Consider the following 88810-nt stretch of genomic DNA (forward strand, 5'->3'; position numbering starts at 1 on the left):
GAATTGACTGTGCCAAAATAACGTAAGCTATTTTGTATTGGTCACTCAGTTCATTGATGCCATATTTGCTTTCACTTTCAAAAAAGTGAAGACAAAATGTTTGACTAATCATTTCACGAGTGCCCACACAGATTGCATGGTCAAATTGTTAAAGAACTTGGTTATCACACTGTTCTCTAGGAGATTTATCGTGACAACGGGAGCGAATTATAGGGAGAATTTAAAAGTGCGCAATAGTTTTTTTGCCATTTTTCAAAAAAAACACCCCAACAGCACAAACTTCACCCAAAATCTGAATTACTGGGCATTTTGAGCACAACACACATAATCAAAAGGCCAAACTTAATTCTGTTAGGCAACATTCTCACTTGTCGCTTGGTGCTTCTTTCGCTTTCTGTACTTCGGATGAGTGGCAGGTATCGCCGACAACAAGGTCTTAGTATAGTCGGCCTGAGGAGATTCATAGATTGCATTGACCGCCCCCAGTTCCACTATACGTCCCAAGTACATGACAGCAACCCGATCTGAAATATGCCTTACTACAGATAAATCGTGAGAAATGAAGATAATCGCCAAGTCCATCTCTTTTTGTAAGCGCAGTAATAAATTCAGGATCTGAGCCTGCACTGAAACATCCAGCGCAGAAACTGACTCATCACAAATCAACAATTTCGGTTTTAATGCAATAGCCCGGGCAATACCAATACGCTGGCGCTGTCCACCCGAAAATTCATGGGGATAACGACCCAAAGCCGATTTTGATAAGCCAACTTTTCCCAATAGACTCTTAACCCACACCTTACGCTCAGCAGGTGTCCCGATATTATGAATAATAAAAGGCTCTTCTAAAATCATGCCTACGGTATGGCGCTGATTAAGTGACTCAAGCGGATCCTGAAAGACAATCTGCATATCTTTTCGCAATGGACGCATTTGCCTAGCTGATAAACCGGTAATGTCTCTGCCTTCGAAAAAAATTTTTCCTTCCGTTGGCTCATACAATTTCAGGATAGTACGTCCCAGAGAGCTTTTCCCGCAGCCTGATTCACCTACCAACCCCAATGTTTCTCCCTGAGCAACCGAAAACGACACCCCATCAACAGCTTTTACAATATACCCTTTTTTAAATATTCCTCTGCCAGAAACAAAATGCTGCTTCAAATTTTCTATTCTTAGGACTTCTTCCATTCATCCATCCCATTCCGGCCAACCATCATTTCACTTATCCCTTAAATTCAGGGAATAGTTCGGTATCAATAGGTTTTATCTCAATCTGCTGTTTAGGATCATGGTGCAAACCTGGTATTAATCCCAACAAACGCTCGGTATATGGATGTTGCGGATTATCAAAAAGTTCGAATACACCTGCACTTTCCACAACCTTGCCACCGTACATAACAACAACATCATCACAGATCTCGGCCACAACTCCTAAATCGTGGGTAATGAAGAGCATCGCCATACCCGTTTCTTCTTGCAGTTCAACCATCAGGTCTAAAATCGAGGCTTGAACAGTCACATCCAACGCAGTCGTCGGTTCATCACAAATTAAGATGTCTGGTTTACATGCCAGGGCCATCGCAATCATGATGCGCTGGCGCATGCCTCCGGACAAATTATGTGGATATTCCTTCAGCCTCTTTTCCGGCATTGGTATTCTTACCTTTGTCAGCATTTCCAGAGCATAAACCTGCCGTTGTTTTTTATTAAACTCAGGGCGGTGAAGCTCCAGCACTTCATACAACTGCTGGCCTATCGTATAAACTGGATTTAGCGCCGTCATCGGATCTTGAAAAATAATGGAGATATGATTTCCTCGCATGGCATACATTTTGTCAGGAGGAAGATGCACAAGATCCCTACCTTTACATAGAATTTGCCCCTTCGTCACCCGACCGTATGGCTTAGGTAACAATCCCATTATTGACATAGCTGTAACACTTTTACCGCAACCAGACTCCCCCACTAAACCAAGAGTTCGCCCTTTATTTAGGGTAAAGTTCACACCATGGAGGATCTTGGCTACACCATCCTCAGTGATAAATTCAGTTTCCAGATCCTTCACCTGTAAAATCACCTCATCCGCTGACATTCAATCCCTCTCCATTGCTTTATAGCTCAAAGCTTGTATGTCTCATCCACAACAGTAACAGGTTTAAAAACCTTGCCTTTTTTCATTGCCGACTTGGTTTCTTTCTTCAGTTTCGGGTCAATCCAATACGTTCCGAGGTCTAAAGCTGTTCCCGATGAAAAAAGAAACTCCGTTAGCCTCGTCATGGCCGGGGTTGGATATTTCATCCATCGCCAATGCGCTTCACGAGCGAAAGTCATCATATAACCGGGGATCACAATGGCTTCATCCGCAACTTGCTGTTGAATCTGACGTGAAATGGCTTTTTTCTTCTCCAAATCAAATTCGGAACGGTATGCAGTGATTAAGTTATCAAGTTCATCGGAACTGAAATTAGTGAAATTGTTCGTTTGAGGTTTATTGGCATTATCCGAATGGAAATACTGCCAATAACTTGGGATTTCGCCCGAGCTCATATTATGAAAAGATAGTTCATGCTTCTTCTCCAGCACATATTTAAATGCCGATGAACCATCAATCAGATTAAGAGTCAGCTCCAGCCCAGCCTGTTTAGCTTGCTCTTTAAGATAAGCAATGCGAGGGCTATGATAGGGGCGCGAATACGTCACCGCAAATGAAAGCCTATCCCCTTTACTATTTATACGGATACCGTCATCACCAATCTTTTCGAATCCGCCCATAGCAAAGTATTTAGCTGCCAGTTCGGGGGAAAACTTAGGTGCAGTAATATCGCTATTGGTGTAGTCACCCTGCCCTATACCCACACCATTAGGCTTACGCAAAAAATCCCCCCGAAGGACTTTTTTGATCATCCCATCAAAGTCAATGACATGGGATAATCCCTTGCGAATATCCCGATTATCTAAATAGGGTTTCGAGGTATTAATCCACATCCCACCAGCCCCAATAGGTACCTGATTGTACCCCCAAAATTTCTGGATATATCCTTTCTTATAGGCTTCGCTATTGGACTTTTCATGCCATAGCTCGGGCGTATCAAGCCAGAAGCTATCCATATTTCCTTTCTCGAAATGCTGCCGGGCGATGTCCTTATCCCGGATCACCTTGATACGAATTTTCTCAACATTGTATCGATGCTGATAATAACGGTTGGTATATCCCCACCAGCTTTTCCCGACATGCTTGAAAGTGATCGACTTACCTTTCTTTACGCCATCAACATAATATGGCCCTGCCGATGGCTCTGCCTTGAAATTGTAATAACGGACGAAGTTATCATCGACGCCATCTCGATTCTTATCTGTTTTCGGCTTGTAAAAATGAGCAGGCCGCGGCTGTAGGTTGGCATAAATCATGAGCTCCTCACGATTTCGCCTCGTCGTCGACACAACAGCAAACGTATGATCATCAAATTTAATAATATCCTCGACCTGCTCGGTATAGTGCTTGTTATACCAGGGCGCGACAATATCTTTAGAGCGCATTAAGGTAAGAACGAAAGTGTAATCATCAGTCGTGATTGGCTTACCATCTGACCACCGGGCCGATGGATTAATCCGGAAATATACGGTTTTTTCATCATCACCATACGCCCAGTGAGTCGCGATATCCGGTACCCACTTATTAGTGATAGGGTGTCGAGTTACCGAGGCGGGACGGCTGTCTAGCAGCCAAGAACGGAAGCGACCGTTGGAATCAGGCCCGACAATCCGAAACGTTTGAGGGAAACTAGAGATATAGGTTCTAAATGTACCGCCAAAAATTGCGTCTTGAGAAGCAAACAGCGGCTCATTGGAATTGGATATCCACTGAAGTCCATCAGGTAAGGAGTTTGCGTGTAACGGTTTGCTCAACATCAATACTGCTACAGCCATGCAGCACTTCAACATCCTTATCATATTTACTTCCTTGTCTTACAATAAAAATTTCCTCTATTGATAAATTTAGCCTAAATCTGGCATCTCTCATTCCAAATGAAATACCTCGTTTATCCAGAAGCAACAGAACCTAAACATAGCGGGTGAATTTTTTTGGATCGAAAGCTGCTCGTATCGCCTCCCCGATAAAAGTCACCATAACCAGCACAGCCACAATCGCACTGACCACCGAAACCACAATCCAGGGAGAATCCAGATTTGACTTCCCCTGTTGCAGCAGCTCTCCCCAGCTCGGTGTTGGCGGCATCAAGCCCAAGCCTAAATAATCCAAAGCTGTCAACGCCGTAATATTAGCCGCGATAGTAAAAGGTGCCAGTGTCACAACCATCACCATGGTATTGGGTAAAATATGGGTAAATACAATCCTGGAGGTCGAAGCGCCAATAGCCTTGGCGGCCATCACGTATTCCCTGGCAGATTCTTTATAGGTCATGGTTCTCATATACCAGGTCATCCCCATCCAGCCAAACAGCACATTGATGGCAACAAACAGGCTAAATGTCGGCTGAGTGATTGAGACCAAAATCATGATGACATAGAGAAACGGCACCATAGACCAGACTTCAATAAACCGTTGCACCAGCAAGTCAAACTTTCCGCCAAAGAAACCCATCGCACACCCTACTGCTATACCAACAGCATAAGAAACTGCCATTGTCAGCAGGGCAAACCCCATAGCCGTTCGAAATCCGTAAACCAGGCGAGCAAGAATATCCCGCCCTATGGTATCGGTACCTAAGTAATGTTTATCCTCAAAGCTCGGCGCATTTGGCGGATAATCACCGCTAAAATCCTGCTCCAGCGGGTTCCAGGGTACTAGCGGCATAATGACAAAATTCCCCCCGCCTTCTAGCTCAAACTGGCGCTTCAGTTCGCGATACCGGGTTTCTTGCTGATAACCAAGCCCATATTCACTCCCGGCAATCACTCTGCTCAAAACCGGGAACGTAAACTGACCGTTGTACCTCACCATCAACGCCTTGCTATTGATAAGGGCTTCCGCAAACAATGACAGCACCAGCAGACAAGTTAAAATCACAAACGACCAGTAGCCTCGCCGAATCGACTTAAACCGCCTGATTTTTTTGATCGTTAAAGGATTGAGCTTCAACATATTCAGGCTCCAAATTTCACACGCGGATCAACCAGCGCAACACAAACATCAGACAGTATGTTGCCAAACATCAGCAAGACAGCATTAATAGCGACAATCCCCATCACAACCGGATAGTCTCGCTCCATAATCGACTCATAACCAAGCAGCCCGACACCATCGATATTGAAAATTACCTCAATCAGAAAAGAGCCGGTCATAAAAAACAAAAGGGAATTACCAAAATGGCTCGCGACAGGGATCAGGCTATTACGCAAGGCATGTTTGCGCACCGCGGTTTTGAATGGCAGGCCCTTGGCAATAGCTGTGCGAATATAATCTGCTGACAGGGTCTCCATGAGATTGTTTTTCATTGTCATGGTCAGGATGGCAAAATCGCCGATGAGGTAACACACCAGAGGCAGTGCCGCATGCCACATCAGATCTTTGAACTGCTCATAAACCGTTTCATAATCATCAAACTCATCTCCGACGAAGCCCCCCATCGGAAACCATTCCAGATGGTAGCTAAACAAGGTGATCAGCAAGACCCCGACCACATACCCCGGCAGGGCATAACCAATAAAAATCAGAACCGAGGTGGATGAATCAAATGCACTACCGTGCTTTAGCGCCTTGTAATACCCCAGAGGGATAGAGATGAAATAACTGATAAAAAAAGTCATACCGCCATAAAACAAAGATACCGGTAACCTGTCCATAATCATTTCCCAGACAGGTTCGTAATAACGGGTCGACTCCCCAAGGTCCAGCACCAAAATCTTACCCAGCCACTCGAAATATGCTTCCAATACCGGTTTATCCAATCCATAAAAAGCATTTAGCTCAGCAATTTGCTCTTCAGATAACGCATTGCTTTCACCTGGTGATGACAGTGAGGATGGTGCATTGCTTTGCGCCTGCATCTCAGCCAACATTCGCTCTACCGGCCCTCCGGGAACAAAACGAGTAATAGCAAAGATCAAAATGGTTATCCCAAAAAATGTCGGTACAACCAACACCACACGCCGCAATAAATAGGACAACATAGACGACTTACTCCCTGTCAAAATCGTCAATCACGATCTCTTTATCTCTTTGAAAGATAGCAGCAAGTACAGGGTTTCATGGGGGAATAAAAAATGACAGACACAAAAAAGGCCGCATCAGCGACCTTTTCAGATAATGTTTTGGCAATTAGCGTGCGGCCAGCCAGGCTGGTACATCAGCCACACTGTCCAGCACAACACTCGCCAGCGCTTCACCTTCTTCGGTGACAGGCTTGCCGGTGCGAACAAGGATCTTAGTACCGACATCAGCAGCCTCGGCAGCCTTCACATCATCGGTCTTATCACCGATCATCACCGAGTTGGCCATATCAATTTTCAGAAAATCGCGGGCAGAAATAAACATACCAGGCTTTGGCTTACGGCAATTACAGTCTTGCAGGTAATCACCCTTGCCTTCAGTCGGATGGTGAGGGCAATAATAAATACCATCAAACTCAACACCGTTATCGACAAAGTTCCAGTCCATCCACTCAGTCAGGGTCAGAAACTCATCTTCCGTATACATACCTCGGGCAATACCTGCCTGGTTAGTTACGAGAACAAGCAAATACCCCATATCCTTGAGCTTTTTGCATGCTTCAAAAACGCCTTCGACGTATTCAAAGTCATCAACGGTATGAACGTAACCATGATCGACATTAATCACGCCATCACGGTCGATAAAAACTGCTGGTTTGGCCAAAAGTTAGCCCTCTGTCTATATATATTAAGACAAATTATGGCATGGCTACGGTCGGGATTCATCTGTTTATCTCTATGTCAGGACCATATGGTCGACAAGACGGAGAAAAACCACAAAGACATTTAGACGTCTAGACGTAAAAATACCTATTGACTTAGCCATCTAGACATCCTAGCATCAACACACCAGATGCGACTAATAACACTTTTCACACATAACAATGACAATGTAAACACAACAATCCGCATTACGATATACCTGTAATGACAGGCATTTACCTTTTTAAACTTTTCCTTTTAACAGGTATACGGTTCAGGAAGTACGATGATAGAAATAAATAGAGTAAATAAAGTGTTCTATCAGGGTGACAGGGAGATCAACGCGCTGCGCGACATCAACCTGACCATTGACCAAGGCACCATTTTCGGCGTTATCGGCTCTTCAGGGGCTGGAAAAAGTACCCTAATCCGCTGCGTCAACCTACTTGAGAAACCAACCAACGGCCATGTGATCGTAGACGGTACCGATCTGACTCAGCTTTCTAACCAAGAGCTAACGCTGGCCCGCCGTAAAATCGGTATGATATTTCAGCATTTCAACCTATTGTCTTCCAGAACAGTATTTAACAATATTGCTCTGCCGCTAGAATTAGCAGGCAAGAGCAAGTCGGAAATAAAAACCAAGGTCAACGAGCTGCTTCAGCTTGTCGGCCTGGCAGATAAAAGCGAGTCATACCCGTCGAATCTCAGTGGCGGCCAGAAACAGCGTGTAGCCATTGCCCGAGCACTGGCCTCAGATCCTAAAGTCTTACTGTGTGATGAAGCCACCAGCGCCTTGGACCCGGCGACAACTCAATCCATTCTTGAGTTACTGAAAGAGATCAACCGCAAGCTGAACCTGACCATTTTGCTGATCACCCATGAAATGGACGTGGTGAAAAGTATCTGCTCGGAAGTTGCCATCATCGGCGACGGCGAGCTGGTAGAGAAAGGTCCGGTAGGTGAAATATTTGCCCACCCGAAAACGGATCTGGCACGCAGTTTCATTCGCTCAACTCTGGATTTATCTATACCGGAAGATTATCAAGCCCGTTTGGTTGAATCCCGTATCAGCAACAGCTATCCCCTGGTACGACTTGAATTCACCGGCAACTCAGTTGATGCGCCACTGATCAGCCAGGTTGCCCGCGAGTTCAACATTGACATCAGTATTCTCAGTTCGGATATGGACTATGCCGGCGGTGTCAAATTCGGCCTCATGCTGGCTGAATTCTTTGGTAGCGATCAAGCCACCGTTCAAGCGATTACCTTCCTTCGGGATCACAAAGTTAATGTAGAGGTGCTGGGTTATGTTGCTTGAGTCTATTGCTAACTGGTGGCTGGCCAACGAGCGCCTTACCTACCTACTGATCGGCGCACTGGGCGAAACCCTGGTGATGGTATTTGCTTCCGGCCTTATCGGGTTTGCCATCGGTATTCCTGCCGGTGTGGCCTTGCACCTTACTAAGGAAAACGGCTTGCTTGAACATCGGCTGGTGAACCAAGTACTCGGAACAATCACCAATATCGGCCGTTCCATACCGTTTATTATCTTGCTGGTTGCCATCATCCCATTTACCCGATTTGTTGTTGGCAGCTCAATTGGCACAGCAGCAGCTATCGTTCCATTAACAGTTGGCGCTATCCCATTTATTGCCCGCCTGATCGAAGGAGCACTACTGGAAGTACCGAGTGGTCTGGTTGAAGCTGCACAGGCAATGGGAGCAACCCCACGCCAGATCATCAGCAAAGTACTACTACCTGAAGCACTACCGGGCATCATCAATGCAGTTACTATCACTCTGGTAACGCTGGTGAGCTACTCGGCTATGGCCGGCACTGTTGGCGGTGGCGGTCTGGGTGATGTCGGCATTCGCTACGGCTACCAGCGCTTTGACGGTACCGTGATGCTAATCACAGTGGTCATGCTGGTCGTATTGGTTCAGCTAATCCAATCTGCAGGCGATCACTTGGTAAAACGAACCGACCACCGATAGTTACAGCGTTTAAATTGGCATAAATAATAACCATCAATCACACTTAACAATTTAGTTTTACGGAAAATCCCCAGTTTTAAGGAGAAGTAACATGGCGTTTAATCTTAAGAATCTTTTCGCGGTGGCCGGGCTTGCATCGGCGCTCGTTCTAACAGGTTGTGGTGAAAAAGAAGCCACCGTTGACAACAGCAAGATTAAAATTGGGGTAATGGCGGGCGCTGAAGCCCAGGTAGCCGAGGTGGCTGCCAAGGAAGCCAAGGATAAATATGGCTTGAATGTAGAGCTGATCACCTTTACCGACTACGTCTCGCCGAATGCGGCGCTGGAAGAAGGCTCTATCGATATCAATGCCTTCCAGCACAAGCCTTACCTTGATCAGCAGGTAACCGACCGCGGTTATAAGTTTGCGGTAGCAGGTAATACCTTTGTTTACCCAATCGCGGCTTACTCAAGCAAAATCAAATCAATTGATGAACTGCAAGAAGGTGACCAAATCGCCGTGCCTAACGACCCGACTAACCTTGGCCGTTCACTACTTCTACTTGAGCAAAAAGGTTTACTTAAACTAAAAGAAGGCGCAGGCCTGACAGCAACGGTACTGGATATTGTCGAAAGCCCGAAAAACCTGAAAATCGTCGAGCTGGAAGCGGCACAACTGCCTCGTTCTCTTGACGATGTCCAGCTGGCGATCATCAACACCACCTATGCCAGCAGCATCAACCTGACGCCAGAGCGCGACGGCATTTTCGTGGAAGACAAAGAATCACCATACGTAAACCTGATTGTTGCCCGACAGGACAATGTTGACGCTGAAAACGTCCAAACATTCATTAAGGCATACCAATCTGAAGCGGTATATGAAGCTGCGAAAGAAATCTTCCAGGGTGGCGTAGTCAAAGGCTGGTAATCACCAATCTTTTGCGCCCCGCAAAAACAAACAAGCCCCTCAATTGAGGGGCTTGTTTGTTTCATCTGTCCTAATGAAGCATTATTTTTTCTTCTTCACCCGGCCCTGAACCGCTTTAAGACGCGGATTCGACTTGCAGATCACATACACACGACCACGACGTTTTACTACCTGACAATCGCGATGGCGGGTCTTAGCACTTTTTAGAGAACTTAATACTTTCATCTTATTTTCCTTTCTTCTTACCAAGCTGACCAAAACGACGACTGAAGTTAGCCATCCGCCCTTCAGTACTGATCACTCGCTGCTTACCGGTATAGAAAGGGTGTGATTCCGATGAGACATCCAGGGTGTAATAAGGGTATTCCTTACCACCCTCCCAGGTAATGGTTTTATCGGTTTTCAACGTCGAGCCCACCAAGAAGTACTTATCTACACTGGTGTCGTGGAACACAACGGTTCGATACTCGGGATGGATACCTGGTTTCATTTTTTGATCCTCTACTAACTTTTCTTATCCTCAAAGAATAAGGCTCTCGCTTGAGATATGTTATAACATAGCATTTGATAATAATTCTCATCAAGCTTTCATTTGCATTTTTATGGTATTTTTGCGTTAAACGAACAAAGACCCTATCCAGATGACCTATCAAATTGAACCGATTGGTATTATCCGCTCCCCCTATAAAGAAAAATTTGCCGTACCACGCCAGCCGGGGTTAGTACCCAGTGCCCGCTCGGAAATAGTGCTGCGAGGTGAGGCCAATGCCCTTGAAGCCGTACGCGGACTGGAGCAATTCAGTCACCTGTGGCTACTATTCCTGTTTGACCAAAACCTGGAAGCTGGCTGGCGCCCGACAGTCCGTCCACCTCGCTTGGGTGGCAATGAGCGGATCGGCGTGTTTGCCAGCCGGGCAACGTTTCGTCCCAACGGTATCGGTATGTCTGCCGTTGAATTCAAAGGCATTCGCCAGGAAGGAAGCGATGTGGTAATCGAACTTGGTGGCGTTGATCTCGTCGATGGCACCCCGATTGTTGATATCAAGCCCTATATTCCTTACTCGGACAGCCTGCCTGAAGCGACTGGTGGTTTTGCTAGTGAGGAACCCCAGACCTTACAGGTGATCTTCACTGACAAGGCTGAATCACAGCTAACCGGTCGCCAACTGGCAAGGCAACGGGCCGTCATCGAGGAAGTCCTGGCTCAGGATCCCCGCCCGGCCTACAAAAAAAACAAAACAGACACCAAGGAATATGCCGTTCATTTATTCGACTACAATGTAAAATTCACCGTCGATGACGAAAAAGTAACCGTCACCGCCCTAGAAAAGCCAATGGTGAAATAGACAGATTAAACGTACGCCTGACTGTTCCCTTTGGCGAACAGCAAAATGGCTGGTAGTATATGCGGTTACCGCCACTTTGAGCGGCTGGGGATGTCCCCATCACTTATCAAATTCTTATCAACCAACGGATACCATCAATGCGTACCAGTAAATATCTTCTTTCAACGCTGAAGGAGACTCCAAACGACGCAGAAGTTATCAGCCACCAGCTGATGCTACGTGCAGGTATGATCCGTAAGCTGGCTTCAGGTCTTTATACCTGGCTACCTACAGGTCTGCGTGTTCTGCGTAAGGTCGAAAACATTGTTCGTGAAGAAATGAACAATGCCGGTGCAGTCGAAACGTTAATGCCCGTGGTTCAGCCCTCTGAACTATGGGAAGAAACCGGTCGCTGGGACAAATTTGGTCCCGAGCTGCTACGTATCGCTGACCGTCACGACCGACCGTTTGTACTAGGTCCGACTCACGAAGAAGTGATCACGGACATGGTTCGCAACGAAGTGAAATCTTACAAGCAGCTTCCGCTGAACCTATACCAAATCCAGACTAAATTCCGTGACGAAGTTCGCCCGCGCTTTGGTGTGATGCGTTCACGTGAGTTCATCATGAAAGATGCTTACTCTTTCCACCTGGATAAAGAAAGCCTGGTAGAAACATACGAAACGATGCACCAGGCATACTGCAACGTATTCAGCCGCATGGGTCTGGATTTCCGCCCAGTATTGGCAGACACAGGTTCAATCGGTGGTTCTGGCTCTCACGAGTTCCACGTGCTTGCAGAAAGCGGTGAAGACTTAATTGCCTTCTCTACTGAGTCTGACTACGCAGCGAACATCGAAAAAGCAGAAGCCCTGGCTCCTGCAGCCGAACGAGCGGAACCAACGGCTGAAATGACGCTGGTTGATACTCCAAACGCAAAAACTATCGCTGAACTTGTTGAACAGCACGGTATCGCAATCGAGAAAACCGTGAAGACTCTGTTCGTGAAAGCATCTGACGAAGTGGAAGCAGAGCTGATTGCCCTGATCATCCGTGGCGACCACGAGCTGAACGAAATCAAAGCTGAGAAACTGTCTTGTGTTGCATCTCCGCTAGAGTTCGCAACCGAAGACGAAATCCGTGCCGTCGTTGACGCAGGCCCTGGCTCTCTAGGCCCGGTTAACCTACCTGTACCATTCATCGTTGACCGCTCTGTGGCAGTAATGAGTGATTTCGGTGCTGGTGCCAACATCGACGACAAACACTACTTCGGTATCAACTGGGGCCGTGACGTCGAACTTGGTCAGGTTGAAGATCTACGTAACGTTGTTGAAGGCGACCCGAGCCCATGTGGTCAAGGTACCCTGCTACTGAAACGCGGTATCGAAGTGGGTCACATCTTCCAGCTGGGTAACAACTACTCTAAATCAATGAACGCAGCAGTTCTTGGTCCAGACGGTAAAAACACCATCATGGAAATGGGTTGTTACGGTATTGGCTGTACCCGTGTAGTTGCTGCTGCAATCGAGCAGAACAACGACGAAAACGGCATCATCTGGCCAGCAGCCATTGCTCCGTTCCAGGTATCTATCGTACCGATGAACATGGCGAAGTCTGAAGAAGTAAAAGAAGCTGCCGAGAAGCTGTACGCTGATCTGACAGCAGCTGGCATCGAAGTACTATTCGACGACCGTAAAGAACGTCCGGGTGTAATGTTTGCGGATCACGAACTAATCGGTATCCCGCACACTATCGTTATCGGCAACCGCAGCCTTGAAAATGGCGAGATGGAATACAAAGACCGTCGTGCCGGCACCAAAGAAGGTGTGGCTGTCGCTGATATCATTGAGTTCATTAAGCAGAAACTAGCTTAATCGATTCGATTCTAGAAAAAAGCCTCCCTCGTGGAGGCTTTTTTATTTCCTCATCCCAATCCCCCCCATAATACTGCTCCGATCATTATCACTAGACCGTTATCCTGTGACCGGTATTGTCGATTCAGTCTTTTTTCCTTGTATAGTTAAGGTACTGAAAAGACGTAGAGCAGCAATTGAATGGCAAAGGATAAGCCGAAAATCAGTTTGTTATTATCCGGGGGCGGCGCACGGGCTGCCTACCAGGTAGGCGTACTGAAAGCCATTTCAGAATGGTATCCGCGCGTCCATCACAGTCCATTCACCATCTACTGCGGCACGTCTGCCGGGGCCATCAACGTAACAGCTATTGCCTGTTATGCGTCTTGCTTTCGCCTGGGAGTTAAAAAATTAGAATGGATTTGGTCCCGCCTGCATAGCCGCCGAGTATTCAGTGCCAGCGCACTTGGTATGACAGGTTACCTGGCTGCCCAATGGTTCGCCCGCCTGCAGGCAGATCATCATGAACGGCCACCTTTCGGCCTGTTGAATAACCGCCCACTGCGTCAATTGCTTAATCAGGTCAATAACTACAAACGGTTAGAAAAACAGATCCTGGCCGGCAACCTGCACGGCATTTCCGTTACCGTCTCCAGTTACAAAAGCGGCCAGTCCGTCAGCTTCTTTCAGGGTCAAGATGAGCTCAGCGAATGGGACCGTGCGAAATCCAAAGGACGCCGCTCCCTGATCACAACCGAACACCTGCTTGCTTCCTCGGCCATTCCACTGGTGTTTCCTGCCGCACGGCTCGGGCAAGCCTATTACGGAGATGGCTCCATCCACCAGCTGGCACCACTTCGCCCTTCCCTCAAAATGGGAGCAGATAAAATACTCATCATCGATCTCATCAATCAAAAACTCGATGAAAGGGACTACACTAAGGCTCCCGGACTCGCAACTCTCGGTGGTCATCTAATGGATACTATTTTCAGTGATACCCTGACCGCAGATTTGGAACACCTATCCCGGACCAATGCCTTAATTGAAGCACTACCAACAGAGCAGCAACAAAAATTAGGCATGAAAGTCGTCGACCATGTTCATCTTTTCCCCAGCCAGTCTTTCGAGCCGCTAGCGCAGAAATATTATTGCCATATGCCACCAATGACAAGGACACTCATGCGGTTAATAGGTATCAGTCCAAAAGATGATGCTGCCATCACCAGCTATATCCTCTTTGAACCAGCATATATTAATGCGCTAATCGAATTGGGCTACCAGGACACGCTCGAAAAAGAAGCGATGCTACGCAACTTTCTAAAATAAAATCAGTATATTATTTACAAAAAAATAGCCTTAAATGTTGAAATGGCTAATTAATTGCCTATAGTTAATGCCCTTGTAAAATTTTGACACCGATATGGATCAAACTCTCTGGAATAATCTTTTTGCAGAAAACAGCAAACCGAGGGCCAAACCCCTTGGGGCTGACCAGCGCTTGCTAATCCTGCAGAAATTTCAGGGAAAGCTCGATCTCGGACTATTATTTGAAATATTTGCCCAGGAAGTCGAGAAGCAAATCGATATCAGCCGATTAATATGGGATCTAGAAGAAACCTCCACCCTGATCCGCCGAGGCAAGGCCACTGAGTACCGACAGGCTTTTATTCTTCGCCTCGGTGAAAACGAACTAGGTAAAATCCAGTATTCAACGCCCTACCCTCTGGATAAAGACGAAATAAACCTGCTCCATACGTACCATCGCCTGTTCGCCGGTCCATTGATGAATGCCATTGAGTACCGCCGGGTGAAAAATATGGCGCTACGCGATTATCTTTCAGGGCTTGGCAACCGCAATAGCTTTGAGCAAGACCTGCAACAAGCCATTGCTCTCAGTGAACGCCGTAATGTCGGACTGGCCTTGTTGATGTTTGATCTGGACAACTTCAAACAGGTCAATGACCGCTATGGCCACCTTGACGGCGACAAGGTAATCGGCCGCTTTTCGGCAATCCTCAAACAATCAATCCGAACCTCAGATCGCTGCTACCGCATAGGCGGGGATGAATTTGTGATCATTCTGCAACCGGCAACTGATGAATCAACCCTGCACGTTGCCAAGCGCGTTCAAAAGTTCATGAACGATGACCAGACACTACGCACGCTAAAAATTGGCTCTTCCTGTGGTGTATCCCAGTATCAGAAAGGTGATACCCCTACGGCCCTTGTTGATCGTGCTGACCGCATGCTCTACCGCCACAAGCGTAAAAAATAATCACTCTCACCCCTATCTACCGTCATAAGCATATCCATCTTTCTTAGCTCTGGTATAGTGGCTAGACATGCTCGTCCACTCATTATGGGTTTCAATACTCTAACCATAAGAAGTGATACCAAACCGAACAAAAATCTTAACCTTTTCATTCTCGCAGACAGGCCAGATTCTTATTCAGTTTGATATTAAAGAATTAGAAGGAAAACGCATGAAAGTCTATGAATGCTGTGAACTGATCCGAATGACTTATGCCCAGATTGGCGGTGGTGAGCAAGGTTATATTCCCAATGCTATCCACTGTGCAGTTAAAACTCTGAATGATATTGCGGCTAATGACGCACTCCCGCAGAACGTCCGTGAGAATGCCGCTTTTGCAGCAGCCAATCTGTTAATGAGTGATCACGAGGATTGATAATGGATTTAAAAAACTTCGAAACCATGGATCCGGTAATGCTGATGAGCATTGTTAATATGAAGATCCGTGATGAGTTCGGCGATTTGGACAACCTGGCCAAATACTTCGATATCAACAAAAACAAACTGGTTGGTCGGCTGGCTGAAGCCGGTTTTGACTACCTGCCGAATGCCAAGCAGTTCCGCTAAAGTTCACTCTTATTGCGCAGCTACCTTTTCCCCCTGATAGCCGCGACAAACAAAAAACGGAAGCTCAAGCTTCCGTTTTTTTATACTCATGCTACATGATTCAGCGTTTATTTCACCACCAATCTAACCTTTAAAGACAGGCAGTAGATTCGCCATAGCCAGTAAATGGAAGGCAGCAGTCAGTACTCCAAACGCGATCACCACATAAATCGTCACATTTCCCCCTGGAACCACAAAGCCTTCTTGTTCCGGCACTCTTTGACGTAATGTTTTTGCCAACGTCGCTGGGATAATACAGGTCCAAATCGTGGCAGCAGCACCGGCTAATCCAATCGCGGCGACAAAACCAAACGGTGCCACTAACGAGAACACCAATGGTGGAATAAACGTCACACCCCAAGTTTTTAGTCGTCCTTGCTTGGTATCGGCAAAGCCAAAGAAGTCAGCCAAGTAATCAAACACTCCCAATCCAACACCGATGAAAGATGAAACAATCGCGGCAATAGAAAAGATATGCAGAGCTTGTTTAATGCTATTTGAATCGATGGCAGCTGTCAGTGCAAACATCAAGGCATCCACGCCACCACCAGCAGTCACAACAGGGCCAAACGCCTCACGCGGTAAATTGCCAAAAATACAGATCACCCACCCCAGATAAAACGTGAGGGCAATTAGAGTGCCGCCAAGAATCACTTTTTTGGCACGGTGCTCATCTTGATAGTAATCACGCATCGTGCTCACCGAATGGTGGTAACCAAATGACGTCAACGCGACCGGCAATAGGGCTAGCGCATAGGCCGAATAAGGGGTTTCACCTTGGCCTTGTGCAAACAAGACCGGCACACGGATATGCGAAGCCAGCCCTGAAATGCCCAGCACAAAACTGATGATCATAAAGAGGATCAGCACAATGGAAATACGATCCACTGCACGGGTAGAGTGCAAGACAAAGGCCGAGCAGAATGCAACAAACAGGACGGAAGCCAATTCACGCGTGACACCTAGCATTTCACTGAAAATCATGCCAGATGTTGAAATATACGCATAGAGTAGAATCCCACCCACAAAATATAAAGATAAATTATTGATAATATTAATTTTATTGCTTAATACATCTTTGGTAACAGTATTAAACGACGCTTTAAATTCATAATGCTTAAGTGCTTCTAACAGTAACCAGCCGGACAGCGTCATCATGATCATAGTGAAAGAAATGGCGATCACACTCCATAACGTCCACGCACCCGCACCTGCACTTGGTAACCCAAGCATGCCTGCCCCAACACAAACACTGGCGATAATACACGCGCCCCCAAGTGTGGATGGTTTACTCATAATAACTCCTAGACAATATCAATGTATCAGCGTGCTAGTACAATAATACCTACCGCTTTTTAAAGCAACAACAGAATCACTGACTGGGCAAAATGCAATCAACCAGACGATGATTTTGCGCTACAACTACCACCAGAACGAATTTCTGAGCGCACAAAAAAGCCGCTGACTGTTAACACAGCCAGCGGCTTTCAAACATTCACGCCTTGCCCAGTAACGCTTTTCCGAACAAAAGCTTGCAGTTATTTCATCTGGGAGAAATACGCGGCGACATTAGCCATATCGGTATCACTGAGCATGGCTGCCTGAGGCTGCATCACCATTGCCATCGGCCCATTGCGCTCTTTATTTTTATAAGCCTTCAGGGAATTCACCAGGTACTGTTCGTTTTGGCCTTTCAGATTCGGGTAACCAGGGATCACCGCAATACCATTCGCACCATGACAACCGGCACACACAGCTGCTTTGGCTTTACCTGCCGCGGCATCACCGGCGGCCATTGAAGGGGCTGACATCACTGCAGCTAACACTGCTATTACAAGAACTTTCTTCATTGTGTCCTCTTATAATTCTGATTTATTCCAAGTATTTGATTGTCACTTTGAATACTAGGCTCTAAAACAACAATCAGGAACTTAAGAATTGTGCACTGTTTAGCCTAACATTGCACATCAGATACATCATTGTGCCACTCCAAGTCACAATCCTGACCACGGAAAGCCTCGACAACAAACAGCCCGGCAACCGCAGCCAGCTCCTCACCGTAATACACCAGAGGAGTACGACGCCGATTCCAGCTTGGCACCCCGTATTCCTGGAAAAGCTTCTTCAGTTTACGTTTCCCACTCCGGCCTACCGGCTTCACCTCTAGCCCTTCAGGATCAAACCGAACGGAAACCTCTTCATCCGGTTTCGGCAACCGTAACTGACCATAACTCGTTGGCAGTAACTTCAATTCACCGAGATCCTGCGGCAATTGACAAGGCTGGCCAAGCAGGCACTCCTGCTGCCACTCCCTAATATCCGGCCATTGCTGTACCAAATATAAACGCTGCTGATAACGCCTGACCTGTACCTGCTGCCAACATAGCTGTGGATTCGCATCCGGCTTAGCCTTCACTATGGTATGCCAAATCTGCTCCAGCTGAGCTTGGGACGGCATTAGTACATCAAAGCGCTTCAGCCAATGACGAATCAATTGTTTACCAATCCGCTCTGAGCCCAGCTGCGAAATAATTAGACTCTGATCGTGATACATTGCCTGCATCAGCTTTTCACGCAATAACTCCTGCAACAGGGCATCCTGCTCACCACATAAAGATGCACTTCGGGTCACGGCTTTTCGGATTCCCGGCCAGCGCGCGATCATCTGCGGTGCAACCTGGTGGCGCAGAAAATTCCGGTCGTAACGGGTATCCTGATTACTTTCATCTTCTACCCAGTCGAGTTGACACGACCGACCGTATTCTTCTATTTGCTGCCGGGTAACGCCCAACAGCGGCCTTAGGTGGTAACCACTGGCAAACGGCGTACACTCAGCCATCGCAGCTAAACCCGCCGGGCCACTGCCGCGCTTAAGCGCCAGCAGCACAGTTTCCAGCTGATCATCGGCATGCTGCGCCGTCAATAGAATATCTCCCGGCTGAAAATGCTTCTTCAGAGCCCGATATCGCTCATCACGGGCCAATTGTTCGACACTGATTCTGCTACCCAACTCAAGGTTTACCCGCTCAACCAGACATTCAATCCCTTCTTGTAGAGACCACTCAACGCAACGCTCACTCCATAGATCCGCATTAGCACTGAGACCATGATGAACATGAATCGCCAGACAACGGTGCTGCGGATGCTGACGCAAAAAAAGCCCCATCAAATGCAACAGTACCCGTGAGTCCAATCCACCACTCAAGGCCAGGACAAAACGACGGGGAGTATCACTATAACTTTGAAAAATGGAACAAAAGCGGGAGTAAAGCATCAAGGAAAACTCTTAACGAAAACAGACGAACTGACAAGTAGTATACCACTGTGCACTTATAAACACTGTGAGCAAATAAAAAAGCGGGCCAACCTAAGTTGACCCGCTCTAGCAAATTCAATTAACAGAACTTAACAGTAACCGTAGCTCAGCAATCGCTGGTAACGACGCTCCAACAACGCTTCAGTATCCAGTGCTTCAAGCTCATTCAGGGTAGCCAGAAGCTGTGCCTTCAGATTTCCTGACATAGCGACAACATCGCGGTGAGCACCACCCAACGGTTCTTCAATGATGTTATCAATCAGCTCAAGTTCCTTCAGACGCTCAGCTGTCATACCCATCGCTTCAGCAGCCTGAGGTGCCTTGTCTGAATCACGCCATAGAATAGATGCACAACCTTCCGGAGAAATCACTGAGTAAGTCGAGTACTGCAGCATGTTAACACAGTCGCCCACACCAATCGCCAGTGCACCACCAGAACCACCTTCACCCACAACATTACAAATCACAGGTACAGTCAGGCCAGCCATTTCCTTCAGGTTAGTGGCAATCGCTTCAGACTGTCCGCGCTCTTCCGCACCAACACCCGGGTAAGCACCTGCAGTATCAATAAAAGTGATAATTGGCATCTTGAAACGCTCTGCCATTTTCATCAGGCGAAGAGCCTTGCGGTAACCTTCCGGTTTTGGCATCCCGAAGTTACGTAATACTTTTTCTTTGGTCTCTCGGCCTTTCTGGTGACCAATCACCATTACCGGACGACCTTCCAGGCGTGCAATACCGCCAACCAATGCCTTATCATCAGCAAACGCACGGTCACCCGCCAGCTCATCGAACTCGGTAAACATGTGTTCGACATAGTCAAAGGTATACGGACGCTGTGGATGACGGGCTAGTTGAGCAACCTGCCATGCACCAAGATCACCAAAAATTTTCTTGGTAAGCTCCAGGCTCTTCTTTTCTAGCTGTTCAATTTCTTTTTCAAGATCAACCGACTGTGATTCTTCACGGCGAGACACATCACGCAGTGCTTCGATTTTTGCTTCCAGCTCAGCAATCGGCTGTTCAAACTCAAGGAAGTTCAGGCTCATACCACTTCAATCCTTTTGCCCACAATTATTGTTCTGTCTAATAACTATGGGCTAATTTAATTAAACTCAAGCTCAACTTGCTTTTCACCCAGCAATATTTTGAGATCAGAAATTAACTGATCTGCCGGGGTAACACGCCACTCTGTCCCGAGGGTCAACTTGGCGCGCGCATTCGAGCGCTGATAATACATATTGACAGGCACAGTACCTGCGCGATGCGGCTCCAGCACTTGGCTGAAGCGTTCAAAAAACTGTTCATCAATTTGCCTCTCTGTTACAGAGATGGCAAGTCCCCGCAGATGCTTTTCTCGTGCATCTGAGATATCAAGCACTTCCCGGGCCGACATTTTAAGGCCACCGTTGAAATCATCAAAGCTGACCTGTCCGGAAACGACTAAAATTTTATCTTTTTCAATTAGATCCAGATAGCGTTCCAAGGCATCGGAAAATAGCATCACTTCCATTCGACCAGAACGGTCATCCAAGGTCAGGATCCCGATCCGACTTCCCCGCTTGGTGGTCATCACTCGGGCGGCAATCACCAGGCCTGCAACCGACACAACCTTATCACGTCCCGTCGGATGTGCATCTTTCAGACGCCAGGTCGTATAATGCTTCAGCTCCGGCACATAGGCATTAATCGGGTGACCTGTCAGGTAGAGACCCAGCGTCTCGCGCTCACCTTCCAGCCAAACCTTGTCAGGCCATTCCGGAATATTGGCATATGCATGCTCCACCTCTTCCGGTGCCGCAGTCAGTACCCCGAACATATCCGTCTGGCCAAAGGCTTCAGCCTGATGGTGCTGGCTTGCCGCCTTAATGGCATCATCAAGCGTTGCCATCATTGCAGCACGGTTCGGCCCTAGTCGATCCATCGCTCCGGACTTGATCAATTTTTCCAGTACCCGCTTATTTACCTTCTTGGTATCAATTCTGGCACAAAAATCAAACAGGTCCTTGAAGTGTCCGCCTTTTTCTCGGGCTTCAATAATGTTTTCAATCGGGCCTTCACCGACACCTTTAACCGCACCGATACCATAGACAACTGCCCCATTATCATCAACGTTGAAGCGGTACAGGCCTTTGTTGACGTCCGGCGGCAGCAACTTCAGCTTCATCCGGTGACACTCGTCCACCAGGCCGACAATCTTATCCGTATTATCCATATCAGCGGTCATTACCGCCGCCATAAATTCAGCCGGATAGTGTGCCTTTAGCCAAAGTGTCTGGTAAGAAACCAAGGCATAGGCCGCTGAGTGGGATTTGTTGAAGCCGTAACCGGCGAATTTCTCCACCAAGTCGAAGATCTTCATCGCCAGCTCGCCATCAACGCCATTCTTGATGGCGCCTTCCTCGAAGATCGCACGCTGCTTGGCCATCTCTTCCGGTTTTTTCTTACCCATCGCACGACGAAGCATATCTGCTCCACCCAGGGTATAACCAGCAAGAACCTGAGCAATCTGCATAACCTGTTCCTGATACAGGATGATGCCGTAGGTTGGCTCAAGGATCTCTTTTAGTGATTCATGCTGCCATTTTTCATCCGGGTAAGAAACAGCCTCGCGACCATGCTTACGGTCGATAAAGTTATCAACCATCCCCGACTGCAACGGCCCCGGACGGAACAAGGCCACCAGTGCGATCATATCTTCGAAGCAGTCCGGCTGCAGGCGCTTGATCAGATCTTTCATCCCGCGGGATTCCAACTGGAACACCGCGGTGGATTCTGAGCGCTGTAACATAGCGAATGATTTAGCATCAGCCATCGGAATCGCAGCGATATTAACCGGGTCTTCACCTTGCGCTTCCAACCGTGGGTTAATCATCCCCAATGCCCAGTCGATAATGGTCAGAGTTCGCAGCCCCAAGAAGTCAAACTTAACCAGGCCAGCTGTTTCTACGTCATTCTTATCAAACTGGGTAACCGGGTTACCGCCTTCGGCATCACAATATAATGGCGCGAAATCTGTAATCGTCGTTGGTGAGATAACCACACCACCGGCGTGCTTACCGGCATTTCGTGTCACACCTTCTAATATGCGACACATATCGATAAGATCTTTAACTTCCTCATCGGCCTCATAAACTTGGCCTAACTGAGGCTCGGCATCAAAAGCTTTAGCCAGAGTCATGCCAGGCTCGGCCGGTACCAACTTGGAAATTCGGTCAACGAAGCCATACGGGTGTCCCAACACCCGGCCTACATCTCGGATAACCGCCTTCGCTGCCATGGTACCGAAAGTGATGATCTGAGATACCGCATCACGACCATACATTTCAGCCACGTGATCGATAACCAAATCACGCTTATCCATACAAAAGTCGATATCGAAATCGGGCATGGATACACGTTCAGGGTTCAGGAATCGTTCGAACAGCAAGTCAAATTCCAGCGGATCCAGATCGGTGATATCTAAGGCATATGCCACCAACGAACCGGCACCGGAACCACGCCCAGGCCCTACTGGCACCCCGTTGTCTTTTGACCACTGGATGAATTCCATTACGATCAGGAAGTAGCCAGGGAATCCCATCTGGTTGATAACTTTTAGCTCAATGTCCAGACGTTCATCATATTCAGGACGGCGCTTGAGGCGCTCTTCCTCATCCGGGAACAAAAAGGCCAAACGGCGTTCCAGACCTTCCTTAGACTCCTTAACCAAGAAATCCTCGATGGTCATTTCACCTGTAGGGAAATTCGGAAGAAAGTACTCACCCAAGCGAACAGTGACATTACATCGCTTAGCAATCTCGACACTGTTTTCAAGCGCTTCAGGAATATCCGAGAACAGCTCGCACATTTCCTCTTCGCTGCGCAAATACTGCTGCTCGCTATACAATTTCGGTCGGTTAGGATCAGCCATGGTATAACCATCGTGGATGGCTACCCGGATTTCATGGGCATCGAATTGATCAGGAGACAATAAGCGAACATCATTGGTCGCAACCACCGGTAAACCAGCCTGCTCTGCCAGTTCGACGGCAAAGTGCAAATAAGCCTCTTCATCGGCTCTGCCAGTTCGCACTAACTCCAGATAATAACTATCAGGGAAGTGAGTCTGATAAAACTCAACAAAGCGGTTAACCATATTCTGGTTTCCCTTCAGCAATGCCTTGCCGACATCACCAGTCTTACCACCAGACAGCAAGATCAAACCTTTATTATGTTTGATCAACCACTCCCGGTCGATCACCGGCATATGCTGAACATGTCCGCGCTGGTAAGCCTCAGAAATCAGCATTGTCAGATTCTGATAACCCTCGTTATCAGCCGCCAGCACCGTCAGATCAAACAGCTCATCGCCCATTTCTTCTGACTGAACCTTGAAATCTGCACCGATGATCGGCTTCATGCCGGCACCATGAGCAGCGAAATAGAATTTCACCAAGCCACACAGGTTAGTGAAATCGGTCAATGCCATTGCAGGCATCCCCATTCCAGCTACCTTTTTTACCAACGGCGGAACTTTGGACAGGCCGTCCACCATAGAGAAGTCACTGTGGACACGAAGATGAATAAAACGAGGTTCAGCCATGACTAACCTGATCTGATGTGTTCTTGATACGAAGGAAAGATTATAGCCTAAAGAGGAATAATCATCACTGTAAGTGACTTAATCACCAAGCTTCTGATGATTAAGTCAACAATTTACGGGCGCTCGGGAAGTAAGGCGCTAGTCCAAACCGAGGATACGTTTCACTGGCTTGAAGCTGTTGCGATGCTGATCGATAGCACCGTGCTGTTCTAGTGCCTCAAAATGCGCTTTGGTCGGATAACCTTTGTGCTTGGCAAAACCGTATTGCGGATACTGGACATCCAGGTCTTCCATTTCACGGTCACGGGTCACTTTGGCCAGGATTGAAGCCGCACTGATTTCAGCGACACGTAAATCCCCCTTAACCACTGCCTGTGCAGCCATTGGCAACTCCGGTATCTTGTTACCATCCACCAGCACATAATCCGGCTGTACCGACAGGCCGGCAACGGCACGCTGCATAGCGACCATGGTAGCCTGCAGGATGTTCAGCTGGTCGATTTCTTCCGGCTCACAACGGCCCAGTGACCACGCCAGTGCTTTCTCTTTGATTTCATCAAACAGAGCATTACGTTTTTTTTCACTCAGCTTTTTTGAATCAGTTAGCCCATCAATCGGGTTATTCGGATCGAGGATCACCGCAGCCGTGACGACAGCGCCAACCAATGGGCCACGACCGACTTCATCAACTCCGGCAATCAGGTTTGCCTGAGGGTACTCAAAAGGTTCAAGAATTGTTGCCATTATCTCTATCTATCAATTTCAGGACAGCTGCTGCCGCCTGTTTGTCTGCATCGCATTTGATCAGCTGGTGCAGGCGGGAAAACTCCGTCATCAGCTCACTATTATCCGAGCTCAGGAATCGGTCGACTTCCGCACACAGTTTCTCCGGTACGCAATCGTCCTGAAGCAATTCCGGAACTAACTCCCGGTCAGCTAATATATTGGCCAGAGACACATATTTGGTTTTGAGCATCCGCTTTGCCAACCAGGCAGTCAGCGGCTTCACCTTATAACCGACGACCATCGGCCGTTTAACCAGCATGCACTCCAACGCCACGGTTCCGGAAGCCAGCAAAACAGCATCTGAAGCTATCATGGCATTGCGGGCCGTATCGTCGACCAGAACAAAATCCAGTTCAGGAGCAGTCTCTCGCCAAGCCAGCTCAAACTGCTGTCGACGCTTCTGGTTGACCAAGGCAACCACAAACCCCAAATCTGGGTGTTTTTGCTTTAGCTGCTTACAAGTTTCAATGAAAGGCGCGGCCAACATCTCCATCTCGCTACCGCGGCTACCCGGCAGCACCGCTAGCCAACGTTTGTCGTTATCGAGATTAAGCAATTGCCGGGCAGCCTGCTTATCTGTCTGCATCGGGATGGCATCAGCCATAGTATGACCGACAAACTCACAAGGAACATTGAACTTGTCGTAAAATGCTTTTTCAAATGGCAGGAAGGCCAACACCAGGTTAGTGGCCGCTTCGATTTTGAAAATACGTTTCTGGCGCCAGGCCCAAACGGACGGGCTGACATAGTGAACGGTTTTGACCCCTTGCTTCTTTAAATCCAGCTCAAGACGCAAATTAAAGTCTGGCGCATCAATACCAACAAACACATCAGGTGGGTTATCAGTGAAGTATTTCACCAATTCAGCTTTCACCTTGAACAGGCGCGGCAAGCGGCCAAGGACCTCAACAATCCCCATCACAGCCAGCTCTTCCATATCAAAAAGCGTCTCGCAACCTTCAGCCTGCATTCGCGGACCGGCAATGCCGACAAACTCCGCATCCGGGTACTGCTGCGTGATTGCCTGCATAAAACCGGCACCTAAAATATCGCCGGAGATTTCCCCGGCGACAATTCCTATTCGAAGTGGCTTCGTCATAATTAGCGAATAATTCCGCGAGTCGATTTTTCGAAAAACTCAACGAACAGCTCCAGAGACTTGTGCTCCTTCGCCATTTCTTCGATTTCAGGCTTCACTTCAGCCAGCGTCTTGCCCGAACGGTACAAAGATTTGTACACAGCACGGATCGCTTTGATCTCAGCCTTTTCAAAACCACGACGCTTCAAGCCTTCAACATTAATACCGAATGGTGCACAGTGGTTACCTTGAGCCATCACGTACGGAGGAACATCCTGAACAACGATAGAACCGCCGCCCAACATACAGTGATCGCCAATCGTACAGAACTGATGGATAGCTGACATGCCGCCTACGATTGCCTGGTTACCCACTTTTACATGGCCAGCCAGCGTCGCATTGTTGGCGAAGATACAACGATCACCAACAATACAATCATGCGCTACGTGCGCATTGATCATAAACAGGTTGTCATTACCAACTTTAGTAATACCGTTATCCTGAACCGTACCGCGGTGCATGGTCACACTCTCGCGGATGGTGTTACGGTCACCAATTTCCAAACGGGTCGGCTCATTGGCATATTTCAGGTCCTGACATTCTTCACCGATAGAAGCAAATTGGAAAATTCGGTTCTCACGGCCAATTTTTGTCGGGCCTTTAACTACCACGTGCGACATGATCTCGGTGTCTTCACCGATTTCCACATCGGCACCGATGTATGTAAATGGGCCAACTTTTACGTTCGCACCAATGATTGCACCCTCTTCAACAATCGCTGACGGGTGGATTTGTGCCGTTTCGTGAATCATTAAAACTCTCGTCTTGCGCATTTTAGCTCTGCAGAGCACACTACATCGCCGTCGACTTTTGCTACACCATTAAACATAGCAATACCACGACGCTCTTTTAGAAATTCCACTTCAATGATCATCTGATCACCCGGGCCAACTGGCTTGCGGAATTTCGCGTTATCGATACTAGCGAAATAATACAGCTCATTTTCAGCTGGTGCACCGAACGTCTTAAACGCCAGCAGACCTGTCGCCTGCGCCATCGCTTCCAGAATCATAACACCTGGAAAAACAGGCATTTTAGGAAAGTGGCCGGTGAACTGAGGTTCGTTCACTGAAACATTTTTGATAGCTGTCAGTGTCTTGCCTTCTTCATAATCTGTTACGCGGTCAATCATCAGAAACGGATAACGATGAGGAAGAAGTTCTTGAATTTCTGTGATATTCAGCGTTTTATTTTCGCTAGTCAAAACTGAATTCCTGTCTAAGTTTAATTTAAAATACGGTACAACTATAACGCAAAGCGGCCTACACAGTGTGCAGGCCTACTGACTGATAAAAGTGCTCGAGCGCTATTCGCCCTTATCCGCCAATTTCTTTTCAACTGACTTAAGACGTTTATTCATCTCGTCAATCTTCATGACTCGAGCAGCTGTTTTGCGCCATTCTCTGTTTGGCTGTAGCGGGATGCCCGAAGAGAACATACCTTTCTCTTCAATACTACGCATCACCATACCCATACCAGTAATGGTTACACCATCTGCAATCTCAATGTGGCCATTAATAACTGACGCACCACCAATAATACAGTACTTACCAATTTTAGTGCTGCCCGCAACAATGGTACCACCCGCCATCGCAGTACCATATCCGATCTGCACATTGTGGGCGATTTGCATTTGGTTATCGAGAATCACATTATCTTCGATAACAGTATCATCAAGCGCACCACGGTCAATCGTAGTACAAGCGCCGATTTCAACGCGGTTACCAATACGAACACTGCCCAACTGTGGGATCTTTACCCACTCGCCTTTATCATTCGCATAGCCGAAACCATCAGAACCAATAACCGTACTGGATTGAACCAGGCACTGTTCACCCAGCACCACACTGTGATAAATGCTGACATTTGCCCACAATTTAGTCCCTGCACCAATTTCGGCATTTTTACCAATAAAACAGCCGGCACCAATCTGCACATTGTCACCAATGCGCACGCCCGCTTCGATCACGGCATTATGACCAATCGCAACGTTATTTCCCAACACGGCAGTTGGATCAACATACGCTGATGCTGCAATTTCCATTGCGGCTGCTGGTGTTGTATCCAGCAACTGAGCCACTAATGCATAGCAAATATATGGATCTTTAACTATTAATGCATTGCCTTGGAAATGCTCGACATCCCCTTCTCGTAGCATTACAGCCGAAGCCTTGCACTCAGCAAGCAGCTTACGGTATTTGCTATCAGAAAGAAACGTGATCTGTCCTTCACCAGCCTTGCTCATGTTGGCAAGAGAGTGAATTTCAACAGAACCTTCACCTCGAAGCTCTGCTCCCAGTTTGTCTGCTAGTTCAGAAAGAGTAATTCCAGCCATTGTTTACCTTAATCGTTTATATTTATTCAGCTGTTTACACCGGATTATAAAGCAAAACGAAAATGCGGATTCCAACAAATGTAATCACGCACTTTCGACAAAGCTTCAGCCAACTCAGCTACACTGAAAATTGCAGTTTATTTTACTGCAGAAATCACCTTAGTAGACAAGTCATCTTTAGGGCTAGCGTATAGGACAGCATTAGCATCAACAATGATGTCATAACCTTCACGCTTCGCCACATCCTGAATCGCCTTACGGATTTTTTGAACCAGCTTCTGCTCTTCTTCAGCACCGCGACGACGCTGGTCTTCCTGAAGCGCTTTCGCTTTCAATTTGTAGTCAGACTCAAGCGATGCCATCTCACGTTGCAGCTTGGTGCGCTCACTCGAACTCATCAGTTCACCGTCACGCTTAACCTTGTCTACTTTGGTTTTCATTTTACTTTCGATTCCACGTAGCTCGTCGATGCGGTCTTTGAACTCGCCACGCAGTTTCTCGGCAACATTATACCGTTTTGCCAGCTGAGCCATAGCCTGACCAGTTGCAACATAGCCAACTTTCTGAGCCGCTTCAGCTGCCTGGGCACATACAGAAGAAAGAATCACCAGGCTAAGACTTGCCGCTTTAATCCACTGTTTCAAAGGGAATCTCCTCAAATAATTAGAATGTTCGTCCAATAGTGAAGGTAAAGAACTCTTCATCATCACCATCGTATTTCTTGATCGGACGAGCAATCGAGAATACGAGCGGCCCCATTGGCGACATCCACTGCAGAGCGGCACCATATGACGCACGGATCAATGACGGGTCGGAATAATCATTCAAAAACTTTCCGTCCTCGTCTTTTAAATCATATTCTGTATCCCACACCGTACCGGCATCAACAAAGACACTGGTCCGGATCTGGTTACGGACTTCATCAGAAACAAACGGTGTTGGAACAATAAGCTCCATACTAGCTAATGCTACGGCGTTACCACCGGCAGCATCATCGGTTCCGGTCGCACAGTTATTGTTACCACCACCACCAATGCCACCAGACGGACAACCTTGAACATAAACCGCTTTAGGACCAACGGTATTAGAACGGAAACCACGCAGGGTAGAGAAACCACCGGCATAGAAGTTCTCATAGAACGGCAACAGATGATCACTGCCGTTATCCGTCGTGCCATAACCATTTCCGTAACCCAACTTACCACGTAGCAATAGGCTGAAATCATGGCCTTCATTCAACGGGAAGTACTGGCGCACATCATATTGCATCTTGAAGTACTGGGCATCAGATCCCGGTATCGTCATACTGAATGAAGCACGTTGGTGGTTACCGGCAGTTGGGAAATAACCACGGTTAAGGTTATTTCGCGTCCAGGATACCGACCAGTCGAAATCATCAAGCTCAATCACATTATCACCACGATCAAAATCGTGGACCGCTTTGAACTTCTCGATCTGGTAATACTCTTGGGTATTCGAGATCTTGTTGTGATCGTAGCCCAAGCCGAACTCGAAAAAGTTCAGTTCATCAAACGGGAAACCCCACGTCAGGCTGGCACCGTAGCTCTGGTTGGTATAGTCAGAGATATTAGCATCAGATGCCTCAAACTCATTAAAGTACACCTTTCCACCCAGGCTGACCCCATCAAGGGTGAAATACGGATCACGATAATCCAAGCTGATGTTCTTCTGGTAATCGTTCATCATCGCATTAATGCCAAAACGGTTACCTGTTCCCAAGAAGTTATCCTGCTGGATCCCCGCCTGGAAGCTAATGCCTGATTCCGTACCATAACCAACACCAAAGTTGATACTACCGGCATTCGCCTCTTTAACGTTGTACTTGATATCAACCTGATCATCCGTACCCGGTACACGAACAGTCTGGACATCGACGGTTTCAAAGAAACCGGTACGGTTCAAACGCTCTTTACCACGCTCTACCGATTTGGAGTTAAGCCAGCTACCTTCCATCTGACGCATTTCACGGCGCAATACTTCATCTTTAGTCGAGGTATTGCCCGAAAAAGCAATATTTCGTACATAGATACGTTTGCCCGGATCGACATTCACAATCAATGATACTTGCTTGTTTTGGTCATCAAAATCAGGAATGGTTGTCACCTGCGGGTAGGCATACCCCAGCTCACCCAGCTTACGCTTAACGGCCTCTTCCAGAGATGTCACTTTTGCCCCGTTATAAATTTCACCGGTATCAATGGTCAGCAATGCATTCAGCTCATCAGTCTTACCGACTAAATCACCGCGAAAACGCACATCCTGCACTGTATACTGCTCACCTTCATGGATCTTCAGGGTAATATAAACCCCTTTCTTATCCGGTGAAATCGAGACCTGGGTTGCATCCAGCTTGTACCTCAAGTAACCGTTATTGAGGTAATGAGAACGCAAGGTTTCCAAATCCCCGGCAAGCACCTGTTTCTGGTACTTTTCATCCGCCAGGAAGTTCCACCACGGTACTTCAGCCTGAAGATTAAACTTATCCTGCAGGTCCTCATCAACAAACACTTCGTTACCGACAAAGTTAATTTGCTGGATCTTGGCCGACACGCCTTCAGTAAAAACAAATTTCAGGTCAGCACGGTTACGCGGCAGAGGTGTAACCACGGCCTTAACTGACGCATTGTATTTACCGACACTGTAATAGAAATCTTCCAGGCCCTTTTCAATTTTACTCAGGGTCGTCCGATCCAATGCCTCGCCAACACTGATACGCGAAGCATCAAGGTTCTCTTTTAACTGTTCTTCCTTGATTGCTTTGTTGCCAGAAAAAGTAATATTAGCGATAGTCGGGCGCTCAAGAACCTCAATCAACAACGCATTTCCATCACGGAAAACTTTTATATATTCAAAATTCCCAGAAGCAAAGAGTGCCTGAATCATCTCCGATACATCACGCTCATCAACGCTATCCCCAACACGGACAGGCATCTTCAACAATGCCGCACCCAGGGTAACGCGCTGTAGGCCATCGAAACGAATATCATCAACTACAAATTGATCCGCGCTCTGCGCAACACTACTACCAAGTAAAAGTGATGCGACCAACAGTTTTTTCATCGCCATTACTGTTCTGATTATTCCTTGCTAAAAACGCACTTATTATTAAAGGCGGGTAAAATCATTGAATAGCGCTACGGCCATTAATACAACCAAAATGGCTGATCCCACTCTGTAGCCTATATCCTGAACTCGTTCAGACACAGGGCGACGTGTTACCGCCTCGATGGCGAAAAACAATAAATGTCCACCATCCAATACCGGCAGCGGTAACAAATTAACTATTCCCAAGTTCACACTGATCAAGGCCAAGAATCCCAGGAAGTACACCACACCATAATCGGCGGTCATTCCGGCACCTTTGGCAATTGAAATCGGGCCACTCAGGTTTTTTATCGCAACATCGCCCGTTACCAGCTTAGTAACCATGTCCATCGTCAGAGTTACCAATTGCCAGGTTTTTTCCGCAGCTTTACCGACAGCTTCAAACGGACCATATTGCAATAGAATTCGATACGATTCAGGCCAAGGCTCAACCTTTGGCGCAAAACCGGCATAACCAATTACTTCACCATCACCCATTGACTTGGTATTCGGAGTCAACGTTAGCGCAATACGCACTCCATCTCGCAATACTTCCATCGTCATAGGCTGTGACGGGTGAGAACGAACGGCATCCACAACCTGTAGCCACTCGGTTACTGAAGAACCGTCAATCGAGACAATTTCATCATTTAACTGCAAACCGGCAGCAATTGCGGCGCCATCATCTACAAGTTGTGAAATCACGAGCGTAATTGGCGGCGAGAAAGGCTTGATCCCCAACGTTGTGAGTACCTGCTCATTCTCAGGGTCAAAAGACCATGTCGTCAGATCCAAAGTACGCTTAACTTCATACTCAGTGCCTGGCTCGATCACAGTCACCGCCATTTCGTCATCGCCGATATGGGAAATCATTGCCATATTTACAGATTCCCAATCTGCGGTTTTGATTCCCGAAATGGATTTAAGTTCCATTCCATTGCTAATTCCTGCTTGGGCAGCAATAGAATGCGGAGCTACCTCACCAATTACCGGGCGAACAGCCGGCACCCCGATAAGGTAAACGACCCAATAAGCAAAAATTGCGAAAAGAAAATTGGCCAGCGGACCAGCAGCAACAATCGCACTACGCTGCCACAGAGCCTTGTTATTAAATGCCTGATGTTTTTTTCCGACAGGCACATCATCAATCCGCTCATCGAGCATCTTGACATAACCACCAAGCGGGATCATCGCAAGACTATATTCGGTACCATCTTTACCGACCTTACGCCAAAGCGGCTTACCAAAGCCGATTGAAAAGCGCTCAACAAAAACACCGCAACGACGTGCAACCCAGAAGTGACCATATTCATGAACAGCAATCAACACACCCAGTGCAAGTAAAAACGCACCGAGATTCCACAAAATCCCCATCATACGGATACCTTCCGAATCACTTCCCGAGCCAAAATACGCGCCATTTTATCTAGCTCAATAACACTTTCCAAGTCAGTAGGTTCGGCCATTTGCGCCACCTCTATAACCTGACGGTTAACAGTTGCAATCTCAGTAAAACGGATCCGGTTAGCCAAAAATGCTGCCACCGCTTCTTCGTTGGCAGCATTAAGAGCAGTTGTCGCAGCTTGCCCGGTATAGCAGGCATCCATCGCCAACTTCAAACAAGGGTAGCGGTTGAAATCAGGCGACAAGAAGGTGAATTCACCCACCTTGCTAAAATCCAATGGTGCCACACCGGCATCCACTCTTTCAGGATAGGACAACGCGCAGGCAATTGGCGTTCGCATATCCGGTAACCCCATCTGCGCCAGCACCGAACCGTCTTTGTATTGCACCATAGAGTGAATAACGGACTGTGGGTGGATGATTACATCCATCTGCTCCCGAGAAGCGTTAAACAGCCAGCGCGCCTCGATATACTCCAGGCCTTTGTTCATCATGGTCGCCGAATCAACCGAAATTTTCGGCCCCATAGACCAGTTAGGGTGTGCTATTGCCATCTCAGGCGTTACAGCATCCAGCTCAGCCACATCAGTATAACGAAACGGGCCGCCAGAACCGGTCAGCAAAATCTTACTGATTCCGTATTTATCTAGATCGCAGTAGCCCATTGCGCGCTGAATTGCCGCCGGCAGGCTTTGAAAAATCGCGTTATGCTCACTGTCTACAGGCAAAAGCTCAGCACCGAACTCCCGACAGGCATCAATAAACATCTGCCCGGACATCACCAGAGCTTCTTTATTGGCCAACAGAATACGCTTTCCAGCCTTCACTGCCGCCATGGTTGGCAACAAGCCTGCCGCGCCGACAATCGCAGCCATTACAGTATCGACTTCATCCAGTGCTGCAACCTGGCACATTCCAGCCTCACCGGCCAGTACTTCAGTTGGAATGTTATGCTGTTTCAGTAATACGACCAGTTCCATGGCCGCCGATTCCGATGCCATTGCGACATATTTCGGCTGCCATTGCTGACACAGCTCAAACATCTTTTGGCTATTCGAGCCAGCCGCCAGCGCTACCACCTCAAACAAATGCGGGTTTTGCGCCGCGACAGCCAGCGTACTACTGCCAATAGAGCCCGTAGCACCAAGAATCGTTAACTTACGCATAAAATCACTTTAATTCAGCTATGAAAAACAGCCATCAACGGCTGCTTGGTCAAACAGATACCAACTCAGCACCTTTGCTATGCCGGCAAACAGCAGCAAGAGCAACCTGCGGAAGAACCAAATTAACTGGCCCCCCTCACAAACAGGCTGCTTTTTGCGCAGTCAAACTCGACTACATCATACTAGCCAAAGGTAGAGCAAAGCAAAAACAGGAAGGGCTGCCGTCAAACTATCGATACGATCTAGAATACCGCCATGACCAGGAAGGATGTTACCACTGTCCTTGATACCCGATGCTCGTTTGAACATGCTTTCAACCAAGTCGCCAAGAACTGAAGCAATCACCGACAATACGGCAATAACCAGAAGGCTACCCAGGCTGACAAAAGGAATATCCATCAATGCCGCGCCGCCCCAAGTCACCACCACAGCCAGTACTGCACCACCAACCAGACCTTCGATGGTCTTGTTCGGGCTCACTGCCGGTGCCATTTTATGTTTACCAAAGCGCTTACCTGAGAAATAAGCCCCCGTGTCGGCCGACCATACTAAGAAGCAAACCAGCAGCACCAGCTTGGCTCCATGGTAAGGTGATTCCGCATAATTGACAGCACGGAGCATCAGTACACTCCAGAAGAAAGGGAGCAGGGTCAGCAAGCCGAAAATATATTTTAAAGGAGCTGACTTTGACCACAGGGAAGAGCTAGAAGGGTAAGTTACTGCTAATGCAGACGCCATAATCCACCAAATCCCACCAGCTAACAACATATACTGGTGTGATTGTGCAAGGGCTGACAACGTCGCTGCATCAGTTGGCATGATTGCAATTGATGCGCCCAGCGCAATAGCGGGTACTAACATAGCGCCCCAGCGCGACTTTGCATCAACAAATTGTGTCCACTCCCAAAAACCGACCATGGTGATTACAGCCAAGGCGACAACAAAAGCAGGAAACGGTAGAAAAAAGATCCCTGCAATTACTAACGGAGCGAGGATGAGTGCGGTAATAATACGTTGCTTAAGCAAGCTGCGTCCTCTCGTTTTTTATTTTAGTAACAGCCCAGCATATCTGTCATGCTTTCTGGCTACCCCTATCCGGCTTTACAATAAAAAGGCATCTTGATGATTCCAGAATGCCTCCACATTGCTACCGCAACACCGCGATAAACCGAATAATATAATCATTATTTTTGTAATAAAGCCTGTATCTGCTCACCGGTGCAGCCAAAGCGGCGCTCGCGGCTCACATACCATGCCACAGCATCAGCTAAGCTTTTCTCATCAAAATCAGGCCAGTGCTGTTCTGTAAAATACAGCTCGGCATACGCGACCTGCCATAGCATAAAATTACTGATTCGACATTCACCACTGGTACGGATTAACAAATCTACATCAGGTAACCCTGCCGTAGACAAGCCGGCTGTCATCATATCTTCAGTGATTTCATCTGCCGTCATGCCTTGTTCCAGCAACTGCTGTGCCAGACGCTTGGTTGCCTGCAGAATGTCCCACTGACCACCATAGTTGGCTGCTACATTCAATACCATACCGGTATTGTCAGCTGTCAACGCCTCTGCATCAGCGATTTTTTTCTGCAGCCGCTGACTAAAACGTGTCGCATCACCAATGATCCGTAACCGAATATTATTCTTGTGCAGACGTTTTACTTCACGACCTAACACAGTCATGAAGAGTTCCATCAACAGTGACACCTCGTCTTCCGGACGACGCCAGTTTTCACTACTGAAAGCGAAGAGTGTCACCACCTGGATACCGAGGCGATTTGCAGTCGAGACTGTTTTACGTACGGCTTCTACGCCAGCCTTGTGGCCAAACACTCGAGGCTTACCCTGTGCCTTTGCCCAGCGACCATTGCCATCCATAATGATAGCAACATGCTTTGGCAAGCTTTCAGCACAAAGAGCAGTTTCGATTGTATGCTCTGCCATACATCTCCCTCAAAATAAAAAGCGCCGTGCTGCACGCACAGCGCCTCAAACCTCATCAAGCTAATACTGGCGTATTAAACTTCCATTAGCTCTTTTTCTTTGGCTTCAAGAATCACATCAATCTGCTTGACTGCTGCGTCTGTCAGCTTCTGGATGTCGTCCTGTGCGCGACGATCATCATCTTCAGAAATCTCTTTATCTTTAAGCAGTCCTTTAACATCAGCATTCGCGTCACGACGGATGTTACGAACAGCGACACGGCCCTGCTCTGCTTCAGCACGTACGATCTTAACCAGATCACGACGACGCTCTTCTGTTAGCGGTGGCAATGGAACACGAATAACAGTGCCCGCAGACATTGGGTTCAGGCCAAGATCCGACATCATGATTGCTTTTTCAATCTTTGGCGTCAGCTCTTTGTCAAAAACAGTGATAGCCAGAGTACGCGCATCTTCTGCAACTACGTTAGCAAGTTGCTTAAGCGGCGTATTAGCACCGTAGTATTCAACGTAGATAGTATCTAGCAGGCTTGGGTGAGCACGACCAGTACGTACTTTAGCCAGCTGGTTTTTCAGCGCTTCAACGCTTTTTCCCATGCGCTCCTGCGCATCTTGTTTAATTGCATCAATCACGATTTATACCCTTATGATTCGATAATAGCGGGAGCTACGCTAGCGCTCCCGGCCAGAATGAGTCGTCAGAAACTTAGTCTTTCGAGATCAAGGTGCCTTCTTGCTCACCCATCACTACACGGCGAAGTGAACCTGGCTTGTTCATGTTGAAAACACGAATCGGCATGCCGTGGTCGCGAGCCAGAGTAAATGCTGCTAAGTCCATCACTTTCAGTTCTTTTTCAAGAACATCATTGTAGCTTAGCTTATCACAAAGAACAGCTTCTGGGTTTTTAACTGGATCATCTGTGAATACGCCATCAACTTTTGTTGCTTTTAGTACCACATCCGCTTCAATTTCAATACCGCGCAGACATGCAGCTGAATCAGTGGTGAAAAATGGGTTACCGGTACCGGCAGAGAAAATTACCACACGGCCCTGGCGTAGCTGGCTGATTGCATCTGCCCAGTTGTAGTTATCACATACACCGTTCAGCGGGATTGCAGACATCACTCGAGCGTTCACATAGGCACGGTGCAGCGCATCGCGCATCGCAAGGCCATTCATCACAGTTGCTAGCATGCCCATGTGATCGCCCACAACTCGGTTCATACCAGCTTCTGCAAGGCCGGCACCACGGAATAAGTTACCACCACCGATAACAAGGCCAACTTGTACGCCTAGTTCAATAAGTTCTTTGATTTCCTGAGCCATACGGTCAAGAACTTGTGCGTCAATACCAAAACCTTCATCGCCCTGCAGTGCTTCACCGCTGAGTTTCAGCAAAATTCGTTGATAAGTCGGTTTAGGATTTGTGGTCATTAGGTTTACCTTCCAGGCTTACAAATAGAGATATGGAGTTGTAAAAAGACCGCAGCCTTGGCTACGGTCTTTGGAGTTCGTTTCAAGAAGGATTAACCCTTCTGAACAGCTGCAACTTCTTCAGCAAAGCTCATTTCTTGAGCTTTCTCGATACCTTCACCCACTTCTAGGCGGATAAAGTTAGAAATAGAAGCGCCTTTCTCTTTCAGCATCTGACCAACAGTCTGAGATGGGTCCATGATGAACGCCTGACCAGTCAGAGAAACTTCGCCAGTGAATTTCTTCATACGGCCAACAACCATCTTCTCTGCGATCTCTTGTGGCTTGCCAGATTCAACAGCGATAGCAACTTGGATTGCTTTTTCTTTTTCAACAACGTCAGCAGGTACATCTTCAGGAGTAACAAACTCAGGACGAGATGCAGCAACGTGCATTGCAACATGCTTCATTGTCTCTTCATCAGCGTCACCAGCAACAACAACACCGATACGGTCGCCGTGGCGGTAAGAACCAACTTTAGCGCCTTCGATGAACTCTACGCGACGGATGCCGATGTTCTCACCGATTTTAGCAACTAGTGCGATACGCTGTTCTTCAAACTTAGCTTGAAGAGCTGCGATATCTAGACGCTCTGCTAGTGCAGCGTCAAGTACTTCGTTAGCAAATGCTAGGAAGTTAGAATCTTTTGCTACGAAGTCAGTCTGGCAGTTAACTTCTAGAAGTGCTGCAACACCGTTTTCGTCTTTGATTAAGATCGTGCCTTCAGCAGCAACGTTACCTGCTTTTTTAGCAGCCTTAGCAGCACCGCTCTTACGCATGTTTTCAATTGCTAGCTCGATGTCAGCGTTAGCTTCAACAAGCGCTTTTTTACATTCCATCATGCCTGCGCCAGTACGTTCACGCAGTTCTTTAACTAGGGCAGCTGTAACTGTTGCCATTGTTATATCCTCAGTTTTGAATACTCGGTATAAAAATCAGGGGCCCAATTCGGCCCCTGGTAACCATTCTTAGTTTACGCAAGGTAACTTAAGATGCTCAAAGGAGCCCGGCTATTACTCAGCTTCTACGAAACCGTCTTGCTCTGCTTGTGCAACGATGTCTTGGTTACGACCTTCAGTTACAGTTTGAGCAACAGCACCAGTGTATAGCTGGATAGAACGGATTGCGTCATCGTTACCTGGGATAACGAAGTCAACGCCGTCTGGGTTAGAGTTAGTATCTACTACTGCAAATACTGGGATACCCAGGTTGTTAGCTTCTTTGATTGCAATGTGTTCGTGATCAGCATCAATTACGAACATAGCGTCTGGTAGGCCGCCCATGTTCTTGATACCGCCTAGAGACTTCTCAAGCTTCTCCATTTCACGAGTACGCATTAGCGCTTCTTTCTTGGTTAGCTTGTCGAAAGTACCGTCTGTAGACTGAGTTTCAAGATCTTTTAGACGCTTGATTGACTGACGAACAGTTTTCCAGTTAGTCAGCATACCACCCAACCAACGGTTGTTTACGTAGTACTGGTCACAGTTAACTGCAGCTTCTTTGATTGATTCGCTGGCTGCACGCTTAGTACCAACGAAAAGTACTTTACCCTTACGAGCAGAAATCTTGTTGATTTCAGCTAGAGCGTCGTTGAACATTGGTACAGTTTTCTCAAGGTTGATGATGTGCACCTTGTTACGAGCACCAAAGATGAATGGCTTCATCTTAGGGTTCCAGTAACGAGTTTGGTGACCGAAGTGAACACCAGCCTTAAGCATGTCGCGCATTGATACAGTTGCCATTGAATATTCCTCTATGGGGTTAGGCGTCCACATATCCCATCCTACCGACCCATATACCTGCCTTACGGCAAATAAGCAGCCTCGCGAAAAGCTGACGGGCACCCCGGAGAATGTGTCGATATGTGTGAGTGATAAATAAAAGTAAAGGTAATGTTACCAATTTAGTCGAAACACAAATCAGCAAATTACGGCGCGCTTTATACCATATTTCACTCACCAAAATCTAGCCTAATTATAGTTAAGCCAGCCAAACCTGGTTTCCATCCAACGTCCTCACTGTTACCATATACGCAACAGAAAACAGTCAACGTAGAGAAGATTGAATGAGCATCAAGATCAAAACGGCTGATGAAATTGAAAAAATGCGTATCGCAGGCCAGTTGGCTGCAGATGTGCTAGAAATGATCGAACCACACGTAAAAGCTGGTACTACCACTGAAGAGCTGGATCGTATCTGTCATGAATACATCACGAAAGAACAAGGTGCCATTCCTGCGCCACTAGACTACCACGGTTTCCCGAAGTCAATCTGTACCTCAATTAACCACGTAGTTTGTCACGGTATCCCGGCAGAAAACGACGAGCCGGTTAACGGTAAATACAACAAGCCGGCAGTTCTTAAAGACGGCGACATCATCAATATCGACGTAACCGTTATCAAAGACGGCTACCATGGCGATACTTCGAAGATGTTCGAAATCGGTGAAGTTTCACTGGAAGACAAGCGCCTGTGCCGTGTTGCTCAGGAAAGCCTGTACCTGGCAATGAAAAAAGTTAAGCCGGGTGCAAAACTTGGTGAAATCGGTACCGCTATCCAGAAGTTCATTAAAAACGGCAACAGCCGTTTCTCAATCGTAAAAGATTTCTGCGGCCATGGTATCGGCAACGAATTCCACGAAGAACCACAAGTTGTTCACTACAAAAACAACGACCGTACCGTATTAAAAGCCGGTATGTGCTTCACCATCGAGCCAATGATCAATGCTGGTAAATTCGGCTGTGACGTTGATGATAACGACGGCTGGACGGTTTACACCGTCGACGGCAAAAAGTCGGCACAGTGGGAACATACCCTGCTAGTTACCGACACAGGCTGTGAAGTGCTGACTCTGCGCAAAGAAGAAAGCATTCCGCGCCTAATGCACAACTAATCCAAGAGCCGGCCTTGTGCCGGCTTTTTTGAATCTTCCTAATTTCATCGCATTACGGTTATAGTAATAACCAACGATATCCATAACATGGCATGGACTGCGATGACAGACATCTCTCCCGCTTCCCCTGTAAACCTAGAAGCCCTGCGCTGTGAACTTGAACAATTCTCCACGTTGCAAAAGCAGCAATTTAGTCAACATGCTCCTATCACTGAACTGGTCCAGGCCCGCTCAGCATTTATTGACTCCCTACTGCAACGGCTTTGGCAGCACTTTGACCTCAATACACGCAGCGAACTATCTCTGATTGCTGTCGGCGGCTATGGACGAGGTGAGCTCCACCCGCTATCTGATGTCGATATCCTCCTGCTGAGCCAGAATGAACTGGATGAAGCCACCGGAAAGACAATCAGCGAATTCCTTACCTTATTGTGGGATCTGAAACTGGAGGTCGGCCATAGTGTCCGCACCCTTGATGACTGCATCAAGATTGGTCTGGAAGATCTGACCGTTGCCACCAACCTACAGGAATCCCGGCTACTGTGTGGCAGCAGCGAAACTTATCAGTGTCTGGAAGAGGCCATTAATTCAGGTGAATTTTGGCCCAGCGAGCAGTTCTACCGCGCCAAAGTGGAAGAGCAAAAAGCTCGTCATGCCCGCTACCATGATACAACTTACAATCTGGAGCCGGATATCAAATCCAGCCCGGGCGGACTGCGGGATATTCACACTTTAAGCTGGGTGGCCCGCCGCCACTTCGGTGCCACCAACCTGCTGGAAATGAGCCGGTTCGGTTTCCTTACTGATGCCGAATACCGCGAGCTGGCTGAATGTCAGGACTCGCTATGGCGGATCCGCTTTGCCCTGCACAGTGAACTGCGCCGTTACGATAATCGCCTGACCTTCGAACACCAGGCTTCTGTCGCCCAACAGCTCGGCTATACCGGTGAAGGCAACCGTCCGGTCGAAATGATGATGAAAGAGTTCTACCGCACCCTGCGCCGAATAGCTGAGCTCAACAAAATGCTATTACAGCTTTTTGATCAGGCGATCCTCAATAATGGCCTGGAAAACGAAGCCAAGCCGCTCGACGATGACTTCCAGATCCGCGGCCACCTGATCGAGGCAACCAAACCGGCCTTATTCCAGGCTAGGCCGGAAACTATCCTTGATATGTTCCTCCATGTAGCACGCAATGCCGAAATCGAGGGGATCGCCGCCCCGACATTACGCCAGCTCCGAACTGCCCGGCGCCGCCTGAACCGCTTCTTGATTGAAATCCCTGCCGCCCGCGAAAAATTTATGAAGCTGGTCCGCGAACCGAATGCCCTGCATAAAGCATTTCGCCTGATGCACCGTCACGGTATCCTATCGACCTACCTACCACAGTGGAACCAAATTGTCGGTCAGATGCAGTTTGACCTATTCCATGTCTATACCGTGGACGAGCACAGTATCCGGCTACTGAAAAACCTTAACAAATTTGGTGATCCTGAAAACCGCCAGCGCCACCCAATCTGCTGCGAGGTCTATCCACGCATTGCCAAGAAAGAGCTCCTGATCCTGGCCGCGATCTTCCATGACATCGCCAAAGGACGCGGGGGAGACCATTCAGAACTCGGTGGCACCGAGGCCTACAATTTCTGCATCCAGCATGGGCTGTCCCGACCGGAAGCCAATTTGGTCAAGTGGCTGGTCAACCAACACCTGCTGATGTCAGTCACCGCCCAACGCCGGGATATTTACGACCCAGAAGTTGTTACCGAATTTGCCAAAGAAGTTCGTGACGAAGAACGACTGGATCACCTGATCTGCCTGACCGTAGCCGATATTTGTGCGACCAACCAGGAGCTGTGGAACAGCTGGAAACGAACCCTGCTGGCCGAGCTGTACTACTCGACTCAAAAGGCTCTACGCCGCGGGCTTGAAAATCCGCCGGATATCCGCGAACGGATCCGTCACAACCAACAGATGGCCTCGGCAATCCTTCGCAGTAACGGCTTTACTCCTCGGGAAATCGAAGTCTTGTGGCAGCGCTTTAAGGCTGACTATTTCCTGCGCCACACCCACAAGCAAATCGCATGGCATGCTGAAGCGATCCTGAATCATGAGGATCCGGACAAACCGCTGATCCTGCTCAGCAAGAAGCCGACCCGCGGAGGCACCGAGGTTTTTGTCTACAGCAAAGACAAAACCAAATTGTTTGCGATTGTGGTATCGGAACTGAATAAGAAAAACCTCAGTGTTCATGATGCTCAAATCATGAACAGCAAAGATGGCTATGCTCTGGATACTTTCATGGTACTTGACCCAAGCGGAAAGGCGTTGGCCGAAAGCCGCCAAAATAGTGTCCGCCGTGCGCTGATAAATGCACTGACCCACATGAAATCTGAACGCAAGAAAAAACGCCCACCGCGTAAACTGCTTCATTTTAATGTCAAAACCCAGGTCGATTTCCTGCCGACCAAAACCGGTAAGAAAACAATGATGGAGCTGGTCGCACTGGATATGCCGGGGCTGCTGGCACAGGTCGGGTCGGTATTTGCCCGCCAAAACATCAGTTTGCAAGCAGCGAAAATCACCACCATCGGTGAGCGAGCAGAGGATTTTTTTATTCTGGTCAATGAGGAAGGGGCTCAGCTTACTGAGGAACAACAACAAGCACTTAAAACAGCGCTGATCGAACGGCTGGACGCAGCAAAATAACCCCGCCAAATGCCTTGAATCACACTTCACAGTACTTCCCCCCGAAATCGGCACAAGGCCACATTGGGGGAACATCGATCTTACCCACAGATTAGGTGCTACAACCGGACGTTGCCTAGCGGAATTGCTAAATTGTATAAAAACAGCAGACACCAAATGAGGCCCCTATGTACCCACACCTCACCGGCATCGGTATTGAGCACCCCGAAACTATAGACCGCTATAGCCTACGCCAGGAAGCCACTAACGATATCCTGAAAATTTACTTTAATAAGCAAAAAGGCGAACTCTTTGCCAAGAGTGTTAAATTCAAGTTCCCGCGCCATCGCAAGTCTGTTGTCGTCAATAGTGGTAACCGCGAATACAAAGAAATCACTGAAATCAACCGCAACCTCACTTTTATCATTGATGAACTAGATCAATTAACGCAGAGGAAACATACCGACATTGATGTGAAGAAGAAGATCCTCAATGACCTGCGCCATCTGGAACAAGTAGTTACCCATAAGATTGCCGAAATCGAAGCCGATTTGGAAAAATTGAAATAATACAAATTGGAAAAATTAAAGCTGCACTCCTGAAAGCCATCATCGGCAAAACATTAACAGGAGTGCGCTCAAACATCCTAAACTTTGTGTTTTGGCTCCAACTGACCAAGGAAATCATCTAACCAGGGAATAGCAACTTCAAGCGCATCAAAATTAACACTGGCATCAACCTGCAAAATGGGAACCAGCGCCCTAGCCTGAAGTTGTTGCAGCAGTTCATCAACCTGACGACCGCCACCGCAGAAACGCTCCTCACCGTAACTCAAATCCCCCATCGCAATCACGCCATAACGAAGTTCCGACATTTGGGGGAACTGCTCATTAAGGACCAGATAGAGTGACAGGAGATTGTCCGGGAGCTCACCCTCCCCGGTCGTTGACGTCACCACCAGCACCACATCCTCACTGTACTGGATAAAATCATCAAACTGCGGCTCAGGGTAGAGCTGAGCTTCATGCCCGGTCGCCACCAGCTTCTCAACTGCAGCTTCAGCGACTTCCTCAGCACCACCATATACAGTACCGACAAAAACACCTATCTTTGCCATAGCCTCCTGCCTCGCTTTTATCGATAAACGCTTCTTCATACTGTGGCTGCTTACCCGGCAGGATGCAAATAAAACAAGCCCCTAGCGCGATCTCTGCCGTCTATAGGCTATATCCAATACTAGCTTTTCGGAGACATCAGAGATACAGACCAATCAAAGGCTGTCATCACCCGGTTCCATGCTTCATCAGTACTAGCACGGATATCTAATTCTCCACCTGTAACCGGATGTGCCAATTGCAGACGTGATGCATGCAACATCAGGCGGCAGCAATCATAATTGTCCCGGAACATACGGTTATGACGACCGTCACCATGGTTCACATCACCAATAATATGGTGGCTTAGATGGTGCATATGGCGGCGCAATTGGTGCTTACGTCCTGTCTCAGGCTTCATCTCAACCAAGGTATAACGGCTGGTTGCATAGCGGCCAACAGGAATATCAGTTTCAACGTTTACCAATGGCGCATAAGCCGTCACGGCTGGCTGGGCTTCTTTATCCTGGTCGGCATTTTTATCTGCGATCTTATCCAGTTCTTCCTTCAAAGGATAATCAAGTACAGCGGCTTCCTTAACCCAACCTCGTACCACCGCATGGTATGTTTTCTTGATATCTCGACCAGCAAATTTAGGCATCATTAACGCAGCAATCTCGCTGGAGAGCGCAAACAGCAGAACACCAGATGTCGGGCGATCCAAGCGATGCAACGGAAAGACATGCTGGCCAATCTGATCGCGCAGGGTCTGCATCACAAACCGGGTTTCATGGCGATCAAGCCATGAGCGGTGAACCAGCATACCCGCAGGCTTATTAACAGCAACCAGGTACTGGTCTTGATAAAGAATTTCTAATTCCATTAATTATTTCGCTCTAAACAGATCATCGAACTCGCGGGTAACACCCAGCACAACAGCAAACCCAGGCTGATCTTTCATTGCTTCTTCCGCATAAGGAGAGATCTCAAACTGTGTCGGCAACGGTGCCTGCATAACTACCAGCTGAGTCATTCGCGGAATAAAAATCCACTGAAACCACTGACTACAGGTTAGGGTATCCACCGCAAAAGGCTCGACACTGGCCAAAGCCGCCGAAGCCGGTGACTTGGTTTCCCATATCCCGGCTTCCCGCATTACGGATTCAAGCCGCTCCAGCAGTTGTTGGGTCTGATGGTATTTATCCATCGCCTTTCTCCCTACAAGAAATATTTATTCCAAACTGAATAATAATCTGACCTACCAGATCATTGTTCAGTTTGGTATTACAGCAATAAAGCGCGCAAGGATACCATCTTACCCCTCTAATCCATATAATCAGGAAACCATTTAAGAGTAAGCATCATGTCCATGGATAAATTTCATACCCTGACCGAACTGCTGGACAACGCCGGTTGCCAGTACACAATTTTTGATCTTGGCCGCCGCGTGTGCGAAATCGATATCAACCAGTTTAAGGCTGTAGAAGACAACCGCCAGCCCTATCCATGGCCACTGCAACAACATGCCCACTTGTCTATCTCTTTCTGGCAACAAGGCAATCCTCCTTGGATCTGGTTCCTGCGCCTGCCGCTTGATGAACGAGGACTGCTAAAACAAGCTGCCGTCGGGGACTTCATCAAATATGTTATCGAAGCGATGGGCGCAACCCTCAACACTACCCCGACCGAAGAGGAGCAAGAGAAGCTTTCAGCCAACCCATATACCTTCAAACCCAATGACGACAAAATGGCCATTTTCCATGCCCAGCTGCGCCAGCAATTGTCTCTACCTGCCAGCCAATATTACGAACATACCCAACATTACCTGTCCGGCGAGCTCGGCTGGGAGAAATGGCAAAGCGTAGGACTACAAGGTCTGGCGGATGTCTGTGCCCGAATGAAGCAGGAAAATAACAGCACTTTGCTGCGAAAAGCCCTGACGAACCTGCCGATGACTCCGCTCTACGCCCTACTCGGCTGCCTGGAACACTGCGAACTACCGGACAACCTCGGGGAACGTCTGGCAGAACGACTAGAACAGGAAAACCAACAGCCAGAACCGGACCTCTTTCTGATTTCAGCACTGATCCGAGCGATTTCTGGCAGCAACAGCCAACTGCTTAGCCAGCAGCTAAAAGCGCTTCTTGCTATTCCGACGCTATGCCATCCGGAAATACTCGTTGCTATTGCCGGCCGCTGCTGGAATGGCCTGGCGGATACAGACATTGCCAGCCAGTTCCTGCTGCGCCTGGCCGAAACCGAAGACCAAGCCTTGTTCAATCAGCTGTTTGCCGATTTGGTCATGCTACCAATCCTCCGCGGCATCATGCTCCAGGTTCTTCATAGTGACGCCAACCCAGCACTGATTTCGGCAATCACCAAGCTACAACAGCACGCCCGCGGGCAAGCCTGAACAATTAACTGAGGTTGAGGTAAGAAATGGATAACTTACTGGGCATTCTGGTCCTTGCCGTACTGGGCTACCTGTTCTGGCAGCAACGTCGTCAGACAGAATTAGCCCAGCAGTTTATCGATCAGCGGTGTGCAAGCCTCGGCCTTCAGCTTCTGGCGATAGCTCGGGGAGCACATAAGCTCAAAGACAAAAAAGGCAGATGGCGCTGGCACACGGTTTATCTATTTGAGTTCTCTGCCAACGGGCAAGACTCATATCAAGGGTATGTCGTAATGAGGGGATTCCACCCGATGAAGTTTCATGTTCCACCTCATCATATGCCGGAATAATGAATGATCTTGCCTGTTTTTCTCGGGCAAAAATATTTTCTCGAGCACAAATAAAGAACGGGCGCGACTTTCGTCGCGCCCTTAGGTCTTACTTGCAGCAATCCTGCTACTATGGTGCTCCCTGCATCCATCCTTGATAATGCTATATCCTTTAACGGTAATCCCTAATCTCTATCCTAGAGTTGTCCTTCGGTAGTTCCTTGACCCGTCGAAGCATCCTGTTCCGACTCTCTCTTCCTTACCTGGAGGTGTCCCTGACTTCTTCCTGAAGTGATCCTTACATCTTCCTGACCAGCAAGCTTCCTGTCTGCCAACGATATCCCTACCGTGTCCCTTACCATCCTGGTGAGCCCGCCTTCCTCGCGAACTCTCCTCATCGTGAGGTAAGCCATATCCTATAGCTTCTTTTAATCCCTGATGTCGCTTCCCTTCGACAGAAAAGATACTACTCGCTTTACTTACCCAAACAATGAGGTGAAATTGAGATTTTTAACCCCTGAAAGTATTCACCCATATAATATAAATCTAAACAATTGATTTTAATAAATAAAAACAACCACAGTCAGTCATATAAGATCACCATCAACCAAGTTATCCCACAGCCATGTAAGAGATATCTCACAAGTACAGCAGACAATCTCTGGTAACCGATTGCATTAGTGAAAAGATTCAAGCAAATTAAAATCAGAGGACTAATCATCTATCAAAATTTAATTCACACTGCAAATAATCCAAATTGAGCAAAGTAGCAACACAACTCAAAGCCAGATTGGAAATACAATGGAATAAAAACAACAAATTACGAGGAATTAATGGAAGGCATGGGCCTGACTTTCATAGCCCCAAAAAAGAACGGGCGCGACTTTCGTCGCGCCCTTAGGTCTTACATGCAGCAGTCCCGCTACTAAGATGCTCCCTGCATCATTCCTTTGAATTGCTGTAATCCATCAGCATATTCCTTTTATTCTTCGTCCTGAAGTTGTCCTTAGGCCTTCCTGACCCGTCAGTAATTCCTGTACTGACTCTCTTCATCCTTCCTGGAGGTGTCCCTGACTTCTTCCTGAAGTGGTCCTTATGTCTTCCTGACCAGCAAACTTCCTGCTTGCTGTTAACCGATTCCTTCGGCTGCTCCCTTCACAGTCCATGTTCGATATACCATCCTAGTACACCGGCCTCCTCCTGAGACTGCCAAACTCCCTGGCGCTTTCCTGTTCCGTTCCGTCAGTTCCTTCCGACAGGGTTAATATTACGCATTCCCACATTCAGAACAACGCCCGGAAAGACAATTAAATTACCCCACGATAGAAACAAAAAAAACACAAACCTATATAAAACAATAGCTTAAATGCAGCAAGGCTTTATTACCCCACTCATTTCTCAGGTATTTCTTACGCCTTTGTAAGAGATCTCTCACAAAGGAAGGAGCAAAACACGCTCGAACAAAAAACACCAAGCAATCGATTAGTAAAAACAATCCAATAGACTCCCTTTGCACCAATCCTCTCTATACTTAGGAACATATCAGAAGCCAGTCTTTGCAACGGAGTGAACCATGGAAACCTTTAACCATAATTTATCCAGTCTCTTTAGCCAGCTGGGTATGAATAATTCCAAAGAGTTTATTGAGTCTTTCCTGAATGAGCATCATCTGGACCAACATGAAAAACTCTCTGAAGCCAGCTTCTGGCAACCGTCGCAAAAACGTTTTATCAAAGAATCCCAGGAACAGGATGCAGACTGGTGCGAAATAATTGATCAACTCGATGCTTTGCTACGAAAATAGTCCGAGAACCTCACAACGTCAGGAAGCGTTATGTCATCTGAAATTACCCAGGCCCTAGAACAAGCCATCAATTCATTGGTTGAGGAAGGAAAGGAACCATCTGTGGCGCTGATCAAATCTCGCCTTGCCACCCCCTTACCTATGCCGCTTATTATCAAAGCGCTGCAAGCCTGGAAGAAAAATGCCAAGGTACCGAACATTGAAAAAACTGAACCAGCCTTGAGCCAGGAAGAACGAATCAAGCAACTGGAGCAGCAAGTGGCGGCACTGACTGCCCGTATCGAGCAACTCGAACTCTAACCAGAAAATCAACAGGGCACATTGCGTGCCCTGCTTTTTATACCAACCGGCATAAGTATTACTGGAAATCCCACGACAGATTAGAAACAATCCGGCAGTTATCGCATTTAAAGTGAAAAATTCCGTGCAATGGCTCATCGAGATGCCATTCGCTGCCACATTTAGGACACGGGCGACGTTGTTCCGCCTCTAGGCTATCTCCACCAACCTGGTACTGATAATAATATGTCGGGATCTTGGTGATATATTCAATCCGACCACGCAAATCCCATCCGCGCCGGAACAGATCACTTTCAACATCACGAATTTCGTGCAACGCTGCATGCTCAGCCTGGCACCCACCAGCCATTTGAATTTCATCACAAGCCTGCCACTCAGTCTGCCACTTCACTACAGCTTTATGATCACCATTAAGTGTTGGCCCAATCCGGTACAGCGGGATTGGCATCAGAGTATCACCACATCGCAACGGCGAGCAGGTATGAACGTAAGTGGTGTAAATCACCTGCCAGCTTGGAGACAAGTTTTCTGCCGCGGCCTCGGAGTTGATATCCCGCCCTAGTACCTTGATCTTCGGATTAAGCAAACACGCCTGGCCCAGGCGATTTAAGCAAGCTTTGACACTGTCGCTATGAAACTGCGGATGGAGGCTATCTTGCTCAGGGCAGACAACCCTTACCCTGAAGATCCCGTCATCCATTACAATCGGGAATTCACGCCCTAATATCTGCCCGTTATAACGCAACGCATCCAGCAAACTATTGACTGTCATATCGACAGCCGAAATCGTGGTATTGTCAAAACATTCAAATTGCAATTCAACAACGTACATCTATCAACACCCTCTCACAACAGGCTGTAATTCCTGTAGGAAAGTTTCGATATCCGCCGCCAACACATCGCGAATATCTTTGCCCAAGGTTTCCAGAATCACTTGGCCGGTCAGGTTACAAATTGAAATCACCTTATCTTCTGCATCCAGTGCGCCGATAAACACAGTTGGTTTCAACTTCAGCCGGCGCTGCATCACCAAATGGCCGAGAATATTTTCCTGCAAGCGCAGTTCATCTTCTTCGCTGAATACTTGCAGCAGCTCAAACTCCAACCCACGAAAACTTGCAGCCATATCGCCACTGAACTGAACACCATAAAATACTTTGATGTCTTCATGTAGACGAAGTTCAATGCCCTTTTCAACACCTGCCAGATTGCCCTGAGGCTCACGCTTTACCGGTTTCCATGTCACTTCATACCCGGAATCATGTTCAACACATGGTGACTCCAACCCCACCAAATCTTCGCTCCGTGGAAAACCTTGACCAGCATCACACCATGCTTGCAAAAAACGGGACGAAAAGTCAGATAAAGCGTCCGCAACGGGATGATTCATTCGCAACCTCATTAAAGATTAAGTAAACTTTGCCCATTCTAATCCAAGAGTGTCCAGGACAGTATGAGCAAATATAAAGACGCTAAAGAATTAGCAGGTTTAACTCTCGGCCAGAGCACCGAGTATAAAGATCAGTATGACCCATCACTTCTTCAGCCTGTGCCTCGCAGCCTGAACCGCGATGATTTGGCACTAGGCGACGACCTGCCATTTACTGGCTACGACATCTGGACACTGTATGAACTGTCCTGGCTCAATAGCAAAGGCCTGCCTCAAGTCGCAATCGGCGAAGTCCGCCTGCCTGCATCCAGCCCGAACCTGATTGAATCCAAGTCATTCAAGCTTTACCTCAACAGCTTCAACCAAACCCGCTTTGAAAGCTGGCAGCAAATTGCCGATACGCTGCAAAAAGATCTGAGCGACTGCGCCGGCGCCACTGTGGATGTCACGATACAGCCACTGGCCGATTTCGATAACCAGCCAATTGTAAACTTCGCCGGCGAATGCATTGATAACCAGGATATCGAGATCACCGACTATGAATTCAACCCGGCTCACCTGGAAGGCGCTGCCGAGGGCGAAGTAGTTACAGAAGAACTAAACAGCCACCTGCTAAAATCTAACTGCCTGATCACCAGCCAACCAGATTGGGGCAGTGTGAAAATCTCTTACCAAGGTAAGAAGATCAACCGCGAAAAGCTATTGCGTTACCTGATTTCATTCCGTAACCACAACGAATTCCACGAACAGTGTGTCGAGCGTATCTTCACCGACCTGATGAAGTTCTGCCAGCCGGAACTACTAACGGTATATGCCCGTTACACCCGCCGGGGTGGCTTGGATATCAACCCATACCGTACCAACCAGGGTAAAACGCCAAGCAACAACTTCCGTCTGGCTCGCCAGTAATGGAAAAATATAATGATTCAGGCCTCGCGGCACGGATAAAATAACCAAGCCGCCTAGTGATAGAAGTTATACCTTTGAGTGTGCTTTTCCGGTCGAATTGCCGCGAAAACGCAAAAAAAATGAGTCGTTATAACAGATTAAGTCCAGCAAAATCGCGTACTTTGCTGGACTTGGTTGCCCAAGCCAGTAATATTAGACCCAGTATTTTTTTTGGGTTTAAGAATAAGTATGTCTCTGCGTCGCTGGCTGGCAAGCGTGCTATTTTTCCTAGCCGCTTCGTTTAATGTAAATGCCAAAATCTACACCACACCAATTTTGGCGGATGCCAACGAGTTGTTACAAACCAGCCCGGAGCAGTCGCTGGAAATCACCACTAGCTACCTAGAACAACGCCGCATGAGCAGCCCCAAAGAGCTGTCTCGCGTGCATGTGAACGATGAAACCGATCACACCATTCGCACCCCACTGAATACCATCAATGCATTGCAGCTCAAAGCCAGAGCCTACTCGTTGCTTAACCAGCCGGAAGAAGCATTACAAACAGTTCAACAAGCTGAACAGCTGGCAATCAAAAACGAACTTTCATTTACAATTCTGGAAAGTCGCCTGATCCACGCTCATATCTATTGGGAGAACCTGAAAAACAGCGCCGTCGCCCTGAACATGCTCGATCAGGTCGACCAGGAGATCGAACAGTCTGAAGTTCTCAAACTGACCAAGCAAATAAAGACATTGCAGTACAAGTCTTTGATGCAACGGGCCGTCATCGAGTCGAACCAGAACAACGAACATAAAGCCGAAAAACTGTTTACCCGGGCCAAGCGCTACCTGATTAACCTCGACGATAACAGCGAGCTAATCAATTACCAGCTCACCATCGGCCACCATTACCTGCAACACCGCCATTTTGACCTCGCGCTAGATCGCCTACTTAGCGGCTACTGGCTGGCTGTCGAGCAGGAAAATAATGCCCTAACTGCCATTGCCAACTATGAGCTGGCCAGCCTGTTTGAACAACGTAAGGTCTTTGACAAAGCACTTGAGCACGCAACCCAAGCAGGTGAGTTTTTCGAGCACTTCAACCGCACTATGCCGCTGGCCAAAACCCTGGCACTGATTGCATCTATTTACGAGCAGCAAGGTCGCTACAACCTTGCTCTGGTGCACTACTTCAATGCCTTAGATCAGGAAACCCAACTCAAGCACGATATCCGTTCGGCACAATTGCGTCTGAGTATCGCCCGGATTTATCTCCAGCTTTATAACTACCCGAAAACCGAACAATATCTTCAGCATACCCGTGAGCTGGCCAAGCAGAGTGGTAACGAATCGATCCAGGCCGAAGCCCTGATCCTGCAAGGCAAACTGGAACTGGCTGAAGGGCAAGCAGACAAAGCTATCTCGACTCTACAGTCAGGGCTGATTGCTGCCAGCCGACTCGGGGATCTGGAGCTGCAGTTAATAGGCGAGTCTGTACTCTCGAATGCTTTTGAAAACCAGAGTGACTATTACAATGCTCTGCTCAGTCAGCGCCGTTACGAACAGTTGTTTTCCAGCAAGCAAGAAGATCAGATCAAGAGTAATGTCGAAGTTTTCAAGCAACAGCAACGGATGCTGGAACGCTCCCTGCAACTGGAAGAGATGGAGCGGCAGCAATTTGAAAGTGACAAGGCGCTTTATACCCAACAAAAAGTTACCATCTTCCTGCTCAGTGTTATCCTGATCACTCTGATAGTCCTTATCCGTCGTCACAGGGTTGCCAAACAACTACAGGCCCGTCTGCTGCGCCTGCGTACCGAGTTCTATACCCATCCGCGTAGCGGCCTGCGCAATCTGCGGATGCTCAACGCCCGCCTGCCGAACTCTCTGCAGCAAAGCAGTGCCAACTTTGAACAATGGCATATGGGCGAGATGATCAACGAACCACTCAGTGACAGGCTGCGCTTTGCCCTGTTTGAGATCCCCTTCCTCAAACATATCTACCTCAAGCACGGATACCAACCGGGGCTGGAACTGGAACGCCAGTTTGGAGAATACCTCAAGGAACAGGTGTGCGAGCCCGCTCGCCTCTATCACTTCTCTGATAACATGTTCCTGTACATAGAGCCAAATTCGCGCCTGGATACCGACCCGCACCAGGTGGCCGACTCAATTCAACAGCTGATCGATAACTTCTTTGGCAAACGCAACCTCGATAACCGCGTGCGTATCGGCCTGGCGGAATACCCTTTTCTGCCGCGAGCCTATACCGCTATCAACGATCATGAACTACTGGATATCCTGCTAATGGCGGCCAATGCAGCTCGCCAGCTCAGTAAAAAAGAAAACTGTAGCCAGTGGGTACACCTCAGCGCCATTGACGCAGCTCCGGCAGCCAGCTTTGCCAGCGACAACATTCGTAAGGCTTGCCTGCAGGGAATAGATAACGGTTTAGTTAAAGTCCAAAGCTCTTCATCAATTGAGATCATCTGGAATAATGATCACGATTCTGACAAAAAGCTCATTTAAAGTACTACAGTGCCCCTAGATAGCACCAATAGCTATGAATTATGAAGCCATTTTTGCTAGCATGTTTAGCCAGCCTAGCGAGGTTGGCCGCTGGACGGCTTTAATTATGGTGTATACCCTGTAAGGTTTTTTGCACAAACGTGACTGATATCAATGCCGTAGCTTCTGAAGTGAGTAAGTTGAAGCTACGTTTAGACCAAGCTCAATTGACCTATCGCGACGCTTCTTTGAAGTCTCGTCGAGAAATTGTCATACTCAAGCGTTTAATCAGCCGTTTGTCCGTAGCCTGCCGCGGTCTGGACAACGAGCTTGACGTGAAGCTCAGTGAACTTCGCAACGAACTGGATCAGCAGAAAGATGTTAGCAAGCTAATCCCGCGCCTGGCTGTAGTGGAGCGCCTTGTTACCCGTCAGGCCTCTTTCACCGAAAACGAAAACCACCTCTTGGAGCAGCAGCTCACACACAGCGGTGAAACCTTAAAACGTCTTCCTGGCCTGCCGGCACAACTGAAGCGCGAACTGCGTAATCTACTTGGGCAACCATCGGACACCCTGGTCCAGACCCACAAACAAACAGTCCGGTTACTGGAACTGTACGAACGAGCCCTGAAGCTGATGTCAGTGTCCAATGATGCCATGGTAATGAAAGATGCCCTGGATCATGACCTCCTACTCCAGCTAACCAGTGAATTACAGCGATTAATCACCGAGCTCGATTTTGACGGCGAAAACGGTGATAAGCTGATGAACATCCGTAACCGTCTGCTGCTGGGTGTCTCACCGCAAGCCCTGATTGAGATATCACAGGAAGTACTCCGTCTGGTTCTCGACGGCACCCATCAGGAATGCCGCTCATCACAGCGCTTCCTTGACAGCGTCAACAGCGATCTGGCAACGCTGCAAAAAACCACCAACCAGAGTGTCGGCCAAAGTTCAGCCCTGTATGAACACCGCAGCGAAATGACCTCCGAACTTGCCACCCTGGCCAGTACCTTCAAGCAAGGCCTACGCAATAACAAAAACCTGGAAGCCTGGCGTCCAGCTGTCACCGAGCTGACCAAAGAGCTACTGGTACTGGCAGAACGCAATAAAGCACTGGAAAAACGCGAAAAGGCACTGGTTGAGCAGCTTGGCTACAACGAAAGTAAAATCAACAGCCTGTACGAGCAAACTCAGGATTACCACCGACGGCTTAATGATCAGGAACGCAAGATGTTCCTGGATAACATGACCCGGGTTTATAACCGCGCCGCCCTTCATGACCGCCTGGAGCACGAATACCGTCGCTGGCTGCGTTACCAGCACCCGCTATGCGTCGCAATGATCGATCTCGACCAGTTCAAAGAAGTCAACGACAGCTACGGTCATCTGGCTGGCGATAAGGTATTAAAAATCATCGCCAGAACGATTCGCCAGAACCTTAGTGATACCGATTTTATTGCCCGCTTCGGTGACGACGAGTTTATGCTCATCCTGCCTGACGTCAACGAAGAGGAACGTACCAAGCGGCTAACAAAAATCAGGGAAAACATAACCCAACTACCATTCCGCTTCCGCGATCAAAATGTCACGATCACAGTATCTATCGGTGCAACCCTGTTCCACGGCAACGACACGCCGGCCGATATTATCGAGCGTACCGACAAGGCTCTGTACAGCGCCAAAAGTGCTGGCAGCAACCGAATGCTGTGGATCTCATAACGTCCCCAATTATCTGTTCAGGCTATCATCTGACACATCAATTTCTGGTCAAATTGCCTATCCCTGTGTATGGTGAATAATACTAGGCATAACAATTACCTGTTCCTGGCCGGCCATCATCAGATAATTATTCTGCCCGGTATCAGAACTGATTTTTAAGAACTGATGCCCAATTGCATCCTCCTTAAAAAACCTCTGAAAATTCTCTCTCCGGACATGTTCACCGACAATTTATTCCAAAACGCCAAAGCGTGAACGTAGCCGTATTATCATGACCAGGGAGGTAACCATGATTACTCATATCAGCCCTGTCGGCGCAATGGATCTACTTTCTCAGCTGGAAGTAGACCGCTTAAAAGCAACGGCATCCAGTGACTTATACCGCCTGTACCGCAACTGCTCACTAGCGGTACTAAACTCCGGCAGCCATACCGACAACTCGAAAGAGCTACTGGAAAAACACAAGAGTTTTGATGTTAACGTGATGCGCAGAGAGCGCGGGATCAAACTCGAACTAACGAACCCGCCAGAAGAAGCCTTCGTCGACGGTAGGATCATCCGAGGTATCCAGGAACATATGTTTTCGGTACTCCGCGATATTGTCTACGTCAACATGCATGTCGAGCAGCGTAAAGATATCAACCTGACCAGCGCGCCGCACATCACCAACTTCATATTCAGTATCCTGCGCAACGCCAAGACAGTTCGCTCGGGCGTAGATCCCAACATTGTCGTCTGCTGGGGCGGCCATTCCATTAACCCTATCGAGTACCAGTACACCCGCGAAGTCGGCCACGAACTGGGGCTGCGGGAATTGAATATCTGTACCGGTTGCGGGCCGGGGGCGATGGAGGGGCCAATGAAAGGAGCTGCCATCGGGCATGCCAAACAACGCTTCATGCACAGCCGATTTATCGGCCTGACCGAGCCGTCAATCATTGCCGCCGAACCACCCAACCCGATCGTCAACGAACTGGTGATCATGCCGGACATCGAAAAACGCCTCGAAGCTTTCGTCCGCGTAGGCCATGGTATTATTCTCTTCCCTGGCGGCGCCGGTACCGCTGAAGAGCTGCTCTATATCCTTGGTATCCTGATGCACCCGGAAAATGAAAGCCAGCCGTTTCCTCTGGTCCTGACCGGTCCAAAAGAAAGCGAACCATACTTCCGCACGCTTGACTGCTTTATCAAAGACACACTCGGTGACGCAGCAGCCAAACACTACGAGATCATCATCGACGATCCCGCTAAAGTTGCCCGGGTCATGAAAGCTGCCATGCCATTGATCAAAGAACAGCGGCTAGCAACCGGTGATGCCTACAGTTACAACTGGTCACTCAAGATCCCACCGGAATTCCAGCTGCCGTTCGAGCCAACCCATGAGTCCATGGCCAGCCTCGACCTCCACATGAACCAGCGTCCCGAACACCTTGCCGCCAACCTGCGCCGAGCCTTCTCGGGTATTGTGGCCGGTAATGTCAAAGAAGAAGGTATCAAGGAGATCGAGCGTAAAGGCCCGTTCCAGATCAATGGTGACATCAAGCTGATGAAACGAATGGACAAGCTACTACGTAAATTTGTCGACCAGCAAAGAATGAAGCTGCCCGGCTCGGCCTATGAGCCATGCTATGAAATCATCACTACCCCCGACTACAACATAAAATAGCGGCAAGGACAGATTTCCTTTTGCAAAGGTTACACTCTGACGCCGCAATGCGTACAATAAAGGGCCTGTATCGGCCCTTTATTGATCTGCTAAGCCACCACTATGTCTATTCATCTTGTTGTTATTGATGCCCTAAACCTCATCCGCCGTGTCCATGCTGCCCAACCGGGCGAGCCCGATATCAACAATACCGCACGAGTATGCTGCCAGGCACTGGGAAAAATAATCAGTAGCAGCAATCCGACTCATATCGTGGCTGTTTTTGATCACCATAGTGAAGACCGGGGCTGGCGGGCCGAGCTCCTGCCCAACTACAAGGAAGGGCGCAAGCCGATGCCGCAGGAACTGATTGACGGTATGGATGCAATCCAGGATACCTTCATGGAAATGGGAATCGATTCCCTGCTCTCTGACGGCGACGAAGCCGATGATTTAGTCGCAACACTGGCACTGAAACTCGCTGACCGCGGCCAACAGGTCACGATCGTATCGACCGACAAAGGCTACTGCCAGTTACTTCGCCCGACACTACGGATCCGAGACTATTTCCAACAACGCTGGCTCGACAGCCCGTTTATCGAAAAAGAATTTGGCGTAAAACCTGAACAATTGCCGGACTACTGGGGATTAGCGGGCGTCAGCTCCAGCAAAATCCCGGGTATTGCCGGGATAGGTCCCAAGGCAGCCGTCGAACTACTGACCCTTTACCCAACCCTGGAAGCAATTCTGGCTGCCGACGATCTGGCTCCAAAATGGCAAAAGAAAATTGACGGTAACCATGAAGCAGCGATTGCCAGCAAACGGGTTTCCCAGCTAAAGACAGATCTTCAACTTGGTTTTAACCTGCAAGATATCCGCTATCACACCGCCACCTGACCATTTAGGCTAGGCAATAGTGAATTGGCTGAGTATGATATTGAGAATTAATACCAAGTTGAGGCTGTGATGGGTAAATCAGTGAAGGCTCTACTCAAAGTGCCTAAAAAGGTAAGAAAAAAATCAACTAAGGCTCTAAAAGCACTTCAGCAACAAGCGCAACCAATTCATACCTCTCAGGCAGCAACATTTCGATCGACTAACAATGAACTGGCAGCCATTGCCAGGCAAGCCGGTAACGATGCCCTGGAAGAACTGGCGGCCCCCTTACAGCCGGTATTATCTTGGTTCCACACCGGTGGAAGCGAACAAACTAGCCGTTCGCTTCTATCAGCAACAGGCTTCTCCCCCGCAGGCAGTCTCACTCAAACAGGAAAGAAAACAGCATCTAGCCTGCTTCGCTTGCCACTGAAGTCTCCGCCATGCAAACGCTGTCCGGCACTGACAGGTAATATCTGCAAGTGTGCAGCCAAACGACTGGGTTAATATGACTGGTTTAAGAAGAATTTACGGAAGAAAAAACGTTATACAGCGCTATTGACCACCATTATTGCCATCGGCCCCAATGTCTTACGAAGGACCATCATTGCCATCCCGCGACATAAGGAGCGAGTCCCCACACGTACGGCATTTTCAACCAACTCTTTTCGCTGAGCCGAACGCAACCAACCATGGCTTTCCACCGTTTCCATCAATACATCTGCATCAACAACCTGACTGTCAAATACCAATGCTACCGAGCCGGCATACTTTTTGTGTCTGACAGATACGATACCTTCAATTTGCTGAAGTTTCTCAACGAGGTGTTTAACCTCTTTAGGGTTATCGCGGATAAAGTCAGAGCGGATACGGAGGCGATTCGCAGTACGATGGATATAAGGCTGCATACAACACCTGGCAATGAGAATTATTTTAATTAAGATTACTTTTTTTGACTCTAATTCGCAAAGCTTTTCATTGATCTATATCAAAATTTACAAAAGTAGCAAATGCCAGAATCCGGCAACCATAATCATAATGAATAAAAACTGTCCTCAATGGAAAAAGAGCTCTATCCAACCCTATTAGAACTGCGTCAATACCTGACTGTTGTTCACCATATCCCCGGGCGTATCCGACTGAAATTCAATATCAGCATAATGCAACAACTTGCCAGCTTTGACATGAGTACAGCCAAAAGTGCTATCAGCAACTTTCCGGCACTCAAAAACTACCGCTTAAACCTGGCAACAAGCAGTGTCGTTATCGAATATGATCACGGGCTGATTAACCCGAACCTCATTGATACCTTATTTGCGGAAGACGAACCGGCTTTCCAGGCCGCCGTTTCCGAGCTGCATAACCTCGCAGTAACCCTCTAACCAAAACGAGAATAAATTATGTCTGATCAAAACCAGCCTCAAGACCCTTGGCAAGGTATGCCATACCCACCACAAGGCCACCCGGCATGGCCTCATCATCCGTCTCAAATGCAGGGTTACCCTTACCCGCCGCACCCTCATCATGCGATGCCACCACACGGCTACCACCCACATGCGGGTTACCACCATGCGCCGCATGGCTACCCACCGATGCCACCGCATCACTACTATGGTATGCCGCCACACCACCCGGAACATCACGAATCTCACCCAGAAAATGATGCGCTATTCCAGCAGGCACAAGGCATGCTTGAGGGCATGATGGGTGAGCAGGCTGGCATTTTCAAAGACCTAATGCACAAAATGGGTGTCGATGATAAAGAGTTCTGGAAAGGAGCCATGATCGGCGCGGCCGCAGCACTGGTTCTGAGCAATGAAAACGTCCGCAATAATCTGCTACAGATGCTTACCGGTGCAGGTGACATGCTGAAAGCCGGCGGCAGTAAAGTTAAAGAGACAACAATGAATACTGCTCAGAATGTCTCTGACAACCTGAATATGGGGAATGAAATTTTCCGCGATACACTCAATGCAAGCAAACAGGGTTTCCAGGATTCAGTAGCCCGCCACCGCGATCAGCAAGAGCCTGCGCAACCAGAGCCAGATCATGAGTAACAGCACCGACCAATTAAGCCCAGCCAGCCGAGCAATGCTGGTTAGCGCTTTACTCGGTGGCAGTGCATCTGGAATGCGTCAATGGCAAGCCTACCAACAAGGTGAGGTCGAAATTGACCAGGCCGTACAACAAGTCTTGCGTGATGCGGGAAAAACCGCTTTAGCCGGTGGCGCAGCAACGGCTATCGCCGGCCAACTCGCAGGGCGCCCTGTACTTTCCATGCTCACAATCCTAAGTGCCGGAGCCGCTGGCCTCTACCTGCTTGATGAATTAAAAGGAAAACCCAATGAAGAAAACTAATCACTCTCCGTATTACTACGGCATGCCAACCCCGCCACCGGCGAACTACCGTCAGCAAAACAACCGTAGCCACCTGATCACCGGCATGGTTGCCGGCGCCGCTGTTGCCTACCTGCTCAGCAACAAGAAAGTACAGTCAAGCCTGGCAGCTACCGGCACAAAAGCCTGGTCAGCAGTTCGTGGTGAGGTCGAAGAGTTAAAAGAACGCCTTGAAGACACTCAGGCCGAGCTGGAGTACTACCGCAACCTCCACAAAGAGCAAAACTGATTGTGATTAAGCTGATCCATCACATACCAGGCCGAGTACGATTTCGCTTGCCTCAGATTGCCAACCACCCGGATACCACCCCATGGCTCAAGCAGGGCCTGATGGGGATCCAGGGGGTGCAGCAAATCCGTGTCAACGAAGCGGCCTGCAGCATCACCATTCATTATGATAACCAGCTACTGACACCACTGCGACTGGAAGAACGTCTGGCTCTGCTTGAATGGAACGAATCGCAGCCTGGTGAACACGAACATGAATTTACCCGAGGTGAAGTGGCCCTCAATGTCGTGGGAACTCTCGCGGCTAGCCTATTACCGGGGCGCTGGGGCAGCCTGCCAACCTTACCGCTGATCGCTCCGACTATCCAGGAAGGTGTTGAAAGCATCAGCGAAGGCAAGCTAAAAGTCGAAGCACTGGATGCAATAGCCATCGGCCTGGCTGCCTCACGAGGGGATTACCGTACTGCCATGCTCACCCAATCGCTGCTGACTCTGGGCGAATACATGGAGCAAGAAACCAGCCGTAACAGCGACCGGGTTCTGGCCGATCTGATGGCTCCGAATACCAGCCAGGTATGGGTCAGACGCGGCGATGAAACAATCCAGATCAACTCGGATAAAATCCAGGAACAGGAAGTGATCTTGCTCGGCCCGGGCGATCCAGTTCCGGCCGATGGAAAAATCCTTGATGGTACAGCACTGGTAAACCAGTCGTCCCTTACCGGCGAAAGCGTACCGGTTCGTCGCGAACCCGATGCATACCTGTATTCTGGCTCAGTGATCCAGGATGGCAATATCACCATGCAGGCTGAAAAAGTCGGTTCAGAAGCAACCACAGCGCGCATTGCGCACTTTATTGCCGAATCACTCAGCCAGCAAAGTGAGACCCAGCAAGTCACCCAGCAAATGGCTGACCGACGCGTAAAGATCACCCTTGGTGTCGGTGCGGCAGTATTTGCCATGACACGGGATATCAACCGTCTGGCTTCAGTCTTTCTGGTTGATTATTCCTGTGCGCTGAAACTCAGCACCCCGGTAACCTTCAAGTCAATCATGTACCGAGCGGCTCAGCAGGGGATCTTGCTAAAAGGCGGCCGGGCTATTGAGCAGCTGGCAGATATCGATACCTGCGTATTCGATAAAACAGGTACCCTGACCTATGGCGATATGGAAGTAACGGATGTGGTCTGCTTCAATGAACAGGACTGTACCCGCGAGCTACTGGCGATTGCAGCTTCAGTCGAAGAACATTGTCAGCACCCGCTATCGCAAGCCATCGTGAATGCGGCCAAGCACCATGACCTGCCGCATATCGAACACGGTGAAGTCGAATACGTTATCGCCCATGGCCTGCGTAGTACCCTAAACGGCATGCCACTGGTTATCGGCAGCCGCCACTTCCTGGAAGCCCACGAGCAAGTAGACTTCAGTGACGCAGAATCCCAGATCGCCGAACTGGAACAACAAGGCCGTCACCTGCTTTACGTATCCAGCAATCATCAGTTAGTGGGAATCATCGGCCTCCGCGATCATTTACGTCCGGAAGTTGCTGAAATCCTGACGCAACTCCGCCAGTCTGGAATCAAACAGCTCGTCTTGCTAACCGGCGATAAAGCCAGCAAGGCTAACGAAATTGGCAAACGCTTTGGCTTTGACCGGATCTATGCCGAAGCCACGCCAGAGAGCAAATCTTCAGTAGTGGAAGACTTACAGCAAGCTGGCCACCGTGTCATGTTTATCGGTGACGGCGTGAACGACGCTCCGGCGCTGGTTCAGGCTGATGTCGGTATGGCGATGGCACAAGGTACAGAGCTTGCCCAGCAAACCGCAGATACTGTTCTGCTGAACAGTACATTACACGGCGTTGCTGAAGCTCGATGGCTGGCTCTGGAAGCAATGAAGCTGGTGAAAAGTAATATTCGCCTAGCTGAAACGGTCAACAGTGGCATTATGCTGGCAGCAGCGCTTGGCAAACTGTCTCCAGCAGCCAGTGCTCTGCTTCATAACGGTACGACTCTTGCGGTCTTACTACGCTCTTTGGCTGCCCGAAAAGGCTAACATTGGCTAAGGTCCTATAAACAAAAACGCCATCATCACGATGGCGTTTTTCTATCAGCTCCGCAATAAGCACTTAGTGTGGCATGCGGTTATCCAGGCGCTGGATATGTACCGTGATCTCTTCACGGTCATGGTACAGGTGTTTCGCCTGCAGCTTGAATTTCACACCGTTTTGGATCAAGTAGTGTTTCAGGTTTTCAATATCCTGCAGTACTTCATCGTAACGGCCTTTCATCGGCAGCTTAAGGTTAAAGATCGCCTCTTTCGCCCAAGCCTTGATCAGCCAGTCCCCCATCAGGTGGGCAACTCGCGCTGGCTTCTCAACCATGTCACAGACAATCCAGGTAACATTCTTACGCGGCGGTTCAAATTTAAAACCATCCACCTCGTGGTGTTTCACCTGACCGGTTTCCATCAGGCTGTCCGCCATCTGACCGTTATCGATCGCATGCACAAACATCGAACGCTTCACCAGCTGATATGTCCAGCCGCCAGGACAAGCTCCAAGGTCGACGCCCCACATACCGGCAGCCAAGCGCTCATCCCACTCTTCACGAGGGATAAAGACATGGAAAGCTTCTTCCAGCTTCAGAGTTGAACGACTCGGCGCATCTGACGGGAACTTCAGGCGAGGGATCCCCATGAAGAACTGCGAGTTGTTGAAGGTATAAGAATATCCGACATAACAACAGCCCGGTGCGATAAAGCACAGATGAAGAACCGGCTTTTTCGGGTTGTCCTTGGCATACAGAACGCCTTCTTTGCGCATTACCTGGCGTAGTGGCACTGTAAACTTACGGCAGAACTTCAACAGCTCTTTTGCCTCGTTAGTATCCGGCGTTTCCACTCGCAGATCACCACAGCGAGGGAAATCTGCCACCGCTTCCATAATTGGAGAAATACGATCGTCCTGAGGCAGATCCGTCAACAGGGTTGATACCGCAATCATCTGACGGGCAAAAATCAGCTCCGCAAATGGCTGCAACTGAATAAATTTATCGGCATCCCCCGGCTGGTAGAACTCAAACACCACATAACCGGTGTTGTTCTTCGCACGAGGAAAGCCATACAGCTCCAGCGTATTTGCTTTGTCTTGAACTTCACCGGCACACTCTTTCTCAAAGCCGGGACGGCAGTACAACAGAACTTGATTCACTTTCAACCCTTAAGCTGTTCGCCAGGCAGCCACTGCAAGCGCTACCCAGCCAATAATAAAACACACGCCCCCGATTGGAGTGATGGGGCCGAACCACTTAATGCCCGTCAACACCAACAAATACAAGCTGCCGCTGAAGCACACAATCCCCGTTGCGAAAAACAGGGCTGCGTATAATACCGCTTTTGTCGGCATAATGCGTGCCCAAATTCCACACCCAAGCATGGCAAGGCTATGCCAAGCCTGATACTGAACGCCGGTTTTAAATACATCCAGCAGTCCGGCAGATATTTGCGCCTTCAAGCCATGAGCAGCAAAAGCCCCCAGCGCAACAGTGAAAGCCCCGCTCATAGCCGCGAAAAACAAGATTTTTCCCGGCCATTGGTTGTTAATCGGCATCGACACATTCCTTAATAAAAGCAGCCAACAACTCAACCACTCGAACTCGATTCTGCTGCTCTGTCAGCCCAGACGCTTTCCTCGGCTTAAAGCTATGATCGCCATCAGGTAAGAAAGCAATCTCAACGGCATCGGGAAATTGCCAGCCTTCTACTTCTGTACGGGTGCCAAAGGTATCTCGTTCTCCCTGCAGGATCAGGGTCGGCATCGTCGTACTTTGCAAATGCTCGCCACGAAAGTTGTCCGGCTTGCCCGGCGGATTAAAAGGAAAACCTAAGCAGGCCACACCGCTCACCTTTCCCTGGCAGTTTTCAACCCCTGCGGTTTCCGCAGCAATCTCTGAAACCATCAGGCTGGCCATACGACCTCCCATCGACTTACCGCCGATCACCAATCTGCCATCTACGCTGAATGCCTCGATATGGCGCTGAAAATCAAGTAACAACTTAGGCTGGCGATCCGGCGGGCGTTTCTTGCCATCTTCGCTGCGTTTGACCATATAGGGAAAATTAAATCGTACCACCCGAATGCCGTGTCCGGCCAGGTCTTGAGCTATCGTGGTCATAAACTCATGCTCCATCCCCGCTCCGGCACCGTGGGCAAACAAAAACGTTGCCACGGCATCCTTTGTGTCCGGCCCATCAATAAGGTATTCAGACATCGGGCATATCCTCCTGTTCGCGCGCCGCCTTGGCCAAAACCCAGTCACGGAAAATCTGGATACGACCGGTTTCCGCCTGCTTCTCCTGGCAAACCAGATAGAAGGCGTTCTTACTCATCAGCACTTCATCAAACGGACAAACCAAGCGACCGGCTTCCAATTCAGGCTGAGCCAGTACGTTATTTCCCAAGGCAATACCCTGACCGTGAACGGCTGCCTGCAGCACCATGGTGGAGTGACTGAAAATCGGCCCCTGATTCACATTGGTTCCGGTTATCTCGTGATGGCGAACATAGTTCTTCCACTCTTTACGGGAAGTGTCATGAAGTAAAGTGTGGTACTTAAGATCGTCAAGCGAGCGTAGCGGCTTCGAGCCAGTCAGCAGCATCGGCGAACAAACGGGCAGCAAGAACTCCTGGTAAAGCTTATCGGCACGTAATCCCTGCCAGTTACCGCGGCCATAATAAATCGCCACATCGACATCATCGGTCAAGGAACCTTCATCCAGATCGACCGCTTTGATCCTGACATCTATATCCGGGTGCTGTTCATTGAAATCCGCCAATCGGGGGACCAGCCATTGAATAGCAAAACTAGGAGGTAAACTAATGGTTAACGCACCTTTCGCGCCGCGTTCCAAGACTTTATCAGTGGCATCTGAGATTGCAGAAAAGATGTCTTTGATGTCAAGAAAGTAGCTTTGACCTTCTTCAGTCAGCAACAAAGATCGGTTGCGACGGCGAAATAATTTAAGCCCCAGAAATTCCTCTAGAGCCTTAATTTGGTGGCTTACAGCAGCTTGAGTAACGAACAATTCTTCAGCTGCACGGGTAAAACTCAAGTGCCTTGCTGCAGCTTCGAACACTTTTAGCGAGTTTAGAGGTGGTAGACGTCTTGACATACTTTTCCTGCATTAGTTTTTTTTATGGCAAACATTATAAATTGTCCATTGCTCCAGGGCTACATAAACCATATGATTTGCTTCGCAACGGTGAGCGAGGTTCAGTTTTGCCCTCTCGGCATCTAACTCTCAGTCATAGTTGCGATGTTGTGTTTGCATATTGTCCGGGTTGTTCCGGACGGGTAGTCAATCTACCACTTTTACTTCCTGTATTTTTGACCTGTCTGTCAAAGTTTATTGTTAGCACTGTGCCCCAACACGGTGCTTTTTTTTATCTGTCTTCCTTGAATTGAACATGCTGAACTCAGTCAGATACCTGCATCTTGAGGTCACTTGGGTATAATTAGCATGAGCCTACTTATAATCCCTTGCTCTTATGGCAAATAATGGCATGATCGCCTCCTTCTTTTTCGCAATGTGACTCATCATGACTGTTCAATTTGATATCAACCAAATTCGCCAGCAGTTCCCGGCACTCAACCAGGACTGCAACGGTCAGCCTCTCGTCTACCTAGACAGTGCTGCGACCACCCAAAAGCCAAAAATTGTTATCGAAACCATCCAGCAGTACTACAGCGGTCACAACGCTAATGTTCACCGTGGCAGCCACGCCCTGACGGCAGCGGCAACCACCCAGTTTGAACAGGCACGCGAAACGGTCCAACGCTTTATTAACGCCAAACATAATAAAGAAATCATCTGGACCCGGGGAGCAACGGAAGCCCTGAACCTGATTGCCCAGACTTATGCCCGACAGAACCTCAAACCGGGTGATGAGATCCTGGTGAGCGAGCTCGAACACCACGCCAATATCGTGCCGTGGCAGATCGTGGCGGAACAGACCGGTGCTAAAGTCGTAAAAATCCCGATGAACCCGGACTGCACCCTGGATATGGATGCATTCCACCAGAGCCTAAACAAGCAAACCAAAATCGTTGCCGTAGCCCATATCACCAATGTAACCGGCACCCGCAACCCTATAGAAAAAATCATTGCCGACGCCCACCAATACGGTGCTGTCGCTGTGATTGACGGTGCGCAGGCGGTGGCTCATGAAAAAGTCGATGTTCAGGCGCTGGATGCCGACTTCTATGTCTTCTCTGGCCACAAAATTTTTGCCCCGGCAGGGATTGGGGTTCTTTACGGTAAATACGACCTGCTGGACGCTATGCCACCATGGCACGGCGGAGGCAAAATGGTGGAGAAAGTCTCTTTCGAGGGAACGACCTTCTCAGCCGTTCCGGGTAAATTTGAGGCTGGAACCCCCAACGTCGCTGGCAGCCTGGCCCTTGCTGCCGCTATCGACTGGCTAACAGCGCTTGACCAACAAGCGTCAGAAGCACATATCCACAAATTACGCCAACAGGCACTGAACGGCATCAAAGATATCGAGGATCTGCGTATTGTCGGCCTTCAGCCCGATGCCAGTTTATTTTCCTTTGTTGTCGACGGCGTCCACCATCAGGACATTGCTACCCTGCTTGACCAGCAAGGCATTGCCCTGCGCGCCGGCCACCACTGTGCCCACCCGATGCTTGATGCGCTCGGGCTGAGCGGTACCCTGCGAGTATCGCTGGCGCTGTACAATACCGAACAAGATGTTGAACGCTTTATCGCGGCTTTGCATAAAGCGTGCAGCCTGCTTTAGGAGAGACTGATGAGCCTACCACAACACCCTTTCGGCACGGACATTACCACTGAAACCATCGTTGCCCAGATGGCGGCAGCTAACAGCTGGGAAGACAGGTACCGCAATGTCATTCAGCTTGGTAAAAAACTGCCAGCGCTGCCAGAGGAGCTAAAGCAAAATCAGCTAAAAGTCAGTGGCTGTGAAAGCCAGGTCTGGCTGGCCCACCAGCAAGACGGCGAGATCTTCCACTTTGCAGCCGATTCTGACGCCCGTATCGTCCGTGGCCTGATCACACTAGTACTGACCGCCTACGAAGGAAAGACTGCCGCGGAAATTCAAGCATTTGATATCGACAGCTATTTTGACAGCCTCGGATTAATGGCCCACCTAAGCCCATCACGCGGCAATGGCCTGATGGCTATTGTTGAACAGATAAAGTCGCTGGCTAGCGCATAATGCATCGATAACCAAGAACAAAAAAGCGAGAGCCTCGGCTCTCGCTTTTTTGTTCAAGTCATGCCAACGTCTTAATTGGAGTGTTTTGCAATCAACTTCTGCAAGATACGTGATACCGCGACGAAGCCAAAAGTTGCCGTTACCATCGTCGCCGCACCAAAGCCACTGGCACAATCCATACGTTTAGGCCCTTCTGCCGATGCCTTGGCATTACATACCGAACCATCGGCCTGCGGGTATTTCAGCTGCTCAGTCGAGAACACACATTCAATACCAAACTTACGCTTCGGGTTTTTAGGGAAGTTATGATGACGACGCAAAGTATCACGCAACTTCTTCGCTAGCGGGTCTTGGATAGTTTTTGTCAGATCAGTAATTTGAATTTGCGTCGGATCCATCTGACCGCCGGCGCCACCTGTGGTGATCACCTTTAACTTATTACTCTTACAATACGCCAGCAGCGCCGCCTTTGGCTTCATACTGTCAATAGCATCAAGAACATAGTCATAACGGGCATCGATATACTGCGGGATATTCTCCGGAGTAATGAAGTCATCAATCAGGTTCACCTTACACTCAGGATTAATCAGCCTGATGCGCTCAGCCATTACTTCGATTTTACTCTGACCGACAGTTCCCGTCATAGCATGGATCTGGCGGTTGATATTAGTTACACACACATCATCCATATCGATCAGGGTCAGCTCGCCAACGCCAGAACGAGCCAGAGCCTCTGCGGCCCATGAACCGACACCACCAATACCAATAACACACACATGAGCAGCACGCAGTATTTCTACTTCGTTGTTGCCGTACAGACGGCGTGTACCGCCAAAACGCTGGTTGTAATTGTCAGAAGCCGGGGTATCTAATTCACGCATAAGTATTCACAAGTAGCTAGGGTCGTTCAGATAAAGAATGAGCGCGTTTTATACGCGCTCTGGTCACAATTGTCCAGCCTGGCCGCCAGACAGACTTGCAATATCACCTAGCAGGATCTACCCACCGATATTCTGCCAAGGTTTTTCAGTCACACTCCCCTGTAAACCCAGCTTCCAAACCCGACCATAATGCTTGTAATGGCCGGCATCTATCCCAGCCTGAGGTCCCATCCCGTGATACAAATCAAGGTGGTTTTTCTTCACGGCCCCACCGGTATCAAGCGCCATTAATAATTTAAGCACATGCTGACCATTCCAGTTGCCCTCGCTATCAAGCTGAGGCACTTCGGCTAATAGCACACTGCCCATCGGCAGATAATCACGATCTGCCGCCACCGAGGCATGGGCCTGCAACGGGATCCCGGCCGTGCCCATCACATCCAGGCTATCTTGCGGTTTGAAGAATACAAACGACGGATTCTGCTCAAGAAGCTCACGAACAGTTTCCTCATCCTGCTGGCTAACCCACTCATCTATCGCCTTGAGCGACATTTTCTCGCGCGGCACCTCACCCCTCTCAATCAACACTTTACCGATACTGACATAAGGGTGACCATTTTTGCCGTTGTAAGCAAAATATTGAAGCTGACCGTTATCTTCAAAATGCACAAAGCCGCTACCCTGCACTTCCATCATGAATACATCCAGCATCGATGCGCTATAACCGAGCTCCAGCCCTTGCCCGTCAAGAGCCCCGGCATAGATTTCAGTCCGGCTTGGACACTGCTCTTCGCACTTTGGCATCCCATAAACCGGATAACGAAATGTCTCCGTCGGCTCATGACGAAGTTCAATCACCGGCGAAAAATAACCGGTAAACATAACGTTACCGAAGCTATCTGCCCCCCCCATCTGGGCCATCTGGATGCCGAAATTTCCAAGCTGAGTCGGATCGCCACTTTGCTCTGCCCAATTTTGAAGCTGCAGGTAAAGCGGTTGGTACTTGTCTGCCATTGACGGCGAGCGCTCAAGCACCATTTCCATCTGTTGCTCAAACTGGCTGTAATCACTCGGTTTATCTGACTCTACCATCGACACTTGATTCAAGATCTGATCAAAACGACCATCCAAGTACTGCTGACCATGATCTGTCGGCCTGGCACAACCCGCCAGGCCAATAATTAACATTGCTATTGTTGCTTTACGAAACACGGTAAAGACCTATGAGATTAGTGTGGTATTTTCATCGCCCAGTATGCCTAAAGCGATTGCGGCATGAAAGTAAGAATATTTTATAATTTGTACAGATGAGTTTGTCAGGGCTCTGTATTTTATAACAAACAGAGTCCTGCCCCCGTCAGACTATCTGGCTGAACAGGCTAACTACAAGAAGGGAAGAAATCAGGAAAGGTCTGATTATTGTTCTGTATGATATTTAAGTACAATTTTGTGCCAGACAATGCTCAGGTTCTTTTTTTCGGGCAAAAGAAGAAATATAGTGGGCTGGCTGCTGACGCATCAGACGGCCCTCATGGAGCTTATAGACATAGATATCGTCACCAAGGCGATATTTGAGAATATTGCCATCCCAATCATAGCGCGTAGTAACCAAGCGACCGTCAACAAATACACCTTCCTGACGAAGCTCAAAGCTGTCTGCAACATAAGGTGCTACCTCTTTCTCCACCCATGTTCCATTAATATTGGGGAGCGGCTTACCGCCGAACGTTTCCGTATCAATTGCACCAACAGCAATCATTGCAGAAAAGAAAAAACCAACAAGAGTCCCCCCCACCACGAAGGCAAATTGCAGTTTCATTTTTTGACCTTTCTTCATAGCGTGATGTTCTCTGTGTTATCGATGATGAATATACCTAAAGCCAGCCAGTTTTCGACAAAATGGACAATGTGTAATACGACAACGGGATCTTGCATCCAAAAATCAACAATGAATCCTGTGCAGTACCACTTGCACTGGCACATATAATTAGCGACCATGCTCGAATAATTATTAAGCATTTTAGGCCAACATTTTTGCCGCCTTATCAGTGACAAATACACTAGTAACAAATCACCTAATAAATAACATGGATGTATAGCAGTGAAACTACGAAGTACTGATCTGGTTAAAGGATTTCGTCAGTCCGCCCCATATCTCAATGCCCACAACGGCAAAACAATCGTGATCATGCTCGGTGGCGAGGCCATCGCCCACAACAATTTCCCTCATATTGTCAATGATATAGCCCTATTAAATAGCTTAGGGTTGCGCATCGTTCTGGTTTACGGGGCCCGACCACAAATCACCCAGCTACTGGGTTCTCACGGCGATTCCAGCCCCTACCACAAAGACGTCCGAATTACCGACAAGCGCACTTTGGAACTCGCGAAACAGGCAGCCGGGCAACTCCAGCTCGATATCACGGCACGATTTTCCATGGGGCTCAACAATACTCCGATGGCCGGTTCGCAAATTCATGTAGTCAGCGGCAACTTCATAATTGCCCAGCCCCTTGGTATCGATGATGGCATCGATTACCACCACAGCGGCCGGATCCGCCGCATCGACTGCCAGGCCATCCACCGCCAGCTTGATCAGCAATCCATCGTCTTGTTGGGCCCGATAGCCAGCTCAGTCACCGGTGAGTGCTTTAACCTTACCTCGGAGGAGGTCGCAACCCAGTTGGCAATCCGCTTAAAGGCCGACAAACTGATTGGCTTCTGCTCTGAACAAGGGGTTATTACCGACGACGGGAGTGTTGCCTCTGAGCTGTTACCTCACGAAGCAGAAAAAGCCCTACAGAACCTTATTAATAAAAGAGCCGATGACTGCGGCACAGGCCGATTCCTGCGCGGAGCCATCAGTGCTTGCCTGGCAGGCGTTCCCCGTAGCCATCTAATCAGCTATAAAGAAGACGGTGCGCTGATCCAGGAGCTGTTCTCCCTCGATGGGATCGGGACCCAAATCGTGATGGCCAGCGCCGAAAAAATCCGCCGGGCAGGAATTGATGATATCGGTGGGATTCTGGCGTTGATCCGCCCCCTCGAACAGGAGGGTATTTTGGTTCGCCGATCTCGCGAACAACTTGAACAGGAAGTCGGGCAATTCACCATTATTGAGCGCGACAACCAAATCATTGGCTGTGCCGCCCTCTACCCTTTCGTCGAGGAAAAAATGGCGGAGATGGCCTGTGTCGCGATTCACCCGGATTATCGCGATGGTGATCGGGGGGGGATTCTACTCAACAGCCTGCGTCAACACGCTAAAAACCAAGGCCTCAAACACCTTTTTGTGCTCACCACCCGTAGCTTACATTGGTTTCTGGAGCAAGGGTTTTACGAATCCAACGTCGAACAACTTCCTATGGCCAAAAAAGCCCTTTATAATTTCCAGCGTCGCTCGAAAATATTGGTTCTCGACCTGTAGTACCCTCCCAATAACAAAAGAGCCGACATGGGCCAGCTCTTTTAAATTAAATTTGGTTAAACCAACTCAGCCGAGCTGCTGAGCTAAGCCACTGGCCCGCTCTGTCCGCAACCGCACCGAGCTGTGGATAATATCCTGAGAAGCAAACAGATAAAGCTTCTCCTTCGCACGTGTCACCCCGGTATAAACCAGCTCGCGAGTCAGTATCGGACTGAAATCCGATGGCAGTACCATTAAGGTATCAGCAAACTCTGAGCCCTGGGATTTATGGATAGTCATCGCGTAAACCGTTTCATGTTCCGGCAGGCGACTCGGCAAGACTCCGCGGATCGAACCATCCGGCATATCAAAATAAACCCGCAGACGATGCTTGCCTGTCTGAGGATCCGGCTCGGCATCCAGCATTGCGATCCCGATATCACCGTTATACAAACCAAGGCCATGATCATTGCGGGTGATCATCACCGGCCGGCCAACGTACCAGGTCTCATCTCCCGGATTGATCTTGCCCGCCCGTACCAAACCGCGTTCGATGCGCTGGTTAAGGCCGGAAACACCACAATCCCCTTCCCGCAATGCACACAGCAAACGGACTCTCGCAAAGGCTTTCAGCACTTGTGCGGGTTCCTCCCCGCGTTCAATCGCTTCCAGGTAATTACGGTAAAATGTCACCATCATCTTGATCATTCTCTCATAACTTTCAGTACTGAGCGGATAGTGGTGAATATCCTGATACCCTTGCTGCCACACCTTATCAACCTGATAAGGCTGACCACCGTTTATCGCTTTTGCCAGCTGACCAATACCTGATTGCGCATGGAAACGGTAACTCTTGCGCAGCATACACAAACTATCGGCCACCGCCCCCAAACCACCATCCTGTGCCGCAGCAAACTGATATCCGGTTAGCTGACCAAGCAGTTGTCCTTGGCTCGGACTGTAACCTTGCTCAGAGAAAGAACAAATATCCCCCAGCACCGCACCGGCTTCTACCGATGCTAGCTGATCCCGATCCCCCAGCAAAATCAGCTTGGCATGAGGTGGCATCGCATCCAACAGGCGGGCCATCATCGGCAAATCGACCATTGAGGCTTCATCGACCACCAGCACATCCAGGTGCAACGGATTATCACGATTATGGCGAAACTCCACCCGGTTAGGGATTGAGCCAAGCAAACGGTGAATGGTACTGGACTGAGTCGGGATCTGATCTTTAACCGCTTTTTCGATCGCCAGCGACTGAATTGCCGCGCCAATCGACTCAGTAAGGCGTGCAGCCGCCTTACCGGTTGGTGCCACCAGTTTGATGGTCGGCACTTCAACTTCGCCACCTGACTGACCTTCACGACCAACCTGCAGCGCCTGAGTCACCAGCGCCGCCAGCAACTTGGCAACCGTTGTCGTTTTACCGGTACCTGGGCCACCTGAGATCACCGCAAACTGACGGGTCAGGGCCACGGCCGCCGCTACTTTCTGCCAATTCAGGCAAGCGGTATTCGGTACCAGGCTATCCAACAATTCAAGATCTGCAGCACGGGTTGCTGCGGTCAACACTTTGTCTATCGCCATCCAATCAAGGCTGTCAGGCGCGACCACATCAAGCTTGTCACACACTTCCAACTTACGTGATTCAAGGCTATCCGGCTGGGATTTTCCGCCATTGCGCAGCTGTTGCAATGCCTGAAATAAATAAGTGTAACTACGGGCAAACAACTCATCCAATTTAGCCGCCATCTGAACGGGCTGAATAGCGGCAACCTGCTGTTCAGCCGCAGAAGCCAGCTTAAGGCGCGAGGCTACAGTCTGCTCAAACTGCCAGTACCGGTTGAGGTATAACCGTCCTTGCCGCAACACCAAAGGTGTTGCGGCTTTCCCTTCGGAAACCGCCGCCGAGGCCAGCAAAATTTGCTCCCATAACGCAGGTTCAGGCACCCCCTCCATCAACTGACGGCTATATTCAGCCCCCAGCCCCACCAGGTGGCCACGATCAAGCTTAGCCAGAGGCAAGCAGACATGTCCCTGCCCCAGTTCATAACTCGTCTGAGCAGCCATCAGCGTGACCAGCTGACACGTTTCATCATTATCTGATGCCGCCACTGTTGCTGAAATAAACTTGGCAAACTGGTAATCCAGCGGACGGATCGCCCCTTGTCGGGAAAGAAGTTCAAGCCGTTTAAGCATCCAGATATTCTCCGTCAATCAGTGTTTCCAGTTCTGTCAGTAATTCCAGGCTCGGGCGAGCATTGAAAATACCGCTATCGCCTTCGGCACGAACGCCACGCAGGAACAGATAATAGACACCGCCGAAGTGCTTGTCATAGTCGTAATCAGCCTTGCGGCTTTTCAGAAAACGATGAAGTGCCAGCGCATACAGCTGGTACTGCAGATCATAGCGATGTTCACCCATTGCCATCTCCAGCTGAACGCCGCGGTAGACATCCGGATCATCCCCCAGGTGGTTAGATTTCCAGTCAAGTACGTAATAACGCCCCTGATGTTCAAACACCAAATCGATAAAACCTTTGAGCATCCCGCTTACCGTGGCAAAACCAAGCTCACCAGCACGGGCTGACAATGGATCATGGCGGGCAATCACCTTATTCAGCAGCGGAGCTGACAGTACGTTGATCGGCAACATAAACTCCATCTCGGTCAGGCGCTGGGACGCTGGAATATGGCCTAACTGCAAACTATCGCCATCAAGGCTACAGCTCAATACATCACGGATCATGGTTTGCAGAACAGGCAACCACTCCTCGTCGTAGTTTTCCAGACGCAGCAACTCCAGAATTTTGTTCCGGCTCGCGTCACTATCAACAGGCTCAGTAAATTCAATCTCTTCGAACAGGGTATGCAGGAACGTACCCGGACGGGCACCTCGCGGGAAGGTATAAATCGAGCGCTCCGGCTCAACCAGTTCGTCTTCTTCACCGTCACGATCCTGCGACGAGTCAGTATCAAAACCCGGTAACTCAAATGACGCATCAAAGTGCTGATGCCCCTGCTTAACCAAGCCGGAATAACTGGTAATCCACCAGTTTCGCTCAATTTTAGAAGTGAACTCAGCCGCCACCAGCTCGGATTTTTCCTCTTCCAGTGGCAACCATGGCGAATCAGGCAGCTCAGGCGGTTGCACAATCGCCATCGCTGGCGATGCAGCCACCAGCTTGGCAAGCGCCGCATCCAAATCTGCCACGCTACCTTCCTGGCCATCTTGCACCAGCCAGCCAATCGCAGCATTATGCAGCCCCGTCGGCTCCTTACGGCTCAATCCGTTACGCAGCGGCGACATACCGATATAACAACCGTAGACTGCACGAGTCAGAGCCACATAAATCAGGCGTAAATCTTCGGCCAGGCGCTCTTTTTCGGCCAGCTCCATACACTCTTCACCGGCGGCAACATCCAGTACTGCCTGCTGGGTCTGCTCGTCATGGAACAGGGCTGTGCCTGCCGCACGATAACCACAAACGAACGGCAGGAAGACGATGTCATATTCCAGCCCTTTAGATTTGTGAATAGTGACTATCTGCACCAGGTTACGGTCTGATTCCAGCCTTAGCTGCTGCTCGTCGGCATTGCCGTTCGGCTCTTCGATATGCTCGGCCAGCCAGCGGATCAAGGCATGATCGCTATCAAGAGTCTGGCTCGCCTGCTGAAGCAACTCACCGATATGCAAGATATCAGTCAGACGGCGCTCACCACCGTTTTCGGTCAGCAGCCTTTCCGGGATCCGGCGACTCGCCAGCACATGGCGCAGCATCGGCAATATCCCACGACTATGCCATAATTTGCGATATTTGCGGAACTCGGCAACATACTGCTCCCATTTATCTTCGTCGACATTCAACTCATCAAGCTGACGCGCACTGAGGGCAAACAAACCAGAAGCCAGTGCCGCACGCAATCCGCGTTCGTCTTCCGGCACCAGTACCGCCACCAGCAATCGCTGGATATCATGGGCTTCGGAACAGGCAAACACGCTATCACGATTCGACAGGTAAACGCTGGCAATGCCTTGTTCAGCGAGCGCCTGACGGATCATCGCACCTTCAGCCCCTGTACGTACCAGAACCGAAATATCACCGGCCTGAATCGGCTTGGTCTTTTCACCGTCAACCAGCAGTGCCTCGCCCTGCTGAGACAACGTCAGAATTGTCTGGATTTCCGCAGCTGTTGCTGCCGCCATCACCTTCTGGTAATCGCCTTTTTTAATCGGCTCATCTGCCTCCTGACGCCAGAAACTCAGCGCTGGCTGCTTGTTACCCGCCAGCTGCCAGCCTCTGCTTGCGGCCTTCGGGCTGTGGTTAACAGGCAAAAAAGTAATATCCTGATCATAAATAAACGGGCGCTGCGGCTGCTGGAAAATGGTATTAACCGCCTGAACCATTTCAGCGGTTGAACGCCAGTTAGTTCCCAGTGTGTAGTGGGCCTTAACCTGACGACGCGCCTGAATATAAGTAAAAATATCGGCCCCGCGAAAGGCATAAATCGCCTGCTTTGGATCCCCGATCATAAACAGCCCGCACGCCAACTCTTCAACCGTATCATCCTGAAGTTGAGAAGACGGGTTTTCGCCATAAACAGTGTTGAATATGCTGTATTGCAGCGGGTCGGTATCCTGGAATTCATCAATCATCGCCACCGGGAACAGGCCGCGGATCCGGGCAGCCAGACTACCGTCACTATCATTACTCAAGGCTGCCGCCAGCTGGGTCAGCAAATCGTCAAACGACAACCACCCCTTACGCCGTTTGGCATCCGTGAGTAACTGACGGCACTCCTTGATAGCATGAGCCAACAAAGGGTCCCTGACATTCGGCTTTTTCGTAAGCAAATCACCAATGGTGACAAACACCGGATGCTCCGGCGGGTTGCCCTTACTGGTCTTATCAAACAATACCTGTTGATCAAACTTCTCCAACGCTTTGGGTAGCTGATATCCTGTAGTCTCCTGCTCAGCCCAGTCCCCGACCTCCGCTAGCGCCTTCGGCAGACTGGTTTTGGTATAGCTGCGCTTGTTAACACCGGAGCTGGCAATCAAGCCCTGAAAGTCCGCGGCATCGGCACACCACAGCCGCTTTACATGCTCAATGCGGGCAATGTTGTCGTCATGAACCTGCTGGAGCGAACCCTTAAGCTCCGGCGCGCGAATTTCCACTTCAGCACCAGACAGGAACGGGTTGATATCCCGCAACAATGCCGCCGGAGAAACCCAGATACTACGCACCTCACCCGCCAACGTTCTCGGCAACGGGTAGAAATTTCGCCGCCAGTAATCCGCCACTACTTGAGCCCGCAGATGGCTTTCCTCGGTTACAAATTCATTGTTGAACAGGCTACCAGATTCAAAAGCATTCTGGGTCAACATCCGTTGGCAGAAACCATGGATAGTAAAGATAGCCGCCTCATCCATCTGTCGTTCGGCCTGAAGCAGGATCGAAGCCGCACTCTTATGATCCTGGAGTTCTTCAAGCAGCGGTTTGATCACCGGATCATCACTGTATCCACGGCTAAACGCCAGACGGGCATCATGGATACGTCGACGAATACGATCCCGCAGTTCGGCAGTCGCCGCTTCGGTAAAAGTCACCACCAGGATCTGGTCAACTGTCAGTTCTCGGGGAAAACGGCTGCTGCTGTCACCATGTCCCAGCAGCAGGCGCAGATATAAACTGGCAATGGTAAAGGTCTTACCCGTACCGGCCGAGGCTTCAATCAGTCGGTTGCCATGCAACGGGAATGTCATCGGCCTAAGCTCCTGAGGCTCAATGAGCAGCGCAGAAGGAGCTGAGTCAGTATGATCTGGCGATATGTGTTGTTGAGTCATAGGATGCGCGAGTTCCTGTTATTGCTCGAAACCAGGTTCGAACAAAATTAATTTTTGTGATCAGGCACTAATTCAAATGAATATATCGAATTAACTAACTATTTGTTCTATCACGGTGAGAGGTGTTTCACGGTTTAGCCCGAAACCATTCGCTAGTATTTGCATCACGAAATTTGGTCTACCTCTGGACCTGTGGCCGTACGGTGAACACCTTACAATCAAAAATGATTTACCGACGGCCACCCTACACCTCTCCCGATACTAATCCTCGTCCTTCACCTGCTTGAGATGAAGCAATGCCGGCTTGAGCAATTGTTCGGCCCAGTGTGTCACGTCGCCAGCAAGTATTTCATTCCACTCAGGCCATACCCGGTGAATATAGGCATTGGTGCCTTCACCTTCAAACATGTAACCACCATTAAAAGCTTCCGCCATCTTCGCCTTGGCCTTATCTAACGTATCGTCATCATCGCACCAGTGACCCTGCTTATCCTGGCATGCCTGAAGTCCGGCCAGTACAGTACGCGGGAAATACGACAGCGGCTGAGTCAGCCCCTGATAATAAGCCGTCATTAATGCCATTAACTGGTTACGAGCATACTCTGCTTTAACCGGCTCCAGCAGGTAATGTGCATCGACACCAACCAAATGGGTTTCTTTTGACTGTGCAACCAGCGCCAGGCACAAGTGATCAATCCAGCCTTGCAAAATATCCTGAGCACGAACCTTACCCGGACGGTAACGCACTAACCCGCTTTGGCTATGATGTTTTAACCAGCCTTGAAGACGGATCGGTTGCTCACCAATAAGCAAGGCTTCATCGACCTCAACATCAGGCAGAGGCTTGGCCATCAGGCTGGCAACCTTATCGGCCAGCTTTTCAATCTGCACCCTCTCACCCACCAGCTCAAGCTCACCGAACTCAGCTAATGGCAAGCCGCCCGATGCCTGCTGGTACTCGGCAAAGCGTTCAAATACCGCGTCCTTGCTGCCTTTATCACGACCGACTTCACCCTGAAGATAGCTATCCAGGATGGTCGCCAGCAAATCACTTCGAAGCTGGAAGCGGCTCAAACCATCAAGCACAAACGGCTCATCATCTTCGACTGCGCCTGCTGCCGATTCAAAAAACACTTTCAAACGACGGTTGAAAAAATACTGAACAGGCAATCGCCAGAAGCGTGACAATTCAGCCAACTCCAGCACTGGCATACCTCCCCCTTCACTCGGCTCAGCATCCAACGGCTGCTCCTGAAATGCTTCAGCGGTGATCGGCTCGCGGTTTGCTGCCGGCAACCATTCAGCGGCATAACTAGGCATTACGCCCTGGAATGCCTCCGGACTAAACGGAACCAGCGGGTGAATATGAAGCATCATTTGTGCAAGACGATCTGCTGACTGATCAACTGGTAGAGCCTCGTCTCCTTTCAGACAATAACCCTGCTGACAATACTCCAGCAGCTCACTAACCAATACCGACGGCATTTTTTCACTGTTGTCTTGAATTGATCGTCCAACATAACTGATATACAAGATTTCCTGCGCCGACTGGATCGCCTCAAGGAACAGGTAGCGGTCATCCTCACGACGGGAACGGTCACCATATTTACCGCGACCGGCCATCAAATCAAACCCTTCAGGCGGGATCGAGCGCGGGTAGATACCATCATTCATGCCCAGAAGACAAACCACTTTGAACGGGATCGAGCGCATTGGCATCAAAGTACAGAAGTTCACCTGACCAGCCAGAAAGCGCTGGCTAACCCGCTCACCCGACAGCTTGTCATTAAGGTAGTTCCTCAATACAGCCGGGGTGATCTCGCTTTGATAGCCCGCATCCGAGAGCTGTTGTTCCAGCTGTTGCAGCTTATCGCGGATCATCCTAAGTACCATCTCACCATCGGTGTCGACCGCAAAGAAATCATCCAGCAACTGGTTAAGCACCGAAATCCAGGCCGTTACTGGTTGTGGCTGGGCAAGCAGCTGACGGTTGTGCATCAGCATTTCAATAAACAATCCGAGCTGGCCGGCCAGCTCCGCGTCCATACCCTGCACCTCGTCATAGGCCAGTACACCCTGATACAAACCCGACTCCTGTGGCATGGCATAACCCAGCAACATCCGCTGCAAGCCAAACAGCCAGGTATTTTGCTGCTGACGCGGTAACTCGAACTCACTGGCAGTGGCATCATCCAGCCCCCAGCGGATCCCAACCTCTTCAATCCAGCTCTTAATCCGCTCGAAACGCTCACAGTCAAAGCCGAACTTCGCCATCACCGCAGGTACTTCCAGCAGCTCCAGCAATTCAGATGCCTGACAGCGACTTTCCGGCAGGCTCAGCAGGCGCAAAAAGGCCAGCAGTACCGGGTTTTCCTGATCTGCACTACGATCGGAAATGGAGAAAGGAATATAGCGATCACCCGGCGCATTGCCGAAAACTGCCTGAATATACGGACTGTAACTATTGATATCAGCAACCATCACTACGATATCACGCGGCGAAAGCTCTGGATTGTCAGCCAGCATCGCCAACAAGTTATCATGCAGTACCTCCACTTCGCGCATTGGCGAGTGGCAGGCATGGACTGTCAGCGACTTATCCTGGGCCGATAATGCCAGCTTGTGATAGCTGTTTTCAGTCAGTTCATCGTTAACCCGATCTTCGAGGTTAAGAATATCGGCCTGGATAGAATGCAGTAACGAATCAGACTCGATATCGACAAAAGCTTCGACATCATAGGCTTCCATCTCCGAGAGCAGATACAAATTATCCCGCCCCAGCTTGCCCAGTGACGCCAGCAGGGTGTTACCTACAGCGCCTTCATGCGTGTCATCAACCACGTTATCTTCAATCTCACCTTTCAGGGGTGAAATCACGCCGCCTAATTCGCTATGGTCGGCACACCATTGCAACTGCTGGCGCTGCTTAGCGGCCAGACGGGCAAGGTATTTACGGTCCCGCACTTCCCCCCAGTAATGACGGCACGGGTTAGTAAACATCAAGTGGACATCAATGTGTTTACCCAGAGCGGCCAAGGCATCGAGGTAACGCGGAGGCAGGGCCGAGATACCAAACACGAACAAACGCTTAGGTAACCCATCAGGCAATGGAGCCCCGCTTTGCAGGTAACTTTCCAGCGTCTCGATGAAATTATCGTACAGGTTGGCACGATGATATGGTGACTGCCCGAGTGTCAGGGTCTGATCATAAAGAGCCTGCCACAATAGTGGCTGCCACGGATGCTCTGCCGTCAGCTCTGGATCGATCTGGTCGGCCTCCCAAGCCTGGATCCATTCCGGACGATATACTAAGTATTGGTCAAAGATATCTGCAATTTTTTCTGCCAGCTGGTAACTTTTTACCTGCTGGTCATCCTCACTCAAATAACGGTCCAGCGGCTCAAATTCCGGCTTATCCAGCTGCTGCGGCAAAACCTGCATTAACTTCCAGGTCATCGCCTCTTTGTTAAATGCACTTCGCTCAGGCACGTCACTGAGTACCTTGGTAAACATCTTCCAGATAAAGGTTGCCGGTAATGGAAATTCAAGATTAGCTGCAACTCCCAGCGACCTGGCCAGCTCCAGTTTTAGCCACTGTGACATGCCCGGGCTCTGAACCAGGATTTGCTCCTGTTCAAACGGATTGTCCAGCGGATCACGGCGAATAAGTTCAACAAGGAGGGATTTGAGCAGCTCTAGCTGATTAGAGTGATAGACAGTAAACACGCAGATATCTCACAAGCAGAGAAAGTTACAACGATTGTCTACCAATAGACTACTGGCTGCAAACGAAAAACCCGAGGCTGCTGCTCATTTCACCAAGCGGCCCCCCTAGTTATACCGCCAGTCAGTACTGACTCACGCCTGCTGTAGCTTTAAGTTGAACAGCTGGCTTATCGGACGATAATAGGCAAGGTAACGCACCGCCACATACCCCACCACCACAGTGGCCACAAACAACTCCACCTTAGCCAGCGAATGCACTTGGCTGACATATTGTGCCTCTAGCCCAAACCCACTCATCCAGGCCGCCGCTTTGAACAATGCCGTCGCACTGATCACCATAGGAAAGGTAAATGCCGCATAGCCTGGGCTGAATGGCAGCCGCAGCAGGCGATAAAAAGCCAGGTAAATCACAAAGGTCATCAGTACCGCAATACCCGCCAGCAAACCAATTACCAGCGGTGATGGCGCCTGCATAACCGTCAGGTAACCCGCCAGCGATAGCGAAGCCGGGGCAGCCATAATTGCAATTGTCGGCTTAGCCGCATCAGGAATTTCATGACAGAAGATCAACCGGTAAATCATTAGCGGCAACAGCACAGCATAAACCGCCATTCCGAAATACAGCAGGCTTTCCGCCAGCAAGCGCAGCTCACCACCGGGAAAAGAGACATCGGCAACAATGATCCCGATAGGTGGCACAAACCAGCTGGGTACCATATGGTGCAATTCAAAATCAGTAACCCGGTGGTAAACAAACAAGCTCAAAAATACCAAATGCAAAGCGACAGCCAATAACCACACAGCCTGACCGGTGACAGCGGAATATTGGCCAATGGCCTTCGACACGACCATCAAGGCCATCGCAAACGTCGGTACGACACTGCCGACGACCGGGTGCGTCAAATCATTCCATAGCAGTTTAGGGTGACAAAGGAACTTCACCATCAATACAACCAACAGCAACGAGGCAATCATAGCTCCCGTTAACTGGCCGTAACCGTTAAGGTCGGTTACATTCTCCCAACACCAGCCAAGACTGGCGATCCCTAAAGCCAAACCTGCCATCGGGGTTGGCGCTCCTGCGACTTTCTTCTTTGTTGTCTGAATCATTGATACCACTCCAACTTCACGCCCTACAAGCGGCAAAAGGACTATTACTGAACGCAGGAAAGTCTATCTAAATTGAACCGTTTATAATAATTGAATATATTTAAATGCAGTTTAAATATATCTGAACATGGACGAACCATGAATATTGCCCTCAAGCAACTAAAGGTGTTTGTGACGGTTGCTCAGGAACGTACGATTACCGCTGCAGCCGAAAAGCTGTTTCTCTCCAAACCTGCCGTCAGCATGGCACTGTCTGAACTGGAAAAGCATCTCGGTCATAAACTATTTGACCGTAACAATAACCGCCTGATCATCAACGAACAGGGCAAGCGGCTGCTTCCTTTGGCCGATGAACTACTGGCTCGTAGCCATGCTATCGAGCAACTTTTCGATCAGGCAGGCCCTGTAACCGGCAAGCTCAAAATAGGCTCCAGCGATACTGTAGGCAACCAGATCACCCCTTTCCTACTACGTGATTTTCGAGCCAGTTGTGAACATAAAGAGCAAACACTATTCATTTCCAATACCACCCAGATCTGCCACAAACTGAGTGAATTTGAGCTAGATATAGGATTGGTCGAAGGTAAAGTACAGCAACCCGATCTGGTGGTTCAACCCTGGCTGAGCGATGAAATGGTGGTTGCCTGCCACCCAGAACACCCACTGACAAAAATCCATGATTTACGCTTGTCCGATCTGGAGCAGTCGGAATGGATCTTACGCGAACCGGGCTCCGGAACGCGCGAATATTTTCTTAATCGTATCGCACCGAGGCTGGATGAGTGGCATCAGGCATTTGAACTCAACACAACCGAAGCCATTATCAACTGCGTAGCTGCGGGACTGGGAATAACTTGTCTGTCACGGCTCGCCGTCGAACACGCGCTCGAAGATCACCGGTTGGTTATCCTCAAGCTGCCGCTGGATATGCATCGCCAGTACTGGTTGCTCTATCACAAAGAGAAATACCAGAGCCCGCTGCTGAGGTTATTTCTGAAATTTTGCCAAGACTGGACACACAATGAAAACTAACCGCAACTAAACTCGATTATCACCATGACTAAAGGCAATGATTTGGCTAATCTGACACAGCGGACGGCCCGATTCCTGCTGCCAATCACAAAATGCAGACTGGGTGGCCAACTGTGATCGCTGAGTATCCCGCCCACCATCAATAATACCGGTATTGCGCAGGTAAGATTCGACATCATGACTCAGGATAAAAGTATCTTTACCCATGATCCGCAATGTATAAGGGCCAGTGTTCCCACCCAGGCGCTTACCATGCTTTTTCAAATAGCGCCACAAGCCAATAATGTCCTCACTGGGCCAGTCGGCAACCATCGCCGCAAAAGAACCATGCTCAATCGCAACTTCATGGATCATACGGGCGTTCTCAGGAATGGTCATGACTTTGCCCAAGTGGCGAATTATTGCAGGGTCAGTCGCTTTTCGTTCCCACATTTCCGTCGGCATCAACAGCATCTTTTCGATGTCGAAACCAAAGAACACCTGCTCGAAGTTGGGCCACTTATTACGGACAACTTTCCAGCTCATGCCAGATTGGAAAACTTTCTGAGTAAACGCCGCCAACCAGCGATCATCCGGAATAGCCTTCAATTGTTCTGCGTCCAATGGGGTCGCCAGCTGGCTTTCCAACCCGGTTTCACCGCCTTTTTTTTCAGCCGCCCGAGCATAAATATGAGTAAATTTTTCCCGTACCATCACATTAATACGCTTATTACTGGACATTGCCCTTTATGCTACTGTATAAACAGCCAGTAAATCAATTTCGGAGAGGGTGACCATGGCTGTTATCGTCAAATATGTAGTTGAGCGCAACGGAGAAGAAAAGATGACTTTCACCTCTAAGTCCGAAGCCGACGCATACGACAAAATGTTGGATATGGCTGACGAGATGTTCACTTTGCTAAGCGAAAGTGAACTGTTCGAAGAAGATGAAGCCAAGCAAGAAGAACTATCATTGTTCCTTGCACAAAAACGTGAAGAAGTACTGATCGCACTAGGTGCCAAAAAGAAAGCGGCACCCAAAAAGAAAGTAGTGAAACCTGAAGCTGTTGACGAACAGCCACAGGATGATGCTGCATAATCTTTACGGCTGACAGCTTCGACATGAATAAACCTCCTAACCGGAGGTTTTTTTATGCGCCTATTTCCGCCCTAGTCATAATAAACCCAGTAGCTAAGGTAATATTCCCATCATTTTGCACTGATTAACTACTGCCCTCTTCAATATCGTGCCAACTGTCATTATGATGGTTTCATCTTGTTATCGAGCAATCGTATACAAGCTGCCTGCATTGCAGAGCAGTGCTCAAAACTTTTGATATGGAGACCGATAAATAATGGCCAGCTTTTCACTTGCCCTTGGTACCGCAACTAAAAACCGTGACGGTAAAATCATTGAGGCTTTCTTCCCGACACCGGTTCTAAACCCATCTGACGACCTAGTTGCAACTGTTGCTGCTGTTGTTGACTACAAAGAAGGCAACCAGGTGATTGAAGTCACTCCAGCCCAATGCGTGGAACTGGCAAAAGCATTTACCGTTGCAGGCAATGAACAAAGTGCCCTGTTTGCAACCAAGGCTGCCCAGTCTACCCAGCCACTGGTGATCGTTATTCTGGAAACTGATGAGAAGCCTGCATCTGTCGCTGAAGGCTTCCTGAAACTTCAGCTGATCTCTCACCGCCAGGTTAAACCACACGGCGTTGTACTTGACGGTATCTTCGGCCTGCTTCATAACATCGCATGGACCAGCCACGGTCCAATCGACCTGCCAGAGCTGGCAGAACGCCAGATGGAAGCTCGCCTTAACGGTGAAGTACTAACCGTCGACTGCGTAGATAAATTCCCTAAAATGGTTGATTACGTGGTACCGGCAGGTGTTCGTATTGCTGATACTTCCCGCGTTCGCCTTGGTGCACATGTGGGTGAAGGCACTACCGTTATGCACGAAGGCTTCATCAACTTCAACGCTGGTACAACAGGCGTGAGTATGGTTGAAGGCCGTATCTCTGCTGGTGTTGTTGTTGGCAATGGTTCTGACATCGGCGGTGGCGCATCCATCATGGGTACGCTATCTGGTGGTGGTAAAGTGGTGGTATCTATTGGTGAAAACAGCCTGCTTGGCGCTAATGCTGGCCTTGGCTTCCCTATGGGTGACCGTTGTACGATTGAATCAGGCCTGTATGTTACAGCTGGCTCTAAAGTCCGCATGCTGGATGCTGATGGCAAAGAAGTTGAATTTGTTAAAGCACGCGATCTTGCCGGCAAGCCAGACCTGTTATTCCGCCGCAATTCAATGACAGGCCAAATTGAATGCCTGACCAACAAATCAGCGGTTGAGCTAAACAGCGAGCTACACAGCAACAACTAAGTACTTGCGATAAAAACAGGCTGCCAAGGCAGCCTGTTTTTCACTTAATTCAGTCAGTAACCCCGGTCAATCAGCCCATAGCTACTCTGACCATTATTACATTCATCCGGATAATCCGGATTAACTACGGTACTGACTTTTGCCTTACCACTACAATACTCAAACCGCCCCTGTAAATAACCTGCACGATATTTTTCGTATTCAGTTTCGGTCAACGCCCCTTGCTTGCTCAAGCGCTTCCTGTCCCACTCACGGTAACCTTGTTCACCATGGTACGCACCGAGCTGTTCCCACTCTTTCTGTTGCGACAATTCCGACTCATACTGACTAACGCAAGCCGTCAAGACAAGAATTGCTGCCAGAGTCATCAATCTCAGCATCATTCCGCCCCCTGTATCTTGCCTAAGTATGGCTCATGAACAGAGTTAGCGTAGCTACTTACTAATGGTGTAAGTAAACGGATTTGCGAATGAGAACTTGCTGCCGCTCATCTTAACCTTTCCCAGTTTCATAGCGACAAGAACTTCTTTCTGCACCCGGATCAGTGAGAAAAAACGGACCACCATAAAAACAATAAACACAGGCATAATAACCTGAGCCATCGGAGCCGACTGCAAAAGGAGATCATTAGCCAGCCATACCGCTAACATCACCAGCATCACATATAATGAATGCGGCTTCAGGGTTATCATGATCCTATTGTCAGATTCTTTACGCTCAAAGAAAAAATTCATGGCAATCACTCGTCAAATCAAAAGATGAGGCTAACCTTCTCATAGCGACCAGCCTGGAGACAAGGGCGAAACCAGGCTTTTCTACAAATACAAAACCTGATTTTGAACCGCCTGTGGTTCCACTATGACACTACCAACCACTTCATTAATACCGTCAAAAACCCGAATCTCATGTTCACCAGCAAACAAATCAGCCTTCAGCAAACCGGTGCTATATTTATTTCCGGTCAGGCCAGCCAATTTACCATCAACGAAAACTTTCTTTCCCTTTACTGGGAGAAGCTCCTTATCGAGTACATTTAGCACTAACGTCCCCAAGCCATGGTCGGTTTTGATCCGTTCGCGTTTCAATTCAAGTTCACATTCCACCTTTGGGTTCAAACCGAAATTGATAGCCATATTGCAACTAGCAAATGGCGTCAAGTGAAAGCCTTCAGAAGCTTCACTTACCCGGTGGAAAGCCAAATAGACGTCGACATTATCCAGCTGTTTGGTTTCAAATAACTCTCTCGCCTTATAGAAGCCATTGTCATAACGCACAATCAGCACTCTTTCTTGCACAGGCTCTTTGTCCCCAGCCAAACGAACGATCAACGCCAGATTCTGAGCTGAACCGACTTCATTAACCACTTCATCAGGAATAATGAACGTAAATGTCCCCTGATCTTTAAATTCAGTCAGGCTCCAGTTCACACTAGACTGAAGCGGTACTAGGACCATTTTTGTACATGTATCCTTGGTTATATTGACCGTTTTATCACTCTTTCCGATCACCTTATTAGCATCATATAGATACATTGTCAGCCGATGGTAACCGGAGTCGAGATTCAACAGAATGGGGACAATTCCCAGTTCCTTATTGATAGTAAAAACTTTCTCCTCACCACCATTAATCGACAAGCCAAATTGCGGCTGAGATAACGCAGCAATCTCTTCAGGCAATAAATCAAGCATCAGGCTCGGCAGAGATTGTACGTTGCTGAGATCTACAATCGATTCACCAAAACTTGGTGATAGGACAAAATCAAGTTCAGCCAACCTGCCTTCAATAATTTCTTGTCCTTTGGTTTTCGACACATACTGCAGCTCTTTACCTTTACCATCCAGCGTCAACACCAAATCGACATCATAACAACCAGGCTTTAAAGGTAGGGTCTGTTGAGATACAACCTTACCATCAGTTTTCTGGGTCGCAGACAAATCAAAGAGCTGCTCCTCTCCACTTTTTGTATTAGTAACTTTCACCTGACCGTGATAATTACGATCAACATTGGCTTCGTCATCCGTGATGAAATCAATCACCGCCGCCTGTGAATAAACCGCCGATTGAAGAGCATCTGATCCCAAATTCTGCAAATACGTTGCTGCAAATTCCATATTCACAACAACCTGATTATCAACCTTTGGGCCATTATCAACCGCACCGCTTCCTTCGCCACAGCCAACCAAAAGAAAACTAAGTAATGCACTACTTAGTAACTGTTTTTTAGTTTTATGCATAGTTATTCTTAGCCCTAAGATAAATAACAATGTGCAACCACGCACACAAAACAAAAGCACGCGAATCTAACACAAACAAGATAAAAACGGGAAGACACAATCAAAAGAAAAAGTCCTCTGCTGCCATTTTTTTGCTCTGAATGTTCACAGATAAAGACAATAAAATAACAGCTGCATATTTTCTGCACAATTCCTGAAAAATCAGTTCAAAGCCGAATTGCAAAGCTATGCATTTTGAACCAAAACAAAACACAAATTGGAAAATGAGTAGAGACTTAACGGATGATAAAGAGTTCTTAATTAGTGGTGGAGTGGCTGGGGGACGGGACCGCACGACCGAGACTCATCAGTCCACAGGACGAACACATCATACTCTAAACGTAAAAAAGCCTCGTCATTTCTGACGAGGCTTCTTAATAAGTGGCGGAGCGGACGGGACTTTCCATACCGAACATCAGCGCGTCCCCCTGCGTGACAGGCTGCCAAGCTCTTGAGGTAATAGGCTAACCAACTGAACTACCGCTTCACTCAGAACCTATACTCAAATTGCAAACGTAAAAAAGCCTCGTCATTTCTGACGAGGCTTCTTAATAAGTGGCGGAGCGGACGGGACTCGAACCCGCGACCCCCGGCGTGACAGGCCGGTATTCTAACCAACTGAACT

General features: G+C 48.8%; 82 protein-coding genes. 33 read left to right on the forward strand and 49 right to left on the reverse strand.

Annotated elements, in window-relative coordinates; genetic code table 11:
* Window positions 1-351: 351 nt before the first annotated feature.
* From Q0852_RS17955 to gmhB, 6 genes are all read right to left on the reverse strand, one after another.
* Window positions 352-1188 (reverse strand): ABC transporter ATP-binding protein, encoded by an 837-nt coding sequence (locus tag Q0852_RS17955; RefSeq protein WP_299020271.1) that lies wholly within the window; start codon window positions 1186-1188, stop codon window positions 352-354.
* Window positions 1189-1222: 34 nt separating this feature from the next.
* A complete protein-coding gene (locus tag Q0852_RS17960) occupies window positions 1223-2092 on the reverse strand; it encodes an ABC transporter ATP-binding protein (RefSeq protein WP_299020272.1) in 870 nt (289 codons plus the stop codon).
* A 26-nt stretch (window positions 2093-2118) separates the two neighbouring features.
* Window positions 2119-3942 (reverse strand): extracellular solute-binding protein, encoded by a 1824-nt coding sequence (locus Q0852_RS17965; RefSeq protein ID WP_299020448.1) that lies wholly within the window; start codon window positions 3940-3942, stop codon window positions 2119-2121.
* A gap of 118 nt (window positions 3943-4060) precedes the next feature.
* Window positions 4061-5104 carry an ABC transporter permease gene (locus Q0852_RS17970; protein ID WP_299020274.1) on the reverse strand — a complete coding sequence of 348 codons (1044 nt, stop codon included), beginning with the start codon at window positions 5102-5104 and terminating at the stop codon, window positions 4061-4063.
* 2 nt (window positions 5105-5106) lie between these two features.
* On the reverse strand, window positions 5107-6132 hold the full coding sequence (locus Q0852_RS17975; RefSeq protein ID WP_299020276.1) for an ABC transporter permease subunit: 1026 nt from the start codon (window positions 6130-6132) through the stop codon (window positions 5107-5109).
* A 148-nt stretch (window positions 6133-6280) separates the two neighbouring features.
* Complete coding sequence (gmhB, locus tag Q0852_RS17980) at window positions 6281-6835, reverse strand: D-glycero-beta-D-manno-heptose 1,7-bisphosphate 7-phosphatase (protein WP_299020278.1); 555 nt, start codon at window positions 6833-6835, stop codon at window positions 6281-6283.
* Between the two features lie 324 nt (window positions 6836-7159).
* Here gmhB and metN point away from each other — a divergent pair, with 324 nt between their 5' ends.
* The 3 genes from metN (at window position 7160) to Q0852_RS17995 (ending at window position 9777) form a co-directional block, all read left to right on the forward strand.
* Window positions 7160-8194: a methionine ABC transporter ATP-binding protein MetN gene (gene metN / locus Q0852_RS17985; RefSeq protein ID WP_299020280.1), complete on the forward strand. Its 1035-nt coding sequence runs from the start codon at window positions 7160-7162 to the stop codon at window positions 8192-8194.
* The gene (locus Q0852_RS17990) at window positions 8184-8870 is read left to right on the forward strand and encodes a methionine ABC transporter permease (protein ID WP_299020282.1); all 687 of its coding nucleotides are present in this window, start codon (window positions 8184-8186) and stop codon (window positions 8868-8870) included. Before metN ends, Q0852_RS17990 begins: the two co-directional genes overlap by 11 nt.
* Before the next feature lie 91 nt (window positions 8871-8961).
* Window positions 8962-9777: a MetQ/NlpA family lipoprotein gene (locus Q0852_RS17995; RefSeq protein ID WP_299020284.1), complete on the forward strand. Its 816-nt coding sequence runs from the start codon at window positions 8962-8964 to the stop codon at window positions 9775-9777.
* Between the two features lie 81 nt (window positions 9778-9858).
* Here the strand turns inward: Q0852_RS17995 and ykgO are convergent, their stop codons facing one another.
* Both ykgO and Q0852_RS18005 read right to left on the reverse strand, forming a co-directional pair.
* The gene (gene ykgO / locus Q0852_RS18000) at window positions 9859-10002 is read right to left on the reverse strand and encodes a type B 50S ribosomal protein L36 (RefSeq protein WP_299020286.1); all 144 of its coding nucleotides are present in this window, start codon (window positions 10000-10002) and stop codon (window positions 9859-9861) included.
* A 1-nt stretch (window position 10003) separates the two neighbouring features.
* Window positions 10004-10267: a type B 50S ribosomal protein L31 gene (locus Q0852_RS18005; RefSeq protein WP_299020288.1), complete on the reverse strand. Its 264-nt coding sequence runs from the start codon at window positions 10265-10267 to the stop codon at window positions 10004-10006.
* Window positions 10268-10418: 151 nt separating this feature from the next.
* Here Q0852_RS18005 and tsaA point away from each other — a divergent pair, with 151 nt between their 5' ends.
* From tsaA to Q0852_RS18035, 6 genes are all read left to right on the forward strand, one after another.
* A complete protein-coding gene (tsaA, locus tag Q0852_RS18010) occupies window positions 10419-11123 on the forward strand; it encodes a tRNA (N6-threonylcarbamoyladenosine(37)-N6)-methyltransferase TrmO (RefSeq protein ID WP_299020290.1) in 705 nt (234 codons plus the stop codon).
* A gap of 137 nt (window positions 11124-11260) precedes the next feature.
* Window positions 11261-12976: a proline--tRNA ligase gene (locus Q0852_RS18015; protein ID WP_299020292.1), complete on the forward strand. Its 1716-nt coding sequence runs from the start codon at window positions 11261-11263 to the stop codon at window positions 12974-12976.
* 180 nt (window positions 12977-13156) lie between these two features.
* Window positions 13157-14281: a patatin-like phospholipase family protein gene (locus Q0852_RS18020; RefSeq protein ID WP_299020294.1), complete on the forward strand. Its 1125-nt coding sequence runs from the start codon at window positions 13157-13159 to the stop codon at window positions 14279-14281.
* 94 nt (window positions 14282-14375) lie between these two features.
* Complete coding sequence (locus Q0852_RS18025; protein WP_299020296.1) at window positions 14376-15230, forward strand: GGDEF domain-containing protein; 855 nt, start codon at window positions 14376-14378, stop codon at window positions 15228-15230.
* Window positions 15231-15438: 208 nt separating this feature from the next.
* The gene (locus tag Q0852_RS18030; protein WP_299020299.1) at window positions 15439-15642 is read left to right on the forward strand and encodes a YaeP family protein; all 204 of its coding nucleotides are present in this window, start codon (window positions 15439-15441) and stop codon (window positions 15640-15642) included.
* A gap of 2 nt (window positions 15643-15644) precedes the next feature.
* Window positions 15645-15833 carry a DUF4250 domain-containing protein gene (locus tag Q0852_RS18035; protein WP_299020302.1) on the forward strand — a complete coding sequence of 63 codons (189 nt, stop codon included), beginning with the start codon at window positions 15645-15647 and terminating at the stop codon, window positions 15831-15833.
* A gap of 123 nt (window positions 15834-15956) precedes the next feature.
* Here Q0852_RS18035 and Q0852_RS18040 read toward each other — a convergent pair whose 3' ends face one another.
* The 20 genes from Q0852_RS18040 to rpsB form a co-directional block, all read right to left on the reverse strand.
* Entirely contained in the window at window positions 15957-17168 is a 1212-nt protein-coding gene (locus Q0852_RS18040) for an aromatic amino acid transporter (RefSeq protein ID WP_299020304.1), read from the reverse strand.
* 242 nt (window positions 17169-17410) lie between these two features.
* Entirely contained in the window at window positions 17411-17722 is a 312-nt protein-coding gene (locus Q0852_RS18045; protein WP_299020306.1) for a cytochrome c, read from the reverse strand.
* Between the two features lie 104 nt (window positions 17723-17826).
* A complete protein-coding gene (tilS, locus tag Q0852_RS18050; protein WP_299020309.1) occupies window positions 17827-19146 on the reverse strand; it encodes a tRNA lysidine(34) synthetase TilS in 1320 nt (439 codons plus the stop codon).
* 131 nt (window positions 19147-19277) lie between these two features.
* Window positions 19278-20237, reverse strand: coding sequence for an acetyl-CoA carboxylase carboxyl transferase subunit alpha (gene accA / locus Q0852_RS18055; protein ID WP_299020311.1), 960 nt, complete (start codon window positions 20235-20237; stop codon window positions 19278-19280).
* A 56-nt stretch (window positions 20238-20293) separates the two neighbouring features.
* Complete coding sequence (dnaE, locus tag Q0852_RS18060) at window positions 20294-23773, reverse strand: DNA polymerase III subunit alpha (protein WP_299020314.1); 3480 nt, start codon at window positions 23771-23773, stop codon at window positions 20294-20296.
* A 138-nt stretch (window positions 23774-23911) separates the two neighbouring features.
* Window positions 23912-24517, reverse strand: coding sequence for a ribonuclease HII (gene rnhB / locus Q0852_RS18065; RefSeq protein ID WP_299020317.1), 606 nt, complete (start codon window positions 24515-24517; stop codon window positions 23912-23914).
* Window positions 24501-25658: a lipid-A-disaccharide synthase gene (lpxB, locus tag Q0852_RS18070; RefSeq protein WP_299020320.1), complete on the reverse strand. Its 1158-nt coding sequence runs from the start codon at window positions 25656-25658 to the stop codon at window positions 24501-24503. The genes rnhB and lpxB overlap by 17 nt, the downstream gene beginning before the upstream one ends.
* 2 nt (window positions 25659-25660) lie before the next feature.
* Window positions 25661-26449 (reverse strand): acyl-ACP--UDP-N-acetylglucosamine O-acyltransferase, encoded by a 789-nt coding sequence (gene lpxA, locus Q0852_RS18075; RefSeq protein ID WP_299020322.1) that lies wholly within the window; start codon window positions 26447-26449, stop codon window positions 25661-25663.
* A complete protein-coding gene (fabZ, locus tag Q0852_RS18080) occupies window positions 26449-26901 on the reverse strand; it encodes a 3-hydroxyacyl-ACP dehydratase FabZ (protein WP_299020324.1) in 453 nt (150 codons plus the stop codon). The genes lpxA and fabZ overlap by 1 nt, the downstream gene beginning before the upstream one ends.
* A 102-nt stretch (window positions 26902-27003) precedes the next feature.
* Entirely contained in the window at window positions 27004-28032 is a 1029-nt protein-coding gene (gene lpxD, locus Q0852_RS18085; protein WP_299020326.1) for a UDP-3-O-(3-hydroxymyristoyl)glucosamine N-acyltransferase, read from the reverse strand.
* A 137-nt stretch (window positions 28033-28169) separates the two neighbouring features.
* Entirely contained in the window at window positions 28170-28676 is a 507-nt protein-coding gene (locus tag Q0852_RS18090; protein ID WP_299020327.1) for an OmpH family outer membrane protein, read from the reverse strand.
* A gap of 19 nt (window positions 28677-28695) precedes the next feature.
* Window positions 28696-31119 carry an outer membrane protein assembly factor BamA gene (bamA, locus tag Q0852_RS18095; protein ID WP_299020328.1) on the reverse strand — a complete coding sequence of 808 codons (2424 nt, stop codon included), beginning with the start codon at window positions 31117-31119 and terminating at the stop codon, window positions 28696-28698.
* Window positions 31120-31158: 39 nt separating this feature from the next.
* Window positions 31159-32514, reverse strand: a complete 1356-nt coding sequence (gene rseP / locus Q0852_RS18100) for a sigma E protease regulator RseP (RefSeq protein ID WP_299020329.1) — start codon at window positions 32512-32514, stop codon at window positions 31159-31161.
* Entirely contained in the window at window positions 32511-33707 is a 1197-nt protein-coding gene (gene ispC / locus Q0852_RS18105; RefSeq protein ID WP_299020331.1) for a 1-deoxy-D-xylulose-5-phosphate reductoisomerase, read from the reverse strand. Before ispC ends, rseP begins: the two co-directional genes overlap by 4 nt.
* Window positions 33708-33884: 177 nt before the next feature.
* Window positions 33885-34733 carry a phosphatidate cytidylyltransferase gene (locus Q0852_RS18110; RefSeq protein ID WP_299020332.1) on the reverse strand — a complete coding sequence of 283 codons (849 nt, stop codon included), beginning with the start codon at window positions 34731-34733 and terminating at the stop codon, window positions 33885-33887.
* Between the two features lie 158 nt (window positions 34734-34891).
* Entirely contained in the window at window positions 34892-35656 is a 765-nt protein-coding gene (locus Q0852_RS18115) for an isoprenyl transferase (RefSeq protein WP_299020333.1), read from the reverse strand.
* 74 nt (window positions 35657-35730) lie between these two features.
* Window positions 35731-36288: a ribosome recycling factor gene (frr, locus tag Q0852_RS18120; protein ID WP_299020335.1), complete on the reverse strand. Its 558-nt coding sequence runs from the start codon at window positions 36286-36288 to the stop codon at window positions 35731-35733.
* Window positions 36289-36361: 73 nt separating this feature from the next.
* Window positions 36362-37090 (reverse strand): UMP kinase, encoded by a 729-nt coding sequence (gene pyrH / locus Q0852_RS18125; RefSeq protein WP_299020338.1) that lies wholly within the window; start codon window positions 37088-37090, stop codon window positions 36362-36364.
* Window positions 37091-37182: 92 nt separating this feature from the next.
* Window positions 37183-38028: a translation elongation factor Ts gene (gene tsf / locus Q0852_RS18130; protein ID WP_299020341.1), complete on the reverse strand. Its 846-nt coding sequence runs from the start codon at window positions 38026-38028 to the stop codon at window positions 37183-37185.
* 114 nt (window positions 38029-38142) lie between these two features.
* A complete protein-coding gene (gene rpsB / locus Q0852_RS18135) occupies window positions 38143-38871 on the reverse strand; it encodes a 30S ribosomal protein S2 (protein WP_299020343.1) in 729 nt (242 codons plus the stop codon).
* A gap of 323 nt (window positions 38872-39194) precedes the next feature.
* On the opposite strand from rpsB, the gene map reads away from it, so the two are divergent.
* From map to Q0852_RS18150, 3 genes are all read left to right on the forward strand, one after another.
* The gene (map, locus tag Q0852_RS18140) at window positions 39195-40022 is read left to right on the forward strand and encodes a type I methionyl aminopeptidase (protein ID WP_299020345.1); all 828 of its coding nucleotides are present in this window, start codon (window positions 39195-39197) and stop codon (window positions 40020-40022) included.
* A gap of 87 nt (window positions 40023-40109) precedes the next feature.
* Entirely contained in the window at window positions 40110-42728 is a 2619-nt protein-coding gene (gene glnD / locus Q0852_RS18145) for a bifunctional uridylyltransferase/uridylyl-removing protein GlnD (RefSeq protein WP_299020347.1), read from the forward strand.
* 167 nt (window positions 42729-42895) lie between these two features.
* A complete protein-coding gene (locus Q0852_RS18150; RefSeq protein ID WP_299020350.1) occupies window positions 42896-43276 on the forward strand; it encodes a DUF3461 family protein in 381 nt (126 codons plus the stop codon).
* A 77-nt stretch (window positions 43277-43353) separates the two neighbouring features.
* Here Q0852_RS18150 and Q0852_RS18155 read toward each other — a convergent pair whose 3' ends face one another.
* The 3 genes from Q0852_RS18155 to Q0852_RS18165 form a co-directional block, all read right to left on the reverse strand.
* Window positions 43354-43863: a flavodoxin gene (locus Q0852_RS18155; protein WP_299020353.1), complete on the reverse strand. Its 510-nt coding sequence runs from the start codon at window positions 43861-43863 to the stop codon at window positions 43354-43356.
* Window positions 43864-43943: 80 nt separating this feature from the next.
* Entirely contained in the window at window positions 43944-44684 is a 741-nt protein-coding gene (truC, locus tag Q0852_RS18160) for a tRNA pseudouridine(65) synthase TruC (RefSeq protein WP_299020356.1), read from the reverse strand.
* 3 nt (window positions 44685-44687) lie between these two features.
* On the reverse strand, window positions 44688-45008 hold the full coding sequence (locus Q0852_RS18165; protein ID WP_299020358.1) for a YqcC family protein: 321 nt from the start codon (window positions 45006-45008) through the stop codon (window positions 44688-44690).
* 162 nt (window positions 45009-45170) lie between these two features.
* Between Q0852_RS18165 and Q0852_RS18170 the strand changes: the two genes are divergently transcribed.
* The 4 genes from Q0852_RS18170 (at window position 45171) to Q0852_RS18185 (ending at window position 48626) form a co-directional block, all read left to right on the forward strand.
* Window positions 45171-46214 carry a DUF3549 family protein gene (locus Q0852_RS18170; RefSeq protein ID WP_299020450.1) on the forward strand — a complete coding sequence of 348 codons (1044 nt, stop codon included), beginning with the start codon at window positions 45171-45173 and terminating at the stop codon, window positions 46212-46214.
* A gap of 26 nt (window positions 46215-46240) precedes the next feature.
* Complete coding sequence (locus Q0852_RS18175) at window positions 46241-46543, forward strand: DUF3301 domain-containing protein (RefSeq protein WP_299020360.1); 303 nt, start codon at window positions 46241-46243, stop codon at window positions 46541-46543.
* Between the two features lie 1552 nt (window positions 46544-48095).
* Window positions 48096-48326 carry a DUF2789 domain-containing protein gene (locus Q0852_RS18180; RefSeq protein WP_299020363.1) on the forward strand — a complete coding sequence of 77 codons (231 nt, stop codon included), beginning with the start codon at window positions 48096-48098 and terminating at the stop codon, window positions 48324-48326.
* Between the two features lie 30 nt (window positions 48327-48356).
* Window positions 48357-48626, forward strand: a complete 270-nt coding sequence (locus tag Q0852_RS18185) for a hypothetical protein (protein ID WP_299020366.1) — start codon at window positions 48357-48359, stop codon at window positions 48624-48626.
* A gap of 58 nt (window positions 48627-48684) precedes the next feature.
* Here Q0852_RS18185 and Q0852_RS18190 read toward each other — a convergent pair whose 3' ends face one another.
* Both Q0852_RS18190 and syd read right to left on the reverse strand, forming a co-directional pair.
* Window positions 48685-49458, reverse strand: a complete 774-nt coding sequence (locus Q0852_RS18190; protein ID WP_299020369.1) for a Zn-ribbon-containing protein — start codon at window positions 49456-49458, stop codon at window positions 48685-48687.
* A gap of 3 nt (window positions 49459-49461) precedes the next feature.
* Window positions 49462-50016 (reverse strand): SecY-interacting protein, encoded by a 555-nt coding sequence (syd, locus tag Q0852_RS18195; protein ID WP_299020372.1) that lies wholly within the window; start codon window positions 50014-50016, stop codon window positions 49462-49464.
* A 63-nt stretch (window positions 50017-50079) separates the two neighbouring features.
* Here syd and queF point away from each other — a divergent pair, with 63 nt between their 5' ends.
* The 6 genes from queF to Q0852_RS18225 all read left to right on the forward strand — a co-directional run bounded on the left by queF (window position 50080) and on the right by Q0852_RS18225 (window position 58161).
* The gene (gene queF, locus Q0852_RS18200) at window positions 50080-50925 is read left to right on the forward strand and encodes an NADPH-dependent 7-cyano-7-deazaguanine reductase QueF (RefSeq protein ID WP_299020374.1); all 846 of its coding nucleotides are present in this window, start codon (window positions 50080-50082) and stop codon (window positions 50923-50925) included.
* Between the two features lie 228 nt (window positions 50926-51153).
* Entirely contained in the window at window positions 51154-53433 is a 2280-nt protein-coding gene (locus tag Q0852_RS18205) for a GGDEF domain-containing protein (protein WP_299020376.1), read from the forward strand.
* Window positions 53434-53573: 140 nt separating this feature from the next.
* Window positions 53574-55133, forward strand: a complete 1560-nt coding sequence (locus tag Q0852_RS18210; RefSeq protein WP_299020379.1) for a diguanylate cyclase — start codon at window positions 53574-53576, stop codon at window positions 55131-55133.
* Window positions 55134-55422: 289 nt separating this feature from the next.
* Window positions 55423-56799, forward strand: coding sequence for a nucleotide 5'-monophosphate nucleosidase PpnN (ppnN, locus tag Q0852_RS18215; RefSeq protein ID WP_299020380.1), 1377 nt, complete (start codon window positions 55423-55425; stop codon window positions 56797-56799).
* 102 nt (window positions 56800-56901) lie between these two features.
* The gene (gene xni, locus Q0852_RS18220) at window positions 56902-57675 is read left to right on the forward strand and encodes a flap endonuclease Xni (protein WP_299020382.1); all 774 of its coding nucleotides are present in this window, start codon (window positions 56902-56904) and stop codon (window positions 57673-57675) included.
* 69 nt (window positions 57676-57744) lie between these two features.
* Window positions 57745-58161 carry a hypothetical protein gene (locus Q0852_RS18225; protein WP_299020385.1) on the forward strand — a complete coding sequence of 139 codons (417 nt, stop codon included), beginning with the start codon at window positions 57745-57747 and terminating at the stop codon, window positions 58159-58161.
* A 38-nt stretch (window positions 58162-58199) separates the two neighbouring features.
* Here Q0852_RS18225 and Q0852_RS18230 read toward each other — a convergent pair whose 3' ends face one another.
* On the reverse strand, window positions 58200-58562 hold the full coding sequence (locus Q0852_RS18230) for an HMA2 domain-containing protein (RefSeq protein ID WP_299020388.1): 363 nt from the start codon (window positions 58560-58562) through the stop codon (window positions 58200-58202).
* Window positions 58563-58712: 150 nt separating this feature from the next.
* Here Q0852_RS18230 and Q0852_RS18235 point away from each other — a divergent pair, with 150 nt between their 5' ends.
* From Q0852_RS18235 to Q0852_RS18255, 5 genes are read left to right on the forward strand one after another with little or no spacing between them, the layout of a single operon-like run.
* On the forward strand, window positions 58713-59036 hold the full coding sequence (locus Q0852_RS18235; RefSeq protein ID WP_299020390.1) for an HMA2 domain-containing protein: 324 nt from the start codon (window positions 58713-58715) through the stop codon (window positions 59034-59036).
* Between the two features lie 18 nt (window positions 59037-59054).
* Window positions 59055-59711, forward strand: a complete 657-nt coding sequence (locus tag Q0852_RS18240) for a YtxH domain-containing protein (RefSeq protein ID WP_299020393.1) — start codon at window positions 59055-59057, stop codon at window positions 59709-59711.
* Complete coding sequence (locus tag Q0852_RS18245; RefSeq protein ID WP_299020396.1) at window positions 59704-60012, forward strand: hypothetical protein; 309 nt, start codon at window positions 59704-59706, stop codon at window positions 60010-60012. Before Q0852_RS18240 ends, Q0852_RS18245 begins: the two co-directional genes overlap by 8 nt.
* Window positions 59999-60280, forward strand: coding sequence for a YtxH domain-containing protein (locus Q0852_RS18250; RefSeq protein WP_299020397.1), 282 nt, complete (start codon window positions 59999-60001; stop codon window positions 60278-60280). The genes Q0852_RS18245 and Q0852_RS18250 overlap by 14 nt, the downstream gene beginning before the upstream one ends.
* A gap of 2 nt (window positions 60281-60282) precedes the next feature.
* Window positions 60283-62337, forward strand: a complete 2055-nt coding sequence (locus Q0852_RS18255) for a heavy metal translocating P-type ATPase (protein ID WP_299020399.1) — start codon at window positions 60283-60285, stop codon at window positions 62335-62337.
* A 73-nt stretch (window positions 62338-62410) separates the two neighbouring features.
* Here the strand turns inward: Q0852_RS18255 and rlmM are convergent, their stop codons facing one another.
* From rlmM to Q0852_RS18275, 4 genes are read right to left on the reverse strand one after another with little or no spacing between them, the layout of a single operon-like run.
* Window positions 62411-63493 (reverse strand): 23S rRNA (cytidine(2498)-2'-O)-methyltransferase RlmM, encoded by a 1083-nt coding sequence (gene rlmM / locus Q0852_RS18260; protein WP_299020402.1) that lies wholly within the window; start codon window positions 63491-63493, stop codon window positions 62411-62413.
* Between the two features lie 9 nt (window positions 63494-63502).
* On the reverse strand, window positions 63503-63892 hold the full coding sequence (locus Q0852_RS18265; protein WP_299020404.1) for a DUF423 domain-containing protein: 390 nt from the start codon (window positions 63890-63892) through the stop codon (window positions 63503-63505).
* The gene (locus tag Q0852_RS18270) at window positions 63882-64553 is read right to left on the reverse strand and encodes an alpha/beta family hydrolase (protein ID WP_299020407.1); all 672 of its coding nucleotides are present in this window, start codon (window positions 64551-64553) and stop codon (window positions 63882-63884) included. Before Q0852_RS18270 ends, Q0852_RS18265 begins: the two co-directional genes overlap by 11 nt.
* Window positions 64546-65454: a transcriptional regulator GcvA gene (locus Q0852_RS18275; protein WP_299020410.1), complete on the reverse strand. Its 909-nt coding sequence runs from the start codon at window positions 65452-65454 to the stop codon at window positions 64546-64548. The genes Q0852_RS18270 and Q0852_RS18275 overlap by 8 nt, the downstream gene beginning before the upstream one ends.
* A gap of 427 nt (window positions 65455-65881) precedes the next feature.
* Here Q0852_RS18275 and csdA point away from each other — a divergent pair, with 427 nt between their 5' ends.
* Together csdA and csdE are read left to right on the forward strand one after the other, a co-directional pair.
* Window positions 65882-67102 carry a cysteine desulfurase CsdA gene (gene csdA / locus Q0852_RS18280; protein ID WP_299020413.1) on the forward strand — a complete coding sequence of 407 codons (1221 nt, stop codon included), beginning with the start codon at window positions 65882-65884 and terminating at the stop codon, window positions 67100-67102.
* A gap of 9 nt (window positions 67103-67111) precedes the next feature.
* Window positions 67112-67540 carry a cysteine desulfurase sulfur acceptor subunit CsdE gene (gene csdE / locus Q0852_RS18285; protein WP_299020415.1) on the forward strand — a complete coding sequence of 143 codons (429 nt, stop codon included), beginning with the start codon at window positions 67112-67114 and terminating at the stop codon, window positions 67538-67540.
* A gap of 71 nt (window positions 67541-67611) precedes the next feature.
* On the opposite strand, the gene tcdA is transcribed toward csdE, so the two are convergent.
* From tcdA to Q0852_RS18300, 3 genes are all read right to left on the reverse strand, one after another.
* The gene (gene tcdA / locus Q0852_RS18290) at window positions 67612-68421 is read right to left on the reverse strand and encodes a tRNA cyclic N6-threonylcarbamoyladenosine(37) synthase TcdA (protein ID WP_299020417.1); all 810 of its coding nucleotides are present in this window, start codon (window positions 68419-68421) and stop codon (window positions 67612-67614) included.
* Between the two features lie 117 nt (window positions 68422-68538).
* Complete coding sequence (gene mltA / locus Q0852_RS18295) at window positions 68539-69633, reverse strand: murein transglycosylase A (RefSeq protein ID WP_299020419.1); 1095 nt, start codon at window positions 69631-69633, stop codon at window positions 68539-68541.
* Window positions 69634-69856: 223 nt separating this feature from the next.
* Window positions 69857-70240 carry a DUF2850 domain-containing protein gene (locus Q0852_RS18300; RefSeq protein WP_299020422.1) on the reverse strand — a complete coding sequence of 128 codons (384 nt, stop codon included), beginning with the start codon at window positions 70238-70240 and terminating at the stop codon, window positions 69857-69859.
* A 282-nt stretch (window positions 70241-70522) separates the two neighbouring features.
* On the opposite strand from Q0852_RS18300, the gene argA reads away from it, so the two are divergent.
* The gene (gene argA / locus Q0852_RS18305) at window positions 70523-71848 is read left to right on the forward strand and encodes an amino-acid N-acetyltransferase (RefSeq protein ID WP_299020424.1); all 1326 of its coding nucleotides are present in this window, start codon (window positions 70523-70525) and stop codon (window positions 71846-71848) included.
* Window positions 71849-71914: 66 nt separating this feature from the next.
* Here argA and recD read toward each other — a convergent pair whose 3' ends face one another.
* The 4 genes from recD to Q0852_RS18325 all read right to left on the reverse strand — a co-directional run bounded on the left by recD (window position 71915) and on the right by Q0852_RS18325 (window position 82514).
* The gene (gene recD, locus Q0852_RS18310) at window positions 71915-74029 is read right to left on the reverse strand and encodes an exodeoxyribonuclease V subunit alpha (RefSeq protein WP_299020452.1); all 2115 of its coding nucleotides are present in this window, start codon (window positions 74027-74029) and stop codon (window positions 71915-71917) included.
* Window positions 74022-77597, reverse strand: coding sequence for an exodeoxyribonuclease V subunit beta (recB, locus tag Q0852_RS18315; protein WP_367278169.1), 3576 nt, complete (start codon window positions 77595-77597; stop codon window positions 74022-74024). Before recB ends, recD begins: the two co-directional genes overlap by 8 nt.
* 342 nt (window positions 77598-77939) lie before the next feature.
* Window positions 77940-81404: an exodeoxyribonuclease V subunit gamma gene (recC, locus tag Q0852_RS18320; RefSeq protein WP_299020428.1), complete on the reverse strand. Its 3465-nt coding sequence runs from the start codon at window positions 81402-81404 to the stop codon at window positions 77940-77942.
* A gap of 132 nt (window positions 81405-81536) precedes the next feature.
* The gene (locus Q0852_RS18325) at window positions 81537-82514 is read right to left on the reverse strand and encodes a TDT family transporter (protein WP_299020430.1); all 978 of its coding nucleotides are present in this window, start codon (window positions 82512-82514) and stop codon (window positions 81537-81539) included.
* 138 nt (window positions 82515-82652) lie between these two features.
* On the opposite strand from Q0852_RS18325, the gene Q0852_RS18330 reads away from it, so the two are divergent.
* A complete protein-coding gene (locus tag Q0852_RS18330) occupies window positions 82653-83546 on the forward strand; it encodes a LysR substrate-binding domain-containing protein (RefSeq protein WP_299020433.1) in 894 nt (297 codons plus the stop codon).
* Window positions 83547-83552: 6 nt separating this feature from the next.
* Here Q0852_RS18330 and Q0852_RS18335 read toward each other — a convergent pair whose 3' ends face one another.
* Window positions 83553-84239 carry a DNA-3-methyladenine glycosylase I gene (locus Q0852_RS18335; RefSeq protein WP_299020454.1) on the reverse strand — a complete coding sequence of 229 codons (687 nt, stop codon included), beginning with the start codon at window positions 84237-84239 and terminating at the stop codon, window positions 83553-83555.
* 82 nt (window positions 84240-84321) lie between these two features.
* On the opposite strand from Q0852_RS18335, the gene Q0852_RS18340 reads away from it, so the two are divergent.
* Together Q0852_RS18340 and dapD are read left to right on the forward strand one after the other, a co-directional pair.
* Entirely contained in the window at window positions 84322-84624 is a 303-nt protein-coding gene (locus Q0852_RS18340; protein WP_299020436.1) for a YebG family protein, read from the forward strand.
* A gap of 256 nt (window positions 84625-84880) precedes the next feature.
* The gene (dapD, locus tag Q0852_RS18345; protein WP_299020439.1) at window positions 84881-85912 is read left to right on the forward strand and encodes a 2,3,4,5-tetrahydropyridine-2,6-dicarboxylate N-succinyltransferase; all 1032 of its coding nucleotides are present in this window, start codon (window positions 84881-84883) and stop codon (window positions 85910-85912) included.
* Window positions 85913-85965: 53 nt separating this feature from the next.
* Here the strand turns inward: dapD and Q0852_RS18350 are convergent, their stop codons facing one another.
* The 3 genes from Q0852_RS18350 to Q0852_RS18360 all read right to left on the reverse strand — a co-directional run bounded on the left by Q0852_RS18350 (window position 85966) and on the right by Q0852_RS18360 (window position 88146).
* On the reverse strand, window positions 85966-86295 hold the full coding sequence (locus Q0852_RS18350; RefSeq protein WP_299020442.1) for a DUF2799 domain-containing protein: 330 nt from the start codon (window positions 86293-86295) through the stop codon (window positions 85966-85968).
* A gap of 51 nt (window positions 86296-86346) precedes the next feature.
* Window positions 86347-86646, reverse strand: coding sequence for a hypothetical protein (locus Q0852_RS18355; RefSeq protein ID WP_299020444.1), 300 nt, complete (start codon window positions 86644-86646; stop codon window positions 86347-86349).
* 81 nt (window positions 86647-86727) lie between these two features.
* Complete coding sequence (locus Q0852_RS18360) at window positions 86728-88146, reverse strand: hypothetical protein (RefSeq protein ID WP_299020446.1); 1419 nt, start codon at window positions 88144-88146, stop codon at window positions 86728-86730.
* Window positions 88147-88810 lie beyond the last annotated feature (664 nt).

Source organism: uncultured Photobacterium sp. (genome assembly GCF_947502415.1).
GTDB lineage: Bacteria > Pseudomonadota > Gammaproteobacteria > Enterobacterales > Vibrionaceae > Photobacterium.

Bases quoted from the DNA above. Each gene is read 5' to 3' on its own strand.
- Q0852_RS17955 (WP_299020271.1), bottom strand. From the start codon at position 1,188: ATGGAAGAAGTCCTAAGAATAGAAAATTTGAAGCAGCATTTTGTTTCT.
- Q0852_RS17960 (WP_299020272.1), bottom strand. From the start codon at position 2,092: ATGTCAGCGGATGAGGTGATTTTACAGGTGAAGGATCTGGAAACTGAA.
- Q0852_RS17965 (WP_299020448.1), bottom strand. From the start codon at position 3,942: ATGTTGAAGTGCTGCATGGCTGTAGCAGTATTGATGTTGAGCAAACCG.
- Q0852_RS17970 (WP_299020274.1), bottom strand. From the start codon at position 5,104: ATGTTGAAGCTCAATCCTTTAACGATCAAAAAAATCAGGCGGTTTAAG.
- Q0852_RS17975 (WP_299020276.1), bottom strand. From the start codon at position 6,132: ATGTTGTCCTATTTATTGCGGCGTGTGGTGTTGGTTGTACCGACATTT.
- metN (WP_299020280.1), top strand. From the start codon at position 7,160: ATGATAGAAATAAATAGAGTAAATAAAGTGTTCTATCAGGGTGACAGG.
- Q0852_RS17990 (WP_299020282.1), top strand. From the start codon at position 8,184: ATGTTGCTTGAGTCTATTGCTAACTGGTGGCTGGCCAACGAGCGCCTT.
- Q0852_RS17995 (WP_299020284.1), top strand. From the start codon at position 8,962: ATGGCGTTTAATCTTAAGAATCTTTTCGCGGTGGCCGGGCTTGCATCG.
- ykgO (WP_299020286.1), bottom strand. From the start codon at position 10,002: ATGAAAGTATTAAGTTCTCTAAAAAGTGCTAAGACCCGCCATCGCGAT.
- Q0852_RS18005 (WP_299020288.1), bottom strand. From the start codon at position 10,267: ATGAAACCAGGTATCCATCCCGAGTATCGAACCGTTGTGTTCCACGAC.
- tsaA (WP_299020290.1), top strand. From the start codon at position 10,419: ATGACCTATCAAATTGAACCGATTGGTATTATCCGCTCCCCCTATAAA.
- Q0852_RS18015 (WP_299020292.1), top strand. From the start codon at position 11,261: ATGCGTACCAGTAAATATCTTCTTTCAACGCTGAAGGAGACTCCAAAC.
- Q0852_RS18020 (WP_299020294.1), top strand. From the start codon at position 13,157: ATGGCAAAGGATAAGCCGAAAATCAGTTTGTTATTATCCGGGGGCGGC.
- Q0852_RS18025 (WP_299020296.1), top strand. From the start codon at position 14,376: ATGGATCAAACTCTCTGGAATAATCTTTTTGCAGAAAACAGCAAACCG.
- Q0852_RS18030 (WP_299020299.1), top strand. From the start codon at position 15,439: ATGAAAGTCTATGAATGCTGTGAACTGATCCGAATGACTTATGCCCAG.
- Q0852_RS18035 (WP_299020302.1), top strand. From the start codon at position 15,645: ATGGATTTAAAAAACTTCGAAACCATGGATCCGGTAATGCTGATGAGC.
- Q0852_RS18040 (WP_299020304.1), bottom strand. From the start codon at position 17,168: ATGAGTAAACCATCCACACTTGGGGGCGCGTGTATTATCGCCAGTGTT.
- Q0852_RS18045 (WP_299020306.1), bottom strand. From the start codon at position 17,722: ATGAAGAAAGTTCTTGTAATAGCAGTGTTAGCTGCAGTGATGTCAGCC.
- tilS (WP_299020309.1), bottom strand. From the start codon at position 19,146: ATGCTTTACTCCCGCTTTTGTTCCATTTTTCAAAGTTATAGTGATACT.
- accA (WP_299020311.1), bottom strand. From the start codon at position 20,237: ATGAGCCTGAACTTCCTTGAGTTTGAACAGCCGATTGCTGAGCTGGAA.
- dnaE (WP_299020314.1), bottom strand. From the start codon at position 23,773: ATGGCTGAACCTCGTTTTATTCATCTTCGTGTCCACAGTGACTTCTCT.
- rnhB (WP_299020317.1), bottom strand. From the start codon at position 24,517: ATGGCAACAATTCTTGAACCTTTTGAGTACCCTCAGGCAAACCTGATT.
- lpxB (WP_299020320.1), bottom strand. From the start codon at position 25,658: ATGACGAAGCCACTTCGAATAGGAATTGTCGCCGGGGAAATCTCCGGC.
- lpxA (WP_299020322.1), bottom strand. From the start codon at position 26,449: ATGATTCACGAAACGGCACAAATCCACCCGTCAGCGATTGTTGAAGAG.
- lpxD (WP_299020326.1), bottom strand. From the start codon at position 28,032: ATGGCTGGAATTACTCTTTCTGAACTAGCAGACAAACTGGGAGCAGAG.
- bamA (WP_299020328.1), bottom strand. From the start codon at position 31,119: ATGGCGATGAAAAAACTGTTGGTCGCATCACTTTTACTTGGTAGTAGT.
- rseP (WP_299020329.1), bottom strand. From the start codon at position 32,514: ATGATGGGGATTTTGTGGAATCTCGGTGCGTTTTTACTTGCACTGGGT.
- ispC (WP_299020331.1), bottom strand. From the start codon at position 33,707: ATGCGTAAGTTAACGATTCTTGGTGCTACGGGCTCTATTGGCAGTAGT.
- Q0852_RS18115 (WP_299020333.1), bottom strand. From the start codon at position 35,656: ATGGCAGAGCATACAATCGAAACTGCTCTTTGTGCTGAAAGCTTGCCA.
- pyrH (WP_299020338.1), bottom strand. From the start codon at position 37,090: ATGACCACAAATCCTAAACCGACTTATCAACGAATTTTGCTGAAACTC.
- tsf (WP_299020341.1), bottom strand. From the start codon at position 38,028: ATGGCAACAGTTACAGCTGCCCTAGTTAAAGAACTGCGTGAACGTACT.
- rpsB (WP_299020343.1), bottom strand. From the start codon at position 38,871: ATGGCAACTGTATCAATGCGCGACATGCTTAAGGCTGGTGTTCACTTC.
- map (WP_299020345.1), top strand. From the start codon at position 39,195: ATGAGCATCAAGATCAAAACGGCTGATGAAATTGAAAAAATGCGTATC.
- glnD (WP_299020347.1), top strand. From the start codon at position 40,110: ATGGCATGGACTGCGATGACAGACATCTCTCCCGCTTCCCCTGTAAAC.
- Q0852_RS18150 (WP_299020350.1), top strand. From the start codon at position 42,896: ATGTACCCACACCTCACCGGCATCGGTATTGAGCACCCCGAAACTATA.
- Q0852_RS18155 (WP_299020353.1), bottom strand. From the start codon at position 43,863: ATGAAGAAGCGTTTATCGATAAAAGCGAGGCAGGAGGCTATGGCAAAG.
- truC (WP_299020356.1), bottom strand. From the start codon at position 44,684: ATGGAATTAGAAATTCTTTATCAAGACCAGTACCTGGTTGCTGTTAAT.
- Q0852_RS18165 (WP_299020358.1), bottom strand. From the start codon at position 45,008: ATGGATAAATACCATCAGACCCAACAACTGCTGGAGCGGCTTGAATCC.
- Q0852_RS18170 (WP_299020450.1), top strand. From the start codon at position 45,171: ATGGATAAATTTCATACCCTGACCGAACTGCTGGACAACGCCGGTTGC.
- Q0852_RS18175 (WP_299020360.1), top strand. From the start codon at position 46,241: ATGGATAACTTACTGGGCATTCTGGTCCTTGCCGTACTGGGCTACCTG.
- Q0852_RS18180 (WP_299020363.1), top strand. From the start codon at position 48,096: ATGGAAACCTTTAACCATAATTTATCCAGTCTCTTTAGCCAGCTGGGT.
- Q0852_RS18185 (WP_299020366.1), top strand. From the start codon at position 48,357: ATGTCATCTGAAATTACCCAGGCCCTAGAACAAGCCATCAATTCATTG.
- Q0852_RS18190 (WP_299020369.1), bottom strand. From the start codon at position 49,458: ATGTACGTTGTTGAATTGCAATTTGAATGTTTTGACAATACCACGATT.
- syd (WP_299020372.1), bottom strand. From the start codon at position 50,016: ATGAATCATCCCGTTGCGGACGCTTTATCTGACTTTTCGTCCCGTTTT.
- queF (WP_299020374.1), top strand. From the start codon at position 50,080: ATGAGCAAATATAAAGACGCTAAAGAATTAGCAGGTTTAACTCTCGGC.
- Q0852_RS18205 (WP_299020376.1), top strand. From the start codon at position 51,154: ATGTCTCTGCGTCGCTGGCTGGCAAGCGTGCTATTTTTCCTAGCCGCT.
- ppnN (WP_299020380.1), top strand. From the start codon at position 55,423: ATGATTACTCATATCAGCCCTGTCGGCGCAATGGATCTACTTTCTCAG.
- xni (WP_299020382.1), top strand. From the start codon at position 56,902: ATGTCTATTCATCTTGTTGTTATTGATGCCCTAAACCTCATCCGCCGT.
- Q0852_RS18225 (WP_299020385.1), top strand. From the start codon at position 57,745: ATGGGTAAATCAGTGAAGGCTCTACTCAAAGTGCCTAAAAAGGTAAGA.
- Q0852_RS18230 (WP_299020388.1), bottom strand. From the start codon at position 58,562: ATGCAGCCTTATATCCATCGTACTGCGAATCGCCTCCGTATCCGCTCT.
- Q0852_RS18235 (WP_299020390.1), top strand. From the start codon at position 58,713: ATGGAAAAAGAGCTCTATCCAACCCTATTAGAACTGCGTCAATACCTG.
- Q0852_RS18240 (WP_299020393.1), top strand. From the start codon at position 59,055: ATGTCTGATCAAAACCAGCCTCAAGACCCTTGGCAAGGTATGCCATAC.
- Q0852_RS18245 (WP_299020396.1), top strand. From the start codon at position 59,704: ATGAGTAACAGCACCGACCAATTAAGCCCAGCCAGCCGAGCAATGCTG.
- Q0852_RS18250 (WP_299020397.1), top strand. From the start codon at position 59,999: ATGAAGAAAACTAATCACTCTCCGTATTACTACGGCATGCCAACCCCG.
- Q0852_RS18265 (WP_299020404.1), bottom strand. From the start codon at position 63,892: ATGCCGATTAACAACCAATGGCCGGGAAAAATCTTGTTTTTCGCGGCT.
- Q0852_RS18270 (WP_299020407.1), bottom strand. From the start codon at position 64,553: ATGTCTGAATACCTTATTGATGGGCCGGACACAAAGGATGCCGTGGCA.
- Q0852_RS18275 (WP_299020410.1), bottom strand. From the start codon at position 65,454: ATGTCAAGACGTCTACCACCTCTAAACTCGCTAAAAGTGTTCGAAGCT.
- csdA (WP_299020413.1), top strand. From the start codon at position 65,882: ATGACTGTTCAATTTGATATCAACCAAATTCGCCAGCAGTTCCCGGCA.
- csdE (WP_299020415.1), top strand. From the start codon at position 67,112: ATGAGCCTACCACAACACCCTTTCGGCACGGACATTACCACTGAAACC.
- tcdA (WP_299020417.1), bottom strand. From the start codon at position 68,421: ATGCGTGAATTAGATACCCCGGCTTCTGACAATTACAACCAGCGTTTT.
- Q0852_RS18300 (WP_299020422.1), bottom strand. From the start codon at position 70,240: ATGAAACTGCAATTTGCCTTCGTGGTGGGGGGGACTCTTGTTGGTTTT.
- recD (WP_299020452.1), bottom strand. From the start codon at position 74,029: ATGCTTAAACGGCTTGAACTTCTTTCCCGACAAGGGGCGATCCGTCCG.
- recB (WP_367278169.1), bottom strand. From the start codon at position 77,597: ATGACATTCCCGTTGCATGGCAACCGACTGATTGAAGCCTCGGCCGGT.
- Q0852_RS18325 (WP_299020430.1), bottom strand. From the start codon at position 82,514: ATGATTCAGACAACAAAGAAGAAAGTCGCAGGAGCGCCAACCCCGATG.
- Q0852_RS18330 (WP_299020433.1), top strand. From the start codon at position 82,653: ATGAATATTGCCCTCAAGCAACTAAAGGTGTTTGTGACGGTTGCTCAG.
- Q0852_RS18335 (WP_299020454.1), bottom strand. From the start codon at position 84,239: ATGGTACGGGAAAAATTTACTCATATTTATGCTCGGGCGGCTGAAAAA.
- Q0852_RS18340 (WP_299020436.1), top strand. From the start codon at position 84,322: ATGGCTGTTATCGTCAAATATGTAGTTGAGCGCAACGGAGAAGAAAAG.
- dapD (WP_299020439.1), top strand. From the start codon at position 84,881: ATGGCCAGCTTTTCACTTGCCCTTGGTACCGCAACTAAAAACCGTGAC.
- Q0852_RS18350 (WP_299020442.1), bottom strand. From the start codon at position 86,295: ATGATGCTGAGATTGATGACTCTGGCAGCAATTCTTGTCTTGACGGCT.
- Q0852_RS18355 (WP_299020444.1), bottom strand. From the start codon at position 86,646: ATGAATTTTTTCTTTGAGCGTAAAGAATCTGACAATAGGATCATGATA.
- Q0852_RS18360 (WP_299020446.1), bottom strand. From the start codon at position 88,146: ATGCATAAAACTAAAAAACAGTTACTAAGTAGTGCATTACTTAGTTTT.